The organism is Pediococcus acidilactici, assembly GCF_016127815.1.
Lineage (GTDB): Bacteria > Bacillota > Bacilli > Lactobacillales > Lactobacillaceae > Pediococcus > Pediococcus acidilactici.
The window spans coordinates 749,728-863,022 of record NZ_CP066046.1; the positions used below are offsets into that span (position 1 = coordinate 749,728).

Here is a 113,295-nt window from a genome sequence, read left to right on the forward strand (position 1 = left end):
TGGGTTGGTCCACGTTTTGCCCTTTCCTTTCAAAGCTAATTTAAAAGCTAAATCCATAAAATCTTGTTTAGTAATCAAAATCACCCCATATAAAAAGCCCCGCACTATAAAGTGTGGGGCGGATTTTTGATAGCCAAAAAGATTTCATACGAGAGTATGCCAAAAAGCATACAAAAAGAGTACGAAATTTTCGCGTTTTTTCTTCTCCCATCCAGACTATACTGTCGGTCCTAGACTTGCACTAGGTCAACCGCAAAAAAAGCGGGTCACGGACTTCAACACTGAGTTGTCACCGTCGGTCGGGAATTACACCCTGCCCCGAAGAAATCTATTCAGTTTTCGAAACAGAGTTTACTCTTTAATAAAAGTTTAGTCGAATACAACTAAACAAACTTTGTATTTTTATTTCTCCCAATGTCCAGTTTTAACCCGATGGTACACCTGAGCGCCAAAAAATACTAAATAAGATAGCCCTAAAAATATTAAAGCTCCGGTAATGATACCTGGCATTTAACTCACGCTCCCTTTGCTTGATTTTATTTTGATTGATGATATCATAATGGAAAAGGCAAGGGGTGCCTCCCTTGCCACGCCGATGGGTTTTAATGTGCGAGCTAATTACTTAATGTGATTAGCTTTTTTTATTATCTCGTAAGCTTTAGCCAGAAGCAAAATGCCCCGGCATACCACGTAGAAAGCAAGCGCCCACGCCATTAACAATCCCTTTCAAGTTATTCATATCTGACACCTCCACGCCTCTGGATTTTTTGAGGGGTGCCATATAAAAACTCAAACGGCGGCAATTTTTCGGGGGTTGCAGATCCCCTACTTAATTACGTATCCGATTATATCATTTTGTCCCGGCTGATCACATTTCCTTCCGCTTTTTAAATCTTCCTAACTTTATTAAATAAAAAAGAGCGCGAAACAAACTAACTTTTGTCTCACCCTCACTGAAATAGCTTTTTAAGATTTTTATCCAATTACTCATCATTTAGTGTGGTTAAAGCTAACTACCAAACCAATACCCATTTTGGATGACGTCCAACATTTTAGCTAGTTGAACCGTTTCGGCAATGTCGTGGACTCGTAAAATCCGGCCACCATGCAGATACATATATGCCTCAGCCACCAGCGTTACCGGGAGCCGGTCTTCTTTTGGTAACCCGAATAATTTAGCCCCAAACCCTTTTCTCGAAATGGCAATCATCATGGGCCGGTTTAGGTAATTAAACTGGTCGATATTTTTCATCATCGCGTAGTCTTGGTAGCCATCCGCTTTTTTCGCGTAACCAATCCCCTGATCTAACGCAATTCGATTAATATTAATTCCGTTTTGAACTAGCGTGGCAATATTTTCTTCAAAGAATGTCTTCATTTCTGCCGTAAGGTTATCGTAATCTTTATTACGCGCGCTGTGCATCGTTAGCAGTCCAACATTAGAATTACGCATCAGTGCCAGCTTTCGTTGGTCATCGGTAAAGGCGTTGACGTCATTAATGATATCGACATAATCGATCACCCGTTCCATTACCGCGTATTTATAAGTATCAATCGCTACCGCCACTTGACTAAAGTTCTTTTGAATTAGGTCGAGTACTTGGGTAACTCGTTTGAACTCTTCCTCCGGGGGAATTTCTACAAAGCCTGGCCGAGTAGTTTGGCCACCAACTTCGATAACGTCTACTCCAGCGTCAACCATTTCAGAGACCCGTTTTAAGATTGCGGTTTCACTTTGATACCAGCCGCCATCGTAAAAAGAATCGGGAGTAACATTTAAAATCCCATAGATTACGGGACGTTCAGTAAGGTTAAATTCAAAGCGACCAGCTTGCCACAGCACCCGGTACTTTTGATTTAGATCGTTCATTTGTTGGTCTAAACTCGGGTCATTAAAAATTTCCGTCAACTTTTCCTTAAAAAGGGCTAAGTTAACCCGTGGTAAAAGTAGGTCTACTTTCAGCCCCTCCACTGTATGAATTAAATCCATCTGGTCTAATAGTTTGGCTAACAACCTTAACTTCGCAGCGTCATCAGCAATTACCTTTAACGCTAAATAACGCTGCCGGTTAAGCAGGTCATCCCATATTTTATTTTCCAATTGACTGCTAAATTGTAAATGCTGTTCGTAGATTTCCATAACTGATTCCTTTATATAAAGTAGCTGTCCAATAAATTCTGAACCGCCTTTGTCCGATGCAATAGCGGTATTTTTTCGTCGTTAGGCAGTTCCGCTAGCGTAGCGTTTTTTCCCGGGACTTCCAATATTAAATCAAAACTTTTCCCATTGTTTCCGCGGGGCTCGGCACTAATTTGCCCAACAAATTTACCGGTTGCCTTAAGGACGTGAGGTTGGTTTACCGCCACCAAAGTAGACTGCATGGTTACTGCCCTACTTTGATTGGCAACCATCTTTAAAATTTGTTGGTTTAACGCCGAATCCGTAGTTTGGTCCATGTGTAAATCTCGCGAAGTAGTGATTCCTAAACTTTGGGGGCACGCTTCTAACATCATCCCAGTATCGTCAGCCACGATCCACTTTCCCGGAAGTTTTTGAGCAATCCAGTTGGCCTTGGTAAGCGCATTTTCGGAATAACTTATGGTACCTTCCTTAGGAAAATCAACTCGCCCTAGCAAAGACTGGTACGAAATTGCCTGCTGCCCAAACCATTCAAAAATCTGAATCAGTTCCCTAGTTTTATTTCTATTATTGGAAGCAATTATAAAGTTAGTTGGCATTGGAAACATTCGGTACCTCCAGCTCCTTGATCAAATAAAATGAACCGGTAACTACAATTGTCGTATCTGCATCAGCTAATGTTAAAGCCTGTTGCAAAGCGGTATATAGGTCACGATAACTACCCACGACTTTATTGCCTAACATGGTCTGAATCGTTGTCGGACGTAGTGCTCGGGATGGATTGTCTGGTTGAACCGCAAAAATCCGATCGGCCGCTTTAGCATACAAGTGCAACATTCCTGAGTAATCTTTGTCTTTTAAGAAGCCTAAAATAAAAAATAATTTGTGATTGGCGTTCAAATTGGACAATCCCTTAAGCAGGGCTTGAGTACCGTCCACGTTATGAGCCCCGTCTAAAATAACCAACGGATCCCGTTGCAAAACTTGAAATCTACCCGGAATCTGAATATGCTGCATCATTTCGATTAGTGGTTGCCAATCATTAATCACTTGCTGATTAAACAGCCATTCGTAAACTGTTACCACGGTCGTTAAATTATCAATTTGGTAATCGCCCAGCAATTTAAACATCGTTGCTGCAATGTTAGTGGTCTTGGCATGCAGACTAACTTTGAACCCAGTTATCGAGCGCTTTATCACTTGAATTGTTCCCGGAACTGCTTGAATTACCGAAGTGGCACGTTTTTGAACCGCCTTTTTTTCAAGGATTGTCCGCACCTGCTGCGTTTGTTTGGGAGCGATAAAGACGGTTGCATCTTTTTTGATAATTCCCGCCTTATTTTGCGCAATTTGTTCTAAGGTATCGCCTAAAATTTGTACGTGGTCGTAATCGATGTGGGTGAAAACGACCGCTGCGGGATGTTCAATAATGTTGGTTGCGTCATTTTCGCCACCGAGTCCTGCTTCGATAATTGCCCACTCCACACCATTTTCAGCAAAATATTCCAACATAATCAACGTAAACCATTCAAAGATTGAAATACTTGCCGGTGCGATAGCTGAGGGAAGTTTTTGCGTGATTTTTTCGTATAAAGCCACAAAAGCTTCTTTTTCAATCATCGAGCCGTTAATTTGAATTTGTTCGCGCTGGTCAATCATTGCCGGGCTGGAAAAATGGCCCACCCGGTAGCCCGCGTTTTCGAGACTTTTTGCAAGCATAGCGCCTGTAGAACCTTTCCCGTTGGTCCCCGCTAAGTGGATGATTCGATAATTTAAATCAGGATGTCCTAAGGCTGCGAGGACTGTTTTTAGTAATGGAATGCGATCTTGGTGGCTAACCAGCATGTTATGGTTTAATTTTCGAATTAATTCTTCGTAAGCTGTTTTAGGCATTTTGTTGTCCGACCTGCTGGAAAAAGTTAGCCCTTAAAGCTTGATCCGTTTTAAAAACCCCGGTCATTTTTGAAGTATAGGTAAACAAGTTTGATTGGTTAATACCACGCATTTCCATACATAAATGCCGTGCTGACACGGTAACTGCGACCCCTTGAGGATCTAAGATGTTAGCTAATTCAGTGCTAATTTGGGTAGTTACTTTTTCTTGCATTCCGGGCCGTTTAACAACAAAGTCAACCAACCGGGGAATTTTGCTAATCCCAATGACTTTGCCATCCTTAGGGACGTAAGCGACGTTGACGTTACCAAAAAATGGCAATAGATGGTGTTCGCATACCGAATAAAACGGAATCTTTTGGACTAAAACCATTTCAGGCTCTTCGTCTACGTGAAAGATCTTATAATCGGTAAAATCGGTCGCTTGGTGGTTTAGTCCCGCAAAAAGTTCTGCATAAGCTTTCGCTACTCTTTTAGGCGTTTCCACCAAACCTTCTCGTTGGGGGTCTTCCCCAATTCCTTCTAATAAATCACTGACTGCTTTTTCAATTTTGGGTAGGTTCAATGTTTTCACTTCCTGAATCATATATTCTGACCATATTTTTGTCCGAAGTTGCATCAAGCAAAGCTTGGATTGCTTGATGAAGTTTAGGATCGTCCTGACTGACTTCCAACATCGGAATTAAAACAAAACGCCGATTTGGAATCTCCGGATGGGGAATCGTTAATTTCGGAGAAGACACATGATCGTTATTAAAAAATAAGATGTCTAAATCAATCGTCCTCGGACCCCAGTGGATGATTCGTTTACGTTTTAAAGCTTTCTCAATCGCGTGCAAATCATCTAATAGCTCATAAGCACTCTTCGAAGTCTTAACTTGAATCGCCATGTTAAGAAAATCATCCTGTTTGACGCCACCCACCGGTTCAGTTTCATAAATATGGGAAAGTCGGCTAACCTGAGCCACCTGATTTAACTTCTCAATTGCTAATTCTAAATTCTTTTTACGATCCCCTATATTACTGCCAATGCTTAAATAAGCCGTATTAACCATTCTGTTGACCACTCACTTCTATTTCTACGTTATCAAAATGTCCGTTAATCGGGACACTGTATTTTCTAATCTTCAATCGCACGGCTTGAAGACTGGGATACTCACGTAAAATCAATTCTAATAGGTGATTAGCAACGCTTTCGATCAAGTCATAATTATGAGTTAAAACAAATTCTTCGACCGTTTTATAAACGGCCGAATAACTAACCGTTTCGGTTAAATCGTCATGTTTAACTCGTTCTTCAATTGGATAAGTTAGCTCGGCATCAATTTCGATTTTTTGCCCTAGCTTCTTTTCTTCCGGTAAAACACCGTTGTAAGTATAAAACTGCATGTTGTTAATTCTAATCTTTCCCAACGAAACTCACATCCAATCCTCGTTAATAGTTATAATAATACCATATGTGGGTTACAAACATAATCACAACCGACATTACGATGAAAAGCATGGTAATTTCATTAAAGTACCAGCTACCAAACGGTACAATATCCGTTCCAAGTAACTTGCCAAGGAACGGAATTCCAGTTAGCCACTTAACCGACTGGTCCCAAAAAGTAAAGTTTGGGTTAATTGAACTCCACGGAATCAAAGCAATAATCATGAGTACGAAAGTTAAACAGAAGATGAAAAGCACCCGTTTTTGCGCCTTGGTTAACTTTTCAGTCTCAGCAGCCTGATTCTCATCAAATCCTTGTAAAAAGCGCTTCTGATCGGCCTCGCGTTGACCATAAACCAGAGATTTAGTAGGATCCTTTTTAATCTTAGTAGCATAGCGATAAACGAACGTAATACTAATCACGTCGAATAGAACTAGCAAGAGAATCCGAGAAAATAATCCGTCTCCCATCGAGATATTAATCGTTTGGGAAGCAACTCCGGTAGCAAACGGATTAACCGTGGAAGCTAAGCATCCAATTTGCGTACCAATTAACGCAATCCCAACTGCAGTAAGGGAATCAAAGCCTACTTTCATCATTACTGGAATTAGTAAGGGATAAAACGCAATGGTTTCTTCCCCCATTCCAAAAGTTGTGCCCCCAAGGGAAAATAAGATCATTAAAATAATAATGAGTGCTTTTTCACGCCCTTGTAGCTTGTAGACGATTTGATTAATCCCCTTATCTAAGGCTTCGGTTTTATTAACAACTCCTAAAAATCCCCCAATTACCAGGATGAATAAGGAAATTGAAATGGCACCGTCCGTGTACTTGTTCCCAATCATTCCAATGATTGGGGCCATACAAATATCCCAAATGCCTTGGGGACGATATCCCGTCTGCTGGTAAGTTCCAGCAATAATCCGCCCCGCTTTGTCCATTGCGTAGTGACCGCTTGGAATGAACCACGTTAAAATACCGATCATAATGATAATAAATACTAAAACGGTATACGCGGATGGCATTTTGAACTTAAATTTTTTGTTCATAGTCATCTCATCACCTTTCATTCAAATTGCACATTGATGTACCTAAAATGATGATAAGTTTTTTTGAACAAAAAAACAATTGTTAGGATACATTTTGTAGCCTTTTAAGCGTATTAACTTTAAAGCTTAACTAAGACATCTTTAAATTGGTTTCGTAAATATTCGCCGATCCCTAGCCCATTTTCGAAAAATTTCAGCTGCGTGCCCTGGTAATTAAAGGAATATACTTTAGTACCTAGAAAATCACTTTGGGTTACGTAAATAATATCGCTGAGCTTTATTGAACAATTAAACTTACTAGTGCTGGAAATAACCAAATATCCATTATGGCATTTAAGGTTAGCATAATACATTTGACTATGGCTACCAGCGATTACTTCAAAATACGTATACATATAAATCTCCCCCTTTACCTTGGAGTTTAAAGGGGGAAATCGGTTTCATATCAAGTGCAATACTTTATTTTACCAACTGGAACGGGTTCCCTTTTACCTAATTTGTTATGAAACGCGTTTCATATATTAAAATAGACTTATCAGGATTAGGAGATGGATTACATGACCAACATTAGAGACATTGCTAAAAAATCTGGGTATTCGGCATCCACCGTTTCCCGCTTTCTCAATCAGACTAGTTACGTATCCCAATCGGCGAAGCAAGCTATCCAACAAGTCATCGACGAGCTAGATTACGTACCCAACGCGCTTGCTCGCGATTTAAGTAAGGGTAAATCTAATACGATCGGTATCGTAATCCCACAAATGCAGCACCCGTTCTTTACTGAATTAATTAACGGAATTATGGATACCGCCTTTGCTGCGGACTATCACGTTTCTGTGCTAGAATCGCGTTACGATGAGCAACTGGAAGAAAAATACTTAGAAAAATTGCATCGCAAAGCTTTTGATGCGCTCATTTTCACTTCACACAAGCTACCATTGGCACGTTTAGCTGCCTATCAAAAATACGGTCCGGTAATCTGTTGTGAAGACCCCGGGATTACGCCAATTGCAGCGGCGTATGTTTTACGAAAAAAGACTTACGTGGCTGCTTTTAATTGGATTAAAAAAAAACGGTATTCTAAGATTGCCATTACTTTAAGCCGGTCCTACCAACTTAGTGCAACTAGTAAGGTAACTTTGCAAGCCTATCGAGACGTTTTCGAAACTTTTCCAGACGACCAGTTGATTTTTGAGGGAGTTGATAGTCATCCAGTTGCTTACCAAGCTGCTTCCCGGATCGCTCAAATCCACCCAGATTTTATCTTTGGCAACATCGATGACGTGATTGCTGGAGTCTACCAGTATTACATAGATAATCAATTGGAATTACCGAAAATGATGGGCCAAGAAAATCAAATATCCGGGAAATTATTAAAAATTCCCACTATTGACCACCATCTTCGCCAATTAGGACAAGCTGCGGGACGTTTAGCAATCTCTGGGGACGTTCGTCAAATTGCCATTGAATCCGACCTAATCATTCGTTAAAACTAAATTTAAAAGTTAGGTAGCTTGTGAGCATTAACTAGAAATTGACCATTATGCTTGAATTTGGCATAATGGTCAATTTCTAGTTAAGCGGAACGAGCTGACTTTTGGCACACGTTTTGGCTCTACTAAAAGTCAACACAACAAGGTATTTTTATAAGATTCTCATCTTTTACAGTCCGACTAGCCATAAAAATACTGAACCACTACCGCAAGTAGCGATGTAATTGCAAATGCAAAGATGAGCAGGATCACAAAATTGCTTTTAAAGCCCCGTTTATTGCGTTTGTACGTCAGCAAAAAGTCAAATAATCCGATGGTAATAATTTCTAAAATAAACTGTATCCAAACTAATAATGGCGACATGGCAACTGTGTGAACTACATTAAACAGTCCCGTAAGAATAACAAATATATATAATACCCGTGAACTGTACTGCGCGATTAATGTTTGTTGAAACTGGTCAATTGTTAATCCATACGCGCAAATCATTCCGACCAAAATCCACACAATACTATGAAGAAATTCAATTGTTGACATGCAAAGTAACCCCTTTAAATTTAAGCTTACTAAAGTAGTTTAGCATAGTTGAACCTTTGAGGTTGACACTAGGGCTTAATTGTAATCATACTGAAATCTTACTTTCCTGCTATGATGAACGCTTATTTTATGATACTTTATTTAATGTTGCTTATTTTCAATTGAAAGGGATTGAATTAATTTGTTTAAAAAAAGTGTTAGTGTTGCTCTGTTTGGAGCAATTGGCGGTGCTTTGCGACTGCTATTACAGTCATTTTTCCATCACGGTGCCACTGCTTTTCCATTTGATTTAATAATCATTAACCTCCTGGGGTCTTTTCTTCTAGGTATTCTAACAGGGGGCCTATTAACTGCTTTAGAAACTTCTGATTTTATTAACGTGGGGCTTACGACGGGATTAATGGGCGGCTTTACTACCTTTTCAACATTTATTCTATCCTCAGATAAATTGCTGGTACATTTGCAATGGATTAACGGTGGTAGCTTTATGATACTTTCCCTTCTTCTGGGAGTACTTTGCGCCTATGCGGGCCAAATTGGCGGCAAACAGATTTTGCATCATTATCGAAAGGAATGGGAGTAATGAGTTTATTAATTGTGAGCCTTGGAAGTGCTCTAGGCGCCCTTTTTCGTTTTTGGGCAACCACTTTCATTAATCGGCAGGCCCTTTCTGAAAGTTTCCCTTGGTCAACATTTTTAATTAACATGCTAGCTTGTTTTTGATTGGTTATTTAACTAGTGTAGTTACCAGCCCCCTTACCCAAATTTTGCTAACTAGCGGTGTCCTTGGAGGTTTTTCAACCTTCTCGACGTTTGCAAATGAGGTAGTCACCCTATTCAAACAACCAAATACAAAAAAACTCGCGAGTTTACTAGGCGGATTACTTCTGGCAGCTCTTGGCAGCCAACTGTAATTCGTTTATTTTTTTGTGTAATCAATTAACCAAGCCAAAGCAATTGCTTTCTCACCTAAATGGGTTCCGATTACGGGACCAAAGTAAGATATATCAATTGGTAAGCTAGGATACTTTTCTTTTAGGCTCTCCCGCCATTTAATCGCGCTCTTTTCATCATTGGCATGAATGACTACGGCTCGCAGAGGATAATCTACTGATTTGTAGGCCTCCGCAAAGAGTTTTTCAACCCGTGCCATTGCCTTTTTACGCGACCGAACCTTTTCGAAAGCGACAATTTCGTGCTTGTCGTTGAAAGTTAAAATCGGCTTAATCTTTAATAAGCTTCCCACGAAAGCAGAAGCGTTAGATAGACGGCCCCCGCGGACAAGGTTTTGTAGATCATCCACAACAAAATACTCGTCAAATGTCGAACGTAAAAAGTCGAGTCGCGCAATGATGTCGTTGATATCGGCATCTTCTTTTGCCATACGCGCAGCTTCAAGCGCAAGTACTCCCATTAAGCGAATCGTTAGTTGAGAATCATAAACTACTAAGTTAACTCCGTCAATGGTCCCCTCTAGACTCTTTAAGCTCGCCACTAAACCTGAAATCGTACTAGCTAAGTGGATACTGATGATATTCTCATAACCCTGTTTAGCTAAATCTTGGTAAAGTTCAATCATTTCTCCTAGTGGAGGCTGTGATGTGCTAGGAAATGATTGCGACGTACGCAGGCGTTCGTAAAATTCTTCGGTAGTAATATCAACGCCTTCTTTATAACTTTTTCCGTCGATAATTACTGGAATTGGAACAACCGTGATATTATTTTCTTCAATTTCTTTATCCGTTAAATAACAAGTACTATCAGTAACAATAGCTGTTTTCATTAGTACACCTACTTCATTTAAAATCCATAACAATCACTATACCATAATTCTTTATTGAATGCTCCCATAACTTGACACGACAGCCCTATTTTAAAGCGTTTTTTAATACGCGATTAATTAAGATTTGAAACATGGCGGATTCCTCTTCACTCCAGTTATCAAAAAGATGCCGGTCAAACTCAGCCATTTTTTGGTTAACGTAAGTCCTTAAGGTATCGCCTTTATCGGTAATCGTAAAAGTACTTTTACGTTGGTCGATTTCATTACTTTGTTTTTGCAAAAAATTATGCTGGATAGCATGTTTTAATTGGCGACTAACGGTTGATTTATCTAAGCCGCTTAGTTCCACTAAATTTAAGGTCGTTAGTCTGGCATCGTTAACGTAATTCACCATCTTCCAATCTGCAACGGTCCCCGCCATTTCATGACAATATTTTTTTAAGTAGTTATTACGAATATGAGCAATTTGCTCTAAGGCAGTTAAACTGGCTTGCATAAATGATCCTCTCCTTCGTATTGCATTATACAACCAATTTAGTTGTATAATGCAAATAAGCAATTCTTTGCAACTAAAATCTATAAACGGTATACTTGAAATTAGTAATTAATTATTAGAAGGGACTGATTACATGGCCTTTGATGGTTTATTTACCCACGCCATGGTTAACGAGTTACGTAGTCTTGAAAGTGGCCGCGTAGCTAAAATTTACCAACCTTACCAAAGTGAATTAGTACTCACTATCCGAGCAAATCGGAAAAATGTTCCTTTACTAATTTCCTCGCACCCTAATTATGCACGTGTTCAAGTTACTAACCAAGCCCTATCCAACCCCGCTACTCCTAGCAATTTTGTAATGAGCTTACGGAAACACCTTGAGGGCGCTATTTTAAAGTCGGTTAAGCAACTGGATAATGACCGTATTATTAACTTCTATTTTTCACACCGCAACGATATTGGTGACGAAGAAGACGTAATCCTATCAGTTGAGATTATGGGTCGGCGTAGTAACGTTATTTTGTACTTAGGCAGTTCGCAAAAAGTTATCGATACGATCAAACACATTTCTGCTGATCAAAACCGATATCGGATGTTAGTTCCGGGCGCACAATACATTACCCCACCCGCTCAAGAATTATTGAACCCCTTTACTGACTCTAACCAGCAAATCTGGGACAATTTGCTTCGGGATTACCCAAATTATGAAGTTTTAGCTAAGCAAATTCAAGCCACATTTCAAGGTTTTGGTAAAGAAAATGCCCTTGAATTAGCTTATCGCTTAATTAATGGACAAACTCCCGCAACGGTTGTCCACGAGTTTTTAGATTGCTTCAATGCGAGCCCAAAAGGATTTATTTACGAGTCTCAAGCTAAAAAGTTAACCTATTCAGCAATCCAGCCTACGTTAACTGCGGATCAACCAAATTTGCAAGCCTTTAATAGCTTTTCTGAAATGCTGGATCAATATTATTTTGAGAAAGTCCAACGGGATCGGGTTCAGCAACGGGGACATCAATTAATTCGGGTAGTACGTAATGAATTAAAGAAAAATCGTAAAAAACTAAAAAAATTGCAAAATACAATGGCCCAAACCCAGTACGCTGATAGCTACCGGATTAAAGGAGAGGTATTAACTACCTATTTAAGCCAGATTAAGCGTGGGATGACCTCCGTTGAATTACCAAACTTTTATGATCAGAATCGACCAATCACAATCAAACTATCAAACCAATTATCACCGTCGCAGAACGCACAAAAGTATTTTAAAAAGTACCAAAAGGAAAAAAATGCCGTCAAGTACGTTAGCGAACAGATTGCGCAGACCGAAAGTGAAATTGCTTTTCTGGACAATATTGAAACTCAAATTGATTTGGCTAAACCAGAAGATTTGGCCGAAATTAAAATCGAGTTGGAAAATGAAGGTTACCTTCGTAAGCAAAAGAATCCTAAAAAACGTGTCAAAAACGTTATTAGTAAGCCGGAGCAGTTTATTTCTAGCGACCAAACCCCTATTTTGGTGGGAAAAAACGATGCCCAAAACGATCGTTTAACACTGAAGACCGCTAAAAAAGATTACTATTGGCTACATGCTAAGGACATTCCTGGTTCACACGTTATCATAGAAAGTAGCCAGCCGTCAGAACAAACTCTGATTGAAGCAGCTACAATTGCAGCATATTATTCAAAGGGAAAGAATTCAGCTAACGTACCTGTTGATTACGTACCAGTAAAGAATATCCGTAAACCGAATGGTGCTAAACCGGGATTTGTGATTTACGAAGGGCAACGTACTTTAAAAGTTACCCCACAGATTACGGTCGTTCAAAAATTGATGCAGAAAAAATAACTAACTAATTCAAAAAAACTGTCATACTAAGTCGGATAACGGAACACACTTAGAAGTTAAGTTCTCAGGTGTATTCATAATTGACTTTATAATGACAGTTTTTTTTATGCTCTAATCTTAAAACTATGAGTCAGCTTGTTCTAGTTTGGCACCAATTGCTAAGGAGTATGGCGCCTTTTGTGGTTGCGTTAACCCAAATTGCTTATACGGATAAACATGTTCGTAATGATACCTAGCCATCCGGACCGGGTGTTCTTCAATTTGGTACGTTCCGGTAAGCGTAATTTCAGTAATCATTCCTGCAAAATCTTGGTTAAATGCAAGGGATAAGAATGGTAAATCCTGGATCGCCACCGGTACACAACTAATCACCTTCAACGCGGAAGCTTCTTTTTTCAACATTACCGAAAAGATTCCGTCATGTTCAATTTGATTAGCTTCCTCATCAATTGCCGAGGTGTCTAACTGTTGATCCACGACTGAGTTCTCAGCAAAACTAAACAGTCTATTCTGATCCACCCCGATAATGCCAAATAGATGGGTTTGACCATTTATCTTACTAATTACCGCCATGTAATCAGCTCCGATGTTTTCTGACCGCGTTGTTCGGCTTAGAGGGATTTGCGCGATTTCAATGTTTTGTTCGGTTAACTGTGTAACAATTTGCCATTTCCCTTGAGCCAGTACTTTATCAGGCTTTTCACGTTGGATAATATTCAAACAATTTTCCACGGTTAAGGGTTCTAAATAGACTTTGTCCGCTAATTGCTGGTTAAAAGTAATTGCGTTAGGGTTATTATTAATCAAAATCACTTTGTACCCTAAAGCCTTACACCGCCGTAAGGTTTGAAAAGTGGTATATTCTGCAGCACTATTCGTTCCCACCTGGCTGTTTGCTGTGCCTAAAACTAACACCTTTTTACCGGAGATCTGCACAGCCTCGTCTTCATCTTCAAAAGTTGAATAATAGGTGTTGGTAAGGTACGGAAATTCCCCAGCGGTAGGCTCAACGCCTTTGTAGGTCGGAAATACTTTCGCCGTTTCCGTCCGAAATTTGCGTACTGCACTAGGAGTGGTGCGCCAGAGGTGGGCAATTTGTGTGTCTCCAAAGCCAAAGTATTTCGCTTCTCGCAAAGCCTCGGCATCAAAATGGTGGGCTTTTAGACGGTTTTCAACTTTAATTAAATGCCGTAATTTGTAGAAATAAAAAGCGTCAATGTGCGTCATTTCAGCAAGCTCGTCAACTGTATAACCTCGTCGTAAAGCCTCTAGTAAATAGTAAACTTCGCCCGCCCGCTCGTGGATCAAGACGTTAATCAGTTGCGCCTCGCTCAATTGGGATTCGTCCAGGGCCGCTTGTTCCGCAGCTGTCGTTGAATCTACTGAGCGAATCGCCTTTTGAAGAGCTTCTTCAGCGCTCCGTCCGAAAGACATTACTGCTCCCGTTGATTTCATTTTCGTATTTAACTCTTGATCCGCATTCTTAAAGCTAGCAAACGACCATGTCGGAAAGCGTACCGCAATGTGATCTAACGTAGGCTCAATTAATGCCAAGGCGTCGTGTTTTTGCACTCCGGTTAGCTCAATTTCGCGAAGGTTCTTTCCTAATAAGATCTCGGCCACTACTGTAGCAACGGGATAGCCAGTTGCTCGCGCTGCAAAAGCCGTAGTCCGGTCAAAGAACGGATTGATTCGTGTTACGAAGTACTTGCCGTTCGTCGGGTCAAGTGCGTATTGGACATGACAAACGCCCTTAATTTTCAAAACTTCGGTAATTTTTAATGCCGAAGCTCGCAATTCTTGAAATTCTGTATCGGTCAACGTTTGCGTTGGACTAAAGATAATCGAATCCCCCGAATGAACACCGATTGGGTTAAGGTCTTCGGCACCATTAATAAGTAGCTTCGAACCTTCTGCGTCTCTAATCACGGTCATTTCAATCTCTTTATAACCCACTACGCTCTTTTCTACGGCAACTTGGTTAGTTGTCGAGACCTTGAAGGCCGTCTCTAACACTTCTTGTAACTGGTGTTCGTTATCGCATTTAATTCGGTTTGTCTTAGTTAGGGAAGCAATCGGTTTGATTAATACCGGAAACCCTACTCGCTTAGCAAACATAACCGCGTTTTTTTCGTTTTCCACTACCGTCGTCGGAATAATTGGTTCCTTAATATGTCGCAGGACTTTATTCATCAATTCAGGATTATTGATGTTGTGGATCGTAGTGGTCGTGACGCCCATTGTCCGAATATTAAGCTCTTTTAGGATCCCAGACTCATTTAACTGCTCCGCTAACTGTAGCCCGCCAGTATTACTTACTACCGGCAAGATTACGTCGATTTCATGTTCTCGAAGAATCTGGATTAAATTGTTCACCGTTAATTCGGTGACGATAAAGTTAATTGGCACGTCTAGTTGCGGGATTACGGAGTTAGCATCGTTGGTTACGTAAAATAAATTACGTCCCTTTTGCGCAAAAATCTCAACAATTTGTGCGGCTGCTGCTTCGCTTTCCGTATCGCGACCAATTTGCGTTGGTCCGTTACCAATAATTAAAACGTTTCTTGCGTGAAATCTAGCCAACTTAACGGCCCCCTCTTGTCGTCATCATTTCCATAAATTCATCAAACATTTCGGTTGCTTCACGAGGTCCTGGTGAACTATCAGGGAAAAATTGGACGCTAAATGCGGGGAAGTCCCGGTGCCGTAAACCTTGAATTGAGTGATCAATCATATCATAATGCGTAACAATTAAATCCTTGCGGTTCACGGTTGCTGGGTCTACCGTGTATCCCTGACCATGTGAGGCGTACATTATTTCGTCGGTAATTACCGATAAAATTGGATGATTAGCGCCGTGATGCTCAGAGGTTAGTTCACTAATTTGGCAACCATTTGCAATTGCAAATGCTTCATGTCCCAACCCAATCGCAAATAAAGGAATATTATTGCGCTGTACGGTTTGAATCATTTCGATAACTTCCGCTGGTAAATCATTGGGATTCCCGGGACCCGTGGAAATAATCACACCATCCGGATCAAGACTAAAAATAGTATCGGCAGTTGCTGAATAAGTTAAAACCGTAACGTTGCAATCTCGTTGATTTAATTGCCGCAAGATACCATATTTTAGTCCTAAATCAATTACCACGACATTTTTACCATTTCCCGGATTAGGGAATGGTTTAGGGGTTGAGACTTGGTTTACCTGTTGATTAGTCAAGACAATCGCCCGGAGTTGGTCAAATGCATGTTCTAAATCTTTAACCGGATCGATAATGCTTCCCTTCATTTTACCGTTGGTGCGTAGTTTCTTAATTAATGCACGGGTATCAATTCCAGAAATTCCCGGAATGTTTTGTCGCTTTAAATATTCGTCCAGCGAAAGGCGCCGACGCCGATTAATGGAAACGTCGGCGACATCACGGACAATCACTCCTTTACAAGTTGGGTCAACAGATTCATAACTCGAGCGGTCAATACCGACCGCACCAATGGTTGGTTGAGAAAAAACAATAATTTGATTATGGTAAATTTGATTAGTAATCACCTGCTGATAGCCGGTCATTACGGTATTAAAAACAACTTCGCCAAAGGTGGTTGCTCGTGAGCCAAATGCTTTGCCTTTAAAAACAGAACCATCTTCTAAAATCAAGTAACGGTCTGCCATAATGCCACCTCCACAATTTAGTGCATCTTTAATTCGTTAATAACACTACGTCTTCATCGTCGATTTCACGAACGGAGACGTTTATTTTTTCATTCTGGGCAGTAGGAATGTTTTTCCCGACGAAATCTGCTCGAATTGGTAATTCACGGTGTCCGCGGTCAACCAAAACAGCTAAACTGATTTGCGCTGGCCGGTTAATGTCCATAATGGCATCCATTGCCGCCCGAATCGTTCTCCCAGTATACAATACGTCGTCGATCAAGATAACCTTCTTGTCTTTCAAGTCAATTTTAGATAGGTTAGCATTAGTTTTGGTAGGCCGTTTGCCTGCCCCATCGCGTTGATCGTCGCGATACTCCGCAATATCTAACTCGCCAACTGGAATATCAATATTCTCTAATTGTTTTAGGCGTTCAGCGATTCGTTTAGCAATGTACACTCCCCGAGTTTTAATGCCAATTAAAACAATATCTTCAACGCCCTTATTCCGTTCGATGATTTCATATGTAATGCGAGTCAACGCCCGTTTCATCGCCATTGCATCCATAATTTCTTTTTCCATAATGTCAGCTCCTCCGTAGTTTTAATATCAACGCCATACTTACGTTATCTAAATCTTTTTCAACCTTGTGCAAAAATTTCTTAGTCACTAATGGCTCGTAATTTTTTTAAAGTGGTCTGGAAAATAGCTGGTGGATCAGCTTCAAACACCATTTCTTCGCCAGTCCGCGGGTGTTTAAACCCTAGTAATTTAGCATGTAAAAACTGGCCGTTTCCCTTCAAGGTCTTTCGGGGACCGTATAACGGATCTCCCGCTACGGGATGACCAATGTACTTAAGGTGCACCCGAATTTGATGGGTTCGTCCGGTTTCTAGCTGGCATTCTATGAGGGTATATTCGCCAAACCGTTCTAAAACTTTAAAATGTGTGACCGCCGGGCGGCCTTCCTCGTTGATGGCCATTTTTTTGCGATCTTTTTTAGAACGACCAATTGGTGCATTAATCGTACCAGTATCTTCTTTGATATTACCATGAACGATTGCCCAATACTTACGTTGGTTAGTTTTGTCCTTTAACTGTTTGCTCAAGCTTACTAAAGCTTGGTCGTTTTTAGCAACCATAAGCAATCCGGAAGTATCCTTGTCAATTCGATGCACAATTCCAGGGCGCAACTCCCCATTAATCGTTGCCAAAGGCGTGTGGGCCAATAGTCCGTTCACCAAAGTTCCATGATCGTGCCCGGGAGCAGGATGGACAACCATACCCTGGGGCTTATTAACGACAATCACGTCGTCATCTTCATAGACAATATCTAAATCCATTTTTTCGGGCTGAACGTCAATTGCTACCGGATCTGGTAGCTTAATTATAACTTGATCGTTCGGTTTAACTTGATAACGATTGGTAGTAGGCGCGTCGTTTACCAGAATCTGCCCTTTTTTAATCAAGCTTTGTACTTGAGAACGGGTTAGATCAGCGACGTTTTCCGCAATCACCTTATCCAAACGACCCTTTGCAGATTCTTCAATCGTAAAATTAATTTCTTTCATAAAATCCCCTTATCCTTCAATTCGGTTATCTCGCATAATCGCAATCATTAAAATGAGCACTCCGATGGTTAAGCAACTATCGGCAATGTTAAAGATTGGAAAATTAAACCAATCCACTTGAAACATATCCACCACGTACTTTAACCGAATGCGGTCAATAAAATTACCCAGCGTGCCACTAATCATTAGGCTCAAGCCCCAACGATACCAAACGTGGTTATGCTGCGTAATTAATAAATAGCCCAAAACAAAGAGCGCAACGATTGTAATTAGAGTAAATAAAAGTTGGCTTCCTGCCAAAATACTCCAGGCTGCCCCGTCATTACGTAAATTAGTTAACGACAGTGCACCTGGAATCAATGGCCGTACTGCACCTAAGGGAATCGTGTGGCTAATAAAAAATTTAAATGCTTGATCAGCTATTAATAGAATTAGCCCAAAAATATAAGCAGTGTATTTCATAACTTCTAATCACTAAAATAATCCGGTGATTTCTCCTTTATCATTAACGTCAATATTTAATGCAGCCGGTTGCTTAGGTAGTCCAGGCATGGTTAATACTTTGCCAGTTAGTACAACTAAGAATCCAGCCCCTAAGCGAATGTTAATGTCATTAACGTGCATAGTGAATCCTGTCGGTGCCCCTAATTGTTTAGGGTCGTCGGTGAAGGAATATTGGGTCTTAGCCATGCAAATTGGCAATTTATCCCAACCATTTTGCTCACATTCTTTAATTTTCTTCAAAGCCGTTGCTGAATATTGAACTTCAGCGCCCCCGTACATTTTTTGCACAATCGCTTTAACTTTATCTTGAATAGGAGCTGCCACATCATACAACGGTTGCATCGTAACATCTGAATTTGTGTCGGTAGCTGTAATCACGGCCTGGGCCAACTCTTTACAGCCAGCACCGCCCTTCGCCCAAGCATCAGTAACTACTGCTTGTACGCCAGTCTGTTCTACTAATTGCTTGAGTTCGGCAATTTCTTGATCAGTGTCAGAAGTGAAATGGTTTATCGAAACCACTACTGGCACTTGGTAACGTTGCATATTTTTAATGTGTCTTTGTAAGTTTACAAAACCCTTTTCCAAGGCGACAAGGTCTTCGTTTTGTAAGTCAGCTAGCTTAGCGCCTCCGTTGTACTTCAACGCCCGTACGGTAGCCACAATGACGATCGCGTCAGGTTCTTTACCTAAAACGGGAGTCTTAATGTCCAAAAATTTTTCAGCACCCAAGTCTGCTCCAAAACCGGCTTCCGTAATTGTGTAGTCAGCGTGTTTTAGCGCCGTTTTAGTTGCTAAAACACTGTTACAGCCATGTGCAATATTAGCAAATGGACCACCATGAATTAATGCTGGAGTATGACCTAATGTTTGGACAAGGTTAGGCTTTAAAGCATCTTTTAAGAGGGCGGTAATCGCACCGCCGACCTTTAGATCACGGACAAAAATTGGTTCTCCAGCATAATTTTTAGCAATTAAAATTCGGTTAATCCGCTTTTTAAGGTCCGTCAAGCTTTCTGCCAAACACAAAATCGCCATTAATTCACTTGCGACGGTGATGTCAAAGTGATCTTCCCGCGGCACCCCACTAAAGCGACCGCCCATGCCAATCACGATGTTTCGAAGAGCCCGATCGTTAATATCTAAGCACCGCCGCCAAACAATGGTTCGCGGATCGATATTGAGTTGATTTCCCTGCTGAATATGGTTATCAATCAAGGCTGCCAATGTATTATTAGCAGCGGTCAATGCATGCATATCACCGGTAAAATGCAAGTTAATTTCATCCATTGGGACTACTTGTGAATAGCCTCCACCAGTAGCACCGCCCTTCATGCCCATTACAGGGCCTTGTGAAGGCTCTCTTAGCGCCACCATTGCAGAACCAGTCATTTCATTTAAAGCGTCGCCAAGCCCCACCGTGACCGTCGACTTACCCTCTCCAGCCGGGGTAGGATTAATTGAAGTAACTAAAATTAGTTTACCTAATTGAGCAGCTTCTTCGTCTTCAGCAAAAATATCAATCTTTGCCTTGTAACGCCCATATGGTTCGACGGTTTTTTCATTAAATCCCGCCTGCTGGGCAATTTCTTGAATGGGTAGCATTTCTGCATTTTGGGAAATCTCAATATCGTTCATAATGATCTACTCCTTTGTAAGAATTTCATAAAGGCGATTTACCGAGCGACGCCTCATCAATAGTTTATATCTTTTATGATCATATTGGAAACTTATCGAGATTTTTCCGCGAGTAACGTCTTCGATATTAGCGATGCTTAGTACGGTAAAATTGCTTTTAAACACCCGATTGATAATAACTTCCGAGCCAATTACTTCGACCCTTCGGCTTACCGTTTGAATACTAATTACCATTACAAACAGTGCAAAGAAAACTGCCGTAATCCAATTAAACGTGGTAACTTCCAGCCAAAAAATGACCCCGACGATTAAAATCAAGAATGTCCAACACCATGAAATGATGTTGTTTAAAAAATCAGGTTGATAGTAAAAACTCTCTACTTTTTTCATTAGATTCCTCCTAATTTAACGTAATCACCAACTGGCTTAGTCAAAGAGGTAACGTCGCGCTGAGGATCCGCAACTAAGTCTACTAGTAACTTCCCAATGATTGGTCCCGTGGTTAATCCAGAAGAACCTAGACCGGATGCAACCATAATTTCTGGAAATTCAGGTAAATAACCAAAAAATGGGGCGAAATCTGCTGTATATGCTCGGGTACCTACGCGAACACTTTTAACCATTGCTTGAGTAAGCCCGGGGATTACTCGTTGACCGCTTGCTAATAAGTCCTCCACAATTTGGGAGCTAACTTGTAAATCAAAACCTTGATCATTTTCGTGTGTAGCCCCAATCAGCAAGGTTCCTTGATTAGTGGGGATAAAATCTCGTTCACCTTCTGGCATTAGAACGGGTGCCTTGTCAGCCATCCGTGCGTGCTCAGGTAGCGTAACTTCAATTAACTGCCCTTTTTGTGGCCGAATCAAGGCTTCCACCCCAAGTGGTGCCAAAGTTTGTTTTAACCATGCCCCACAAGCCAAAATAACCAAATCAAAATGTTCGCCATTAACGAGCACGTGCGAACCTTCTCGTTTCAATTGGGCAACGTCATGGCGAAACTCAAATTTACCTTGATTACGCTTTTGTAAAAAATTAATGAACTGGCGCCCATCAATTCGAGCGCCGCCCTTTACGAAAAGTCCGTCATTTTTGGTTTGGATAAAATTAAATTCCTTTTGAATTGTCTGATGGTCAACAATTTCAAATTCTCCCATTTGAGGCGCTTGTTTAATCCGCGTCTGGGCTAGTTGGTACAACTCGCTTAACTTATCAGCTTGGTCTCTAGTATAAATGACGCCGCTCTGATAATAAACGTCAGCTGGCATTTCGTATTTTTGGGCGAGCTGATTTAAATATTCGGCACCTAATCGAGCCAAGTGATACCATTTTTGATTCCTTCGTTTTGATAACCAGGGAGCTATAATTCCAGCAGAAGCGGTAGTTGCCGTTCCTTTAATGCCATCAAATTGAACAATTTGGTTTTCCGGGAAACGCTCTAGCATTTCGCTAACAAACGTAGCTCCTACAATCCCGTTACCAATTACCGCAATTTTCACCAGTAAGACCTACCTTTCACGTTTACCCCAAAATTGAAAATAATCCGTTCGTAACGCTCCGTTATATAATTTGCGTTTTTTAGTGGCTGATTGCCCGTAGTATTTTTCAAAATCGAGGTCGCTAGTGATGAAATATTTACTCCAAGTGACTAGGGGCTTAGTTACTGTACCTAATTGACGATAAATTTCGCGGGCTGCTTTTTGGTCGCTTAACCGTTGACCATATGGTGGATTTCCAATCATTACCCCATTTTTTTGTTCCGTTTTAAAGTCCTTAACGGCTTGTTGTTTAAAATTAATGATTCCGGCTAATCCAGCTTCTTCAGCATTTTTATTTGCTATCTCAACCATTTTACCGTCAATATCATAACCAGTAATGTCGAGTTCGACATCGTAATCGGCTTTTTCGTCTGCTTCGGCCCGGATCCGTTCCACTATTTCCTTGTCAGCCATTTCCCAGCTTTCACAAGCAAAGCTACGGTTAAAGCCAGGGGCGATATTTTGTCCAATCAGGGCTGCTTCAATTGGGATCGTTCCTGACCCGCAAAATGGGTCTACTAGTGGTTTATCAGCGTGCCAATTAGTTAGCATTACTAATGCCGCAGCCATGGTTTCTTTAAGAGGGGCAGATCCTTTATACAAACGATACCCCCGCTTAAACAAACTATCTCCGGTAGTATCCAGCGTAATTAATACGTGATCTTTATCAATGCTGACTTCTAACCCATACTTAGCCCCGGTTTCCGGTAGTTGATTGCGCCAGTGGTATACTTCGCGGAGTTTTTCAACAATTGCCTTTTTGGTAATCGCCTGGACGTCGGGCACACTATGTAATTGGGATTTTTTAGACTTACCGTTTACTGGAAAAGCACCATTAATCGGGATTAACTCGTCCCACGGTAATGCTTTAACCTGTTCGAAAAGTTCGTCAAAAGTGACCGCTTTAAACTCTCCCACAATAATTTTGATTCGGTCAGCAGTCCGCAACCATAAATTAGTGCGAATAATGTCTTCAAAAGTTCCTTCAAACCTTACTCGCCCATTTTCTGTTTGGACATCATAACCTAAATCTTTTAATTCGTTTTTAGTCAAACTTTCTAAACCACTTGCCATGGTTGCTAATAATTTGTAATTTTTCATAATAACTTCCCTATTAGAATTGTTTATTAGTAAAATAAAAGGCTAGGATAAAAGTAAACTTTCACCCTAGCCTCCCTGAATTTGTAAACCTCTATAAGCCATGTTTTGTCCAAAATAAATTCTCAGGAAAAATTTAAATTTGGGTAATCATCTATCTGCAGATTTTAAATCTGCCCCCACATCTTAGTTCATTTCCACGATGTGAAGCTCCCCTACCATAGTTTGGGTTTCCCGCTCGAGGGGTTTACCGCGTTCCAACTTATTAATTTCTTAATAAGATCGTCTCTGTGGCACTTTTCAAAGCTACTAGAGCATGGCCGAAGCTTTAGCTCGTTGGCTTGCCGTCATCTGAAATCAGATGCCCCAGCTTATTTTTTCACCGGGCACGAACACTACAAGCATCGCAGCTTGTGCGAGCATGGACTTTCCTCAGCTAACCGATGTTAGCCGCAATTACCCGAGATTTACAAAATGATATTTAATTTAGATTCGATGCGAATCGTTGCCGTTATCTTCAAGTTGAGCACCAAATACGCGACGTTCAAGATTGGATAAACGTTTCAAGACATCCACATTAGTTGCTCCACTAACGGGTGCTGATTCTTCAACGGTTGCACCAGCGGAAACTTGCTTACCTAATTCGTCAACCTTATCTGATAACCGTTCATTTTCGTCTTTAAGCCGTTCGATTTCTTTCCCAAAGTTTTCGTAATCTTTAATTACGGAATCTAAGAAAGTATCGACATCTGCTGGGTCATAACCCCGCATCTTCGGTTTGAATTCTTTTTGCAAAATATCCTTTGGAGTAAAATTAATGTTGTCCATCGCTGCACCTCGTTGATTACTATTGATCAAATAACTGTATTCTATTGTATCAAAACTTCTTGGAAATTCAAAGAATTATTCCTGGTTTTCTGCGTATGTATTAGCTTCATCTTCTAAATCATAAAAATCGATGGTGGTAAGGTCGTACGCATTTTGGTTTTGATATCTTTGAATTGCCATTAAGTCATATTTGGTTTTTCCTTCCCGCTCACTATCATATAACAAAAGTGCTTCGTCGGTATGTTCTAACATAAAACTTTGATAATTTTTTAATTGTTGTGGATTTTTGTATGGCAAATCACTTACCTGACCGTAAAAATCTACCTTTGCTTTAAGAGCGGCCAATTGCTCTTGTTTTTCTGACTTCCATTGCTGACCAAAATCCGCGAACGGTGCCATCATTGCTGTTTGTAGCTCGGGATAGTCTTTTTTTAGTTCATTTGCTACCATCAATCCCCATTGTTCAGTTCCTAATTGCGGTCCCGCAATCACCCAAGTCGTTCCCGTTTCAATTTTTTCAATCAACCGATTTTTTAGGGCAAACTTAATCACCTTTAATTTGGGATCACTATCCGAAAAAATCCCTAATTCATAACTACGGTAACCTGTTAACCAAAGCCGACTCATTTTATCGCTCCCATTTCATACCATCTGTAAATGAAGTTTACTACATTATAGGTACGCAGAAAAACTAAATTGTTTTGTGTTTCCCCTATTTTTAAGTCTTTTGTAATCTTAAAGAGCTTATTAGCATAGTATAATAAGCTATCAGGAGGATGAGCCGTGAAATTTAACTACCCAACTGGATCAACACTTAATAACCACCCTAGTGTTGATCGTCCACAGAAACAGAGCGTGCCGATTTACGGAAAACGGGGAATGTCTTTAGAAGAAGAGCTTAACGAAAGTAATCGTTACTACTTATCTCGTGGAATTGCCGTAGTGCATAAAAAGCCAACCCCAATTCAAATTGTAAAGGTTGACTACCCTAAACGTAGTGCAGCACGAATTAAAGAAGCATATTTTAGTAAAGCTTCCACTACTGACTATAACGGCGTATACAAGGGTAAATACATTGATTTTGATGCAAAGGAAACTACGAATACGACTTCTTTTCCATTAAGTAACTTTCACGAACATCAAATTACCCATATGGAGCAATGCCAAAAAGTTGGTGGAGTTTGCTTTACCATAGTAAAATTTGTAAAATTGGATAAGATATTTTTACTACCGGCAACAGACTTATTCAAATTTTGGAAAAATATCAAAAATGGTGGTCGAAAATCGATTCCGCTTTCTGTATTTGAACAAAATGGTTATGAAATTAACTACCAGATTAACCCGTTAATTCCATATCTTGAGGCAGTAGATCAAATTATATAGTGAATCGATTTTTAAAGAGCAAGGAGATTAGATATGAATAGTAGAAATGATAATCATGAACAGCCCCTGCGGCGAACGCAACATTCGCAAATGCAACGTTCTCATACTAATAAGAGAGGTCCTTCTTCATGGGTTAAAAAGCTCTTATTAGCGGCGGTTGGCTTTTTAGTTGCGTTAATTGTTTTTGGCGGCGGTTTATTTATGTATTACGCCCAAAGCGCGCCCAAGATTACGGAAGCGCAATTATCTAGCGACAATGCCACCGTTATTTACGATAAAGACGGTAAGGTGTTAACCCGTCTAGGGTCGCAGAACCGGGAATATGTTAAAAAAGAAGAAATCCCGAAGACTTTAAAACACGCGATTGTTTCCATTGAAGACCGGCGCTTCTATAAAAATAATGGGATCGACCCCGTACGAATCGTTGGGGCCGCATTAGCCAACTTTACCGGCTCTTCCCTGGGACTACAAGGGGCTAGTACCCTTACCCAACAATTAGTAAAACTATCCGTTTTCTCAACGGATGCTTCCGACCGTACCTTAAAGGTTAAAGCTCAGGAAGCTTGGTTAGCTTTGCAAGTTGACAAAAAGTACAGCAAGGATCAAATTTTAGAATTCTACATTAACAAGGTATACATGGGAAACGGCGTATATGGCATGGAAACTGCCGCTAAATACTACTTTAGTAAATCGCTGGACAAGCTTGATTTAGCTCAGTTAGCGTTGTTGGCCGGAATGCCACAGTCTCCTACTAACTATGATCCAATTAGCAACCCTAAATATGCTAAGTCACGTCGAGATACCGTTCTAGAAGCGATGGTTAAGAATAAGGAAATCTCTCGACAACAAGCAGATCAAGCAGAAAACGAAAGTATTCAATCTGGGTTAACTGATACACACGAAACTACTTCAGAATCTACCAAGAAAAACAAGATTATTGACCCGTACGTTAAAGAAGTATTAACCGACCTTAAAGACAAGGGATTTGATACTACCAAGGGCGGTTTGAAAGTTTATACCAACATGGATTACGCTGCTCAAAAGAAATTGTATGAACTAGCAAACGATGATCAAACCGTTAACTTTAATGACGACGAAATTCAAGTCGGCGCCACCATGGTTGATAACAAAACTGGTAAAATTGTCGCAATGCTAGGTGGTCGGAAAACCGGCGACGTCACCTATGGTTTAAACCGTGCGGTACAAACTGACCGTAGTTCCGGCTCCACTGCTAAACCTTTGATGGATTACGGCCCCGCCTTTGAATACTTGAAGTGGCCAACTTATCGAAAAGTTAAGGATATTCCGTTTACTTATCCGGGAACAAACACTAAGCTTTACGATTTTGACCACCAGTTTAAGGGAACGATGACCGTTCGGGATGCGTTGATCCAATCACGGAACGTTCCGGCTATTCGCACCTTACAAGACGTGGGCATTTCTAAGGCAAGCGACTTTATGGAAGGCTTAGGAATTACCAGTAAAGATGGGTACACCCTTAGCAACGGGATCGGTTTATATATTTCTACTTTGCAAGAAGCGGCCGCATACGCAGCATTTGCAAACGGAGGAATTTACCACAAACCAACCTATATTCATAAAGTAGTTACTAATGATGGTAAGATTTACAAATACAAGTCTAAAGGTAGCCGAGCGATGTCTAAAGCAACCGCCTTCCTGATGACTTCAATTTTAAAGGGTGTTACCACAGATAGTAATGGTTCCGGACGTGCAGCTAACCTTCCAGGAATTAACATGGCAAGTAAAACTGGTACCGTAGCGTACTCTAAGAAAGCTACTGAAGCATATGACATTCCAAGTAACGCTTCTAGTGATTCCTGGATGACGGGTTATACAAAAGACTACTCACTTTCTGTTTGGACCGGATTTGATCATCCTAACTCCACCACTGGTTATTTAACCCAAGAACAAACTAACTTGGCACAGTACCTGTGGAAATACATGATTTATTACATGGCTCAGTATTCATCTAACGCGGACTGGAGTATGCCATCTTCAGTTGGTAAGAAAGGTGAAAATGAATACTATCAAATTGGGGCAGATTATGATGATACCGGTAAGAGCGATGATTATGCAAAAAATAATAAACGCTCCTACTCATCAATCTTTAGCAGTTCTTCAAGCTCCAGCAGTTCGAGCAAGTCATCTTCTTCGGATGAGGATAAAGATGACGATCACGACGAACAAAGTCAAAAAGATGACGACTCTTCAAGTTCTGAGTCATCATCTTCCAGTAGTTCAGTTAGCTCTAGCGAACCATCTAGCAGTGAAACACCAAGTTCTTCTGCTACCTCGCCTTCTACCGAGAACGCCTCGGTTAGTTCCAGTAACTAACGAACGTTAAATAATAAAAAATACCTCCTTTGTTAAGGAGGTATTTTTTTATACATTTATTTATTATCTTGGTTATCAGTAAGTTTAATTAGCGGAATATATACATTTGAGGCTTTATTTTTGGTGACCTTAGAACTATTTTCCGCTTCACCATGCGGGCGCTGCTTGAGACTATTTTCTACCTGAGCCGCCGTGGTGAGGTTTCGTTGTTGCCAATTCAATAAAATCCGATCCATATATTTCAAGTTATACGCTTGATTTAAAACCGCTTCTTTTAAAGCTAACCGGATTAATTCCGGCGAAAAGTGGTCCGTATCAACCCATTGGGCAATCGTCTCAATCTCAATCGGTGACAATGCTCGCCCAAATTCTACTTGAATCTGGTCATAAATGCTATTGGTTTTCTCTTGCGTTTGAGTTGCTACCTCTTGAGTCGCCTTTCCATCTAAGAGGGCAATTAACTTTTGGTAAAACAAACTAAAATCATAAAAATCAGTTAGCTGACCCTGTCCATCCCGTCTTTGCTTAATTTCCAACATCTTTTTGTCTTGTAAAGATTGGATGGTTGCAAATAGGGTTTGACTGTCAATGCCTAAACTCGTGGCAAGTTTATCCATCGGCGGGAACCCATTTCCCCGCGATTGTTCTTTCTTAATTTGTAAATATAGTAAAAATTCGTTGTTAGTCATCCCCAACTTTGCATAATTATCTAACAAAAAATTAGGAATGCTAGTGTTGCCGTCCTGTAATAACTTCAACAATACGTCTTGCATATTTGCTCCTTAACTTAGTACGTGGATACGTGCTTGATTTCTTGTCCAGTTTTAAAGTCAATTAGTTTAATGACTAAATGGTCCTTCTGGTTAATGTACGAAATCATCCACACCGGACGTTTTTTAACAATCCCAAATCGGCTGGACGTAATTTCTTTTAACGCAGAATCTTGCTCAACAGTTTTAATTGCGGCCTGTTCCGACACTCCTGCTGATTGAGGGTATACCGTGATTTTCTTTCCGTGATCAGCAATTACCACAAAGATGTTAGTGCCGTCTTTTTTGGCACCAGAAACTGTGTACTCGGTTTGGTTATAAACAAATCGCGTTACCCGATCAACTTTGGTCAAGTCAGTATTGTCTAGCGCAATCGTTTTTGCTACGCGGGTATCCCCCCGAATGGGTTGGTTAATCTCATTAAAAATAATCACAGCTGAACCAATAATTGTTGCAAGCACAATAAAAGTTATCAGCAAAAATGGATGTTTAAGTCTACCTTTTTTCATAATCTTCCTCAACTAACATAAACAACGGGACTACTTAAAAAAGTCAGCGACCCTTGTTTTAATCTCATCAATTTTGCCATAGTGGGCTTCTACTCCGTTAGGCAGCTGATGGATAAATTGCTTGCCGTAACGACGTTTCATAATCCGATTATCTAACATCACGACTGCTCCGGTATCATCGCTATTGCGAATTACCCGTCCTAGGCCCTGCTTGAAAGTTAACAACGCGTCTGGCAACGTAAACTGCCGGAACGGATTTCGTGCCCGCTTAGCAGCTAGTTGAACTAGCTTATCGCCTGGCGAACGAAATGGAAGCCGGGTCACAATTAGGTACTCTAAACGATCACCAGGAAAGTCAATTCCCTCCCAAAATGACGCCGCACCTAACAGGATTGCGTTATCCTCATCGTTAAACTCTCGGATAATCTTAGCACGAGAACCATGCACGCCCTGAGCCAAGATTTTACGGGAGCGCTCAGGATGTTCCTGCATCATCCTAGTATATACCTTCTCAATGGTATCTAACGAATTAAAAAGTACTAAAGTTTGCCGGTTAACGTCTTCCGTTAATTCCACGATTGCGTTGGCCAAAAAGCGCTCGTAAGCTTTCGTCGAGGTGTCCGGATCCAGCGTAAAACTAGAATCTAAAACTTCAAAGTCAAGTTGTTTTGCAAAGTTTACCCCCGTATTAAAGGAACGAATAATTGCATTTTCCTTGGTTAAGGCGTACTTGTCTAAGAAATAATCTCGATGATTACCAACAAATAGTGTACCACCGATCAACAAAATTTGAGCAAATGCTGGCACGATTTCTTTTTGGTAAAATTCTCCAGGATTAACTACTCCCCGGCCAATTCGGATACTACCAGCATCGTGGTTAGGGCCTAGCGTAATCCAGTAGTAACTTTGCGCGGAATCATTTTTCAGGTCGCGAATTGCGTCGTAAAACTTAGTTAGGTTACCTTGAAACGCCCCGATTTGTCGCCAGGCTTCGTTGGTTACCGAACCTAAGTCATGTTGTTTGAAATACCGGTCCAGCGTGTCAAATTCAATGAAGGTGTTAGCGAGTTCTTGGGTTAGCGCATTAAACTCGTTTTGATTTAGCTGTTGAATAGTAGCTTCGTCGATTGCAATTTCAGCTGGTTGATTTTCAACCAGTTCCACTTTTTGCCGTTGAACAAAATGTTCATACAAATTCCCTTGAATTTGGGAAATTAGCCGGTTGATTTTTTCTAGGCTATTAACGAACCGGCGAATATGAAAACCAGCCAACGGATGCTTCATTACCGAACGCATTAGGTTATCATGGTGGTTCATTAATAATCGGCTAACTAACCGATGTGCTTCCATCATCAATTCGTTTAAGTCTAGATATTGTTGATTTAAATTAGCTAATTCCTGTGCAAAATGCTGAGCTTCGTCAATCACTAAGTACGGCGCCCGCTCCTGCACGTTAAACTTTGCACTGTGATGCGCCAAGTAAGCATGGTTAGTAATAATGAAATCAGCAAACTTTAGCTTGGTTTTAGCGCGCCGATAAAAATCATAACTGTAAAACGGCGATTGTGCAGATAATACGGTTGCCCCCGCATGGCGAAATTGATCAATACTATTGCCAAAACCAACGTGGTAATTAATTTCATCGAAATCACCAGTCTCTGTGGTGGTTAGCCAAACTAAAATTTTCATTGCCAACAACCGGCCATCCTTACTTAGTTCCGTTGGGGTGGCAATTTTCTTGGCAAACAAATCTAAATTCAAATAATTGCTGCTACCCTTTAACACCGCAAATTGCCGGGGGTATCTCAAAAGCGGATTTAGCTGCTCCTTACCTACCTTAAGAACTTGGTTCTGTAAAACGGTAGTAGGGACGCTAATCACCACTTTACGCGCGCGTTGCCGCCCCACATAACTAAGAGGAAGCAAGTACCCTAACGTTTTTCCCATCCCCGTAGGAGCTTCAACAACGATGTTTCTTTCTTCGTTTTCTTGACTAAACTGTTGGTAAACATAGTTCATTAAGGTTGCTTGACTCTTACGCCACTTTAACGTCTTGTTGTACAATTTTATCTTGCTTCGCTTAGTCTGTGGATAAGCTTCTTTTTTTACGTTAACCTCTTCACCCGTATTTAAGGGAGCGGGTCGTTTAATTGCCAATCCGTCAACCACTAATAAGTCATCCGGTAACTTATTGGGATGCCGTTTGCTTTTTTGCAACGCCTCTTCTAAAATCGTTGCGGTTTGTAAAGGTAGCTGGTCACCTAATTTAACTAACTGCTCTAAGGTAACGATTGGCAATTCACTTAACGCAGCTTTAATTTTTAAGAATAAATGTGCGGTTGCCACGGCATCGCTATCTGCCGAGTGTGGGTCGTCGTGTTCGATGTGCAAATAATTAGTTAAATCCCGTAACCGATAACCACGGGTACGCGAAAAAAGAACCTGGCTTAACGTAACGGTATCAATCGCTTTTAAGTCTAATTCTGGGTACCCGCTACGCACCAATTCTCGATTTAAGAACGGAAAATCAAAATTGACGTTGTGCGCTACGAACACCGTGCCCGCTAATTTTTGATAGATTTTATCCGCCACATCTGCAAACTTAGGGGCCTGGCGAACTTGTTGATCCGTGATCCCCGTTAATCGTGAAATTCGCTTAGGAATCGTCATCTGCGGGTTAATTTTTGTTTGATAAGTTTCAGTAATTTGGTCGCCTTCAATAAAAGCACAGCCAATTTGAATAATTCGACTTTCTTCAACCGATCCCGTACCGGTTGTTTCTAAATCTACAACAGCATACCTTGTTTTTTTCATTACTAAATCTCCAACCTTAGTCTCTAATTACTAATTTTACCAAATGTTTACCTTCTCTACATCGAAAAATCCTCTGATTTAGAGTATCATTTACTTTAGGCCAAAAAGGAGGAGCATCGTGAAAGAGGTAATTAAAACTAGTAACGCAAAAATTATTTTAATGGGTGAACACAGTGTGGTGTATAATCAGCCCGCGATTGCCCTTCCCATCCGTAACGTAAAAACAACCGTAAAAATACAATCCATCCCTGGCGACATTCAAATACGGAGTCGCTATTTTAATGGCTTCTTAAATGATATTCATAGTAATTTGTTGGGAATCAAGCAGCTGATTAACCAAACTTTAACTACGTTAGGAAAGCCACATTATGGATTGTTATTAGATATTGACAGCCAAATTCCAGCTGAACGGGGGATGGGTTCTTCGGCTTCCACTGCCGTAGCAATTGTACGCGCCATGTACGCCTTTTTTGACCGTCCCTTAACTAAAAACAAGCTATTAAAAACGGTTAATATTTCCGAAAAAATTATCCATGGTAACCCTAGCGGCCTTGATTCGGCGACCGCCAGCGCAGACCGACCAATTTGGTTTAAACGAGATGGGACCATTAAAGCTTTGCCAATTAATTTTAACGGCTACTTAGTAATCAGTGATTCCGGAATTAAAGGAAAGACTGGCGAAGCCGTTGACATTGTTAAAAACAAGCTACGTATCGATAATGATAGTAGACTTTTGATTGAAAAATTGGGAGAATTAACTAGTCAAACTGCAACTGCCCTAAAGGATGATGATTCTTTGGCTTTAGGCGACATTATGAATAACGCGCAAGTTTGTCTCCGTCAGCTAGGAGTTAGCCATCCGGCAGTCGAAAAATTAATCCAAGCGGCTAATCAATCCGGTGCTTTAGGCAGTAAATTAACCGGTGGCGGGCTAGGCGGCTGTGTAATTTCCTTAGTCCCCGATGCCCAAGCGGCAGAAAACGTTAGCGTTCAATTACGCAAAGCTGGAGCAACTGCCACTTGGATTGAAAAATTATAGGAGTAGATTTTAGTTTTGAAGACAACCGACAAGAAGCGTGGCTTTGCCCGCGCACATACCAACATTGCGCTAATTAAGTATTGGGGAAAAGTTGATTCTGAATTAATCATCCCCGCTAATGATAGCGTATCGTTGACCTTAGACGAGTTTTATACGGATACCGTCGTTAACTTCTCTGAAGATTACAAGGTCAATGAGTTCTGGTTAAATGGCAATTTAATGCCATATAAACATATGGCTCGAATCAATCGCGTAATTGACGCCGTAAAAGAAGAGTATGGTTACCCTGGATTTGCAAAAATTCGGTCTTTTAATCATGTCCCGACTTCAGCCGGGCTCGCTTCGTCCGCTTCTGGAATGGCCGCTTTGGCTGGGGCCGCTGCGGATGCTTTAGGCGATGAACATGACCTAACTAACATTTCCCGAATTGCTCGGTTGGGCTCTGGTTCTGCTTCGCGTTCAGTCTTCGGTGGAATTGTGCATTGGCACCGTGGCAGCGATCATGAATCTTCCTTTGTCGAACAAGTGGTCAATGAAAAAGATATTGATTTAAACATGGTTACTGTCGTAGTCAATAGTCATCAAAAGAGTATTAAAAGCACTAACGGGATGCAACGAACGGTAGAAACTTCTCCCTTTTATCCCACGTGGGTATCTGAATCTAACCGCATGGTCCCCGAAATGCTTGCTGCAGTCAAGAAAAATGACTTTACCAAAATTGGGGAGCTAGCGGAGCACAGTGCAATGATGATGCACGCAACCACCCTTGCGGCCATTCCGGCATTTACCTACTTCCAGCCCGATACCTTAAAAGTCATCCGGCTCGTTACCCGGCTTCGAAAGGAACACGGCATCGAATGTTATTACACCATTGATGCGGGCCCGAATGTGAAGGTTCTATGCCAAAACAAAGACGTTTTAGCGATTCGAAACTTTTTAAAGAATTACTTTGAAGAACGCCAATTAGTCATTGCCCGTCCAGGCAGTGGAATTAAATTCTCAAAAAACTGAAAGGGATTTTTAAATTGATAACACAAAAAGCTCCGGGAAAATTATACGTTGCTGGTGAATACGCAATTGTCGAACCAGGTAACAGTGCGGTATTAGTTGCGGTGAACCAATTTATTACTGCTAGTATTGAACCTAGCGAGTTAACTTTTGGAAACATCATCTCTAAGCAATATCATGACAACGTGGTCTCCTGGCGTCGTAAAGGCGGCCAATTGGTAGTTGACAATCGTGATAATCCTTACCACTATATTCTAGCGGCAATCTCCATCACCGAAGAATTAGCGGTTTTAATGCACCGTCAACTAAGAACTTACAATCTCTACATCAATAGTGACTTGGATAGCAGCGATGGTAAAAAGTATGGTTTAGGTAGTTCAGCAGCCGTCACCGTCGCTACCATCAAGGCGTTGGCCAAATTTTACCAAATCCCCCTAACCAAAAAGTTACTTTTTAAGCTAGCTTCAATTGCCCATTTAGACGTTCAGGGAAATGGTTCGCTAGGCGACATCGCCGCAAGTGTTTATGGCGGATGGATTGCATACCGCTCCTTCAACCGCGAATGGTTAAATAGTATGCGGCGCACTAAAGATTTAGGAACGATTCTACGGACGCCTTGGCCCGAGTTAAAAATTGAATTATTAACTCCTCCCGCCGATTTAAAACTACTAATCGGTTGGACTGGCTCACCAGCTTCCACTTCGGATCTAGTTGACCAAGTTGCCACCACCAGTTACCAAGAAACCGACAGTTACCACGAGTTCTTGGCAAACAGTGCGGAATGTTTGCGCAAAATGATCGAAGGATTTAAAAACGGTGACAGCCAATTAATTAAGCAACAAATTACCGCCAACCGGCTTCTCTTACAACAATTAAGTTTATTAAGCGGCGTTTCCATTGAAACCCCTGCGCTAACTAGTTTATGCGACATTGCTGAACAATTCGGCGGAGCTGCAAAATCTTCTGGGGCTGGTGGCGGAGATTGTGGAATTGTAATCACCGAAGAAAATGATAATACTGAAAAAATTATTAACGAATGGCAAAAAGAAGATATTCAACCATTAGATTTGGATGTCCATGATATCGATGAATTGAGTTAGGAGTACTTATGAAAAATATTCAATCCCACCGTAAAGATGAACACGTCTCACTCGCTGAAAAATTTTACCAGCCCGTCGCATCTGCAGGTTTTACGGAAATTAAGTTGCGCCCCAACGCTTTACCAGAAATGGGGATTGATGACGTTAGCCTCCAAACTAAATTAGCAGGACTTCCCATAGAAGTCCCCTTCTTTATCCAAGCCATGACTGGTGGCAGCCCAACGACCGCGAAACTTAACCGTCGATTAGCTATCATTGCTCGTGAAACTGGTTTGGCAATGGCGGTGGGCTCTCAGTCAGTGGGCCTAAAGTATCCGGAATTAGCCGATACCTTCCAAGTAGTTCGAAATGAAAATCCCCACGGACTGATTTTAGCTAACTTGGGCGCGGACGCTAGCGTTGCGGCAGCCAAAAAAGCGGTCGCCATGCTTGACGCAGACGTTTTGCAATTACATATTAACGTTGCGCAAGAACTGGTTATGCCAGAAGGCGACCGCAGTTTTAACTATTTAGAACAAATTAAAGCTATTCAAGCAGCTGTGAGCGTCCCCGTAGTTATTAAAGCAGTAGGTGCGGGGATGACCCGAGCGGACGCTCTGCGACTACAATCCATCGGGGTCCGGTACATTGATGTTGGTGGTAAGGGCGGTACTAACTTCGTCCAAATCGAAAACGCGCGGCGTTCCGAAAAAGATTTCGCCTTTTTAACTGATTTGGGGCTCACCACCGTTGAATCGCTCAAAGAAGTTAGCGGATTAGGACTATCGGTTACCGCAACTGGTGGTATCCGCACCCCTGCTGACGTAATTAAAAGTATTGCGTTAGGAGCGGACAACGTGGGCGTTGCAGGCTACTTCCTTCACCAACTACTGCATCATGATGATCAAGAAATCATCGACCTAATTGAGCGTTGGAAGTACCAACTCCGCTGCCTAATGGTATTGCTCGGGGTTACTAAGTTAGCCGACTTGTCGGAGCGGCAATTACGATAAGATAAATAAAAGCTGGATGACGGTAACGAGCGTATTACGCTTCCACCGCCGATCCAGCTTTTTATTTTATTCTTACTTAACCGTAAAATTAATCCGAAGCCCCTTCGGGTAAAAGTTCTTAACCTTACCTTGAACTAGTTTTCCCGGCCCGACAATGATATCGTCAACCGCTAAAGCAACCCATCCCCTGCCCGCAGCTTCCGTAGCAATTTCTTCGCCATGCACGTACTTTTGCCATTGCTCTGGCGTGATTTCCACTACCTGTTTAATGTCGGCTTTTTGTAAGGCCATCAGCAGGCCTAAACTAGGTTCAAATCGTCTCTTTTTAAATTTCCCCAGTTCAAGTCCTGGTTTAACAATTCGTAAGCCACTCAAATCCACGGGAACGGTTTGATAATATAGCCGTTGATTGTGCACAATTAAATGATCCTTTGCAAAGGATTGGGGATTTACGAGGAACTGGTTTGCAAAATCTTGCCATAATCGTTGTTGTTCGCGGTCTAACGAATTATCACTTGCCCGACCCTTCTTTTTACGTTTGCCTTTTGGCTGAGGTGTCGCAGCTTCCGCGTGATTACTTAACTTGGCAATAAAATGGCCTTCTCCCTTAAAATGATGGGGAAACAACCGGATTGCCTTAGCTAATTCAGGATTGCCGTTGGCCCACTCAGGACGCCCTGCATCCATATTTTCCGTTCGCGCAACGGGTTCCATCTTCAAGTCTGGATAGTTTTCCAATAGCCAAGCAATGATTTGTTCATCTTCTTCAGGTGCAAACGTGCACGTCGAATAAACCAGATTACCATTCGGAGCAAGCAATTGCATGGCACTTTTCAGGATTTCACGTTGTCGCCGCGCACATTCTTCTGGGTATTCCAAAGACCAGTATTCGACCGCTTCAGGGTCTTTTCGAAACATGCCTTCTCCAGAACACGGCGCATCTACTACGATTAAGTCAAAATATCCGTTAAATTTTTTTACCAGCCGATCCGGTGACTCGTTTAAAATTACGGCATTTTGAATTCCGAAACGTTCCACGTTTTCAGCTAGGACTTTAGCCCGTCCCCGATTAATTTCATTAGTAACCAAAAGTCCTTCCTGAGCCATAAAACTAGCTAAATACGTGGTTTTACCGCCAGGGGCCGCACAAAGATCCAAAACTTTTTGGCCTGGTTGCGGGTGAGCAATTTCGCCAACCAGCATCGCACTAGGTTCTTGGCTGTAAACTAACCCGCTTTGGTGGTCAATCGTTTTACCGTTGACCTTCCCATAATATCCCCAGTCAGAATATGAAATTGGCTGGTCGATTGAATGGTCATGTAATTTTACCGTGCCCTTCAACGGATTAACTCGGAAGCCCTTTTCAACTGTCTGGTCAAAACTCGCTAAAAAAGGTTGTGCCTCTTCGCCCAGTAATTTTTGATATTTTTCTTTGAAACCATCAGGAAGTCGCATATTCCACTCTCTTCTCAATTTAATTTACTAAATAAACTCGCAATCCATTATAACTAATTTTACTAAAGTCGACCACCGGACGGTAAGAATTGGTAAGGTACCTTTCATTTTATAAGCACTTGGCTTAAAATAGGCTAATAATACTTTTAAAAAGGAGCGATCAAATGCAACAAAAATTAATCACTCTGGATTTAGACGGAACCACTTTAAATAATCATAGTCAGCTTTCACCCTTAACCATTAAAACTTTGCAAAAGGCTACCCGGGCTGGACATTTAGTTTCAATTGTCACGGGACGACCATACCGGATGGCTCGCGACATTTACGACCAGTTACAATTAACCACTCCCATGGCCAATTTTAACGGTGCCTTGACCCACATTCCTCATCAAAAATGGGATGGCGAGTATTCAATGACCATCAATAAGGCCGTAGTTTATGATTTAATGCGCCATAAGGATGATTACGGCATTAAGTTACTGGCAGTTGAAAATAAGCATTCGTTCTTTGCTGATCACGCCGCGCCGGCTACCTTCGATTTCTTCCCGCATGAGATTTCAGACGACCAAGTTTTAACCGAAGAAAGCCTGCGGGGGAACCCGACTTCCATTACCATCCTAGTTGAACCTAACAGCGCCCAGTTTGTTAAAAATCAGCTGTTATATCATTACCGCGATTATATTAACGTTGGGGTCTGGGGCGGTCCGCACAGCGTCTTAGAAATCGTCTCTAAGGGGATTCAAAAAGCTAAAGCGGTCGATTACTTAGCAAGATACTACCACATTGACCGGCAAAACATCATTGCCTTTGGTGACGAGCATAATGATGCTGAAATGCTTGACTACGTGGGTCGCGGAGTGGCGATGCGTAATGCAACCGCCCAAATCAAATCGATTGCTAACGACATTACCGAATTTGATAATGAGCATGACGGGGTTGCCAAGTACTTGTCCGAATATCTCGATCTAGCTAACTAATAAAAAAGCTTCTTCAATCAGAAACAACCATCCAGCAGGTGCCGGTCCGTTTCTTTGAAGAAGCTTTTTATTAATCAACCTATTTTTCGTCGCTCTTTAAAACTCCCGCTACTGAATAACGGTTCTTTTGCATTTCGTTCAAAACAACGTGCACGTGTTCGGCGGGTGCGCCAGTATTCTTTACTACCGCTGCGGTAACGTCCTTTACCAGCCCACGTAGTTGATCTTCACTACGTCCTTCGATTAAATCAATGTGAATTAACGGCATTTTAAATCCCTCCTTTAATAAAATTGCCACAACTATAATCTCATGAATTGCTTTAAAAAACAAAGTATTTTTAACAATTATAAAATCAATTTATCTTACATTTTGCTGGCCTGCTTTTTAGAAACAATGCCCTCATCGCTATCGGTTTCTTATGATACACTAAAGGAAATAACGAAAGAAGGTTTTGACAATTACTCAAAAATATTCAGCTTGTACAAGTTTCTTAGCGGGTAAATTGGCAACTGCCGACGGTTCAACGATGATTGCGCGTAACGAAGACGCTAAATCAGCTTGGCCAAAGCATTTTGTGGTACATCCCCACCACGTTTCCACCGCGGATGAACGCACGTTTAAATCAAACGACAATGGCTTTACTACGGAACTACCGGAAGTCCGGGGTAAATATACCGCCACTCCAGAATGGACTGCCGAATTTGGGCTCTTTGAAGAAGATGGAATCAACGAGTACGGCGTGGCGATGAGTGCTACCGAAAGTGCCTACACTAACGAACGCGTCTTAGGATTTGATCCGCTTGTCAAAGATGGGCTGGGAGAAGAAGCTATGGTAACGGTCACCCTTCCTTACGTGCACAGCGCCCGTGAAGGGGTTCAATACCTAGCTAAACTTATTGAAGAAAACGGCACTAACGAGACTAACGGAATTTTGTTTGCCGATGCGGATGAAGTTTGGTACATGGAAACCGCTGGCGGCCATCAGTGGGTTGCGCAACGTATTCCTGACGATTGCTACGCAGTAGTGGCCAACCAGTTGTCGATCCAAGAAATTGATTTTGACGACCCGGATCACTTCATGTTTAAGGCCGACATTCGTGAGTTCGTTGCCCAACACCACCTTAACCCCAACCCAGCAAGTTTCAACTTCCGTGAAATCTTCGAGGTGAACGATTTATCAGATGAGTATTACAACACCCCACGGGTTTGGGAAGGACAACGAATTTTAAATCCGGAAATTAAACAAAGTCCTACTAGCCATGACCTTCCGTTTATACGGCGGGCTAGTCGCTTAATTCAAGTTGAGGACGTCCAACAAATCTTAAGTTCTCATTATGAAGGGACCCCATATAATCCGGTCGGCACGGGTACGGAAACTGAAAAGCATCAATTCCGGCCAATTAGCCTGCCGGCAACTCAGGAATCACACATTTTACAAATTAAGCCAGACCTTCCGATTGAAATTGGTGGAATTCACTGGCTGGCCATGGGCGTAGCTGCGCAAAGCGTCTATGTCCCATTCTTTGCTGGGATGAGCAGCACTCCAGAGATGTACCACCATGGCGAAAAAATTTACTCTGCAGATTCCGCGTACTGGGTCTTCAAATTGGCAAGCGTCCTCACTGACGCGCACTACCAAGAGTTTATTAAAGCACTTAACGACACCCGAAGTAAGGTTAACGTAGCTATGAAAAACAAGCTACACGAATACGAAACGCAGGCTACCCAGATTGATCGTCAAGAATTAACGCCATTGCTTAACCAAGCTGGTACGGAGATTAGCGATATTGCGATTAAAGCTTACCAAGCGTTGACCGCAGAGTTAATTACCAAGTCAACTGACTTATCCCCGCTTTACTTCGCCCATAATCCCGAACTATAAAAAAACAGCGAAAACTAGTTTACTAGCTTTCGCTGTTTTATTTTGTCTTAAATTAGGCTTACTTCCCTTTACTTTCCGTATCGGTCTTCAAAACGGTCATGAAGGCTTCTTGTGGCACTTCAACCTTTCCGACCGATTTCATCCGCTTTTTACCCCGCTTTTGTTTCTCTAAAAGCTTAGCACGCCGGTCTGGGTCCCCAGTATGAATGCGAGCCGTAACGTCCTTACGATAAGCACGAATGTTAGTCCGGGCAATGATTTTATTTCCAATCGCTGCCTGGACCGGAATTTCAAAGTTCCGCCGGGGAATGATTTCCTTAAGGCTAGCCGTAATTTCGTTACCCCGTTGTTGAGCGAAATCTCGGTGAGCGATAAAACTTAAAGCATCAACCCGATCGCCATTGAGTAAAATGTCAATTTTAACTAGGTTGCTGACTTTATATTCGCCGAGTTCATAATCCAATGAAGCGTAACCGTGTGTACTTGACTTCAATTTATCAAAGAAGTCAAAAATAATTTCGGATAATGGTAGTTCATACTTAACGTCCACCCGATTCTCGTCAATGTAATCCATCGTATTAAAGATTCCCCGACGATACTGGGCCAATTCCATCACGGCTCCCACGTAATCGTTAGGCACCATGATATCCGCGTTAACGTACGGTTCCTTGATATTCTTGATGTTCGACGCATCCGGCATCTCCGAAGGGTTTTCAACCGAAATCTCGCTACCATCGGTTAATTCCACCCGGTAAGTAACTGACGGCGCCGTAGTAATCAAATCTAAATTAAATTCACGTTCAAGACGCTCCTGAATTACGTCCATATGCAACAATCCAAGAAAGCCGCACCGGAACCCGAAGCCTAATGCTTGAGAAGATTCTGGTTCAAATTCTAAGGCAGCATCGTTGAGCTGGAGCTTTTCTAGGGCCTCCCGCAAATCGTTATACTTAGCATTATCAGTAGGATATAGCCCCGAATAAACCATTGGATTCATTTCTCGATATCCTTCTAATGGTTTTGCAGCCGGGTTATTTAATAACGTAACTGTATCACCAACCCGAGTGTCCTTAATATCTTTGATGCTGGCGGTGATGTAACCAACGTCACCAGCCATTAAATATTCCCGTTTAAGCGGGTTTGGGGAATTAACTCCCACTTCGTTAACTTCGTAGGTTGCCCCGCTGTTCATTAACTTGATTGTGTCGCCGGGCTTAACCATCCCTTCAAACAAACGGACGCTTAATACCACCCCGCGGTAATCATCATATTTGGAATCAAAAATTAGCGCTTGAAGCGGTGCGTCCAAATCCCCATCCGGTGCCGGGACCTTTTCGACAATTTGTTCGAGTAATTCTTCAATTCCGATTCCTTGCTTAGCACTTGCCATCACTGCATCACTGGCGTCTAACCCAATTACGTTTTCAATTTCATCTTGAACTCGCTTAGGATCTGCAGCCGGCAAATCAATTTTATTAATTACCGGAACGATTTCCAAATCATCATCGATTGCTAAATAGACGTTGGCTAACGTTTGTGCTTCCACGCCCTGGGCAGCATCAACTACTAGGACCGCGCCTTCACAAGCGGCCAGACTCCGAGAAACTTCGTATGAAAAATCTACGTGTCCCGGAGTGTCAATCAAATGGAAGATGTACTTTTCGCCATCTTTAGCGGTGTAATGCAATTCTACCGCATTAAGCTTAATGGTGATCCCCCGTTCCCGCTCTAAATCCATAGTATCAAGCAGCTGATTTTGCATATCTCTTTTTGCGACCGTATCAGTTAATTCGAGAATCCGGTCCGCTAAAGTTGATTTACCGTGGTCAATATGCGCAACAATTGAGAAATTCCGGATGTGCGCTTGCCGGTCTTTTAAATCTTTATATTCGTTCATAGATAGTTTCCTTTTCATAAGTAATCACTAAGCTAAATTATAGCAGACCTCCCGCAAAAATTTAAATGCTCCGGCCAACTAATTCCCGAAGGTTTCGCATTTTCAGAAATATGCTAAAATTAAATAAGTAATTTTAAGGCAGTATGTCAATAATCTCAATGAAAGGCTTGTAGATTCAATGGCTGAAAATGAACAAAAGGTAACGCAAACACAATCAAGCAGTAAAGAAACTACTAGTAGTCCCGCTGCTTCAAGTCACGCTACCCAAAATAATAATAATAATAATAATCACAATTCTAATCAAAACCATCAATCAAGTTCGCAACCGCGTCAGTCCCAACCAAGCAGTTCGGCGCCCGCACAAAGTCACGCAAGCAGTCGACCAGCATCATCGGCGCCTTCTTCGTCTGCTAAATCGAGTTCGCGTCCCGCGGAACGTCAATCCCAAACCAACCACAACGGAAATTGGCGGTGGCAATCACACGAATACAACTTTAGCAATCAAAACCAGGCCCCCTCATCATCGACCGTAGATGACGAGTCCACGGATGAATCCAGTAAAGAATCGTCTGAAAAGTCGAAGTCTGCTAAACACTCGTCTTCTTCTAAGGCACATAAAGCTAAGAAAAGTAAAATCATTACCACGGTCGAATCGGATACTTCGCATAGCTCAGGGATTGAGTACAACGAACATCACGGGGGCCTTTGGACGGCATTAATTTTACTAATTATTATTGTAGGCGGGTACCTACTTTGGCGTAAAAAACACCCGCGGACAGCCACGGTGCCATCCGAACATCGCGGGAAACGGCGTTTCCGACCTAATTTGAATTTTTTCGTAAAACCAGTCGGTCGCCACGGTAAACGACGCCGGTAAACGAACTACAAGAGACTGGAAAAACTACAGTAATCCTTTTCAGGGATGAAAAGATTCTTAAAAAATGCTTGGTGTTTTGACTTCAATAGCGTCAAAAAAGCCTATTCTGCTTAACCCCAAAATGACCATCATGCCAAATTCAGGCATTATGGTCATTTTTTGTTACTGCTCGCAAGCTATCCGACTTTTGGCTTACTCGCCTTACTTTAGTTTAAAAATTTTGGTAAATATTTCCGGTTCCTTCTTTCAAACATTTTTGATATTATAAAAGCGTGAATAATCCTTAACGTGTTTACAGTTAATAGCGTCAATGTTTAAAGGAGGAGTTATCCATGGATTGGCAAACCTTTGTTTCGACGATGGTTGGCGGAATTGCGGGTTCTATTTTGACCCTAATTGTTGCTAAGGAACAGTTTAAAAGAGACGACCTGTTCAATAAGGAGCAACACCGTAAATCAGCGATTCAAGAATTGGAGAAATTAAACTTTGTGCTTGAGCAAATTAAATTAACTGAATTACCGTTAGCTTTAATCAAAGAGTCTAAAGATCAGGCAGTTGTAATTGCTCAGAATATAATTGATGAATACGAATTAGCACACTCAGCTTTTTTCAAAGTTCTAATTGTAATTAACGATTCTAACGTTACTACCAACGATGTAGATGAACTTTATACCGCCTCGCAACATCTACGGGAGCAAAGTCAAAAATTCAAGCACAGTTTGAGTATGTTTTCAGACGAAGATATTAGCAATCCAGAAGCCTTTTATCGTTCAAAATTGAAACTCGATAACTTTTCCCGGGAATTATCTCACGCTGTAGCGCACGTGCTTAAACACAGTTTTAAATACGAATCACACTTTGAAATCAAATAAAAAACGGGAGCCCGTAGAGTGATCTACTTGCTTCCGTTTATTTAATTTATCGTGTTCTTAAAATCTTTAATGCTAATCAAATTCGTCAACTAACTCTTCCCGAGCAAGGACGGTATCCCGAACCTCCTTTTGATTGAAGCCCGTCATTCGAAATGATAATTCGAAATCCGTAACTTTTGTACGGTACTTTTCCAGTTGCCACTGTCCGCAAGAAAAACTACCAAGTGCGTTTTGTTGGTAATCTAAATTCAAAACCACGTAGTCCCGTTTCTTTAAATCGATGGTGTGTTTGGCTTCATCAAGATCCCGTTGTTCATAATAAGAAGCGCTAAAGTTAATTCCGGATGGATTACTAAATAACATCCCTTGACCGCGTTCATCCGTTAAGGAGGCCCATTTAGTATCTAAATGATTCCCGTTTGCTTGTGGTACTACGTAATTGGTAAATAAACTATCCACGTCAGTTGTGTAAACCCCGAGTAGCCCAGCTTCCCGAGAATCGACATAGTTTTCTCGAGGCCCGCGACCAAAGTAACGAACTTGTGCTAAATCAGGATTTAATCTTAAATCCACTCCCAAACGAGGGAGCATGTCTGGGGTCATATCAAGCTTACCATCTGGGATCCCGTTTAGTTTAAATAGTATGTCTCCGGTTGCTAAAATCCGATACTCATACTGGCAATCAAAGTGCCAAGCACTATTAGTAGTCCCATGCATCGTCTTCACTCGAACTACTACCGCTTGCTCGCTAGCTTGCCAACTAAAATCACGCACTACTTCATGCTCTAAATGTAAAAATTGGCGTTGCTTCATTTCGGTTACAATCTCCATATCGTTGCTAGTCGGCGCTCGCCAGAAGGTGAACTGCGGACCCCGTTTTAGTAACTTTTGCCCATCTTTTTGATAATCAATCAGCTGACCGCGCACGGTATCCAACGTAACTGTAAAATTATTTCCACTAATCTTCAACGTGGTCGCTCCTTCACTAACTTGTAAAGTTCCTCGTGGCGACACTAAGATTCGGTTAGATTGAATTGGTAAAACAAACTGGGCGGTAGCTAATTCAAATCCCGCTGGCGCAAACGAGGCGTTCTGTCTTAGCCGGTATGAAAGATTTAGGTAATACGTTGCCCCAGGTTCCCCAGCATGCGGTAGCTCGTCCAGTAATTGAATTTCTTTAGTTTGCCGTGCGGGAATGCTTGGCAGCGAAACATGGCCGCTAGTTAGAAGTTGGTCGTCTGCCATTACTTCGTAAACCAAATCAAAAATCTGTAAATTGGTAAAATCATACCGGTTAATTAACTTTATTCGTCCTTCCTGAAGGTTAACTTTTTCGGTGGTTACCGGCTCGATTACTTTTTTATACTCGTAAAGACCGGGTGAAGGAGTGCGGTCCGGCATCAAGAGCCCGTCAATACAGAAATCTCCATTAGTGGGATCGTCCCCAAAATCGCCGCCGTAGCGATAATACTTGCGCCCATCTTCCGTATAGGATTCAATCCCGTGATCAAACCATTCCCAAATAAAACCACCTTGCAGTTTATCATGAGCATAGAATAGGTCTTGGTACTCCTTTAAATTTCCCGGTCCGTTCCCCATGGCGTGCCCATATTCGCAAAGAATGTGCGGTTTCTTGGCGTTCTTAATTACATCCTTCATGAGTAATTTTCGGGTCGGATGTTCTAACCAGGTGTACATCGTAGAATATACATCCACTACCTCAGCATCAAAATCACCTTCGTAATGGACCAACCGGGTCGGATCCATTTCTTTAGCCACTTCCGCCATTTTTCGGAAATTACAGCCAAAAGAGGACTCGTTTCCTAACGACCAAAAGATAATTGAAGGATGGTTACGGTCACGAGCAATCATCCGAATCAACCGGTTAACAAAGGCCGTCTCCCACTGGGGGTCGTCGCTAATCCAGTCATACTTTTCAGTTAATTCAAAGCCGTGGCATTCTAAGTCGGTCTCGTCAATGACGTACATTCCGTAGCGGTCGCAAAGGTCATAAAAATAGTATGCGTCGGGGTAGTGACTAGTTCGAATGGCGTTAATATTAAATTGCTTCATTAAAATAATATCTTTTTCAATCTCTGCTTCACTGACTACCCGCCCGTTACGGGGATTGTAGTCGTGCCGGTTAACCCCCTTTAGCTTAATGGCCACCCCATTGACCAAAAAGGTGTCTCCCACAACTTCAATAGACCGGAAACCGACCGTTTGAGGAATCACCTCAATCACTTGCTCTGCATGCTTAACCGTCATCAAAACGGTATACAGATGTGGCAGCTCGGCACTCCAAGGTTTAACGTGCGGAATTTGGGTTTTAAACCGGACCTGCGTACCCTGTGATTGATTGGTTGCCGTGTAAAGGACGTTTTGCTTTTCGTCCAGCAATTCCACTTGCACTGTCTGCCCAGCTTCTTTTCGTAAAGTAGCAGTAATCTGTAAATCACCATCTTGGTAATCGTGGACCAGGTCCGCAGTTACTTGTAAATCTTGAATTCCATTTTTAGGAACGCCCAAAAGTTCCACATCGCGGTAAATGCCACTTAACCACCACATGTCCTGATCTTCTAGATAAGTCCCGTCTGACCACTGGTAAACTTGTACGGTCAAATCATTGATATCGTGTAAAGACACCAGATCCGTAATATCGAACTCAGCTTCGTTGCGTGCTCCCTTACTGTAACCAACCATTTGCCCATTAACCCAAACTTTATACGCCGAGTCCACCCCACAAAATCGAAGGATGATGGTTTGATCCTTAAATTCGGCGCCCACTTCAAAAGTTCGTTTATAAATTCCAGTTGGATTTTCGGTGGGTACGTACGGTGGATCAATTGGAAAGTTATACCATAAGTCTGAATAATGCATTTTGCCATATCCTTGGCGTTGCCAATTTCCAGGGACCGTGATTTCGTCCATAGTAGTAGTGTCAAAATCACTTGCAAAGAAATTTTCTGGGCTATATTCCGGTGCGGGCAAGAACATAAACTTCCACAACCCGTTCAAATTCTTAAAGGCCTGGGTGTACCGATTTTCACCAATTAACGCCCTTTCACGAGTCGGATAACTGTTAAAATGTGCTCGCGGCGCCATTCGATTAATCCCATCTACTTGATAGTTTTCCCATTGTTTCATTTTTTAACCTTCCTTTACCTAATTAAGTCGTTGTTTGCGTTCATAACGGTACCAACAAATCCACGCAAAGCCCATGAACACGATTAAGCCGACCACGTTATAAATCAACATTCCGATTGGACTAGCGGTCCCCTTGGGCAACGTGCCGTGGATTTCCTGCATGATTAAACGAGGGTCTGGTACGGTAGACATGAAGAATACAAAGATGAAGGTCAGTAACAGAAAAATTCCTACCGTAATCCCAAACGACCGGTGCCCTAACTTAAAGCTCCGCGGCATATCATCCTTTTTCCAGCGAAGTTGAATATAGGCAATCAGCAAGAATAATACTGGCAGCAAAGACGTCGAAGCGGTCATGTTGATGAGGGTTTCTAAAAAGCTGTCCATACTTCCAATCCCTAACGCCGGTACAATCAGCAAAGTCGTTACAATAATTCCCTGAACAATTAAAGCGTTAGTGGGGTTTCCTTCTTCATTAGTTCGCACTAACCATTTCCCAAAAACACCTTCTGGAATTTCAGAAAAGAACACCTTTACCGGGGCTGCCGTCCAAAGGGCTAACGAACCTAAGCTTCCCAAGCATAAAATCACTCCCACTAATCGAACCATTACTCCTCCAGGAATGTTGAAATAGTTACCGAGAATTTTAAAAATATCAAAAATCCCATTTGAAAAATTTCCCTTCAATACTTCAGTAGGAACCACTAGACCAACTGCGACGGCCCCTAAAATATACATAATCCCTACAATCACGGTGGCACCAATCATTGTTTTAACGAAGGTCTTATTGCCACCCTTCACGTCTTTAATGTAAACTCCGATACTTTCGCCACCGCCCACGGCTTGAAGAATCCAAGCCATCGTCATGAAGAACGTCCAATTAAACTTAGGAGTAATCGATTTTAGCGTAAAATCTTGTGCCGGCGCCTTGCCAAACCCAAAAACAACGATAAAAGCTAAAATAACAAACGCGACGCCCATAAATAGCCGGGCACTTCCCGCAAAATTAGTTACCTTCGAGATCCAAGAAACTCCTTTGATACAAACCCAAGTCATAATCCAAAACAAAATTACTGAAATAATTGCAATCACCTTCGTACCATGGCTACCTTCAAAAACGTTTTTACCCACAAAAGAATACGAAGCATAAATCAAGGTATTGGGTAGCAACGAACAGAAGAAGAATAGGTTAACAAAAAAATACGACCATGCTCCCAAAAAGGCCCAGCGTTCTCCGAGAACTGAAGCTAGCCAACTGTGAATGCCAGATTCATTTTCTGCGTTGGCTGAAGCAAATTCGGCAATCATCAAAATAAACGGGAAAAAGTAAAATACCGAACCAAATATGTATCCAGGAATGGTCGCTAAACCAATTTGGATACTATTGTTGACAATGCTGGGGAAAGCAAAAACTGCTGAAAAGGTCATCAACATTAGGGCTACTGGTCCTAAACGCTCTCTTGAATTGTTCATGATTGTAAAGCCTTCTTTCATCTGGATTAAGCAATTGCTATACTTGAATTATAAAGCGCTTACATATTCATGGACATAATAATTGTTGCCCGTTTATTGTAATTTTGTTGACATTAACCAATAAGGAGTTAACCCAAATGAATAACCAATTTACAGAAGACGTCAGCATTCTTGTAGATAACGATCCCCTTAGCGCAGAATTTCACATTTACGAAGTCGGCTATGAAAAATGTCAGCCCACTAAGCCTTTTGAATACATCCCGATTGACTATTGGGTGCTTCACTACGTTATGGACGGCAAAGGTTACTTTTCAGCCGGCAATTCCGACTTACAACACCTTTCGGCTGGCGATACATTTTTGTTGCCCGCTAACTGCCCCAATATTTATTATCCTGATAAGGCCGATCCTTGGACGTATGTGTGGGTCGGAATTTCGGGCGAATTAACTGCTAAGTATTTAGCTCAAATCGGACTTAGCCGCCGGAATTTCGTAATTAACGCCTCCATTGATAAAACTAAAGAAGTGCTATTTAACCACGTTTACCAAGCGTTTAAAGACAAACAAAACTTCCAGTCGTTAAGCGCCGTTTATTCTTTATTAGATTATCTACAACAAGAAAATCACGCAAATAATCCGGTTAACCAAGGAAAACAGATTTTTGATAAAATACTACTTTACGTCGACGAAAATTTTGCTTCAGGACTCACAATCAGCCAAATTGCTGCTAATAACAACGTAGATCGTTCTTACTTATATAAGTTATTTCAGCGTTATCTCGGTAAAAAACCGAGTCAGTACGTTCACCAGTTAAAATTGCAGAAGGCCTGTTCGCTTTTACGAAAAAGTTCGTTAAATATTACTCAAATCAGCCAAGAATGTGGTTTTTCATCCTCGGCATATTTTACCAACGTCTTTGCTAAAGAAATGAATTCTACTCCCTTAAAGTATCGCAATCGGTTTATTCGTGCGCGGAATTGACTTATCACTAGCCCAACGAGTACAAATTGTTTACCCGTTATGCATTGACACCCCCGTTTAAAATGTCTTATACTAGACACTTCGAAAACGAGGAGGGAATTTTTGTGAAAATAACGGTATTTTGTGGCTCCCGACCGGGAAATCACCCCAATTTTAAAGAGGTTGCCTATAACATTGGCACTACCCTAGCTCAAAAAAACGTTGAACTAGTTTACGGAGGGTCCACTTCAGGAACCATGGGAGCAATTAGCCAGGGCGTTCTAGACCACGGTGGCAAAGTGACCGGGATTTATCCCGAAGGTCTTTTTGAAGATGAGCTACCGCGCAAAAACACCACTTCCTTTATTACCACCAAAACCATGGCAAAGCGAAAAGAGTTATTAATCAATAAGGGCGACGCCTACCTAGTTTTGCCAGGCGGTTTGGGAACTTTAGAAGAAGTTAGTCAATTGTTGTCCGATATGGCAATTGGATTGGTTCCACTTAAAAAAGTCGGTATTTTGAATATTAACGGATACTATGATCACTTAATTAGTTTACTGGATAATTTTGTTGATACCGCCTTTATGGAATCCATCTATCGAAAGCAGCTCGTCGTTACGGACGACTACCAAAAAATAGTAACTGCTATCTTAGCTACAACTGATAGCGCAGAAATTAGCGCTTAAGTAAATCCAATCCCAGATAAAAACAACCTGATTGCTAATGCCTTATCGTGCTTTAGCAACCAGGTTGTTTTATTATTAATTATAAAAATTTCCAATAGTTTTACTTAGCTACCCAACCACCATCCACGGGAATGATCACTCCTTGTAGATAGCTTGCTGCCTGACTCGCCAAGAATAGGGTCACGCTGGCGACTTCAGTGGGCTTTGCCCAACGTTTTACCGGAACTTCTTGGGCAACTGCCTTAGCAATTTCACCCCCATCCGCAAAATCCTTTGCGTTCATCGGGGTATCAATACATCCCGGAGCAATTCCGTTAACTCGAATCCCCTTAGGTGCACAATCCATTGCAAGCTGCTTTGTAAAACCAACGATGGCATGTTTTGAAGCGGTATAAGCAATTCCTCCGCCTCCCGCAACCATTCCAGCAATTGAAGCCATGTTAATAATTACTCCAGAATGCTTTATTTTAGGCAACGCGGTTTTGGTAACGTTAAACATACTGGTAACGTTATTATTGAGGATCCGCTGCCATAGGGTTAAAGTCGTGTCTTCAATTGGTAAGTAGTCGTCTAGCATCCCGGCCGTATTTAATAGAATGTCGATTCTTTCTAAAGGTTGAAGGGCTTTTGTAACCGCTAAGGGATCGGACAAGTCCACTTGCGTAAATTTAAAATGGTTGGGATATTGTTTTTGAATTTGGTCCATTTGATCGATGTTTTGATCAAATCCCCACACAAGGGCGCCTTGTTCTAAAAAGGCTTGGGCCTGTGCTAACCCAATTCCAGAATTGCTTCCGGTCACCACTACTTGGCAATCGGTAAACTCGGTGATCTGCGACATTATACTACAACCTGCCAATCATCTGCCAACACGTCACATACCGTGGGCGCAAAGCTGGAGTATCCCTCGCTAGTGGTCTTAATTAGCATATACGGGGTTACTGGAACCCCCGCAAACGTTTGGTTTTCCACCACGATTACAAACTCTTCGTCACCGTTCCATTGTTGGCGAATTGCCTTTCCGCCTTGCTTTAAAATTGGTAAGATTTTTTCAAAAGTCATTTAAATCCCTCTTTAATTTATAAATTATTCATATAAGTTAATTTTCTTGGTAATTAGGTAAATAATCACCGCGCCAATTGCCATCGATGCAATTTCCCCCAGGGCTAAAACCCAGTAAGTGGGAAAGAGCGGCAAATTCATGTATAAGTGCATTTCTAAATCCACTAAAAACATTCCGGGTAATTGGCAGAGCGTAGCGATTAAGAATTTAAGTGGTTTGGCACCGATGTTTCGTGCCGTAAAGTAGGTTAGCGTAGTTCCGATTAGCGTCCCGGCTGTACCAAAAATCATGTCCACCACTCCCAACGGACTGAAAATGTTTACAATCAACACGCCGAGGGTTACCGCAAAAATATAGCGCTTGTTAAACGCGGCTAAATGGTTAAACATTTCTGACAACCTTAACTGTACTACTCCATAGCTAATGGGAGCAAAAATTAGCGTGATTGCCACGTAAAGCGCCGCAACTACGCCAGTTGCCGCAATGTTACGGTTAATTTTACTCATCAATAAATCACTCCTAGTTTTAATTTGAGGCGGGATTTCGCGAACCGCCTGAGCTGGTAAACGTTGGTTAAATAGTTAAATTTTCAGGCCTACCTCCAGCATTTTATTAAAGTTTCTAACCAATTCGTTTAACTAGCCCTCCTCATCTTACCCGTCTATTTTAGAAAAGTCATCCTTTGTTTTAATTCATATAGTGAATTAAAAAGCCCCCTTTTATTAGGCTAAGGGCCGGATTCAGAAATTAAAGTACCTCCTCAATTTCTAAAATATGGCCAACCACCTAATTATTTAAGGGACCTTCAAAACAGCTTTATTAAACAAATTTTTCTGCCTATCAAGCTCCCCCTAACTGCCCCAATTGCTCCTTGCTATGAATTAATCCTGTAATCATTTGGTTTACTGGGGTGGCGAGTTGATGCTTTCGGCCTAGTTTGACGATGTAGCCGTTCAAAAAATCAATTTCCGTGAGGCGTTGCTTATTCAAATCTTGATGCATCGATGGATAATGTTGCCCACTAGCCTGGGGATCGAACTGTGCTTCCAGCATTTGTTTAATTATCCTTACGCTAAAGGGAATTCCCTCAGCCTGTGCTACCGCGTTAATTTCTTCTAAAATTAGATCGGTAAGTTGGGTTCCGTAATTCAATTGCCCAAATTCCGCCACGTTGCAATTTAATAAGGCGGATAAGGGATTAATCACACTGTTAAAACCAGCTTTTCGCCAAATCGATTCGTGGACATTTTTGACTAAGCTTGCTTGGAGTCCTGCTTCATTCAAAAGATTTAGCACCGTGGTTAACTTTGCTGGAGTAAAATCAGAAGAAACGGCTTGAAAATCAATGCGCCCCTCTCCCGTTGCTTTAATTTGCCCTGGTCCTAGCAGCTCGGAAGACCATAGTGTCACCCCAATTAAAATTTGGTCTGCTGAGACAAACTGTCTTAAAGTTTCTTCGTTGCCAAACCCATTTGATAAACAAAGTAAGGTGGTTGGTTCATCAATGATGGGGATGATTTTGTGCAGAAAATTCGCCATCTGCATCGCCTTGGTAAAGACGATTACCAAGTCAAATCGCCCAGTTGCTTGTTCTGGAAAAAGTGCTGGAATATGGTAGTTTCGAGTCCCTTGCTCATTTTCCACTCGCAAACCTGATTGATTAATTGTTTGAATATGTTCTTGCCATTGGTCAATTAACGTAACTTGCACACCAGCCTCGGCAAGCATCGCGCCAAAACGACACCCCATTGCGCCAGCTCCTGCAATTGCTACTTTCATAATTTTTTCACTCCTTTTTGTTCGATTCTTTGTAAAGCCTCTTTAGCCCAAGCCTTTAATAAATAAATTGCGAGTACTCCTAAACCTAACAACCCCATTGCAATAATAAAGACGATTGCAAAAGAATGCGTATACTTAAAGAAAGCGGCCGTTACGTATGGGGCAACCACCGCGCCAATTGCAAAACCAAAATAAATAAACGCATAATTTAATCCTTGGTTACGTAGCCCAAAATTAGCGCTGGTGATACTTGGAAACACAGCTAGCACACCTGCATAGCAAAAGCCGATGCCTAATGCACAAACGTAAAAAAGGCTTGTATTTCCCTTACCAAGCAGTAGTAAGGCCATAAAAAGCGCCATTAGTGCGTAAACTAGTGCTAAAGTGTGGTACTCACCCAACCAGTCGGAAACCGTTCCCCAGATTAGCCGACCGACGGAATTAGCAATGGAAACTCCACTAACTACCACCGCACCAGCAGTTAAGCCGTACGCTCCCATCCCAATTTGCGCCGACGAACTACTAATGACCATCCCAGAAAACACACCAAAGGCCATGATCCAAAACATCAGCCAAAAACGCCGGTCTTTTAGCATTCCCCGCCAGTTTTGGTCCATTTTAGAAGCCACCAGCTGTTTGCTATCCTTGGCTGGTGCACTGCGAATGAAAAATTGAACTACAAAAATCACTACTAAATAAACCATCCCTAGCCAAAACAAAGACTGACTAATATTCATCTTGGTCAAGAAGAACTGCGCTAGCGCGGTACATAAAAGGGTCCCCACGCCAACGCCAGCCAGAACGCAGCCTGAAGCTAATCCCCGTTTATCAGGAAAAAACTTAATTGCATTATTAAGGTTGCCAGTGAAGGCCAACCCGCTTCCTACTCCCGCAATTAAACCGTACGTTAATAATAGCAACGGTAATGTTTTTACAAATCCGGATAGAATGAATCCAATTGAAAATAAGGCTCCACCTAACACAATTGCTAATTTCCCATGTCCACGATCAATTAATGCCCCACCCCAGATCATGGGTAGGGGGATGATCCCCATATTTATGGAAAACGCTAATGATAAAACTGCCGGATCCCAATGATATTGCGCAATTAAAGGCGTTTTAAAAAAGCTAAAGGCGTAAACTCCGCCTAAAACAAAGTTAATTAGCACATGCGCCGTGAGCATTACCCACCGATTCAAGTTCTGTTTCATCTGCCACTCTCCTAAAGTTAAAAATTTCACAAATATAATTCAAAAACATGATAAGATTAAAAGCAAAAAGAAACAATTCTCAAAAAACTATTAGAGTAATTAACTTTTACTATCGATGGGAGGCCTCCTAATGAATTTAAGACAGTTAGAGTATTTCCTAGTTTTGAGTGAAGAACTTAATTACCACCAAGCAGCCGAACGGCTATTTATTGCGCAGCCTACCCTGAGTGTCCAAATGAGTAATTTGCAACGGGAAATTGGACAACCATTATTTTTGAAAGTTGGGCGCCACATCATGCTTACTAATGCTGGCCTGATTTTACAATCCCATGCCCGTAAGATTTTACGGCAAGTTCGTGCCACCAAACAGGCGCTTCAGCCACGTTCGGAACCTGCCTCAATTAAAATTGGCTTGTCTGGAACCCATCTTTTAACGCCACTGTTGAAGACATTTCAAAAAATTAACCCACAAACGTCATTCACGTTACGAGAAAATACCTCTGCTAGCACCTTGGAACAGCTTTTAAACGCTGAAATTAATTTTGGAATAGCTTTTTTGCCCATTCATAATCCCGCCATTAATTACCGTTACTTATTCACCGACGAAATTATTGCCGTTACCACTAAAACGGGGCCGTACCACACTCTCGAGAACATCACGCTTACGCAACTTACCAAAGTACCATTAATTGTTTTAGATCCGCAATTTGCCATTCGCCAGACCCTCGACCAACTGTTTTTAAATCAACATTTGTCGCCTCAATACCTAGTTGAAGTAACCTCTTATTCAGCCTGCATTAGCGCGCTTAGCCAATTAACCGGGATAGCACTCGTCACCCGCTCCTTTTTTGAAACACAAAAAGCCGGCCATGCCGACTTAAAAGTGATTTCAGTTAAGGAACCTGGTTTAAAACAAGCGCTTGCCTTGGTTTTTCCAGCGGACATTCCGCCTTCGCCCAAAACAACCATTCTTATGGACCAAATTCAAAAGTATTATTTAACCAAGGAACAGCCTTCTTAGTAATGCCGCCGCCGAAAAATTTGGTAACCCAAAACGGCAAAGACGATGGCATATCCCGCGGTTGCCACCCCTAATTGCAACGTCGAAAGGTGCGACATATCGTGATACACCGGGTAATTTGCGTATTGTAAGGGTAACAACATCATATTTAATGGATTCCAACGGAGCCAGTGGAGATATTGCTGTGGTAAAAATTGGATTCCAGGAGGCACAATTTGCCCCATAAAGAAAACTCCTAAACTGATTGCTAAAACAACCGCATTTTCAGTAATCGAACAAGAGATTAAGAAGAGAATGCTGACTAAGAACATGGTTACCAAAATATCAACCAGGGTCATGGTTAGCACGTTAGTTAAAAGACTTTGGTGATACAAATACGGTTTAAACAAGTCTAAGCGAAATTTTGGTAGCGCAAAATTTAAAATTAGGGTCATTATTACCGCAAAACCATGTATCGCAACGTCACAGAGCCCGACAACGGTTAATTTTGCTAAATAGACATCCTTTCGACTGGGGGTTTTTGCTAACATCGTCAATATTGTTCGTTGCTTAAACTCCGATGAAAAAAAGGTTGCCGCAACTAAAATCATTATCAAAGGGGCAATTTCATCAATTCCGAAACTCGACATTACCAGCCAGGGCGCCGAAATGGCATCATCAAAAGACATGATGAAAGGAATCATTAGTAAAACTATTAAAAACGGTGTAAGCCAAGTTATTTTTTTATGTAGCAACTTATAAGCTTCTTGATTAATAACGGTTATCAAAATTTCACCTTCCTATTTACTTCGTTGTCCCCGACTGAAAAACAGGTAACTTAGCATGGTAAAAATAACGGCATAAATTGTCGTTCCCCAAGCTAGTTGCGCAGTGGATAATTTAGTAACGCTCTTTAAAGCCGGATTCGCGACCTGACTTGCAAGTTGCAACATGTTCAAGGGGTTCCACTTAATCCACGGCCCATCAATAATTTGGGGGAGTGCCCCTGCCAAGGTTGGCCCGGTAAAAATCAATACGAAACTAAATCCCATAGCCACGATTTTACTCCGGGTTAAACAAGTCACCCCGATGGTTAAAGCGGTGATTAAAGCAACCATCCCGGAGGCTCCTAACCCCGTCAAAAGCGTGGCATTCCAAAGGGACTGGTGGTTTACCACTAAATCCCATGTCAAGGTACTAGGAGCACGGGTTGCCTGAATCACCATTGTGAATATTCCTCCTGCCAAACTTAAAATAAGCACGTAACCCAGTAGAACTAGTAATTTAGCAAGAAAAACCCCGCCACGGCTGGTGTTCTTATAAAATAACGTGTCAATGGTCTCATTTTCGTATTCCCCGCCAAAATCAGTTGCTACCAAAATACTCATCACCAGCGCAGCCCATCTACCCCAATCATAGCTCTGGGCAACTGAATCAAACGTCGTCCCTTCAAGCCAAGCCGAAACGGCCATAAGCAACCAAAGGGCTACGATGCCGCCCCAGTAGCCTCGGCGATGAATGAATTTATAGAACTCTTGTTGCAAACTGCTTCTCATTAGCGCACCTCCTGGCGACTTCTAAGCGACTTCACCACTTGCTGCTCAAAAGTTAGTTTTTCTGGAGCCACCGTTAATAAGTACTGCTCATTTTCCAACAACAGTTTTTCGGCTGCTTGAAGATCTGGAGCGTTGATCTTTAAATAATCTTTTTGTAGCTCGCTTACCACCCCGTGATTTTCTAATAATTCATAGCTAGCAAATAAATTGTCGGTTGTAATTTGGTAATAACGAGAATTCCCGCTTTGGAAATTTTTTAATGAATCGGTTAATAAAATCTTGCCTTTATTAATCAAAACCACGTTAGAAACTACCCGCTCAAGCTCACTTAAAATATGACTAGAAATCAGGAAAGCGGTCCCTTTTTGGGCCATCCGTAAAATTAGATTACGAACTAAAATGGTCGCTTCCACGTCGAGTCCGTTCATGGGCTCGTCCAAAATCACTAGATCCGGGTGATTTAATAATGCTAACGCAATCCCCAGTTTTTGCTTCATTCCTAACGAATATCCCTTTGCCCGTGCGTCAATATAAGCTTCCATTTCCAACGCACGTGCGAGGTCATCAATTTCGACCTCGCTTTGTGCGTACAAAGCCAAATTTTGCCGGCCCGTCATGTATGGGTACAACGCGGGGTGTTCAATTAGCGCCCCTACTTTAAGAAGGGCTTGATGGTGATTTGAGGTAACCGTTTGATGATTTACCAAGACCTGCCCCTTAAATTTTGTCAAGGCTAAGATGGTTTTCATGATCGTCGTTTTTCCTGCTCCATTTGGTCCAATCAAGCCGACAATTTCCCCATCGCCAACTTGAAAAGACGCCCCTTTGATAATTTGTTTTCTACCGATAAATACATCAAGCTTTTTTACCTCCAACATTAATTTTCAACCTCCGTTCAGTTATGGTGTTCTATTTATACATTACACTATAACCGATTCGACATGAAAAATGCAAGCCTTTTTCCATTAACCTCATATTTTAATTTAACCAAATAAAAACCCCGAGGCTGCATTAATGCAACCTCAAGGTCCTTTATTGATTTATTTTTTTAAATTTAAGTTGGTTGCCGATTCCCTTGTTTGTAAATCTCATTACCGTCATAGATAACCCGGTTAATTGCAAACGTGTTATCTTGGCCAAATGTAGCTTGGGTTCCTAACCAGTAGTACTCAGGTGTTAGTTGAGTAAGTCCTTTACGCAGGTTTCCAGCTTTTTTTAACAAGTCCAGCTCTGTCTTATTGATCGCCGAACGCCAATACCTCACCGCACCATCAGCAAATTCTACTCGCAGAAATAAACTCGGCAGCAATGCTACCCGAACAACTTTTGGAATATCTTGCATTTTTACCTCCCGCACTTAAGTCTTAATAAAATAGCGTTTTCATCTACAGAATAAGCTTAACATCGGCAACGATTTCCCTCAACGCAATTTGTGAGAAAAAAATATTTTTTATAAGCATGGTTAAGCATATTCTTAGCTTAACCATTAGTGAATTTGCTAAGCTTAAGGTGTTCCAAAAATAATAACCTTATGGGAGGAGATTTATTATGAAAGCATTGGATCTTACAGCATTAATCTTGGTAATTGTCGGAGGTATTAACTGGCTCTTGGTTGGACTTTTCCAATTTGACCTAGTTGCTACCTTATTCGGCGGGCAAACAGCAATTATCTCTAAAATTGTATATATTTTAGTAGGTTTAAGCGCCCTATACAGCTTAAAATTCCTCGGGATGCTTAGTCATCGTCCCGAAGACGACGCACGTTACAACAATCGTTAATTTTTTGCACTACGACTTTACGAAAGCGTGCACTAAAAGTCGGGTAGCTTATCAGTATTAACTAAAAATCGACGTGATGCCTGGATTGGGCATAATGTGATATCCCTTTGTGGCTGACAGATGAAATATCATAATTTATCTGTTAATCATGGAGGGATTTTTGAATGTCTAGATCTGAGCATCCCGCATTATAGATTTTATGTTAAACAGCGTAAACTGACTTTTAACTTTATTAAAGTTAACATCCTAAGATATTTTTTTCAGCCTCTTTTAATTATGGCGTGCTGTTTTAAGCAAATCATTATGCAAACTATCGACTCTTTGTTACCCTTAAGCTAATCTAACCGGGTAACCGTTTTAAATTTGAAGGAGGGATGATTTAATGACTAAAAGAAGTCCAAATTGGATCTTATTAATCGCCAGCATTATCGTTGTAGAATTGGTCGGAAGCCTATCGGGGATATTATCAGGTGATATTAAAGCAATTTATAACAACTTAACGTTGCCGCCCTTAGCCCCACCTGACTTTATTTTTGGCATTGTCTGGCCAATTTTATACCTAATGATTGGAATTGTCGGTTATTTAATTCTTCGTGACCGGACCAACGCACGCCAAAATAACTTGATTTTATTTGTTAGCCAATTAGTCCTAAATTTTGTTTGGAGCATCGTTTTCTTTGGTGCAAGCAACCGCTGGATCAGCTTTTTAATTATCATCGTACTCGATGCACTAGTGATTTGGTGTGTGAAAAGTTTTTGGCAAACTAGTAAATTAGCCGCTAGTCTAATGGTTCCGTACTTGATCTGGATCTTATTTGCTACCTACTTGACTTTAGGAACGGCGATTTTGAATTAAATATAAACAAAAAACGTTGAAAATAGAGCAATCCCCTATTTTCAACGTTTTTAATTGTCTTCAATTTAATTAATTCATAAATTTATCAAAGAAGCCGCCCTTGCCGTTGCCTGACGGATGTTCACCACTCGCCTTAGCAAAGAGCTTCAAAGCTTCCTTTTGGCCCGCATTCAGCTTCTTAGGCACCTTAACCTTCACGTGGACGTGTTGGTCACCGTTACCATTGCCTCGCAAACGAGGAGCTCCCTTGCCCTTCAAGCGGAAGTTAGTTCCCGTCTGCGTACCAGCTGGGATTTTTAGCTTAACCTTGCCGTGAACGGTAGGTACTTCAATTTCATCCCCCAGTGCAGCTTGTACGAAAGAAATTGACTGATCATAGTAAATTTCTGAACCTTCGCGCTCATAAATCTTACTTGGCTGTACTTGGAAAATGATGTAAAGGTCACCATAAGGTCCGCCATTATAACCAGCTTCACCTTGACCTTGAAGCCGCATTTGTTGACCATCTTCAACACCGGCTGGAACAGAAACCTTTACTTCATGTTCTTGCTTAGTGTGTCCAGTACCACCACAAGTTGGGCACTTCTCTTTAATTTCTTTACCAGTTCCGTTACATACGTCACAAACCTGTTGCCGAACCATCCGACCAAGCGGAGTGTTTTGAGTAACTTGAATGCTACCCGTTCCGTGACATTTATGACAGGTTTCTGGCGAAGTCCCTGGTTTAGCACCCGATCCGCCACAGGTCTTACATTCGGCTTCTCGTGAATACTTAATCGTCGACTTTTTACCAAAAATCGCTTCTTCAAACTTAAGCGTCATTTGGTACTGTAGGTCCTCTCCTTGTCGTGGCTGGTTAGCGGCCTGTCGTTGACCACCACCAAAGAAAGAACTGAAAATGTCGTCAAAGCCGCCGCCAAAACCACCAAAGCCGCCTTGGTCGCCGAAACCACCGCCACCAAAGCCAGCGTTGCCGTCAGCGGAACCAAATTGATCATATTGCGCACGCTTTTGCGCGTCCCCTAAGACATCGTAAGCTTCGTTAATGTCTTTAAACTTTTGTTCCGCTCCCGGCTCTTTGTTGATATCGGGATGGTATTTTTTCGACAAGCGTCGATAAGCCTTCTTGATTTCATCTTCAGATGCATCGCGACTGACTCCCAGAATGTCATAGTAATCTTTACTTCCAGCCATATTCATCCTCCATGATTTTTACCAGTTTTAACCGTTAATCACCGCAAAAGGGTCAAAGTCAACGACTTCGACCCTTCATTGCTAATCACTTATTTATTTGTTGTCTTTGTCAGGATCGACTTCTTCGAAATCCCCATTGACAGTGTTGTCGTCGTTATTACCGGTATTCTGGTCGTTACCTTGAGCACCATCAGCTTGGCCTTGTGCTTGTTGAGCTTGTTGGTAAAGCTTTACAGACAAGTCTTGGACAATCTTACTCAAATCATCCTTCTTAGCTTTCATTTCTTCTAAGTTGTTATCTTTTTGTGCTTTTTCAAGAGCTTCCTTAGCGTCTTTAGCCTTCTTGATTTCGTCTTCAGAAACCTTACCTTCAAGTTCCTTCAAAGTCTTGTCGGTTGTGAAGATCAATTGGTCAACTTCGTTACGAAGGTCAACTTCTTCCTTACGCTTGCGGTCGGCTTCTTCGTTTTCCTTAGCTTCCTTCATCATCCGTTCGATTTCTTCATCACTGAGACCCGATGAACTCTTGATGGTAATCTTTTGTTCCTTACCAGTACCCTTATCCTTAGCAGAAACGTTAACAATACCATTCTTATCAATATCGAATTTAACTTCGATTTGTGGAACTCCCCGTGGAGCAGCTGGAATGTCCGTTAGTTGGAAACGACCCAGCGTCTTATTATCCGCCGCCATTGGACGTTCACCTTGAAGTACGTGAATGTCTACAGCTGGTTGATTATCTGCTGCGGTAGAGAAGATTTGAGACTTGCTAGTTGGGATCGTAGTGTTCCGGTCGATTAACTTAGTGAACACGCCACCCATGGTTTCAATACCAAGTGAAAGTGGAGTTACGTCAAGTAAAACAACGTCTTTAACATCACCAGTTAAAACCCCACCTTGAACAGCAGCACCAAGGGCAACGGCTTCGTCAGGGTTAATGGAATGGTTAGGTTCCTTACCCGTCCAGTTCTTTACGGCTTCTTGAACAGCTGGAATCCGTGTTGAACCACCGTTTAAGATAACTTGGTCAATGTCAGAAGCTGATAGGCCAGCATCTTTAAGGGCGTTGTCAACTGGTACCTTAGTCTTAGCAACTAAGTCTGCGGTTAATTGATCAAATTGTGCCCGTGTCAAAGTCTTTTCCAAATGCAATGGACCAGCTTCGCCAGCGGAAATAAATGGTAAGCTGATTTGTGCTTCGCTAACCCCAGACAAATCTTTCTTAGCTTTTTCAGCAGCGTCCTTCAAACGTTGAAGAGCCATCTTATCTTTAGAAAGGTCAATGCCGTTTTCTTCCTTGAAGCCTTCAACTAACCAATCAATAATCTTTTGGTCAAAGTCATCCCCACCGAGGTGAGTGTCACCATTTGTTGAAAGTACTTGGAAAACACCGTCGCCGAGTTCAAGGATCGAAACATCAAAAGTACCACCACCAAGGTCGTATACCAAGATCTTTTCATCCTTGTCACTCTTATCTAAACCGTAAGCTAACGCAGAAGCAGTTGGTTCGTTGATGATTCGTTTAACTTCCAAACCAGCAATCTTACCAGCATCTTTTGTTGCTTGCCGTTGAGAGTCATCGAAGTAAGCTGGAACCGTGATAACGGCTTGATCAACTTCTTCACCAAGGTAGTCTTCCGCAAACTTCTTGATGTAGCTCAAAATCATTGCAGAAACTTCTTGTGGGGTGTATGACTTGCCGTCTACCGTTACTTTGTATCCAGCTTCCCCGATGTGACGCTTAATTGAAGAAATGGTGTTAGGGTTAGTAATTGCTTGCCGCTTTGCTACTTCACCTACTTGTGTTTCGCCATTTTTGAAAGCAACTACTGATGGAGTTGTCCGTGCCCCTTCTGGGTTAGTGATAATTTTAGGTTTGTCACCATCCATGACAGCAACTGCAGAGTTTGTAGTACCTAAGTCAATACCAATAATTTTATTACTTGCCATTGTCTAAAATCCCTCTTTCTCTATCTTTTATTGAGCAACAACAACCATCGCTGGCCGTAATACTCGATCCTTTAAAATATAACCCTTTTGAAATACCTTAACTACGGTATCCGCAGGATGGTCATCGTCTGCTGGAACGGTCTGAACCGCCTGGTGGAGGTTAGGATCAAACTTTTGACCATCTGCCTCGATTTCAGCGATATCATTTTCTTTAAGGGCTTTTAAGAGGTCCTTTTGAACCATCTCTACCCCCTTCAACAGTTGTTCTGAATGCTCAGCTTCCACTGTCAAAGCTCGTTCCAAGTTATCTAACGCAGGTAAAATTGCCTTTGCTAATTTTTGACCATCATATTTTAAAAGACTAGCTTGTTCCTTTTCGTTGCGACGGCGCATATTCACAATTTCAGCTTGCGCGCGGATATACTTGTCGGAAAGCTCATCACGTTCCGCCGTAATTTTTTCAATTTCCGCAGGATCTAAAGTAGTTTGCTTCGAATCTTTTGCGGAATCCTTTTGATTATTATTTTCGTCTTGGGACGTTGCTTTAGCTTGCTTGTCAGCGCCCTTACTTTCTTCTTCAACCTTTGCTTCGGTTGAAGCTGATTTTGCCTTTTCGTCTTCCTTTGCCAATTCAATCCTCCTAACTGTCATCAAGATGCTTATAGTATTGTAGCATTCGGTGTGATAATTGGTACCTAAACGTATTGATCAAGCCCAAGGTCTTCGAATACTGCATACTGGTTGGACCAAGAATGGCAATTAGTCCTTTACCACGGCTCCCCACATCGTAAGTTGCCGTAATTAAACTAAAATCCTTTAGCAACGCGTTACTTAACTCGTCGCCAATTTTCACATCCAAGTCACTCCGCTTATTACCTAGCAGTCCGTCAATTTGCTCATTTTCATTAAACAGCGTTAGTAACCCCCGAAGTGAATTTACATCCACATTCTTCGAAAAGTTTAAAACGTTTAATTTGCCACCCACGAAATAGCGGTCACGAGTTGAACGGGTAACGATGTCTTGGAAAACGTCCAAAACTCCTGCGTCACTCTGCAAGTATTTTTCCACTACCTGCGGAATGTCCGTCCGCAAATGGTAATATACCTGGCTCAACGTTTTGCCTACCAACCGGTCGTTCATGATGCGAACTACCCGTTCTAAGGTTTCACCATTCATCTCGTGTGGAATACTGAACTGTTGGCTAGTAACGTCGCCATTACTAGAAACTAAAATCAGCATCACCTGGTTGCCGCCTAACGGAACCATTCGGAAACCGTCTAACGTGGCTCCCTTTTGCTCCGGCTTAAGCGTTAAAGCTGTATAATGCGTTAAATTGGAAAGCATTTCTGCTGAAGTTCGAACAATGTCGTCAACCTCTTGGAAATGAGTTGCTAGTCCCCTTTGAATCTGTAGTGCTTCCGTCTGATCGACTTCTTCTGGGCGAAGCAAGTGATCAACATAATAACGATACCCCATTAGCGATGGGACCCGACCTGAAGAAGAATGGGTCTTTTCAATTAAACCCAGGTCCTCTAATTTAGCCATATCGTTGCGAATCGTGGCCGAACTAACTTTAATCGGCAGATTGTTCATCACCGTCTTGGAACCAATCGGTTTACCATTTTCCGTATATTCTTGAACAATTTCCTCTAAAATCAATAATTCACGATCAGTCAACATGAAAATCACCTCTTTTAGCACTTAGAAAGTCGGAGTGCTAAGAACAACTATTAAGATACCAGAGGTTTGTAGAAATGTCAACTTTAGTCAAGCTTGGTCAGACAACTTTAACGCTTCTTAAAAAATGCACGCGTATCTGCTTCATCCTGGTGCAATTGCGCAATTAACGCGTCCACCGAAGCAAACTTAACTTCTCCCCGTAAGCGGTGGTGCCATTTAACCCGGACCGTCTCACCATAAATTTCTTGATTGAAATCTAAAATGTTAATTTCCGTAGTTACGGGGCGACCGTCCCCAAAGACAACGTTGCGTCCTACCGAGGCCATCCCCTGGTACCATTTATCGGCAATCTTAATTTCCACAACGTAAATGCCAATCCCAGGAGTGATTTGATTAGGATTGCTAACAATGTTCGCGGTAGGAAATCCGAGGGTCCTTCCCCGCGCTTCGCCGTGGACTACTAAACCATTAGTTTCAAAGGGGTACCCTAAATATCGGTTAGCTTCGTCAATCTCCCCGTCGGCAACGGCGTTTCGAATGGCGGTCGATCCAATTTTTTGCCCTTGTGCAATGATTTTAGGTACTTTAACTACTTCAAAACGGTGTTGCGCAATTTCTGGCAACGTATCCATATTAGCCGTGGCAACTGGCCCAAAAGTATAATCAAAACCGGCCACCACCACTTCAGCATTTAATCCGACCATGTATTGGTCAACAAATTCTTGCGGGGTTAAACTACCAAATGCGGAAGTAAAGTTAACTACGTAAAGAATATCCACTCCCGCCGCTTCCATTAACTCTGCTTTCCGAGATACAGAAGTTAGGTAGCTTAACGCGCTAAACCGGTGCTGCGGCTTGGGGAAAACTACCGAAGCGTGGTGATCAAAAGTCATTGCCGCCAACGCTAAGCCCTTAGCGTTCGCAATCTCACGAGCCTTTTGAATTACGGCTTGGTGACCACGATGCATGCCATCAAAAAATCCTAAAGCAAGCACCACCTTTTCTTCGGGAATCATTTTTTTATCATACGGATGATGTATCTTAATTATTTGCATTTATCTCACCAACAACATTTTTTCTGGGCGGTATACTTGACGAGATTCGTCGTATTGGTACAGCGCCTGAATTTTACCTTTATACTTAACGGCAACAACCGGTTCGGTAAGCGCGCGCTTCAAAAAGCCCCCGTTTTGAACTAATTGCCACTCTGAATCAGTAATTTCAATTGCTTCAAACTTTGCTAAAGCATGGTCAATCGGATGTAGCACATCGCTTTCGACCCGGTCTTCGTCACGAGCCTGCTCAAGTTCTGCCAAAGTAACGCACTCTTTTAGTTCAAACCCTCCGCTACTTGTCCGAGTTAAATCGGACATTACGGCTGGCAACCCAAATTGCCGACCAAAATCGACTGCTAAGGTCCTAACGTAAGTTCCCTTACCACACTGCACCTCAAAATAAATAGTTTGTTCTCCCTTTTCCTCGTCGAACTCCGTAGGGCGAATTTGTTTAAACTGGTACACTTGGATTTTTCTTTTAGGCCGCTCCACCGTTTCTCCGGCACGAGCATACTCATATAACTTGCGCCCATTAACCTTCACAGCAGAATACATTGGTGGAATTTGAGTTAATTCCCCGGTCATTTGCTTTAAGGCTGCATCAATTTGAGCGTCCGTTAGTGGTTTACTTAAGGGTTGCCGTTCCACCACTTCTCCATCCAGATCCTCAGTGGTGGTCGCCAAGCCTAACGTAATTGATCCTTGATAAGTTTTACCAAAGCGCATTAAGTAATCTACCACTTTTGTAGCGCGGCCTACGCAAACCGGTAAAACCCCATCCACACTAGGATCTAGGGTACCGCTATGGCCGACCTTCTTGGTTCTTAAAATTCCACGCACCTTAGCAACCACGTCGTGACTAGTCATTCCGCGTTCCTTATTAATTGGAATAATTCCATCCATCAAAATAAACCTCACATTTCTCGTGCAAATTTGCTCTTCTTAAGTATTTTACAGTAGATACCGTGGAATACAAAATGTTCATCCCAATCAGTATCTCCCACTAACTTAAAAAGAGCAACCATTCGACCTGGAATGGTTCCCATAAGCTGCTTACTTGCTGGAAACGTTCCTGTCCATGATTGCTCTTTTAACTTAGTCACGATTAAGTTTATTAATCAGCTGATCAATTTTTTCACCGTACTGTACAGAATGATCTCTTTCAAAAATCAATTCTGGTGTTTTATAAATTGATAACCGACTACCTAGTTCTTTGCGGATCAACCCCGACGCCTTTTCGAGACCTTTACGGGTCTTTTCGTCGTCAGAAGCTTTATCCGATAAGATGCTGTAATAAATTTTTGCTTGTTGTAAGTCACCGGTAACGTCCACGCCCGTGATCGTAACTCCCTGCACGCGAGGGTCACGAACTCGGCGACGTAAAATGTCACTGACTTCTTTTTCAATTTCTTGTGACAAACGATCTGCACGATATTGTCGAGCCATCTTCAAATCCCCCTTACTATTCGACTGGGACTTCCTTCATCCGGTATGCTTCAATTACATCACCGACTTTAATGTCGTTGTACTTTTCGATTGTTAGACCAAGATCAAATCCGCGCTTAACTTCCTTAACATCGTCCTTGAAGCGCCGGAGACTGCCTAACTTACCATCGTAAATGACCACGCCATCCCGAATCAAGCGTACGCCGGCATCCCGGGTGATAAATCCTTCGGTTACGTATCCACCAGCAATGGTTCCAATCCGAGAAACTTTGTAAGTTTCCCGAACTTCAACTTGTCCGATTACTTCTTCTTCGTAAACTGGTTCAAGCATTCCCTTCATTGCGGATTCAACTTCTTCGATTGCCTTGTAAATAACTTGGTGTAACCGAATCTCAACGTCTTCAGAGTCAGCCATTTGCTTAGCTTGTGCCGTTGGCCGCACGTTGAATCCGATAATGATTGCGTTACTTGCGGCAGCTAAAGTGACGTCACTTTCGTTAATTGCTCCCACGGCCTTATGAATAATGTTAACCCGGACGCCTTCAACATCAATTTTTTGTAAACTATCTGCTAAGGCTTCTACCGAACCTTGAACGTCAGCTTTAATAATGATGTCAACCTTCTTCATTTCACCTTCCTTAAGTGAATCGAAGAGGTTATCTAAAGTAACGTGGTTGTTACGTTTGCGTTCTTCCATTTGAGCACGTTTTGCCCGTTCTTCACCGGCTGCCCGTGCTGATTTTTCGTCATCGAAGACTACGAAACGGTCACCAGCTTCGGGAACGTCGTTTAGTCCTGTAATTTCAACTGGGGTTGATGGAGTAGCTTCCTTAACCCGCCGACCATGTTCGTTAGTCATTGTCCGAACCCGACCAAACGTGTTTCCAATTACAACTGGATCACCCACGTGCATAGTTCCTTGTTGTACTAAAACAGTCGCAATTGAACCTTTACCAGGGTCCAATTGAGCTTCAATTACGGAACCAGCCGCATTTTGTTCAGGGTTAGCTTTTAGTTCTAAGACTTCAGCTTGTAACAAGATCATGTCGAGTAATTCGTCTAAGTTCTTACCAAACTTAGCTGAAATTTCAACAAAGATCGTGTCGCCACCCCATGATTCAGGAATCAAACCATATTCCGTGAGTTGTTCCATTACGTGGTTAGGATTTGCACCTGGCTTATCGATCTTATTAACCGCAACGATGATTGGCACTTCTGCAGCCTTAGCATGGTTAATCGCTTCGATAGTTTGTGGCATTACCCCATCATCTGCAGCGACAACTAAGATGGTGATATCAGTCACGTCAGCACCCCGCGCACGCATTTCAGTGAAGGCCGCGTGTCCTGGAGTATCTAAGAAGGTGATTAGCTTATCGTCATGCTTAAGTTGATAAGCACCGATTCCTTGAGTAATCCCACCAGCTTCGCCTTCTGTAATGTGACTATGACGAAGTTTATCTAGTAAAGTAGTTTTACCATGGTCAACGTGTCCCATGATGGTAACTACTGGCGGACGATTTTCAAGATGATCCGTGTTCTTTTGTTCATCTTCAAACATCTTGTCGATATCTGAAATATCAACTTCCACTTTTTCTTGTGCTTCGATTCCGTAATCGGCCGCTAATAGTTCAACCGTGTCATTATCAAGTGATTGATTTTGGTTAACCATTACACCCATCATGAATAACTTCTTGATGATTTCAGCTGGTTCACGGTGAATCTTTTTAGCAATTTCTGCAACGTTGATGCCTTCGCTATATTCAAGTACCTTTGGCAACGGCTTTTCTTTACGAGCCGTAACGACCTTCTTTTGGCTTTCTTTCAAACGGCCGTCGCGTTTTGCCTTACGGTTTTTCTTCTTGTTTTTACGGTTTTCTTTGTTGAAAGGACGGTTGTTGCCCCGGTTATTGTTAAACCGATTGCCGTTCTTAGAACCGTAGTTTTTGTTATTGTTTGTCCGTTCTTTGCTTGCTTCAGGTGCAGCCACTGCTTCCGCAACCACCGGCCGCTTGTTAGTTTGCGGGGTAGTGTTAGAGTGGTTTTGATTTAAACGCTTATGTTCTTGTGAACGTTCAGCATTATTTCTTACGTGCTTTTTATGAGCAGGTTGGGGCTTTTCATGAGCAATTTCACGATTTGCTTGAGCTGCCATTCGTGCTGCTTCCGCAACTGATGCCCGAATCGCCTTTTGCTTGTCTTGGCGTTCGCTTTGTTCACGCTTTGGCCGATTTTGACCGTTATTTTGGTTTCGATTACGGTTTTGGTTATGATTGCGGTTATCCCGTGTTCGGTTATTACTTTGCCGCTTTTCTTCTTTTGTATGATCTGTATTTTTGTTATCGTTAGTGTTTGATTTCAATCTTTGAATACCCTTCGCACCATTTTTATTTGGTTGGCCGCTCTTTTTCACAACGGTCTTACCAGTTTTACTAGAGCGGAACTTCGGTGTCCGCTTTTCTGCCGGTTTTTCGGAGCCAGCATTTTTCTTAAAAGCTTCCCGAAGGTGCTTTTCTGAATCGGCATCGAGTGTTGACATGTGATTCTTGATGTCAAGACCATCTGCTTGAGCCTTTTCAATAATTTCTTTACTCGAAACGTTGATTTCTTTGGCTAATTCATAAATTCTTTTTTTGCCCATCGTTTCACGCTCCTATTCATTTAATCTCTTGAGGAACCCTTCTGCGAAACCCTTATTGGTGGTTGCCACTACCGAGCGCGATTGTCCAATTGCTGCTGAAATTTCTGCTTTTGAGCCAGCAACGACTACCGGGATTTCATAAAAATGGCATTTATCAATAATTCTCTTCCTACTGGATTCTCCAATGTCTTCTGCCAAAAGTACTAGCCTGGCTTTTTTGCTTCTAATTAAATTCAAGACCAATTCTTGCCCCGTCGTCAAGTTTCCCGACCGGCGCATTAGCCCTAAATATTGTTGAACTGCGGGTTTCATTACTTATCCCCAAACAATTCTTTACGGGCCTGTTGGTGATCAACGTATGCAATTAAGTCATCATAAAATTGATCATCGATTTTAACCTGAAAAGTACGGTCAAAAATCCGCTTTTGCTTGGCCTTCTTAGCAATTTCGACGTCTAGTCCAATGTAAGCACCGCGTCCAGCAGCTTTTCCAGTTGGGTCAATGGACACTTCGTTTTCTTTGTTTTTAACCACCCGGACTAGCTCACGTTTTGGAAACATTTGGTTAGTTACAATATCTTTACGCATCGGGATCTTTCTAGTTTTCATTGAAATGTACCTCCAATGGGCTTATTCTTCGTCGCTATCGTCGTTTGATTCACTTTCCAAGACATTTTCATCAACTGTGCTTTCGTCAGCACTGCTTTCAACTTCAGTGGCAGAATCTGCTACTTCTTCGTCGTCATCTTCTTCAACAAATTCAGCAGCATCAGTTTCTGATTTAATATCAATCTTATAGTTAGTCAATTTAGCAGCTAAACGTGCATTTTGTCCCCGTTTACCAATGGCTAATGATAGTTGGTAATCAGGCACAATGACGATGCAAGAATTTTCTTCTTCTTCGTTAAATAAAACATCGATTACTTCTGCTGGGTTAAGGGCGTTGGAAATAAATTCTGCATCGTCATCTTCCCATTCAATTACGTCCATGTTTTCGCCATGTAATTCGTTAACGATGGTTTGAATCCGTTGACCGCGGGGACCTACACAGGTTCCAACCGCATCAATGTCCGGGTTATTTGACCGAACCGCTACCTTAGCGCGGTCGCCAGCTTCCCGTGCAACGGACATAATTTCAACCGTCCCGTCGTAAATTTCTGGGATTTCTTGTTCAAACAAGCGTTTCAACAATCCTTCATGACTGCGAGAAACAAAAATTTGTGGTCCACGTCCACTATACTCTACTTTAGTTACGTATACCTTAATGTGGTCGTGTGGTTCGTATTGTTCACCAGGGATTTGGTCTTGTTTAGACATTACGGCTTCTACGCCACCCAAGTCAACATATACGTACCGGTTATCCCGTCGAGCAACTTCACCAGTTACCATTTCGTCGAGGTATTGGCTGTACTTTTCGTAAATAACTTCGCGTTCTGCTTCCCGAACCCGTTGCATAATTACTTGCTTAGCGGTTTGGGCAGCAATCCGGCCAAAGTTTTTTGGCGTTACTTCAAAACGAATTTCATCATCTAGTTCGTAAGCCCGGTTAATTTGCAAAGCATCTGCTAAACTAACTTGTAATTGGTCATCTTCCACTTCTTCCACTACTTTCTTAACAGCGTAGACGTGGATATCACCCTTCCGTTCGTTGAATTCTACTTCAACATTTTGTGCTTGACCATAATTACGCTTATACGCAGAAACTAGGGCAGCTTCCAGCGCTTCAATAACTACGCTTTGCTTAATTCCCTTTTCCTTTTCTAAGTTAGCAAGAGCGGTAACCATTTCTTTACTCATTTTTAACTCTCCTCTAAATCTTGATTGCTAATCTAGCAAACGCCACTTGATTGTAAGCGACTTTCAATTCTTTATGTCTAGTTTTATCTAGGTAATCTAAAACTAATTCATCATTTTCAAAGCTCTTGAGGTATCCTTCAAACACCTTTTGCTTGTTGATTGACGCATATAATGAGATATGGATATATTCCCCTACAGCAGCTGCCAAGTCCTCCTTAGTCTTTAAAGGACGTTCTGCTCCTGGTGAAGAAACCTCCAAGAAATAAGCTTGTGGAATCGGATCGGGATCTTGCTGATCCAAGAGTTCGCTTAATTCGTCGCTGACCATGGCGCATTCTTCAATGTTAATTCCGCCAACTTTATCAATATAAAACCTGAGGAACCAACCCTGACCCTCTTTCACGAATTCAACTTCCACTAGTTGGAAATCATGACTTTCAATAACGGGTCTAGCTAATTCCGTTATTTTTTCAACAACATTGCTACTCAAATTTGAACCTCCCGATTTATATTTTGCCAATAAAAAGAGTGAGCATCGCTGCTCACTCACTTAACGAGTATCAAATTACTAACTCTAATATAGCATTGTTTTGCAAAGATTGCAAAATAATCTAGAAAAGACTCAATTGATTTTCATCAGGTAACCCTGCTAAAACATTATTTTCGGTCATAAAATCAATTAGCGTTTGAGAAACGTGGCCCCGTTTTGCAAGATCTTCCTTAGAAAGGAACGGCTTATCGGCCCGAGCAGCCACGATTTGTTTAGCAACGTTTAATCCCAGACCAGGAAGCGCGTTAAATGGGGCAATCAATGAGTCGCCATCAATTAACCACTCTTCCGCATCCGATTTTTCAAGGTCAATCATCTTAAAGTTGAAGCCTCGTTCGACCATTTCATTAGCTAATTCCAAAACAGTCAACAAATTCTTTTCTTTTGCTGAAGCTTCATTACCCTTGTCATTAATTTCTTGCATCCGGTTTTTTAAGGATTCTTTTCCCCGAGACATCGCCACGATATCAAAATCGTCGGCACGCACGGTAAAGTATGCTGCATAATAAACTAACGGATAATAAACCTTAAAGTAAGCAATCCGCAACGCCATCAAGACGTAAGCTGAAGCATGGGCCCGCGGGAACATGTACTTAATCTTCCCGCACGACTCAATGTACCAATCAGGAACGTTAGCTGCACGCATTTTTTCTTCGTAACCTTCTGGAATCCCCTTACCTTTCCGAACACTTTCCATGATCTTAAAGGACGATTGCGAATCAAGTCCATAATGAATCAAGTCCATCATGATATTATCCCGGCACCCAATAACATCTTTTAACGTAATGGTTCCCGCTTTAATTAACTCTTCCGCATTTCCTAACCACACGTCGGTTCCGTGAGAAAGTCCTGAAATCTGTAATAGTTCAGAATAAGTGGTTGGATGGGTTTCTTCTAACATCCCCCGAACAAACCTCGTACCAAATTCTGGAATTCCTAGCGTACCGGTCTTGGATTTAATCTGTTCTTCTGTAACTCCCAACACTTCGGGACCGGAGAAGATTTTCATTACTCCCGGGTCGTCAGTAGGAATGGTTTGCGGATCAATGCCAGACAAATCTTGCAATTTCCGGATCATGGTCGGATCATCATGGCCCAAAATATCCATTTTTAAAATATTATCGTGAATCGAATGGAAATCAAAATGGGTCGTTTCCCAGGCTGCAGTTTGGTCATCCGCTGGGTATTGGATCGGACTGAAATCATAGATATCCATATAATCAGGCACGATCAAAATTCCCGCTGGATGTTGTCCGGTCGTCCGTTTAACTCCGGTAGCTCCCTTGGCAAGCCGTTCAATTTCGGCACCACGCAAATGCTGGTTAGTGTCCCGTTCGTAAGCCTTCACGTAGCCATAAGCAGTCTTATCAGCGACGGTACCAATTGTTCCAGCGCGGAAAACGTTATTCTTACCGAACAAAACTTGCATATAGTTATGCGCAATTGGCTGGTAGTCTCCTGAAAAGTTTAAATCGATATCCGGAACCTTATCTCCCTTAAAGCCTAAGAAAGTTTCGAACGGAATGTCTTGACCGTCACCAATCATCAAAGTCCCGCATTCTGGACACTTCTTATCTGGTAAATCGTATCCAGAACCATATTCCCCTTTAGTATAGAAATGAGAATATTGACAGTTTGGACAGCGGTAGTGTGGCGGCAACGGATTAACTTCGGTAATTCCAGACATCGTAGCTACAAAACTAGAACCAACCGACCCCCGGGAACCTACCAAGTATCCGTCTTTGTTACTCTTGTGTACTAACCGCTGGGCAATTAAATAAATTACTGAGAAACCATTTCCGATAATACTGGTCAATTCTTTATCTAACCGCTCGCTAACTATTTCGGGCAATTCTTTACCATAAAGAGCATGAGCCTGATCCATTGCCAACTGCTTAATTCGGTCCTCAGCACCCGGCATTTTAGGCGTATATAGCTTATCCTTGACCGGACTAATGTCATCAATGCTATCCGCAATTTGATTAGGATTTTCAACCACAATTTGGTGGGCAGTTTCTTCCCCAAGAAAACGGAAGGCTTCCAGCATTTCATCCGTGGTGCGGAAGTGCACGTCAGGCAATTCGGTCCGGTTTAACGGGTTAGCTCCTCCTTGAGAATTAATCAAAATCTTCCGATAAATTGCATCTTGCGGATTAAGGTAGTGCACATCGCCAGTAGCCACTACCGGAATATCTAAATCTTTACCCAATTTAACGATATTGCCGATAATTTCTTCCAATTTGTTAGTGTCACTAACGATTTCTTGGTCAATTAACGGTTGGTAAACTGGTTTAGGCATTACTTCCAAATAATCATAAAACTTAGCCCGATCCCGTGCTTCAACGTAACCCTTTTGTGCCATCGCGGTGAAGACCTCACCACTTGAGCAAGCAGAGCCCACAATGATGCCTTCCCGTAATCGTTCTAACTCTGAACGCGGAATTCGTGGCACCCGATAGAAGTACTTAACGTTTGACAACGAAACTAATTTAAATAGATTCTTCAACCCAGCTTGCGTTTTGGCAATCAAAACTGCGTGATTCGGCCGAGCATGTTTATACGCGTCGTTTTCCGTCATGTGATCATTTAGTTGATCATGATATTCAATTCCATAACGCTCTTCAGCATCTTTTAAGAACAAATAGCAAAGGTGTCCAGTCGTTTCCGCATCGTAGATGGCCCGGTGATGATGTTCTAGAGCTACGTTAAACTTTTTAGCCAACGTATTTAACCGGTACCCTTTTAAGGTTGGGTATAGGAAACGAGCTAAGGTTAACGTATCAATAATTGGATTTTTAATCTCTTCCATCCCGTGCCGTAGATAGCCGGTATTCATAAAACCAATATCGAAGGTAACGTTGTGCCCAACAATAATCGCGTCTTCATAAAATTCCCGGAATTTGGTAAAAACTTCCTTTTCCGAAAGCGAACCCCGGACCATTTCGTTAGTAATGCTGGTTAAGTTAATGGTGGTTTCAGATAACGGAAATCCTGGATCAATGAACTCTTCGAATTCATCAATTACGTTACCATTTTCCATTTTAACCGCAGAAAGTTCGATTACCTTGTCATAAATCGCAGACAAACCAGTCGTTTCCACGTCAAAGATGACGTATTTACCGCCTTTAAGTGCGCGGTGTGCACTGTTATAAGCAATCGGTACCCCATCATCTACCAGGTTAGCTTCCACACCAAAAAGTGGTTTAACCCCGCTTTTCTTACCAGCGGCATATGCTTCAGGAAAGGCTTGTAACCCAGCATGATCGGTAACGGCAATGGCCGGATGCCCCCATTTAGCAGCCTGGCTGACAAAGTCGCTAATACTATTAGTAGCGTCCATCGTACTCATGTTAGTATGCAAATGCAATTCAACCCGTTTTTCGTCAGCAGTATCTTCGCGCTCTGCGTGACTGATTTGGGTGACATCATAAGCATTCATGGTAAGGTCCTTCATGAAGCTATCTTCTTGCACACTCCCACGCACACGTACCCAAAGTCCTTGTTTGACTGCCGCAAATAGTTGTTCATCACTTTCATTACGTGAAAACTTCTTGATGGTAATTGAAGAAGTGTAGTCAGTAACTTTAAAAATTAAAAGTTGCCGTTCTGAACGCAAAGTTTTAACTTCTACATCAAAAATATACCCCTCGATGGTTACCGAACGTTCCTCTTGGTTAATATCCCGTAACTGTGTAACCTGCTCTTGGTCACTAATCGGTTTACCAATTTGAACCTTCCCGTTGAATTGGGGAGCGGCTTTTTTCTCGGTAGCCTTCTTCTTTTCCGCTTTTTTAATTGCCTCGGTTGCTTTTTGGACAATTTCCTTATCACGTTTAATTTTTTCCTCGTGATATTGGGCTAAGCGTTGTTCGGCTCCATCATTGTCAATCGCTACCTGGATTTTAAATTGGGGAAAGCCGGCTTGCTGATATTTCTGTCCAATTGTCCGTAACGCTTCTTCGCTAAGCAAATTTTGGCTGATTTCATTATCGACCTTAACCGTTAATACTTGGTCTTGAAAATCAGGAACTGCCTTATCACATAGTACCTGTAATAACGAGGATTGAATGCCACTATGCTTAATAATCCAATCCCAGTATCCCGCTACTTGTTCTTTAGTGATTGTATTTGCCCGAGTGGTAATTTGGTAGTCTACGTTTGCAATGGGTTTGAAAGTATGTTTCAATCGCTCATCAAATTCTGCAAACTGATCATAAGGTAGAATATCGTCCCACTCAAAATTAAAAAACCAGCGTTTCGAATTTGCATGAACCGTTAAATTCTTAATTAGTCCTTCGCCAACCGCTGGCGGGGCCGACCAATCTATTTGTTTTAGCAAAATTTTAAATTGCTCATTTTCTGATAAACTCAATTTTTTGGTCCTCCTGGTACCACAATACCCAATTTCCTAAAGTGCTTATTAATTTAGGTTTTGCTTCCCTAAAAAATATCTGGGGTATGAACGATTAAAAGCTGGGTTACCCCCAGCTTTCAGTCTTCCCAATTATTACTGGGCTTGATTTAATAAAATTTCGACCGTATTCTTCAATTCAGCCAACTTAACTTCAACCGTTTCGCCAGTTTGACGCAATTTAACTTCCACAATTCCTTCACTAGCTTTTTTACCAACCGTGACACGTAAAGGAATTCCAATCAAGTCTGAATCCGCAAACTTAACTCCAGCCCGTTCTTTACGATCATCAATCAAAACGTCGTAACCTGCCGCAACTAATTCTGTATTAATTTGTTCAGCAACTTGCATTTGTTCGTCATTTTTCGCATTAACTGGAATTACGTGCACGTCAAATGGCGCAATATTCTTCGGCCAAACTAGCCCATTTTCATCAGCTAACTGTTCTGAAACTGCAGAAAGTAACCGACTAACCCCGATACCATAGCAACCCATGATAACTGGAATTGCACGTCCGTTTTGGTCAAGAACGGTTGCATCCAATGCCTTAGAATATTTGGTTCCAATCTTAAAGATGTGGCCAATTTCAATTCCCTTGGTGAACTTTAATTTGCCCTTCCCATCGGGTGCTAATTCGCCTTCTTTAACAGTTCGAATATCTGCAAACTGATCTACATCGAAATCACGACCCACGTTGACATTAGTGTAATGGTAGCCATCTTCGTTAGCGCCAACCACACTATTTACCATCTGTTCAACATACTTATCCGCAACAATTTGAATATCTTCTGGTCGTTTATCAAAAACGGGTCCTAAATTACCAAAATGTGCACCAGTTAAACGTGTAACTTCTTCTTCAGTTGCTTCCCGTAATTCATCAACATGCAGCAAGTTGGTCAGCTTAACTTCATTAAGTTGATCATTTCCACGAAGTAACGCTAAAACCGGTTGGTCGTCCGCCATCAAAACCATGGTCTTGATTAAGCGCCCATCATCTACACCGAGTTCCTTGGCAACTTCGTCAATTGAATGGGCATCCCCAGTAGCGACCTTTTCAATTTCAGCGGGATTTTCATGCATTTGTAAATCTTCGTAAACGCTGCTGGCCATTTCGAGGTTTGCAGCATAGTCACTTTCTTCTGAGTAAGCAATGGTGTCTTCTCCAATCGATGCGATTGCAGAAAATTCTTTAGAGTCATGACCACCCATTGCACCAGCATCTCCAACAATTTCGCGATATTTGAGACCACACCGGTCAAAAATATTTTGATAAGCTTTCTCGAAAGCACGGAAGCTTTCGTCGAGTGTTTCTTCATCCGCGTGGAAAGAGTATGCATCACTCATTAAAAATTCTCGTCCACGAAGTAATCCGTAACGGGGGCGGTCTTCATCCCGATACTTCATCTGAATTTGATACAAAGTTAACGGGAGTTTTTTATAAGACTTTACTTCGTCCCGGATTAACGTTGTCATAGTTTCTTCGTGAGTAGGTCCTAAAATAAAATCCCGGTCGTGACGGTTTTTAAATTTATATAATTCTTGGCCGTAAGTTTCATAACGACCTGATTTTTTCCATAACTCGGCAGGCAGCACCGCTGGGGTAAGCATTTCTACCGCGTCGATTGCGGTCATTTCTTCGCGAATGATCCGCTTGATTTTTTCCATTACCTTGTATGCCATTGGTAGGTAGGCGTACATTCCGGCCGAAATTTGGCGAATGTAACCAGCCCGAAGCATCATTTTGTGACTAAGCACTTCCGCATCATTTGGAACTTCTTTTACTGTAGGTATTAAAATCTTAGATTGTTTCATATTTTCAATTCGACTCCCTTTAAATCATTTAGAAAAAGTATCTTTGAATATCGTTCCAAGTAACTAGCAGCATTAGCAACATTAAGAAACCAAAGCCGACTAGTGTAATCATATTCTCTGTCTCCATTTTCATTGGCTTACGCCGAACCACTTCAATTAAGTTTAATAAAATCTTTCCGCCATCTAACGCTGGAATGGGCAATAAATTGACGATTCCAAGGTTTAAGGATAGGAATCCCAGAATATATAAAACTGCATTGAAGCCTTGTTGGGTGGCTTTTGACGTGGTTGCGTAGATTGCTACTGGTCCACCCAGATCATTTAAACTAAAGCCGTGCAGCATTTGTGCTAAAGCACTAAATAAAGCCTTAGTCATTTGCCAAGTCCCCGTAAAACCGTACATAATTCGAGAACCCAGATTAGTGGTCATTGATGATTGAATCCCAATCATTCCGACCTTTTTTTGACCATTATTAACCGCCTTAGGGGTAACCCGCACCGAACGAGTCTTCCCATTTTTTTGCAGCTTAAGCGTTATCGACTGTTTAGGGTGGCTTGAAACGGCTTTTGAAATTGCCGACCAATTCTGCGTCTTTTGACCATCTACAGCAACGATCCGGTCGTTATTCCTAACGCCCGCTTTTTGAGCCACTCCGTTATCAATTACCTGAACTTGATTTGAATTTGAAGGCACCGCGCCTTGCAAGATCCCCATTAACGCAAAAACCACGATGGCTAAGATGAAATTATTAAATGGCCCAGCAAAATTAGTTAGTAGTCTGCGCCAAACCGATGCTGATTGGAACTGTACGTCACGGGGAGCGATTCGTACTTCGGTTCCATCTTTTTCAACAATCGTTGCATCGTGATCGACTGCAAAACGTTTGGTCGCACCTTCATCACCGTTTTCGTAACCTTCGATGAAGAGTGCGTCTTGCAGATCAAATTTAGTAACGATTAACGGTACACCGACGGCAGAACGAAACTTCTCAGAAGTATTGATTGTAGTTACTACTCCCGCAGAATTGGTTGTTAACACTACCGGCTGTCCCGCTTTTAATTCCTCGTCTTCTTCATCCAAGCCCGCCATTCGTACGTAGCCGCCGATTGGGAGAATTCGCAGGGTAAACGTGGTTCCACGTCGTTTAAGATCAACAATCTTCGGTCCCATACCTACTGAAAATTCACGGACTAAAATGCCGGACTTTTTTGCAGCCAAAAAATGTCCGTATTCATGGACGATAACTAAAATGCAAAAAACAATCAAAAAAGTAATTACCGTAGTAATCATCAATAACTCCTAACTGGTCGTTAAAGTAACCCAAACAGATACGCCATAGGTAAAACTAATAGCAAACTATCAAAACGATCGAGGATTCCACCATGTCCCGGTAGAATCTTTCCTGAATCTTTTACGCCGTAGAACCGCTTAAGGGCAGATTCAATCAAATCCCCCATCTGTCCCGCGATTGAAAGAACAAAACTAAATAACACGGTTGCTACTACTCCATGGTTAATTGCACCTAATAATGAGAAGATAACTCCTACAATAACTGCGACAACGGTTCCTCCAATGGAGCCTTCCCAAGTCTTATTAGGACTAATTTGGGGAGCAAGTTTTCTTTTTCCTAATTTACGGCCAATTAAGTACGCGCCGCTGTCCGTGCACCAGACGGTTAATAGTAGGTACAAAATCATTCCTAGGCCAATCGTCCGCGCTTGTACGAACAAATTAAATCCTACTCCAATATAAAGCATGGTTAATGTGAGAATGCCCGCATCGTCAAAGTTAAACCGATTTTTACTAAAAACGGTCCGAATCATTAACGCAATCGCAAACACCATAAAAATCGCCGGAGTGTTAATCTGGCTGGGTAAACTATGTAGCCATGTTTTTGGTGCTACTAAAAATAAAGTACCCAAAATACTCAAAATTGCTTCTGGAGAAACTAACAAAATTTTTTTCATGATTAAAACTTCGCTCATGGCAACTCCAGCTAGTACTAGAGCAGCAATTTCAATAAATGGTCCCCCAAGCAAAATAATTGGAATAAAAATTATTAAGGCCACCACGGCCGTAATTACTCTTTGTTTCAAAACTAATTCCTCACTTTTTAATCGCACCAAAACGACGGTCGCGTTTTTGATACTCTTTAATCATTTCCATAAAGGTTTGTTCATTAAAATCTGGCCATAGCGTATCGGTAAAAACCAATTCACTGTACGCGATTTGCCATAAGAGAAAGTTTGAAATGCGTTCTTCACCACTGGTTCGAATCAACAAATCCGGATCTGCTAAATCGCCTAAAAAACTAGTTTGCAAATTCCGCGCAATTAATTGTTCATCAATGGCCTCCGGAACAATTTCTCCGTTAGCAACTTGTTGTGCAATTGAGCGGGTCATTTGGGTAAGCTCATCTCGGCTACCATAATTTAACGCAAAGTTTAAGATCATTTTAGTTCCATGTGCAGTATCGCTAATTGCCCGGTTTACTGCATCTTGGGTAGCTTGTGGTAAGCCTTCAATATTGCCAGTGACCTTCACCCGGACTCCCTGCTCGATTAATTCTGGCACAAAGGTATCAAAAAAGGTAATTGGAAGCTTCATTAAGAATGAAACTTCATCCTGCGGCCGTTTCCAATTTTCCGTTGAAAATGCGTAAAGCGTAAGCACCTTCACTCCTAGACTGCTTGCCGCTTTAGTGATTGTTTTGACTACTTCCATTCCCCTTTTATGTCCCGCAACCCGTGGCATAAAGCGCCGTTGCGCCCACCGGCCGTTTCCATCCATAATAATGGCCACGTGGTTAGGAATGTTTTCATTTAGCGTTATTTTACTTTGTTGATTTGCTTTCATTAAAAGAAGCCTCCAAGTTAATGGTTATTATTTTACCAAAAAAAGGGCATAAAATCATTTTCCCGTGAAAATAAAAGAGTTAAAACAACCCTACGGTCCAGTTTTAACTCTAAAAATCACTTCAAATTAACTTATCCTTCAAGCACTTCTTTTTCTTTATTAGCCACAATTTCTTCGACCTTTTTGATGGCTTTATCCGTAATATCTTGAGCTTGTTTTTCTAAATCGTGGAATTCATCATCGTTGTAGTCACCGTTTTTATGAGCTTTTTTCAAAGCTTCCATAGCTTCCCGACGAACGTTTCGAATTGCCACTTTACCCTTTTCACCTTCAGCTTTAACGTCCTTGGCCAACTCTTTACGAGTTTCTTCCGTAAGTTGTGGGATTACTAAGCGAATTGCGCTTCCGTCGTTAGCAGGATTGATTCCCAAGTCAGCAACTAGTAAAGCTTGTTCAATGTCGTTTAAAACACTCTTATCGTACGGAGTAATTAACAACACCCGGGGTTCTGGAATACTAATGGAAGCCATTTGGTTTAAAGGTGTTGGTGCTCCATAGTAATCTACCGTAACCCGGTCTAATAGGGACGCGTTTGCACGGCCAGCCCGAATTGAACCTAAATCACGTTCTAAAGCTTGGTGTGCTTTATGCATTTTTTCTTCAGCTGTTTTAAGTATTTCGTTATTTGCCAATTTATTCTCCCCTTACTGTTGTTCCAATATTTTCACCAGCAACTACCTTTTTAATATTTCCTGGTTGGTTTAAATTAAAGACTACCAAAGGAATGTCATTTTCCATTGATAACGAACTTGCAGTTGTATCCATTACGTGCAAGCCCTTGTCGATAATATCCATATGAGTTAGGCTTTCGAATTTAACGGCATTTGGATCCACGTTAGGGTCTGCAGAGTAAATTCCATCAACCCCGTTCTTGGCCATTAAAATAGCCTCTGCACCAATTTCAGCCGCCCGTAGTGCGGAAGTTGTATCCGTTGAGAAGTATGGACTACCAGTTCCGGCCGCAAAAATTACGATACGATTCTTTTCTAGATGACGAACTGCTTTGCGTCGAATGTATGGTTCAGCAATTTGACGCATTTCGATTGATGTTTGTACGCGAGTAGGTACTCCCAAAGATTCTAAACTATCTTGCAATGCTAGAGCGTTCATCACGGTTCCCAACATTCCAATATAATCAGCTTGGACACGTTCCATCCCTAGTTCTTCACCAGTCTCGCCACGCCACATGTTTCCACCGCCGACGACAATTGCAATTTGCACTCCTAGGTCATGTACGTCCCGAAGTTCTTCAGCCACTTTTTGGATTACAGGCGGGTTAATTCCCGTTCCCTTTTCACCAGCTAACGCTTCACCGCTTAGCTTCATGATTACTCGCTTGTATTTAACTTCAGACATTTTACGGCCTCCTATGTTTTTTACCTTCAATAAATTTTATCACAAATGTGGTTCAGGGTCATTAAGTTCCTTTATAACCGTGGTACCAAATCTTTCCATTACCCATAAAAAAAATCACGGCGCCTATCGCAACCGTGATTTTTGCAAGATAATGATTTTTATTGGCCCATTTCCTTACGAACTTCTTCAGCAAAATCAACCGTTTGCTTTTCAATTCCTTCGCCGACTTCGTAACGGATGAATGACTTAACTTTTCCACCCTTAGAAGCAACGTACTTAGCAACTGTTTGGTCAGGATCCTTAACAAATTCTTGGTCATCCAAGCTAACTTCTGCTAAGAACTTGTTCAAGCGGCCTTCCACCATTTTTTCAATGATGTTAGCTGGCTTGCCTTCGCCTTCAGCTTCTTTAGTAAGTACTTCACGTTCGTGATCAAGCACATCGCTTGGTACTTCGTCACGGTTAACGTACTTAGGATTGATAGCAGCAACGTGCATAGCAACATCCTTAGCAGTTTCTTCGTCAGCACCTTCTAATAATACAAGAGCAGCAATCTTACCACCCATGTGTAGGTAAGCACCAAAATGTTCGTTTTCACTCTTTTCAAGAGTTGCAAAACGACGAAGAGAAATCTTTTCACCAATAACTTGAGTTGCTTCGATAATGTCATCGTTCAAAGTACCCTTTGGTGATTTCAACTTAAGCGCATCTTCAACACTAGCTGGTTTTTCAAGAGCAACTTGTGATGCAATTTCCTTAACAAGGTCGATAAAGCGGTCGTTTGAAGCAACGAAGTCAGTTTCTGAGTTAACTTCAACGATTGCCGCAGTGTTATCATGCATCTCAACATCTGCAAGACCTTCGGCAGCTACACGGTCGCTCTTCTTAGCTGCTTTAGCAATTCCTTTTTCACGAAGGAAATCAACAGCCTTGTCCATGTCACCATCACTGGCTACTAAAGCTTTTTTAGCATCCATCATTCCGACACCAATTTTGTCGCGCAATTCTTTTACTTGTTTAGCTGAAATACTTGCCATTTTTATGGCCTCCTTAGCATTTAATAATTAAATCTTAATTTTATGAAACCGTAAAAAAAGGCTGTGCTAAATCTCAGGCCATAAAGGTCTTAAATCGCAACAGCCTAAGTGAGAATTATTCTTCGTTGCTTCCTTCTTCAACCGTCTTCTTCAAGTCTTCAAGGGAGTCTTTGCTTACGCCTTCAGCAACTTCTTCTTGTTGAACAGCTTCATCATCTTCACCTTGACGACCTTCAACAACAGCATCAGCCATCTTAGAAGTAATCAAACGAACGGCACGGATAGCATCATCATTTGATGGAATAATTACGTCAACTTGATCTGGATCAGTATTGGTGTCGACCATAGCTACAACCGGAATATTCAATTTTTGAGCTTCCTTGATTGCAATTTGTTCCTTGCGAGGGTCAACAACAAACAATACATCTGGAATGTGTGGCATGTCTTCGATACCACCCAAGAATTTTTCAAGCTTGTCTTTTTGCTTGTTAAGAAGTGCTACTTCTTTCTTAGGTAGACGGTCAAAAGTACCATCTTCTTCCATCTTCTTAAGATCCTTCAAACGCTTGATCCGTTTTTGGATTGTGTTCCAGTTAGTAAGGGTTCCACCTAACCAACGATGGTTAACGTAGAATTGACCAGCACGTTTTGCTTCTTCTTCGATAGCAGTTTGTGCTTGTTTCTTAGTACCAACAAAAAGAACAACCCCATCATTTGCAGCAACGTCTTTAACAAAGTTGTAAGCATTGTCAATCAACTTAACGGTCTTTTGCAAATCAATGATGTAAATACCATTCCGTTCAGTAAAAATGAATGGCTTCATCTTAGGGTTCCAGCGACGGGTTTGGTGTCCGAAATGTACACCTGCTTCAAGCAATTGTTTCATCGAAATAACAGACATGTTATTTTCCTCCTAGTTTTTTCCTCCTTGGTTATCTACGGTCGCAGGACTTCGTAAGTCAACCTCACAAAGCACGCCTTTGACTTCCAACCAAGTGTGTTTTTGGCCTCATAAGCCGAGTACAATTTTACCTTACCTTAAAACTCATTTCAAGCAGAAAAATTACTCAAACTTAACTTCATTCTTTGAAGAATTCTTTTCAATTAAGTCCCGGTTGTTGTCTAAGGCGATTTGAACCATGTTTTTAACCGCTGGGCGGGTGTAGAAGGCAGCGTGTGGCGTAATCATTACGTTACGGCGACTCATCAAATCGTTAAAGACTGGGTCATCAATTGGTTGATCACCATGATCGACATCAAAAATGCCGACTTCGTTTTCGTAAGTATCTAGCGCAGCTCCAGCAACTTTACCGCTATCTAACGCCTTTAAAAGTGCAGGTGTATCAACTAAAGTCCCCCGCGCGAAGTTTAGGATGAAAGTTCCATCTTGCATTTGACCAAAGGCCTTTTCATCCAACATGTGGTAATTATCCTTTAGTGCTGGAACGTGTAAAGTAATCACGTTAGCTTGTTGGTAAAGCTCTTCTAAAGTATCTACATACATGCCTTCCTTTTCTAATGCAGGATTACGGAAAACATCGTATGCAATTACCTTTGCGCCAAATCCTTTAAAAATGTCAATTGCAGCACGGCCAATCCGTCCGGTACCAATTACCCCAACGGTCATTTGATTAAGTTCCAAACCGATGTCTGGTTCCCAACGATAATCGCCATGAGCCATTTTGTATTCAAATTCAGGAATCTTACGGAGTAATGCTAACAGTTGGGTGACTGACAATTCAGCAATTGCTCTTGGGGAATATGCTGGTACGTTCGAAATTTTGATATCATTTTTCTTGAGTGCATCTGCGGGTACGTTATCAACTCCGACGTTACGCAGCGAGAAGGCATGAATCCCAAATTCGTGCATCTTATCAAATAAATCAGCGGTGTAAGGCTTTTGTTGGTAAGCAACTACCCCATCGTAATCCTTTGCCAAATCAATGTTACTAGAATCTAACAAATCGGGGACCGCTTTAACCTCGATATGGTTCTTCGTTACCCATTCGTCTAAATATGGTTTTTCATCGTCACGAATTCCATAAGCAATAATCTTCATTGTAATATTACCCCTTTCTTTTTTAATCAATATAAATGTACCACTAATGTGAGAAAGTAGTTACTATTACCCCATTATTTTTTAAATATTTAAGTTTCTCTTTGCGGCTTTGTTTTTTAAAAAAATATTCTGCACTCATTGCATCATGCTGGTTTTCAAAGCTTTCATAATAAAGCAGCTGAACCGGACGACGTTTAGGAACCCGGGTATATTTAGCGCCTTGACCAGAGTTATGCCGGGCAACCCGTTGTTTTAAATTAACCGTGTAGCCTGTGTACAACGTCTGATCCGCACACCAGAGCACGTAGAAGTAAAAACCGTTTTCACTTGGTGCTTCCATATAACATTTCCTTTACCGTTGGTGAATATTCAAGCCCGTCATAAGTAATGATTGGCGGTAAAATTCTAACTCCATTAGGCCTGCCATCCTTGATTGCTTCGATCAAAACCATGTTGGCTTCGTCGCCCTCATGCGAGTGAACAAATTGAATCCGTTTAGGAGCAAGTCGATTTTGGGTAAAGTCATTAATAATTTCCGGTAACCGGTCGGGACGATGCACCATGAATAGTTTTCCATTCATTTTCAACATTTTTTGACTAGTTTCCAAAATTTCATTGAGGGAAGTCGTTATTTCATGCCGGGCAATTGCCAAAAACTGGTTAGGATTTTTTTTACTATCCGGATGGTTTGGAAAATACGGCGGGTTGCAAACAATGCTATCAACGCTGTCAGTTTTAATTGTTCCTAATGAGTTTGCAAGCGGGAGGTTCAACACGCGGTAGCGTTCTTTGAGGTCGTTAAGTAAAATACTTCGCTCGGCCATCTCCGCTAAACGTGACTGAATTTCTACCATTGTCACATGCCCATTGGTTTTTTTAGATAAAAAAAGTCCTACCGCTCCGTTTCCTGCACAAAGGTCAACAATTTGTGCCTTGGAACTTTGCTTTACTTCCGCGAAATTAGCTAACAATACCGCATCTAGTGAAAATGAAAAAACGCTAGGACTTTGAATAATTTGAATATTATCGCGATAAAGCTGATCAATTCGTTCGTCAGCATTTAACTTAACTTCCATTTAAAACTCCTTTTCAATCCCATTACTTCATAATATAATCAAATTAATATCAAATTGAAAGCAAAGGTTATTCTATATGTTGTATACATTTATTAAACATCTAGTTTCGGGACTTCTAACGCTGATTAACGGGCGCCCGCAATTCCATCACAAAGATCGGTTGCCAAGCGGTTCGTACGTGTTAGTTGCACCACACCGAACGTGGCTAGACCCAGTTTTATACGCATTAGCAGCTTACCCAAAGCGTTTTTCTTTTATGGCGAAAAAGGAACTGTTTCAAAATCGGTTTTTAAAATGGTTAATCACCAAGCTCAACGCTTTTCCAGTTGATCGTCAGAATCCTGGCCCATCGGCAATCAAAGTGCCCGTCAAAATTTTAAAAAAGGGTGAACTCTCAACCATTATTTTTCCATCTGGCACGCGCCATTCCCAAGAATTAAAAAACGGTGCGTTCGTGATTGCCAAGCTAGCTAACGTTCCCATTGTTCCCGCTGTTTATCAGGGACCACTTTCGTTTAAAGCTCTATTTAGCCGGCGAAAAGTCCAAATTAATTTTGGTGAGCCAATCGTAATTGACCGAAAAACTCGGATGAACGACGAAAACTTAGCCCAATTGGAAAAAGACTTAAACGCGGCATTTGCTGCTTTAGACCGCGAATTAGATCCAACGTTCCAATATGTTGACATGGCCGAGCCTTCCCATACAAAAAAAGCGTCCAAATAACGGACGCTTTTTTATTTTTTCGATTGATTCTTCATTGCGGTCATCATTTGATGAAGCTTTTTTTGTGATGGCTTTTGCCCCATCTGAAGCATCATTGTTCTAAGCATGTCTTCGTTAATTGGCGGGTTATTCTTTAAGTAGTTTTCCATGTAACGACGTGCAAAGAAAAATCCACCGATTGCTCCAACAAGAACGGCGATAATTACAATCATAATCCAAATTCCAGTTGACATTGTCAATCCTCCTCGTGAACAGTCTGCCTTTTCATTTTACACAAAAACAAGTAAAAACAAAAGCCCCGTTTAATCGTCACGTAAGCCTTTTTTCCGTTGAACTTTCTTTACCTTTTCGGGGGTGACTTCCTTACCATCTTTATCAAAAATCTTCATCATTTCAATTTGGCTCCGAAAACTTTCTCTAAATCGTTTTAAATATTTTTGCCGCAATTCCTTACGTTCGATAGTTTCAAGCTCACTTAAGCCTTCTTCTTTTGCTTTTTTTGCTAATTCATTAATCCGTTTAATTAGCTTTTGCATTTCTTGATCTGCCATTACTATTACTCCCCTTTATTTATTTCGTTTAGTAAAATGCGAACATCTGTTTGAGAAGTTCACCTGTCTATGTTAAAATTATATCAAATATTCGTGGGGTGAAAAAATGATAAAGAATTTGAGTACTAAGCAACTTAACGTTCTTGAGTATATCTATCAAACGGTCCAAACGCAAGGTTATCCGCCTACCGTTCGAGAAATTGGTAAGGCAATTGGTTTATCTTCGACATCAACGGTACATGGGCATATCGATCGCCTACAAAAAAATGGGTACTTAGAAAAAGATCCTACTAAGCCTCGAGCATTAGAAATTACGGCTCAAGGCTTAGAAGCGCTTGGTATTCAAGAAAATGGCGAGCAAATCCCAGTTTTAGGGGTAGTTACCGCTGGGGAACCCATCCTAGCCGTTGAAGAAGCTACCGACTTTTTCCCCGTTCCACCAGAATTTAAAAATGAAAGCAGCGATCTTTTCATGTTGACCATTCGAGGGGAAAGTATGATCAATGCCGGCATTTTATCGGGCGATCAAGTCATCGTTCGAAAACAATCAACCGCCGATAATGGCGAAATCGTAATTGCGATGACTGACGAAAACGAAGCAACCTGCAAACGGTTCTTTAAAGAAACCGACCACATCCGCTTGCAACCCGAAAATGATACCATGAGCCCAATTATTTTGGACAACGTCACCATTTTGGGCAAAGTGGTGGGACTTTTTAGAAGCGATATATACTAAAATTAATAGTTATCTATTGATTTCTACGCCTATACCCGTCATACTAATGGTCAAGGCAATGAATCATTTCGGAGGACATTATGTTATATGTTTTAGTTTTAGCATCAATCGCGTTAATACTTAGTCTCTTTAAGCTACATTCTTCAATTCGTAGCCGTGAGTCCATTTTTGGAGCAATTATTCTTTTTATAATTCCCCTAGCCCTAGTCATTTTTTCGGGAAACCAGGTTATTCATGAAAAACCGTCTACAGCTGCTAGCACAGCTAGTTCACATTTGGCTGCTAAAAAAAGTAAGGAAGCCTCAATTAAAGACGACAAATTTGAAAAAATGAACAGTGATAGTCAGGCAGCGTCACAACAGGCTGCTAAAGAAAGAAACATTACTGCTAGTCTTAAGAAAAATTTGAAGTCATTAGGCGACCTCACCTTTAACGCAGATCAAAAAGTATTCGTGGTTACCCCAACTGATGCGAATAGCAAAAAAGCTTTCAGTGCTTGGGTAAAAGATCCCCGAACAATTGATAAAGATAGCTACGCAGGGCTAAAGAAACAATTTACTGGACTTTCAAAATCCTTAAAGAAGGAGTTAGGTGCTGGATATACGGTAAAACTTTTACAACCCGATAGTAACCGAGCTTTGTTAGTCGTTAAAGATGGCAAGATAGTTGAAGACGCGCTTGCATCATAAAGTAAATTTCAAACTTATTAATAAAGGAGACTTCCTGGAAATGGAAGTCTCCTTTATTATTTTCAAAAATAGCACCATCCAATTAGTAATCAAGCTCAAAATCAATCTTTGCGTTCTACGTATTGTCGTTGCTGATCTTTTTGTCCCTTTAACACAAAATGGGCAGGATCATTTTGATAGTCCGTTACAAAATCTGATGGTTGCGCCGCCATGAAACTACGATAAATTTCCTCGTATTCAGTTACGCTAACTGGCTTACGTTGCCGTAACTGCTCAGAAACGCTTGTGTCTAACATTCTCTCATAGCCTTGCACCACTTCACCAGTATAAAACTCTCCTTCTGCTCCTGAACCATAACTAAAGAGACCAATTTGATCCCCTTCACGTAATGAACGTGCCTGTAATAGCGACAATAAACTGAGGTATAACGATCCAGTATATAAATTACCAACTTCGCGATTTAACTGGCGACTGTCTTCAAAACGAGCTAATAGTCCTTCGGCAATTTGATCATCAGGTGCTTCTTCCAGCACGCTTCGAAGAGCTTTTAATCCCATTTTCGTGTACGGCAAATGGAAAATCAACGCTGCAAAGTCGTTAAGTCCTTGCCCAGTTTTGGCTGAGTACTGTTGAAAAGTACTTTGGAAGAAGTCAATAAATTCTTGGGATGAGTAGTGACCATCTACCAACGCTTCACTACGATAAAGCGGGCGCCAAAAATCCATAATGTCTTTTGTCAAATGCGCACTTTCGAGGTTAATCTTTAAGATACGCGGATTAGCACTCATAATCATGGCCACTGCTCCCCCGCCTTGGGTTGGTTCACCAGCCGTCTTAATTCCGTAACGGGCAATATCGGCACCGACGAGTAAAACCCTGCTTTGTGGATGCAGGGCAATATGTCCCATCGCCAACTGAATTCCTGCAGTAAGTCCAAAACAAGCTTGCTTAAGCTCTACCCCGCTTGCCTGTGCGTTAATCCCCAATAGCGACTGTAAGTAAACCGCCGCAGATTTCGAATTATCCACTCCCGACTCAGTTCCAAACAAAATCAAATCAATTGATTGCCGCTCTTTTTCATCGAGAATTTGCCAAGCCGCATTGGCTGCCAAGGTGACTGCATCTTGTGAATTCCGGATGACCGCTTGTTTAGACTGTCCAATGCCAATTAAATACTTATTCGGATCTTCATTGCGCGCCTTTGCCAAATCTTCCATTGGTAGATAAAGGTCGCTAGTAAAAAAACTGATCTTATCAATTCCGATATTCAAAATTAGTGCCTCCCAATTTTTACGTTGAACCAATTCAAGTAATTCTAGCAAAAGCGACGGGCTTTATCAAAAACACTTAAAAAAGCTAAAGAAAAATTAATTTTTCATCATTTTCAGATGTTCAACCATGGTCTGACCATTTATATTTCTGAACGTCCGCACTTTCCATTCCGAATTGCCATAAACGTTGATATTTCTTAATACGTGCCACGTCTACATCACTAATCATCACTTTCTTATGGTCCTATACCTCATCTAGTACTGGCAACACATTCATTCTTTACAACACCGCCCTTGTCTTTGAGATTAAGTTTTCTGGCATTCAGTCCGCCTCTATTCATATCGGCTGGTAAAGTAATTAGCCGCATGTCTAGCTTCATCCATTGCATGGTTATTTATATCAACTGGCTTACCAGTGTTTTCATCACGAACATACATCCCTAATTCCTTAATAAAGTGGTAATGACTATACAAATCACTGTTTGGTTCTACTAGACGAAACTGCTGATTAGTCATTAAATTCTGTAGTCGTTCAATCCCTACTTCAATTCCTCGTACGGAACCAACCTTTTCATTACCATTGTTATTGGCGGAACTACTCATGATGCCTAGCCTCTCAGGTTCAGCCCGCAATGTTTTAGCCGCTGGATCAATTACGATATCAGAATAATATAGTTGGTATTTCTGGTGACACCAGTTAATAAACTGGCGTAATTCTTCCGCATACGTCGACATTGCTTTAGTCTCACCGGTTTCAGTACCCGAGTGGTAATAGTTAGCTACCCGATTCAATACGAATCGTGCACCATCACCATCAACCACGCGAGTGACAATGTTGCAGCTTAGAGTGGTGGCATCATTTTGTCCTGCATCACCAGCAAAGAACATCTCAACTGGTTTGCCAACTAGTGCTTGGTTGGTCATATCCTTATCATCAAACATTGAGTAAATAACGCCTTGTGGCATTACTCGGAGCCCAAGCCAGTCGCGTTTGTAACGATATGGATTTCGTTTTAGTTGTTCTTCCATTTCCTTCAAGCGTTGTTTTGACATGACGGGGTTATCACTCATTGTCCAATGCAACCAGTGAGCGCCGTATTCTTTAAACGTTTCGATGATTGGGTCATGCGGCGCCGGCGGGTTTAAGTCGGCTAAATGATAGCGAATCTTAGCCGCTGCTGTCCGTCTAAACGATTCGTCGATAAATTCTTTGTCCAGAAGATTCATTTCTGAATAAGCCACCGAGCCAAGCGACAAGCCTCGAATTGAATTGGCACTGTTCGACTTTCCACCACCCTTGAAGTAAACCTTTTTCTTCCCGGAAGGCAAATCAATTTCTAAATGGTCACCACCGCGGTCACGTCGTAAATGTGAAACGCCATCAAAGATGTAAGCAAGGCCTTGCCCATCGCCTTCGATAAACAGTTTGTAAGCTAATTCTTGGTTATAAGCGCTCACCAGATGAGTTTCGTTAGGTGAAACCAAATAAAAAAGGGCTAAACGCGCATCATCAGCAGCTGTCTTACCAGCACGGATTGAACCCTCATTGACATCAAACAGATGATCAAATGGGGAAAAGATAAAACTAGCTTGTTTGGGTGAGTAATTAATTTCCTTGATAAACGTCTTCATTCTTTATCCTCCTCTTCTTTATTGACCAATTGTTGTGCTTGTTTAGCCATTGCTAACAAGATTGGATTATCCTCACCTTTCCCTTGCAACTCGTCTGCTTTAATCTTGGCAACATCTGCCTCAGCTTGAGCACGGCGTCCTTCATCACTGATATGCAACAAGTTAGTAATGCGGTCGAGTGAGTTCAGCATGGCGTCTGAGTTAGCCTTCTTAATGCCTTGCAAGAAAATGTCTGCCTTAGCTTCATCATAAACAAACGTTAATGAATCAACAACACTGTCCAACGACCATTCATGTTTAGCGGCCACTTCCTGCTGAATCTTAACAATTCTTGCATTTATTCCCTAACCTAGAAGCTGACGACATGATTGACTCAAGTGGCTTATTCTTTAAGTCAAAAGCAACCATATAAGCGCGATATAAAGGCAATCGCTGGCCACCAACCAACTGACAGAAGAGCTCTTGTGATGGTGTTAATTCATCATCTGCACTCTCATTTTTGTGTGCACTTTTTTCAGACAGGGGTGTCCTCTTTTTGGGACCACGTTGCCAGTTATACCGTTTCTTCCATGATTTGACTGTGTTGATAGACACATTGTACTTAGAGGCTATATCTTTATACTTCATACCCATCATATAATCCTTTTCAGCCTGTTCTTGCTTAGCCATTACATATCACCACGTCTCCTTTGAAATAACAAAAAAGAAGCAACTCATAAAGTCACTTCTCAAAAAAGTATTTTCTATTAATATTTTTTGCACCAACTAATGCTATAGTTTTTACATTTAAAATTTCTCTTGGTACTAGAAACGTTTGTTCTATTTTAGAACCATCCATCCTTGTAAAATTTAATGTAATATAAATCTGTATACTATTAATTTTTTTGTGTTCGTCACTTACTTCTGTAAAATTCAATCCATCTACATTTGAATGTAGAAAATCTAAAATTTCCACCCAACATATATTTCCCAATATAATAGTTGTATTAGGCCTTATTACTATTCCCCTTAAACCAATAACACTTTCACCAATCTCACTATTATTAAAAAATCGATCTATTTTTGGATAATCTTCATTATTATCATAGTAAAATTTTTTTCTAAACAAAATTTTTTCTTTTTTAGCTACTAATTCCACAGAATATAAATCTATAGTGTCAGGAACTTCACTTTTATTGGTAATATACAAATAAGTTACTGTTTCTTCATTAACGATAAAAACACCATCATTTTCCTTAAGATAGTTTTTATCATATCTTTTTATTTCAGAAAATTTTGCTGATGGTTTTCTAATTGCCAAATACAGAGATACTACAACTGCCCCTACTGTTCCAATTCCGCTTAGCCAGTCCGCAAAAGAATCTAAAGATTTATCAGCTGAAAACAATAATAAAATGGAACACACGATAAATGAAATTAATGTAGCCACTAAATAAACAAACCAATATTCTTTGAAATGCTTACAAGCGTTCAAAACAATGTCTTTGATGTTCATCGCTCCCCTATTAAGAGTGATTATACCAAAAATAACGGCTAGCTTTGTTATCAATTCCAATCAATCCTAATAGTTTCTCTTTCTTTTTTGTTTAATTTGTCGGTCTAGTTCACCAAATATTTTAATTTCTGTTGGATTACACCAACCATACTTAGTTTATTTCATTGTTAAAAGATACCACCAGCATTACTCTTCAAGTTTTGTAATGTATATTATATTTTTCTCGATTTGAACTTCGTACTTAAAATCTTTCTTTTTAGAATAGAAATCAAACGCTTCTTCACCCTTTTTAATAACTTCTTCAGCATCATCTTCCATATAGGCCCTAATATGATCCAAATAAAATTCTTTATCACTCGTAAAAGATGTATTGTCAGGCAAAGTTAAAGTCACTTGATAAATAACATCACTTCCTGGAAAAACACTAAATAAATCACCAACATCATTTTTATACATGACGCTAGATTCACTTTCATACATTAATTTTAATCCGGCTTTATCTATCACTGATCCAACTGCCATATATTTCAAAGAATGTGTTTTATTAAATAGAAGATCTAATAAAGTAACTGTTATATTTTCAGCAGCAAAAATAACAAATCTTGTTTCAATGGCAGTTATTGATTCGGTTCTAACACTTGACCCATGAGAAACAGATGTTTGATTTCTTAAATTTCCAATTTTATTAACTATTTTTATAAGTTCATCGGAAATATCTTCTATTGAATCTTCTTGTGAAAGCTCTGTATTAAGTGCTCCCAATGATTTTTTTATTAAATTGTTTAAAGAAATATATCCTTCGGTAATTTCTTTGCCCTTTAAAATTTTAAAAACATATTTGCATACTGATTCTATCATGCTACGAGCATAATTTATTGCCTCACCATAATCTTCATCATTGTAACTGTCATTCATCGCTTTATAACGCTCATCAACTGCAACAACTTGGTATGAAGTTATTTCAGGTCTCAATATACGATTAGGATATTTAATTATAGCCACTTTCTTTCTATACCTTTTATTGTTAGTAATATACCATGAAGCGTCCTTAAATTAAAATACCAAACGCAGATGGCAGGATTCGAACCTGCGACTTCTTGATTAACAGTCAGGTGCTCTACCAACTGAGCTACACCTACAGTTTGCCGAAGGATTGGGACAAGTGGACGAATAATTAACCTAAATCAAATTGGAGTATTGTATTAATGGTATTTCCAATCCTTCGACACTATCATTTTAACGCCGTTTTCACTCCAAAAATTCCGATGTTTTTCCGATAAAATTCCGCTCTTTTTCTGATTTTTTCAATTCGATAAGTATTCATGTAGATTCGTTCCACCGAAAATCTGGTATTCATATGAATCTGCAAAAGCGTTGTGTGCATATTTTTTATAGTCATCATATCTTGATGAGGTCATATGGAACCTTCGATAACACCAGTCATTACTGTGCTTTTCAATGATGTTATATATAATAATGTCCTTTGATTTTTCATCCAAAGCTCTGGTTTCATTAACAACTTTTTCGATAAATTCTTTTTTCTTCCGAGCTACTACTAAAGGATGGTGATTTTGGCATCCCACCTATTACAACGGCTCTGATTCCCGCTGGATTGTTGCCTGCCCGTCTACAGATGCCTGGATAATCATATTCAAAAAACTTTTTAACCTTACGTGCTGTTCCCTTACGATCTATTTGTGGTATCAAAACGTCCATCCCCCATAGTCTCCTGTGTGCTATAATTAGATTATTGGTTGGTCTCATAGCATTGGAGCTGTGGGGCTTTTTTGTTGCTAAAAGAAGAATTGGAAGAGGAATATAATCCCTCTTATTACTGAAATCAAGGCTGCCCAGCATAGTAGTATGCCGATTACAAGTTCCGTTAATCCTACTGCCAATTGAAATAGTCCTCTCATAACGCTATCCTTTCTGTTTCAGACTTGCATTCCCAAATCCAAACTAGTCTGGGGCGCTTCCCCAACGATTGTAGCCAGTACTTTATGATATTTTTCGTAAGAGTAAACTTTAATGTCGCTACTATTCATGTTAGACACAATGTAAAACGGGTTTAATAACGGCATCCCATCAACAGCCACTATCTTTTCTACAAACACACGATTATATCCATCGAAATTTTCTAAGATTAAAGTTTGCCCAATCGTTTTACTCATGAATCCTCTTCCATTCTTGCCATTTACGGTAATCCCATCGTTTAACAATCGACAGAATGTCAAATAACAACATCAGGCATATCATTAGTCCTTTTTCTGTCATTGAAACATCCTTCATAAAGATGTCTATTGTCGCGAGGATGGCGAACAAATCAGCCATCAAACTTTCTAAACCGCCATTCCATGCAACTGTCTGCAGTCGTTTATAAAACCTTTTAAAAATCTCCATCGTTCTCATCCTAACTAAGTAAAAATAGTGCCAAGGCGATCGTAATCATCACACCTGCTGGATGTGATATTAATAGTAACAGCACTCCTACCATTGCCAGTCCGATTATCAACTTATCCATGTTCTTCCTCTTGCTCCTTTTCCCGTAGAAATATAATGTCCTTTCTGACGGTCGAAATATCACAGTCTAGTTCTTCAGCAATTTCTTTTCTGGTATAATCGTCCATCAACTGTTTGACTGCCTTCCGCCGATTAACAGTTCGTTTGTTATTAGATCCCCAATTTTTCAGGTCGTTATTGCTGTTTGGAATGCCCATTCGTGCCTCGTGCATTAATTGAGTATATGTATCAACATCCCCCATATTTAGATAATAGGCTGCCTGTTCCCGCAAGCGTTGTCTCTCTTGAAATGTAGTCATTTTTCAACCTCCTAGAACGGTAAATCTTCATCGGTGATATCAATGGATTGCCCTTGCTTTCCGCTAAACGGATCATTTGGGTTCGTGTTATTCGGCGTAGTTGGCCCATTATTTTGACCAAACCCGTTGTCTTGTGGCACATAACTGCCATTGTTTTGATTGCTCTGACTTTTAGATTCCAAAAAGGAAAAGTTATCCGCGACCACTTCAGTGACATAAACACGTTGTCCTTGTTGATTTTCGTATGAACGAGTTTGGATTCGTCCATCAATGCCAACCAACGAACCTTTGTGAGTATAGTCGCAGAAAATTTCTGCCGCTTTCCGCCACATTACGCAATTGATAAAATCTGCTTCACGTTCGCCATCTTGGTTTGTGAATTGGCGATTGACTGCTAGGTTAAAGCTAGCGACCGCTACGCCATTGGTTGTGTACTTTAGTTCTGGGTCCCTTGTTAAGCGCCCGATTAATACCGCTCGGTTAATCATCAATTACAGCCTCCAACATTTCTTTTTCCCAGTCTGCGATCTCGTTGAGCACTTCTAGACGTATATCATCGCTGTCACTAAATTTCTGCTCTTTCATCAATTTCTGAAACAAAGGTTCACTCATAGCACGCAATTTACGCCCTAGTTCTAAGAGCGCCTCTTTTTGGCCATCCTGGTAGCCTGACTTGTAACCATTATTCATTTTTCCAATCCTCTGTATTAGTTTCATTTTTAATCACCGTCCTAACCTTTCATGATCTCGTCAAATGTGTATTTAGCTTCCCTCTTAGTTACAGCTTCCATACCTTCCCGTGTGACAATCAGTTGGTGCCCAAACTTGCGGATTGTGCCCGCCGGGAAACGTTCTGGATACTTATTCCAGATTGTCCGTACATAATCCTGTTGCTTGCCCCACATTAAGCTAGCTTCCTTGCTCCCGAATAAGTCGCTGTTAAATAAATCAATTTTTTTCACGTTAATAACACTCCTTTGTTTTATTTACCGTTAAATTTTTCATTGAGAATTTGACGTAATTCTTCTTTCACTGGTTCTGGAATATTAAGCTCGTCTAATTCATCTGCTGAACTAACTATTACGCTATTTTTTTCTAATAATTCGCCTGTTTTCTGCGTTACCCATTTCTCATAAGTGGTGATGATTTTTAACTTCATTTCAAAATCGTCTGTTCTTTGCAATAATTTGCTTGATAAAGCGAGTAACCCAACTAAAACATCTTCATCATCACCAATCATCAAACCTTTACCCCTTTCGGAGTTGTAACTAATTTGTGTGTAATGCGCTTCTCTCATTTTTTCTATAAATTCCATCGCTTCATCGAACGTAAAGCCCTGTTTAAGCGCCTCTTTAATAATCTTTTTGTCTTGATCATTCATTTTCACCATTTTGTGTTCTCCAATTTCCTAAATTTAAAATTCGGGCGAGTTTGTCATCAATCTTCACGCCCTTGATGTGATACTTTTTCATAAATGTTGAAATTCCAATTGTGTGTTGCTCTTGATGGTGGGTCCTGCATAACGGCATCACATACTTGCCCCGGTGGTCTATCTTGTTCCGGTTAGTTCGGCCAACCGCTGTTATGTGCGCTATATCAGCCGGATTACGACAAATGCAACACTGCCGGTGTACTAAGCCGTAGTAGCATAGCCAATAATCACCATCAATCATGTCCATGGTCCGCATTGACCATGGAATGTCCCATTTTAAGCAAAAATCAATTAGGAACTTGATAAACGAATTTGCTCGCTCCATCGAACAATCGCTTAAACTAAACCAATCTACGGCATTTTCGTAGCAGTACTGTGACTTGCAAATATGCTTAACATAATCCGGGTCGCGGTATTCCTGCCAACGGTCAATATCGCCAAACATGGCGTATATCTTTGCTCGTTGGTCACTCGAAATTTGCCGTGGATCAGTAATCCGTATTTCCATCAAGCCACCTTGGTGTTTAGCCAGGACATGTTTCTCATGGTCCGTAAGTTTAAACTGCGGCTTAAATAGCAAGCCGTCTTTGACTAGGCTTGTAAAATAACCAAACATTTTTAACATAACGTCCTCCCCACCCGATTTGCCACTCACGTTAATTTGGTTAACGGAATGTACACATTGGGTTTCGGTGGCGCGCCGGTAATTGAATTAATATTGTTTTGTTTCGTTTTGTTTTGTTTATTTAATGCTACAGGGTTGCCCACAGTATTGCCTACAGAACTGTCTACAGTACTGTCTACATAGTTGTCTACAAATAATGTAGTCAAATCTTTTAATTGGTATAAAGCGGCTTGGTTCCCTTTACGTGATTTCCACTTGATGTAGCCCTTTTGCTGTAATCCATTTCTCGCATTGTAGAATGTTGATGATTTGCTTGTATCTTTCATTCCAGCGTATTTACACAACGTTGATGAAGCCACCGTAAACGTCGTTGACCATGCTGTTTTATTGTTTATGCGCATCAATGCGTGCCATAAAGCAATTTCAGATGAATTTAACGGGTTTAGTTCGAGCTGATCATAGAATGCGTTAAGCTGTTTGATGTAATTCAAGCCATCACCTCCTAATCCAGTAGCGAGTCGATGTCTACGAACCCAATTAATTGGTTATGAGCTTTGCAATAATCACATCTACCACAGCTAAGGGGTTCCTCTTCGCCATTTAGTAGCCTAATAATGTGTGGCATATCAGCTTCTAATGCGGATAGCGGTTCGTCTAATTCCACCTGCTTAAATTCAATCCCCACTACTTCAGGCACATCTTCTTTTGAAACCCCAAAAATAAATGGTGCAAACGTCATTCCATAGTTTTGTCGGATAATCTCTTGATAAACCGCCATCTGTAAATCATAGTTATAGGCAGTTACAAATGGTTGCCATTCATGTAGATCATTGTTCCAGAACTTAGCATGTAGGTTCTTAGATGTTTTTAAATCGCAAAAGTAAGCTACGTCTGATTCATCTCCGGGGACATGTAAGCAATCAATGCGAACTTTCCAGCTCATACCAAACAATTCGCCAGTTAGGATCACTTCTTTTTTGCCTTGATAGACGCCTTTAAATAACTCCTGTTGATTAAGCGCTTTAATCATCTTGTCCGCTAAAACGTAATTGCTCTTAAGCGATCCTTTACTCTTACCCCGGCTACTAATTAATTCCTTTTGATTTTCTTCAATAAAAGAAGCGTGTGCTTCCCCTGATTCGAAATAAGTATGGAGGTAGTTACCCATTAACAAGGCCGCATTAGTTTCTTCAATCTTAGGTATTTCTCCATTAAGGTAAGCCATGGCTTCGGCTTCACATTTCTTAAACCGTTTGTACAACGAAAATGACATGTAGCTTTCAGTTGCTAAATCATAGTAATTTTCCCTGTTCAACTTCGGCAGTGGCTGTTGGTTCCTCAACGTCATTAACGGGTTCTGTTGTTTCTCCATGGTTGCTTGCATTATTTGATTCCTCCTCATTAGTTTCGATTACACCTTCGGCAGGCTTAATATCTTCCTGCTTAGCAAACTTCTTAGCCAAAGTGTCCGCTACTTCTGTTGCGTTAACTACTGGTTGCTTAGGTTTATCCTCCACCTTATTTTCATGGGGGTTCTTATCATCTTCCGTATATAAGGCTCCTAAGTCTTGTGGGAATGCTTCACGCAAAGCATTAACAATTGCGGTCTTACGAATCATTGTTGCCGGCATGCTTTTCCAAGTTGCTTGAGATTTGCTAAACTCTTCCATCGAAATCTCGATGTGGACAGGCTGGCTTCGGTCTTTGCGATATACTTCTGCCCAAGCACCGAGAATCTTATCTGCCTTTAATATGAATGCCCCGTTGGTATATTTAATATCGCCGTCCCGTTCGACAATACAACCGGCTTTCATACCGTCATAATTCTCATTAGCTTCAGCACGCTTCATAAACGCTTCTTTCGAAGTAATAATTTGAGCAGGGTTGTTACCGAATTTAACTAGGTATGCTTCATTTAGAAACGGGTTTAAGTGTTGGTACCGGCATAGCTGGATAAACATTGTTACCTCTTGATCAGTAACCGCTCCGTTACCACTGGTTAAATAACTCTTAACCATGTTTCCCGATAAATTAACGTCCTCCCCATTAACTGCATAGGTTACCGTCTTATTCATTAGTTCATTACTCATTAGTTCCTACCTCCGTATCGATTCCAAAAATGTAAGCAATTAACTGCGCCGGAATTTTGTTGTCATAAATTAAATCTTCAAACATTTCAGCCATATCGACTGAATCCATTTTTTCTAACTTGGCATAAGCTTTGTCTTGGATCTCTTCATCTGTTAATTCCCTTAACGCAATTCCGTTGTAATAATTATCAACTGTTGTGTTCTGTAACCAATTATCAAACTGCTTAGATGGAAACATTTACGGCACCTTCTTTCGGTGGTAAGATAAAAGCATAGATAATATTTATAGCTCTTGAATCTCGCATGGCCGTGCGGGATTTTTTTATTGCCTTAATTTCTTTTCGTAACATAACGATTCCCTTTCTTTTTTTCTTCGATATATTCAATATCGTCTTTTGGGTCATCCATAAAAATAACTACCCTGTCGACTACTGCGCCGATAAATATAAGTCCCAAATAAGCTAAAAAATTCATATTATTCCTCCATTAACGTCTTCTGATTTTCTTGAATCCATTTATCAACAGCTTTTTCCGAGTACCGAATTCCCTTACCATGCCCAATATGTGGCATAGTGGGATAGTAATCTCTTTTAAAAAGCTCAAAACCGACGTGTAGCTTTTTCATTACCTGTTCTTGTGTAAGTAACTGGTCAGGCTTAGTCGTTTGGCTCAGTCGTTCTTCTATTTTTGGAATGATTAATTCAACTACCCGATCAGCTACTTTTTCGTCAATTCCTTCAAACTGGATTACTGCCAATTAGATCACCTCCAATGCCTCATCTAGCGCAATTGCGAAATCATTTTCCGCCTGTCGCTCTTCAGAGAATTCTTTTCTAAATTTAATCAAGAAGCTTCGTTCCTCGTCGTTCCAATAAGTAACTGGTTTAGCTAAAATCACTTGTACCTGTTCATTAAGTAGTCTCCGTTCTTCCTCCTCTTTATTTACCCTCATAAATTGTGATAATGGATCGGAAGCATATTCGTTTTTAGCAAGCAATCGCGTGTCCAGTACATAATCAGCAACGACAAATTTAAATCTTTCATCCTTTAACAAATCAGCAATGCTAATTAATTTGTCTAGCGGTATCACGTGATTATCACCGGAGAACCAGTTCGATACGGCCTGCTTGGACACGTGTAATGCATTTGCGAATTGAGTTCGGGTTAATCTATTACGGATTAAACATTTGTCTAACTCGTCCATCACGTCCTCTATTACCAACTTGAATCACCTCCTATTTGTGTACATCGTGGGATTTTAATACACGTAATCCCACGGTATTATTAAAAGTGTAAAAAAGATTGATTAGCCAATCATAGCTGTAGGCATTGAGTTAATTTTTTGTTTCACAGCCCATGCTGGAATGACATCCTTGCATATAGCTTGAAATGTTAATTCATGGATGATTTTATTTTTGATTGCAAATAAAATATCTTGTTCATCGAGCCAGTCATTACACAATTCATAGCATTGTTGCATTCCTAGCTGACTGTGTAATTGTTTTGCTTTCGTGATCGTCATGTCTTCACCTCCTACGTTCTTTGAAAACTTGATAGCGTATAATTACCACTGAAAGGTGGTGATTATTAATGAATGAGCAATTCGAGAAAAACTTAGTTAGTGCTTATCACGAAGCACTTAAAAACAATCAGAAATCTTTTCCCGTTAAATTAGTAGTTGAAGATACTCCCTCAGAAGGAGATGTAATTTCATGGTTTGCTGCTAAAGGCATACCTATAAAAATTGATACAAGCTGGGGAAAATACGATATTACGTTATTAAACTGATCTAGTAATGTAATTCAATATTTCATGAAGTTGTTGAGGGCGAAGCGCAAATTCATCCTCAACTTTTTTAAATTCTGAAATAATTTTCACTAACTTATCTTGTGGCACATCAGGAACTTTATTTTTTTCAGAGATGTCCATTAATTTAACTAGTGCCTGTAAATCAGCTTCAATTGCATCCGGCCAACACTTGATTGTCAAAACTGGTTTCTTATTTGCAACCATATCCAACGAAATAGCGTTAATACCTTGTTCGATTTTGTGGCCATTAATTCTAACTTCGTATCCCCAAGATTCTTTAACATCGGCATTCTTTTCGGGACGAGTGATTTTTAATGAGATACCTTTGTTTTTGTCCATTTTTGTTGCCACCTCCATGATTTGATTGATTCTATGGACGTAAGTTGATGTTTAATCTAACTTCATACTTCTGTTGAAGAGTTGCTATTTGCGGTAGCAGCTCTTTAATTTCTTTCAAATCGTCAAAATACGTTTTAATTTCAATTAGTGGCTTGTTTTGTTCAGTCATGCTGTCACCCCCTTAAGTTCCTTATTTATTAACTCATCTTGTAAAAAAATATCTTCTGCAGGTTTGTTAACTTTTTCGGAAATAATAACAGCATTTTTATAACTGAGTTTAGTTTTACCATGTTCGATTTTCCAATACGCAACTTTACTTATTCCTAAAGCATTGCCCATATCGTCCATAGTTAAACCAGCTTGTTCTCGTGCTTTTTTCAAGTTATATAAAATCATTGAATCACCTCCTAAATTAACCTTACGTTAATTATAATAGTTAACCTAAAGTTAAATGTCAAGTGAAAATTCCTAATTTGTTAACTTTTGTTGTTAACTTTAGGTTAACGTATTAAAATTTAAATGAAGTGAGGTGCTTAAAATGCCATTAGGCCAACGAATTAGAGAATTGCGAAAAGAAAAAAAGATGACTCAAGAAGAGTTAGGTAGAATATTAGGCGTATCAAAGGTATCTATATCCGGTTATGAAAATGATACACGCCAACCTGATAACGAAGCTTTGGTAAAACTATCTAAGTATTTTAATGTAACAATAGACTACTTATTGGGTAGAAACAGCACCCCTAAATGGGCAAACGAAAAGGACACTACCGATTTAAAGAGATTTCTTGAAGACAACGATGGGACATTCACTTATGGAGGAGATGATTTAACCGAGGATGAGAAGCAAAAATTAAAAATTGCGATGACTCAGATTTTTTGGGATCGTCACAAACATGACTAGGTGGTTATTTTATGTCTATAGTTAAGGACTTTATACAAAATGTTCAAAAAAGATACAATACTGCCAATCCTTTTAAAATTGCCGAAATACTAAATATAGATGTACGTTATTGCTATTTAGGACGTATGCCTTTGGGTAAAACGAATTATGACGATAAGGGAACAATCATAATATTAAACGACTCTCTACGTGATTCACCGCAAAAGTACTTTACCCTGGCCCATGAGCTCGGCCACTATTTTATGCATGAAGGTCTAGCTGGTTACTACACTGGCGTTCGCTTTGGATATGATGAATTTGAAAATCAAGCTAACGAATTTGCTAGTGGTCTTTTAGCTTTATTTTATGTAGAAGAATACGATCGTTTGCCTAATACTATTCGTGAATTAGAGGCTACTTATGGGTTGCCCACTAATTAGAATTAAAAATTACAATCTTGTCCAAATACTGATGACTATAAAAGCTGAAACTTTTTGGAGGAAGTTCCATGTTACAACTTAGCATTATTTTACAGACGATTTTTGTATTAGCAATTATTGCACTAATTATCGGCTTAATTTGGCTATTTATAAATTGGAAAAAGAAGACATCACGTAAGGCGCCTACTATATTTTCAATTATTTCTGCTATCATTTTAATTATTAGCTTAGTTAGCGGAATAATAGTGTCAAATGCCATTAATGATACTTTATCGAATTTCAACAGTTCTACAAGCGCTAAATCTGCAGGCAATACTTCTGACTCATCGGGTGACAATGATACCTCATCGTCAAATGACAGTAACGTGATTACAATCGGTAGTGATGATATTAATATTAGTGATTCTAAAAAATACTCAACTACTTACTCAGATTCATCGTGGGCAGGAACCACTGTTAAAATCGATAAGGTTACAGTCTACAAAACAGATGGAGAATACTCTGATGGTAACGACGGAAAATTTAATGGTGTAGCAAAAGTACACTTTGACATCAAGGCTGGCAGAGATATTTCAATATATGCTTCGCAAGCTACACTTAACACTGACGATGGACAACAAGTTGATGCCGATGTTTTTGACAGTGATGATTTTGACGGAGACTTAAATTCAGGCGCCGACTCAAAGGGAAATGTTTACTTCTTACTTCCTAAATTAAGCTCGGTTAGTGATTTACACACGCTACGACTTAAATTTGATTCAAACTATGATACAGATGATTATGACGATGATAATTCCAGTCATACATACGATGTAACTGTTAAACTACAATAACCCACTCTGGTGACACGCAACGGTTCGATTCCGCTGGTGGGCATAAAAAATTTGGCTACACACGAAAGGAGATCTTTTATGCAAGTTATTTCCTTACCAAGTAGAATAACACCTTGGCTTGGATGCCTATCTCAGGTCCAAAAATTATTCAATACTGTTGATGAAACGGATTTAAAAGTTGTCATAGATTTTTCTGAACTAACTTGGATAAATGCAGAGTTATGTCCTTTTTTGGGAAATAATATACGTTCCTTACAGAAAAAAACTTTACAGTGCTTTTCCGGAATCAGAGAGGCAACGTTGAACAAATTTTGAATCAAAATAATTTTAATAATTCTTTATTACGAGGCAATCACCATACTGAAGATAAATTCGACACAAGTATTCCATTTATTGAGCTACAAGCTGATTCAATTGAGAATATCAATTTTTACATAGAAAATGAATTATTTAGAAAAATTGATTCTGAGTTTAATCTTTCAAATGATATCCGTCAACAAATCTCGGATGCTATCTTTGAAGTTGCAGATAATACCAAAACTCATTCACAGAGTGATCAATTAATCATGTGTGGACAATTTTATCCAAAAAAGGGGCGACTATCTTTTACAATTTGTGATGACGGGATTGGTATACCGGAAAATGTAAATAATATTGAACAAATCTATTCCAATACCGAAAACAGAGTAGACTCTCGCCTAATAAATTGGGCAATGAAATTGGGAAATTCCACAAAAATTAGTAATATTCCAAGAGGGCTTGGATTAGCTGGTATAATGGATTCAATGAAAAGACTAGGTGAGCTTACTATCATTTCTAATAATGGATTTTGGAAGCTCACCAGTTCAAATAGCATTTTACTAAAAAGTATGGAATACGAGTTTCAAGGCACCCTCATAAAACTAGATTTTTTGTTGAAATCAGATGCTGAAACCATGATCATCACACCGAATATAGATAGTTTCAATTTTTGACTATATTACTTATAAAGGAGAATTATAATATGATCTTGAATATTCATGACTATATTGATTCATCACTAGCCGTCAGTGCCGATCAAGGACAAAAAGTTTTTGAAAAAATAACTGATACCATTAAAAAAGATGAAAAAATAATTATTAAATTTTCAGAACTAAGGATTATAACAACAGCTTTTTTAAATACAGCAATCGGTCAATTATATAACGTTGGTAGTGTTTCTACACTCAACAATTATATTCACATTGATGGAAGTACCCTCTCTCCTTCTCAGCGTGAGAAAGTTAGATTAGTGATGCAAAACGCTAAACAACAACTTACATCTGAAGAAGCTAATGCGGAGATGAACAGAGATGACTAAAAAAGTAAATCCTGAGGTTATTAAATATTGGAATAACGAAAATATTTTAGTAGATACTAATATTTGGCTCTACATTTATGGACCAGAATATGTGGACGCACCAAAAAAATATAGTAATACCTTTTTTAACATGTTAGAAAACGGAGCAAATTTTTATTTGAATTTTTCCATAATTTCAGAATTTATCAATAGGAGTACTCGTCTTTCCTATGCTGCGTATCTAAAGTCAGAAGGACACCTTCGCGAGGAATTTGATTACAAAAGAAACTATCGCCCAACACAGCATTTTAAGGAACACTATGACCAGGCTATTTCGGATATTCAAGAGATTTTAAAAATAGCTACCGTTGTTCAAACTAGTAAAGAGTCCATTGAAAATTCAGTTAACCATCTATCTATGCTAGATTTCAACGATGACATTATTATCAAAGATAGTCTGATTAATAATCTTAACATTTTTACCGCAGATAGAGACTACCTTTCATATCCAGATGAAAATTTAAAAATATACTGTATCTAGTATTTCCCTTCCCACTCTGGTGATTCAATACGGTTCAACTCCGTATGTGGGAATTTAATCAAATTTAAATGGAGGTTTAGCATGAAAAAAGATTATGATTTTAGCAAATGGGATTGGATGGACGATAACGATTTTATGACATATAACGATTTAATTTTAAGATTAAGAAAAGATTTAAATGATCCTGAATTTTTCGCCTACGATTTGTTTGTGCCTCATGACGAAGAAGAGTATCAAGAAGTATTAGAAAGTACGCGCGAAATGATGGAAATTATCCGTAAGAGAAAAGACAAAACAATGACCCTAAAAAAACTTGTCGAAATGGAAAAAAGAACAATGAACCGTGATTAATGCCTAGAGGCTTATTTTTTTGAAGTCTAAACGAACATACGTTTGTATTTTCGCTTAAAAAGTACACAAATTGGAGGAATCTTTATAATGCCAAAATGGGAACCGCTGAAGAAATACCCTAATATTTACCGTTATAAAAACAAAAATGACAAGAAATATAAATATGGAGTGCGACGTACTTACCAATTACCTGGACAAAAACGGTCTGAGTTCACAAAAAGCGGTCTGCATTCCATTTCTGATGCTAAAGCAGTGTTAGACAAATTCAATGCTGATTTATATGCTGATAAAGTAAAACCTAAGGACAAGTCTAGTATGACGCTTGTGGAGTGCTATGAAGAGATGAAAAAACTCAAGCTTAATTCTGGTAAATGGCGCAAAACAACTGCTCACATGTCTGATAAGTACGTTAAAAATTTTGTGAAGAAAGACTTCGCAAACACTAAAATAAGCAAAATAAGTCGAGAAGAATATCAAGATTATATTAATAGCTTGGCCAAACGCGGGTTCTCAAAAGCATATATTGAGGATATTAATGGAATGTTTCAGACAATTTTAAATTATGCTGAATACAACGACTACATTGTTAAAAATAAAATTCAGCGAATTGACATACCCCATGCTAAACAAGCAAAAAGCATGACTATCGAAAAGGAAGATTATGAAAAGTGGTTTAAGCCTGCCAAGGAAATTCTTAACCCCTATTACTATTCTGTTATTCGCCTATTAACTTTAGGCGAACGGCGTGGCGAATTATTAGGTCTTAGATACGAGTCCTTTGAAAAGATAACAAGCCCTGACAATACCAAGCGCTATAAAGTCACCTTTGATCGCGCACGTAATCCCGTTGTTAAGGATGGTGCAAGTCTGAAAACGACCTCTTCGTACCGTTATATTATTGCTAACGAAGATATGAACGATGATATTGAAACAGTATTAAGGTTATCCAAAAAAATCCGGCTTCGCCGCGGTAAAACGATCAAGCCGGATGATTATGTAGTAGTTTCGATAAGAACTGGCCTGCCAATGACGCCAGTATACGTTAACAGACTATTTTTGGACGTTTCTAAAAAATGTAACATAAAAATTCATCCTCATAAGCTACGCCACTATTTTGCTACAGTAGCTTTACAGTCCAATATTAACAATATATCAGTAATGAAATGGCTGGGACATGCTAAGCCTGATATGACTAATCAATATTTTAGAGCCAATGAAAGCTCTATTTTATCAGTATCAGACAAAATATCTGGGAAATTTTAAAATCCCACACCAAATCCCACATCAATTCCCATTTATACTTAATAATATGGAATCTTTTTTAAAAAAATACGAGACAATTCCCGGTGTTATAGGGATTTCATCTCGTATTTTTTTGTATGATTTGTGCTTATACTAAATGCACACCTTTATCCACGTAAATCACGTCACCCGTTACTCCGGTTGCCAGGTCACTTACTAAGAAGGCCGCAACGTTTCCCACTTCATCAGTAGTAACGTTTTCACCATCCACCGTCCGGCTTTGAGATTCTTTTAGCAGATCCCGGTGTTTCTTAATTCCCGTAACTGCTAAGGTTTTAATTGCTCCAGCAGAAATTGCGTTAACCCGAATGTGTTGTTCACCAAGGTCGCTTGCTAAATAACGTACACTAGATTCTAACGCTGCTTTTGCAATTCCCATCATGTTGTAATTAGGGATTGCCCGGGTAGAGCCAAAGTATGTTAGCGTTACAATGCTTCCCGAGTTCTTCATAATTTTTGCGCCGTAGCGAGATACCGCGATCAATGAGTAGGCACTCACGTCCTGTGCTAAATTGTAGCCGTCCTTTTTGGTATTAATTACGCCGCCTTCTAAGGTTTCCTTGTCGGCAAAGGCAATCGCGTGAATAATCCCGTCGACTTCGCCATATTCCGCCTTGATTTTATCAAAAGCAGCTGCAATATTTTCATCTTCGGCCACGTCACATTCCACTAAGGGAACGTCAGGAGCTACAAATTTGCCTAAGCTCTTTTTAATTCGATCGTTTTGATAAGTCAAAATGACCCGGCCGCCTTGGTTAATGATCGCTTGGGTACATCCCCAAGCGATACTATTTTTATTGGCCACGCCCATTACAATAATTGTTTTTCCACTAAGTATTCCTTCCAAATCGGTAACCCCTTTTCTAAAATTTACTAAACCGTTCGTGGCGCTGTTCAACAAGTTCGTCAGCCGAAAATTGTCGTAAACTTTCCACTTCGGAAACTAACATATTTTTTAAAACTTTCGTGCTTTCTTGGTCGACAACTTCCGGAATGATTTTATCAATGATTCCTTCGGTCAGCAGAATCTCTGGTGTTAGCTTTAATTCTTCCGCCGCGTCCGCCACTCGTTTAGCATCTTTCCAAACGATTGAGGCGTAGCCTTCTGGCGATAGCACCGAATAGATGCTGTTTTCAAACATCCAGACCCGGTCCGCAGTTGCCAAGGCTAATGCGCCACCACTGCCACCTTCACCAACAATTACGCTGATGTATGGTACCCGCAGCTCCATACCCACCATTAAGCATTGGGCAATTGCCGATCCCTGGCCGTGATATTCAGCATCCATTCCTGGGTAAGCACCCGGCGTGTTAACAAAGGTAATTACTGGGCGTTTAAATTTTTCAGCCTGCTTCATTAAACGAATTGCCTTACGATAGCCCTCCGGTTCAACCGTCCCGAAATGGCGTTCAATATTTTCGGCGGTATTTTTTCCCTTTTGGGTTCCGATGACGGTCACTGGTAAACCGTTTAGACGGGCAATTCCACCAATGATTGCCGGATCATCGCTTAATTGCCGATCACCATGAAATTCAGTAAAGTCGGTAAAAATATTATTAATCAAATCTTCGGTGGCAACCTTTTCTTTTGCCCGAGCTGCCATAACCGTTTCATATGCTGTTTTTGTCATTTTCATCCCTACTTATTCATTCCGCATGGAGGCTTAACAAGTTATTTAAGTAGCTTTTTAAGTCCTTGCGTTCGACAATTGCATCCAAAAATCCATTTTTAAGTAACGTTTCTGCCTTTTGAAAATCCTTAGGCGGTTTTTGGTTAATGGTTTGTTCAATTACCCGCCGGCCCGCAAAACCAATTAAGGTTTTCGGTTCCGCCAAAATAATGTCAGCTTGCATTGCGTAACTGGCAGTCACCCCGCCGGTAGTTGGATCCGTCAAAACCGCGACGTATAACAAGCCTTCCGCGCTATGCCGAGCCACTTCGTCAGACACCTTCGCCATTTGCATAAGGGAATGGATTCCGTCTTGCATTCGCGCTCCGCCAGAAGCCGTAAAGATGATTACGGGTAACCGTTCTTGAGTGGCTTTTTGGAAAAGATGAGCAATTTTTTGTCCGGTAACCTGGCCTAAACTTCCCATGATAAACCGGGAGTCCATCACCGCAATGGCTACCGCAAAATTACCAATTTTGCCCTTTCCAGTTAGGACACTCTCGTTGACTCGAGTCTGCTTAATCCCATTTGCTAACTTCTGGCGATACTTTGGGTCAGCGTTCTGAGGGTCGGTAGTAAGGGCTTTATCCCACTCTTCAAACTCGTCACAGACCATCTTGATTCGTTTGCGCGCACCAATTCGCATTCCGTACCCACACTTGGGACAAACTTCTAAGCTACCCGCGTGACGATAGTAATACTTCTCATGACACTCGGGGCATTCACGCCACAAGCCTTCTGGAATTTTCTTCAGGCGTTTAACAATTTCTTCTTGGGTTGGCAAGGAAAACTTACTTTTCATTATTCAACCACTCTTTCAAAAAGTTATTTTCAATATATTTAGTTGAAAATTGTGCCTTTTCAAACCCTTTATCAACTAACAACGCTTCTAAGAACGTCTTGTTACATTTAACCCCAGCAATTTCAAATTCCTTTAGAACCCGCCGCATTTTAATAATTGCTTCTTGACGAGTCGGCATCTTCACAATCATTTTAGCGATCATCGAGTCGTAGAACGGTGGAATTAAACTTCCTTGGGTAATTCCCGAGTCAATTCGCACTCCCATGGTCCCCACCGGTAAAAAGAGATGATCAATCTTACCAGCTGATGGCATAAAGTTGTTACTAGGGTCCTCAGCATTAATCCGACATTCAATTGCGTGACCTAAAATGTTTACGTCAAGTTGACTAAAACTCAATTTTTGGCCTTCCGCAATCTTAATTTGTTCCTTAATTAATTCAATTCCAGTAACTTCTTCGGTAACGGTATGCTCCACTTGTAGGCGGGTGTTCATTTCCATGAAGTAAAAATGGTGATCTTGATCCATAAGGAATTCGATGGTGCCGGTGTTATAGTACTTAATTGCCTTAGCCGCCCGAACCACGATTTCACCTAAAGTTTCCCGTTCCGTGTGAGAGATTACTGCACAAGGCGTTTCTTCAATCACCTTTTGATTGGTCCGCTGAAGTGAACAATCTCGCTCCGGTAAGAAAACGTAGTGTCCATACTGGTCGGCAATCACTTGCATTTCAATATGCTTGGCGTTTTCAATAATTTTTTCTAGGTATAAATCCGCGTTACCAAAAGAAGTTTGTGCTTCACGTTGCGCCGCTTGGTAAGCTTTTTTTAGTTCGTCTGGTGAATTAATTCGCCGGATTCCCTTTCCGCCACCACCGTCGGCCGCCTTTAGCATTACGGGATAACCGATCTGCTCCGCAACCACCATGGCGTTTTCTAAATCCCGCACCATCCCGTTACTACCTGGAATAACCGGTACGTTCGCACTAATCATGGTTTCACGGGCTCGCGATTTATTACCCATCAACTCGATTGTCTGGTAACTTGGTCCGATAAATTTTAAATTGCTTTCTTCACACAACCGCGCAAATTCAGCATTTTCTGATAAAAAGCCATAGCCCGGATGAATTGCGTCACAGCCGGTTAAAATGGCTGCGTTAACAATATTAAAAGTATTTAGGTACGATTCCGCTGGTTGGGGACCGCCAATACAGACTGCTTCATCCGCGAGGCGTACAAAGAGACTATTTTCATCTGCGGTAGAATAGACTGCCACTGCCTGAATATCTAGCTCGTGTAACGAACGAATAATCTGTACCGCAATTTCACCCCGGTTGGCTACTAAAACTTTTTGAAACATCAATACTCTCCTCTTTCTAGCCCACGATGAAAGTTAAATCAGCTTCACAAACCACTTCGTGTCGCTCATTTTCAATCACCCCGTGGCCCGTCCCAATTTGACGCTTCAGTTTGGTTAATTCCACGGTTAGGGTTAACTCGTTTCCAGGAACCACCCGCTGGTTAAAGATTGCCGCCTTAATCCCGCCAAAAAAGGCGTTTTTGCCAGCAAATTCGGGTGCTGATAGTAGTGCACAGGCCCCCGTTTGCGCAAGTGCCTCAATTAATAATGGTTCCGGCATAAATAGTTCGCTTTGATGGCCAAAAAACCATTCGTTGATGGTAACTTGCTTTTGGGCAACCGCCTTTTTGCCATCTTCTAAATTAATCAACTGGTCAATTAATTGAAATGGTGGCCGTTGGGGAATGATGTCTTGTACATTTACCATTTCCACGTCCCCCTATTTTTCGCGAATCCGAGCGATTGGCTGGTCATATTCCACCATCGAACCATTATCAACCAGGATTTCGACAACTTCGCCTTCAGTTGGTGAATGAACTTCGTTAAACATCTTCATTGCTTCAATCAAGGCCACGGTGTCACCTTTTTTAACCGTACTACCTTCTTGAATATACGGATCTTCACCTTCTGCCGGAGCAAAATAAACCACTCCCACAAACGGTGCCTTAATTTCAGCTAACGGTTCGCTTTCAGGCACGGAAGGAGCCGCTTCCGCTACCGGTAGATTATTTTGCATTACGGGTTGGCTCGCTACTGCTTCTTTTTTAACCTTTAAATTAAAGTCGCCGTCGTGCATTTCAAATGACGTAAACGACGATTGATCCAATTTAGTTAATAATTTATCTAAATCAATCTCTTCCATTTTCTCACCTCTTAAATGCTAATACCGCATTATGACCGCCAAAACCAAAGGAATTACTAATTGCTGCATGAACCTTTGTTCGCCGGCTGGCTTCCGTTACCAACGGAATGTTGACTTCCGGATCCTTAACTTGAAGCCCGACGTTTACTGGCATCACGTCATTTTGTAATGCCGCAATGGTTGCTACGGCTTCAATGGCACCTGCCGCCCCTAATAAATGTCCGGTCATCGACTTAGTACTACTTACTTGGTAATGATTGTTGTCAGCAAAAACCTTCGCAATTGCTTTAGATTCCGCACTATCATTAGCGTGGGTACTGGTCCCGTGGGCGTTAATGTAATCCACGTCCGCAGGAGTTAAACCTCCTTCTTGTAAGGCCATTTCCATCGCCCGGATAGCTCCGCGACCGTCAGGATCTGGCTGGGTCATGTGGAAAGCGTCACTAGTCATTCCGTAGCCGACAATTTCTGCTAAAATTTTTGCACCACGGGCCTTCGCGTGTTCGTACTCTTCTAAAACTAAGGTAGCGGCTCCTTCACCCATGACAAAGCCATTTCTTTCCTTATCAAACGGAATCGAAGCGCGCAAACGATCCGTCGCGGTTGATAACGCTGTTAAAGCCGCAAAACCGGCAATTCCGATTTCATTAATTGATGATTCGGCACCACCAGTAATCATCACGTCCGCATACCCATTTTTAATATGGTGGAACGCATTACCAATGGCATTATTAGCGCTAGCACAAGCCGTAACGATTGCTTGACTAGTATTTTTGGCATTAAAGTACATCGAAATATTACCCGCCGCC

The 113,295-nt window shown here is 41.0% G+C and carries 128 protein-coding genes, 1 tRNA gene, 1 other RNA gene, 1 pseudogene and 1 riboswitch (2 of these 132 cut by a window edge); of the genes and pseudogenes, 31 read left to right on the plus strand and 100 right to left on the minus strand.

What is annotated here, in order from left to right; all coding sequences use genetic code 11:
• The 9 genes and pseudogenes from ribD to I6H64_RS03700 form a co-directional block, all read right to left on the minus strand.
• A protein-coding gene (ribD, locus tag I6H64_RS03660; RefSeq protein ID WP_008840940.1) for a bifunctional diaminohydroxyphosphoribosylaminopyrimidine deaminase/5-amino-6-(5-phosphoribosylamino)uracil reductase RibD crosses the window boundary here: on the minus strand, positions 1-105 show its beginning. 969 nt of this gene lie to the left of the window's left edge; 105 of the gene's 1,074 nt are visible here — the first part of the coding sequence; its start codon is at positions 103-105; its stop codon lies off the left edge, out of view.
• 90 nt (positions 106-195) lie between these two features.
• Positions 196-330, minus strand: a riboswitch (FMN riboswitch).
• Positions 331-1,009: 679 nt separating this feature from the next.
• Positions 1,010-2,140: a dihydropteroate synthase gene (gene folP, locus I6H64_RS03665; RefSeq protein WP_008840939.1), complete on the minus strand. Its 1,131-nt coding sequence runs from the start codon at positions 2,138-2,140 to the stop codon at positions 1,010-1,012.
• 11 nt (positions 2,141-2,151) lie between these two features.
• Positions 2,152-2,748: a non-canonical purine NTP pyrophosphatase gene (locus I6H64_RS03670; protein ID WP_008840938.1), complete on the minus strand. Its 597-nt coding sequence runs from the start codon at positions 2,746-2,748 to the stop codon at positions 2,152-2,154.
• Positions 2,729-4,033 carry a bifunctional folylpolyglutamate synthase/dihydrofolate synthase gene (locus I6H64_RS03675; protein ID WP_008840937.1) on the minus strand — a complete coding sequence of 435 codons (1,305 nt, stop codon included), beginning with the start codon at positions 4,031-4,033 and terminating at the stop codon, positions 2,729-2,731. The genes I6H64_RS03670 and I6H64_RS03675 overlap by 20 nt, the downstream gene beginning before the upstream one ends.
• On the minus strand, positions 4,026-4,619 hold the full coding sequence (gene folE / locus I6H64_RS03680; protein ID WP_005916940.1) for a GTP cyclohydrolase I FolE: 594 nt from the start codon (positions 4,617-4,619) through the stop codon (positions 4,026-4,028). Before folE ends, I6H64_RS03675 begins: the two co-directional genes overlap by 8 nt.
• Entirely contained in the window at positions 4,579-5,088 is a 510-nt protein-coding gene (gene folK, locus I6H64_RS03685) for a 2-amino-4-hydroxy-6-hydroxymethyldihydropteridine diphosphokinase (RefSeq protein WP_008840936.1), read from the minus strand. Before folK ends, folE begins: the two co-directional genes overlap by 41 nt.
• Positions 5,081-5,422 carry a dihydroneopterin aldolase gene (folB, locus tag I6H64_RS03690; RefSeq protein ID WP_004165109.1) on the minus strand — a complete coding sequence of 114 codons (342 nt, stop codon included), beginning with the start codon at positions 5,420-5,422 and terminating at the stop codon, positions 5,081-5,083. Before folB ends, folK begins: the two co-directional genes overlap by 8 nt.
• A gap of 67 nt (positions 5,423-5,489) precedes the next feature.
• Positions 5,490-6,515: pseudogene (locus tag I6H64_RS03695) on the minus strand (YfcC family protein); the annotation flags it as partial.
• A 119-nt stretch (positions 6,516-6,634) separates the two neighbouring features.
• Entirely contained in the window at positions 6,635-6,910 is a 276-nt protein-coding gene (locus I6H64_RS03700; protein ID WP_005916908.1) for a hypothetical protein, read from the minus strand.
• A 162-nt stretch (positions 6,911-7,072) separates the two neighbouring features.
• Between I6H64_RS03700 and I6H64_RS03705 the strand changes: the two genes are divergently transcribed.
• Complete coding sequence (locus I6H64_RS03705; RefSeq protein WP_036685043.1) at positions 7,073-8,005, plus strand: LacI family DNA-binding transcriptional regulator; 933 nt, start codon at positions 7,073-7,075, stop codon at positions 8,003-8,005.
• Between the two features lie 183 nt (positions 8,006-8,188).
• Here I6H64_RS03705 and I6H64_RS03710 read toward each other — a convergent pair whose 3' ends face one another.
• Positions 8,189-8,545, minus strand: a complete 357-nt coding sequence (locus I6H64_RS03710) for a DUF1516 family protein (RefSeq protein ID WP_005916901.1) — start codon at positions 8,543-8,545, stop codon at positions 8,189-8,191.
• A gap of 181 nt (positions 8,546-8,726) precedes the next feature.
• On the opposite strand from I6H64_RS03710, the gene I6H64_RS03715 reads away from it, so the two are divergent.
• Both I6H64_RS03715 and I6H64_RS10100 read left to right on the plus strand, forming a co-directional pair.
• A complete protein-coding gene (locus I6H64_RS03715) occupies positions 8,727-9,128 on the plus strand; it encodes a fluoride efflux transporter FluC (RefSeq protein WP_005916898.1) in 402 nt (133 codons plus the stop codon).
• Positions 9,129-9,312: 184 nt separating this feature from the next.
• A complete protein-coding gene (locus I6H64_RS10100) occupies positions 9,313-9,459 on the plus strand; it encodes a FluC/FEX family fluoride channel (protein ID WP_232623522.1) in 147 nt (48 codons plus the stop codon).
• A 5-nt stretch (positions 9,460-9,464) separates the two neighbouring features.
• On the opposite strand, the gene I6H64_RS03725 is transcribed toward I6H64_RS10100, so the two are convergent.
• Positions 9,465-10,328, minus strand: a complete 864-nt coding sequence (locus I6H64_RS03725) for a DegV family protein (RefSeq protein ID WP_004165850.1) — start codon at positions 10,326-10,328, stop codon at positions 9,465-9,467.
• An 85-nt stretch (positions 10,329-10,413) separates the two neighbouring features.
• A complete protein-coding gene (locus tag I6H64_RS03730; protein WP_005916889.1) occupies positions 10,414-10,824 on the minus strand; it encodes a MarR family winged helix-turn-helix transcriptional regulator in 411 nt (136 codons plus the stop codon).
• Positions 10,825-10,957: 133 nt separating this feature from the next.
• Between I6H64_RS03730 and I6H64_RS03735 the strand changes: the two genes are divergently transcribed.
• Entirely contained in the window at positions 10,958-12,673 is a 1,716-nt protein-coding gene (locus I6H64_RS03735) for an Rqc2 family fibronectin-binding protein (RefSeq protein ID WP_008840929.1), read from the plus strand.
• A 123-nt stretch (positions 12,674-12,796) separates the two neighbouring features.
• Here the strand turns inward: I6H64_RS03735 and I6H64_RS03740 are convergent, their stop codons facing one another.
• The 12 genes from I6H64_RS03740 to I6H64_RS03795 all read right to left on the minus strand — a co-directional run bounded on the left by I6H64_RS03740 (position 12,797) and on the right by I6H64_RS03795 (position 24,124).
• Positions 12,797-15,256, minus strand: a complete 2,460-nt coding sequence (locus tag I6H64_RS03740) for an ATP-binding protein (RefSeq protein WP_008840928.1) — start codon at positions 15,254-15,256, stop codon at positions 12,797-12,799.
• Between the two features lies 1 nt (position 15,257).
• A complete protein-coding gene (locus tag I6H64_RS03745) occupies positions 15,258-16,343 on the minus strand; it encodes a carbamoyl phosphate synthase small subunit (protein WP_002831632.1) in 1,086 nt (361 codons plus the stop codon).
• Positions 16,344-16,371: 28 nt separating this feature from the next.
• Positions 16,372-16,905: a bifunctional pyr operon transcriptional regulator/uracil phosphoribosyltransferase PyrR gene (pyrR, locus tag I6H64_RS03750; protein WP_002831630.1), complete on the minus strand. Its 534-nt coding sequence runs from the start codon at positions 16,903-16,905 to the stop codon at positions 16,372-16,374.
• 80 nt (positions 16,906-16,985) lie between these two features.
• Complete coding sequence (locus tag I6H64_RS03755) at positions 16,986-17,894, minus strand: RluA family pseudouridine synthase (RefSeq protein WP_056984990.1); 909 nt, start codon at positions 17,892-17,894, stop codon at positions 16,986-16,988.
• Positions 17,895-17,903: 9 nt separating this feature from the next.
• The gene (gene lspA / locus I6H64_RS03760) at positions 17,904-18,356 is read right to left on the minus strand and encodes a signal peptidase II (protein WP_002831627.1); all 453 of its coding nucleotides are present in this window, start codon (positions 18,354-18,356) and stop codon (positions 17,904-17,906) included.
• A 12-nt stretch (positions 18,357-18,368) separates the two neighbouring features.
• Positions 18,369-20,036, minus strand: coding sequence for a formate--tetrahydrofolate ligase (locus I6H64_RS03765; protein ID WP_008840925.1), 1,668 nt, complete (start codon positions 20,034-20,036; stop codon positions 18,369-18,371).
• Positions 20,037-20,042: 6 nt separating this feature from the next.
• A complete protein-coding gene (locus I6H64_RS03770) occupies positions 20,043-20,426 on the minus strand; it encodes an EbsA family protein (protein ID WP_008840924.1) in 384 nt (127 codons plus the stop codon).
• Entirely contained in the window at positions 20,426-21,532 is a 1,107-nt protein-coding gene (locus I6H64_RS03775) for an NAD(P)/FAD-dependent oxidoreductase (protein ID WP_008840923.1), read from the minus strand. Before I6H64_RS03775 ends, I6H64_RS03770 begins: the two co-directional genes overlap by 1 nt.
• A gap of 9 nt (positions 21,533-21,541) precedes the next feature.
• Positions 21,542-22,672, minus strand: a complete 1,131-nt coding sequence (locus I6H64_RS03780; protein ID WP_008840922.1) for a THUMP domain-containing class I SAM-dependent RNA methyltransferase — start codon at positions 22,670-22,672, stop codon at positions 21,542-21,544.
• Positions 22,673-22,761: 89 nt separating this feature from the next.
• Positions 22,762-23,137: RNase P RNA component class B (rnpB, locus tag I6H64_RS03785), an RNA gene on the minus strand.
• An 18-nt stretch (positions 23,138-23,155) separates the two neighbouring features.
• Entirely contained in the window at positions 23,156-23,497 is a 342-nt protein-coding gene (gene gpsB, locus I6H64_RS03790) for a cell division regulator GpsB (protein ID WP_002831618.1), read from the minus strand.
• 75 nt (positions 23,498-23,572) lie between these two features.
• Positions 23,573-24,124: an SLOG family protein gene (locus I6H64_RS03795; protein WP_008840921.1), complete on the minus strand. Its 552-nt coding sequence runs from the start codon at positions 24,122-24,124 to the stop codon at positions 23,573-23,575.
• Positions 24,125-24,280: 156 nt separating this feature from the next.
• Here I6H64_RS03795 and recU point away from each other — a divergent pair, with 156 nt between their 5' ends.
• Both recU and I6H64_RS03805 read left to right on the plus strand, forming a co-directional pair.
• Positions 24,281-24,880 (plus strand): Holliday junction resolvase RecU, encoded by a 600-nt coding sequence (gene recU / locus I6H64_RS03800; protein ID WP_004165139.1) that lies wholly within the window; start codon positions 24,281-24,283, stop codon positions 24,878-24,880.
• A 33-nt stretch (positions 24,881-24,913) separates the two neighbouring features.
• Positions 24,914-27,235, plus strand: coding sequence for a PBP1A family penicillin-binding protein (locus I6H64_RS03805; RefSeq protein ID WP_056984993.1), 2,322 nt, complete (start codon positions 24,914-24,916; stop codon positions 27,233-27,235).
• A gap of 56 nt (positions 27,236-27,291) precedes the next feature.
• Here I6H64_RS03805 and I6H64_RS03810 read toward each other — a convergent pair whose 3' ends face one another.
• From I6H64_RS03810 to I6H64_RS03820, 3 genes are read right to left on the minus strand one after another with little or no spacing between them, the layout of a single operon-like run.
• Positions 27,292-28,008 carry a DnaD domain-containing protein gene (locus tag I6H64_RS03810; protein WP_005916850.1) on the minus strand — a complete coding sequence of 239 codons (717 nt, stop codon included), beginning with the start codon at positions 28,006-28,008 and terminating at the stop codon, positions 27,292-27,294.
• A gap of 14 nt (positions 28,009-28,022) precedes the next feature.
• Positions 28,023-28,514 carry a cell wall elongation regulator TseB-like domain-containing protein gene (locus I6H64_RS03815; RefSeq protein ID WP_002831604.1) on the minus strand — a complete coding sequence of 164 codons (492 nt, stop codon included), beginning with the start codon at positions 28,512-28,514 and terminating at the stop codon, positions 28,023-28,025.
• Positions 28,515-28,544: 30 nt separating this feature from the next.
• The gene (locus I6H64_RS03820) at positions 28,545-31,328 is read right to left on the minus strand and encodes a helicase C-terminal domain-containing protein (RefSeq protein ID WP_008840917.1); all 2,784 of its coding nucleotides are present in this window, start codon (positions 31,326-31,328) and stop codon (positions 28,545-28,547) included.
• A 118-nt stretch (positions 31,329-31,446) separates the two neighbouring features.
• Between I6H64_RS03820 and mvk the strand changes: the two genes are divergently transcribed.
• From mvk to fni, 4 genes are read left to right on the plus strand one after another with little or no spacing between them, the layout of a single operon-like run.
• Positions 31,447-32,367 carry a mevalonate kinase gene (gene mvk, locus I6H64_RS03825; protein WP_008840916.1) on the plus strand — a complete coding sequence of 307 codons (921 nt, stop codon included), beginning with the start codon at positions 31,447-31,449 and terminating at the stop codon, positions 32,365-32,367.
• A gap of 15 nt (positions 32,368-32,382) precedes the next feature.
• Entirely contained in the window at positions 32,383-33,378 is a 996-nt protein-coding gene (gene mvaD / locus I6H64_RS03830) for a diphosphomevalonate decarboxylase (RefSeq protein WP_008840915.1), read from the plus strand.
• Between the two features lie 14 nt (positions 33,379-33,392).
• Entirely contained in the window at positions 33,393-34,475 is a 1,083-nt protein-coding gene (locus I6H64_RS03835) for a phosphomevalonate kinase (RefSeq protein ID WP_002831596.1), read from the plus strand.
• Positions 34,476-34,483: 8 nt separating this feature from the next.
• Entirely contained in the window at positions 34,484-35,467 is a 984-nt protein-coding gene (fni, locus tag I6H64_RS03840) for a type 2 isopentenyl-diphosphate Delta-isomerase (RefSeq protein ID WP_008840914.1), read from the plus strand.
• A gap of 72 nt (positions 35,468-35,539) precedes the next feature.
• Here fni and I6H64_RS03845 read toward each other — a convergent pair whose 3' ends face one another.
• A complete protein-coding gene (locus I6H64_RS03845; protein WP_008840913.1) occupies positions 35,540-36,922 on the minus strand; it encodes an RsmB/NOP family class I SAM-dependent RNA methyltransferase in 1,383 nt (460 codons plus the stop codon).
• A gap of 164 nt (positions 36,923-37,086) precedes the next feature.
• Here I6H64_RS03845 and I6H64_RS03850 point away from each other — a divergent pair, with 164 nt between their 5' ends.
• Positions 37,087-37,899 carry a Cof-type HAD-IIB family hydrolase gene (locus I6H64_RS03850; protein WP_004165154.1) on the plus strand — a complete coding sequence of 271 codons (813 nt, stop codon included), beginning with the start codon at positions 37,087-37,089 and terminating at the stop codon, positions 37,897-37,899.
• A gap of 79 nt (positions 37,900-37,978) precedes the next feature.
• Here I6H64_RS03850 and I6H64_RS03855 read toward each other — a convergent pair whose 3' ends face one another.
• On the minus strand, positions 37,979-38,167 hold the full coding sequence (locus I6H64_RS03855; protein ID WP_002831590.1) for a 2-hydroxymuconate tautomerase: 189 nt from the start codon (positions 38,165-38,167) through the stop codon (positions 37,979-37,981).
• Positions 38,168-38,351: 184 nt separating this feature from the next.
• Between I6H64_RS03855 and I6H64_RS03860 the strand changes: the two genes are divergently transcribed.
• On the plus strand, positions 38,352-39,782 hold the full coding sequence (locus tag I6H64_RS03860; RefSeq protein WP_008840909.1) for a C69 family dipeptidase: 1,431 nt from the start codon (positions 38,352-38,354) through the stop codon (positions 39,780-39,782).
• Positions 39,783-39,840: 58 nt separating this feature from the next.
• Here I6H64_RS03860 and lepA read toward each other — a convergent pair whose 3' ends face one another.
• On the minus strand, positions 39,841-41,679 hold the full coding sequence (gene lepA, locus I6H64_RS03865) for a translation elongation factor 4 (protein WP_002831587.1): 1,839 nt from the start codon (positions 41,677-41,679) through the stop codon (positions 39,841-39,843).
• A 178-nt stretch (positions 41,680-41,857) separates the two neighbouring features.
• On the opposite strand from lepA, the gene I6H64_RS03870 reads away from it, so the two are divergent.
• Positions 41,858-42,556: a hypothetical protein gene (locus I6H64_RS03870; protein ID WP_008840906.1), complete on the plus strand. Its 699-nt coding sequence runs from the start codon at positions 41,858-41,860 to the stop codon at positions 42,554-42,556.
• Positions 42,557-42,888: 332 nt separating this feature from the next.
• Positions 42,889-43,428 carry a hypothetical protein gene (locus tag I6H64_RS03875; protein WP_008840905.1) on the plus strand — a complete coding sequence of 180 codons (540 nt, stop codon included), beginning with the start codon at positions 42,889-42,891 and terminating at the stop codon, positions 43,426-43,428.
• A gap of 72 nt (positions 43,429-43,500) precedes the next feature.
• Here I6H64_RS03875 and ebgA read toward each other — a convergent pair whose 3' ends face one another.
• Both ebgA and I6H64_RS03885 read right to left on the minus strand, forming a co-directional pair.
• Positions 43,501-46,575 (minus strand): beta-galactosidase subunit alpha, encoded by a 3,075-nt coding sequence (gene ebgA / locus I6H64_RS03880; protein ID WP_008840904.1) that lies wholly within the window; start codon positions 46,573-46,575, stop codon positions 43,501-43,503.
• 18 nt (positions 46,576-46,593) lie between these two features.
• On the minus strand, positions 46,594-48,069 hold the full coding sequence (locus I6H64_RS03885) for an amino acid permease (RefSeq protein WP_008840903.1): 1,476 nt from the start codon (positions 48,067-48,069) through the stop codon (positions 46,594-46,596).
• A gap of 116 nt (positions 48,070-48,185) precedes the next feature.
• Between I6H64_RS03885 and I6H64_RS03890 the strand changes: the two genes are divergently transcribed.
• Together I6H64_RS03890 and I6H64_RS03895 are read left to right on the plus strand one after the other, a co-directional pair.
• On the plus strand, positions 48,186-49,028 hold the full coding sequence (locus I6H64_RS03890) for an AraC family transcriptional regulator (RefSeq protein ID WP_036685039.1): 843 nt from the start codon (positions 48,186-48,188) through the stop codon (positions 49,026-49,028).
• Between the two features lie 104 nt (positions 49,029-49,132).
• Positions 49,133-49,696, plus strand: coding sequence for an LOG family protein (locus I6H64_RS03895; RefSeq protein WP_008840901.1), 564 nt, complete (start codon positions 49,133-49,135; stop codon positions 49,694-49,696).
• A 100-nt stretch (positions 49,697-49,796) separates the two neighbouring features.
• On the opposite strand, the gene I6H64_RS03900 is transcribed toward I6H64_RS03895, so the two are convergent.
• From I6H64_RS03900 to I6H64_RS03920, 5 genes are all read right to left on the minus strand, one after another.
• Positions 49,797-50,537: a 3-oxoacyl-ACP reductase gene (locus tag I6H64_RS03900; protein WP_008840900.1), complete on the minus strand. Its 741-nt coding sequence runs from the start codon at positions 50,535-50,537 to the stop codon at positions 49,797-49,799.
• Positions 50,537-50,758 (minus strand): DUF2829 domain-containing protein, encoded by a 222-nt coding sequence (locus tag I6H64_RS03905; RefSeq protein ID WP_008840899.1) that lies wholly within the window; start codon positions 50,756-50,758, stop codon positions 50,537-50,539. The genes I6H64_RS03900 and I6H64_RS03905 overlap by 1 nt, the downstream gene beginning before the upstream one ends.
• A gap of 24 nt (positions 50,759-50,782) precedes the next feature.
• Positions 50,783-51,265 (minus strand): QueT transporter family protein, encoded by a 483-nt coding sequence (locus tag I6H64_RS03910; protein ID WP_002831576.1) that lies wholly within the window; start codon positions 51,263-51,265, stop codon positions 50,783-50,785.
• Positions 51,266-51,599: 334 nt separating this feature from the next.
• The gene (locus I6H64_RS03915) at positions 51,600-52,538 is read right to left on the minus strand and encodes a ketopantoate reductase family protein (RefSeq protein WP_008840898.1); all 939 of its coding nucleotides are present in this window, start codon (positions 52,536-52,538) and stop codon (positions 51,600-51,602) included.
• Complete coding sequence (locus I6H64_RS03920) at positions 52,535-53,749, minus strand: L-lactate MFS transporter (RefSeq protein WP_036685037.1); 1,215 nt, start codon at positions 53,747-53,749, stop codon at positions 52,535-52,537. Before I6H64_RS03920 ends, I6H64_RS03915 begins: the two co-directional genes overlap by 4 nt.
• Positions 53,750-53,879: 130 nt before the next feature.
• Between I6H64_RS03920 and I6H64_RS03925 the strand changes: the two genes are divergently transcribed.
• Entirely contained in the window at positions 53,880-54,770 is an 891-nt protein-coding gene (locus I6H64_RS03925; protein WP_008840896.1) for a LysR family transcriptional regulator, read from the plus strand.
• On the opposite strand, the gene I6H64_RS03930 is transcribed toward I6H64_RS03925, so the two are convergent.
• The 4 genes from I6H64_RS03930 to I6H64_RS03945 all read right to left on the minus strand — a co-directional run bounded on the left by I6H64_RS03930 (position 54,767) and on the right by I6H64_RS03945 (position 57,647).
• On the minus strand, positions 54,767-55,537 hold the full coding sequence (locus I6H64_RS03930) for an ABC transporter permease (RefSeq protein ID WP_036685033.1): 771 nt from the start codon (positions 55,535-55,537) through the stop codon (positions 54,767-54,769). The genes I6H64_RS03925 and I6H64_RS03930 overlap by 4 nt on opposite strands.
• A gap of 12 nt (positions 55,538-55,549) precedes the next feature.
• Positions 55,550-56,305 carry an ABC transporter permease gene (locus I6H64_RS03935; protein WP_008840894.1) on the minus strand — a complete coding sequence of 252 codons (756 nt, stop codon included), beginning with the start codon at positions 56,303-56,305 and terminating at the stop codon, positions 55,550-55,552.
• Positions 56,305-57,183 (minus strand): ABC transporter ATP-binding protein, encoded by an 879-nt coding sequence (locus I6H64_RS03940; protein WP_008840893.1) that lies wholly within the window; start codon positions 57,181-57,183, stop codon positions 56,305-56,307. Before I6H64_RS03940 ends, I6H64_RS03935 begins: the two co-directional genes overlap by 1 nt.
• Positions 57,184-57,359: 176 nt before the next feature.
• Complete coding sequence (locus tag I6H64_RS03945; RefSeq protein ID WP_002831566.1) at positions 57,360-57,647, minus strand: hypothetical protein; 288 nt, start codon at positions 57,645-57,647, stop codon at positions 57,360-57,362.
• Positions 57,648-57,853: 206 nt separating this feature from the next.
• Here I6H64_RS03945 and I6H64_RS03950 point away from each other — a divergent pair, with 206 nt between their 5' ends.
• Both I6H64_RS03950 and I6H64_RS03955 read left to right on the plus strand, forming a co-directional pair.
• Complete coding sequence (locus tag I6H64_RS03950) at positions 57,854-58,084, plus strand: DUF378 domain-containing protein (RefSeq protein WP_002831565.1); 231 nt, start codon at positions 57,854-57,856, stop codon at positions 58,082-58,084.
• A gap of 382 nt (positions 58,085-58,466) precedes the next feature.
• A complete protein-coding gene (locus tag I6H64_RS03955) occupies positions 58,467-58,940 on the plus strand; it encodes a TspO/MBR family protein (RefSeq protein WP_008840891.1) in 474 nt (157 codons plus the stop codon).
• Positions 58,941-59,009: 69 nt separating this feature from the next.
• Here the strand turns inward: I6H64_RS03955 and dnaJ are convergent, their stop codons facing one another.
• The 24 genes from dnaJ to I6H64_RS04075 all read right to left on the minus strand — a co-directional run bounded on the left by dnaJ (position 59,010) and on the right by I6H64_RS04075 (position 85,918).
• Positions 59,010-60,134 (minus strand): molecular chaperone DnaJ, encoded by a 1,125-nt coding sequence (dnaJ, locus tag I6H64_RS03960; protein WP_002831562.1) that lies wholly within the window; start codon positions 60,132-60,134, stop codon positions 59,010-59,012.
• Between the two features lie 93 nt (positions 60,135-60,227).
• Complete coding sequence (dnaK, locus tag I6H64_RS03965; RefSeq protein ID WP_005916782.1) at positions 60,228-62,084, minus strand: molecular chaperone DnaK; 1,857 nt, start codon at positions 62,082-62,084, stop codon at positions 60,228-60,230.
• Positions 62,085-62,111: 27 nt separating this feature from the next.
• Complete coding sequence (grpE, locus tag I6H64_RS03970) at positions 62,112-62,735, minus strand: nucleotide exchange factor GrpE (protein ID WP_008840888.1); 624 nt, start codon at positions 62,733-62,735, stop codon at positions 62,112-62,114.
• Complete coding sequence (gene hrcA / locus I6H64_RS03975) at positions 62,725-63,765, minus strand: heat-inducible transcriptional repressor HrcA (RefSeq protein WP_024862376.1); 1,041 nt, start codon at positions 63,763-63,765, stop codon at positions 62,725-62,727. Before hrcA ends, grpE begins: the two co-directional genes overlap by 11 nt.
• A 107-nt stretch (positions 63,766-63,872) precedes the next feature.
• Positions 63,873-64,820 (minus strand): riboflavin biosynthesis protein RibF, encoded by a 948-nt coding sequence (gene ribF, locus I6H64_RS03980; RefSeq protein WP_005916774.1) that lies wholly within the window; start codon positions 64,818-64,820, stop codon positions 63,873-63,875.
• A complete protein-coding gene (truB, locus tag I6H64_RS03985) occupies positions 64,821-65,723 on the minus strand; it encodes a tRNA pseudouridine(55) synthase TruB (RefSeq protein WP_024862378.1) in 903 nt (300 codons plus the stop codon).
• Between the two features lie 192 nt (positions 65,724-65,915).
• Positions 65,916-66,266: a 30S ribosome-binding factor RbfA gene (gene rbfA / locus I6H64_RS03990; protein WP_002831556.1), complete on the minus strand. Its 351-nt coding sequence runs from the start codon at positions 66,264-66,266 to the stop codon at positions 65,916-65,918.
• A gap of 16 nt (positions 66,267-66,282) precedes the next feature.
• The gene (infB, locus tag I6H64_RS03995; RefSeq protein ID WP_008840885.1) at positions 66,283-68,904 is read right to left on the minus strand and encodes a translation initiation factor IF-2; all 2,622 of its coding nucleotides are present in this window, start codon (positions 68,902-68,904) and stop codon (positions 66,283-66,285) included.
• Between the two features lie 12 nt (positions 68,905-68,916).
• Positions 68,917-69,216, minus strand: a complete 300-nt coding sequence (locus I6H64_RS04000; protein ID WP_002831553.1) for a L7Ae/L30e/S12e/Gadd45 family ribosomal protein — start codon at positions 69,214-69,216, stop codon at positions 68,917-68,919.
• Positions 69,216-69,512, minus strand: coding sequence for an RNase P modulator RnpM (rnpM, locus tag I6H64_RS04005; RefSeq protein WP_002831551.1), 297 nt, complete (start codon positions 69,510-69,512; stop codon positions 69,216-69,218). The genes I6H64_RS04000 and rnpM overlap by 1 nt, the downstream gene beginning before the upstream one ends.
• Positions 69,513-69,533: 21 nt before the next feature.
• Positions 69,534-70,700 (minus strand): transcription termination factor NusA, encoded by a 1,167-nt coding sequence (gene nusA / locus I6H64_RS04010; RefSeq protein WP_005916766.1) that lies wholly within the window; start codon positions 70,698-70,700, stop codon positions 69,534-69,536.
• 13 nt (positions 70,701-70,713) lie between these two features.
• Entirely contained in the window at positions 70,714-71,190 is a 477-nt protein-coding gene (gene rimP / locus I6H64_RS04015; protein WP_002831548.1) for a ribosome maturation factor RimP, read from the minus strand.
• A 121-nt stretch (positions 71,191-71,311) separates the two neighbouring features.
• Positions 71,312-75,622, minus strand: a complete 4,311-nt coding sequence (locus tag I6H64_RS04020) for a PolC-type DNA polymerase III (protein WP_008840882.1) — start codon at positions 75,620-75,622, stop codon at positions 71,312-71,314.
• A 135-nt stretch (positions 75,623-75,757) separates the two neighbouring features.
• Positions 75,758-77,473 (minus strand): proline--tRNA ligase, encoded by a 1,716-nt coding sequence (locus I6H64_RS04025; RefSeq protein WP_008840881.1) that lies wholly within the window; start codon positions 77,471-77,473, stop codon positions 75,758-75,760.
• 28 nt (positions 77,474-77,501) lie between these two features.
• Positions 77,502-78,764, minus strand: a complete 1,263-nt coding sequence (gene rseP / locus I6H64_RS04030) for an RIP metalloprotease RseP (RefSeq protein ID WP_005916758.1) — start codon at positions 78,762-78,764, stop codon at positions 77,502-77,504.
• A 20-nt stretch (positions 78,765-78,784) separates the two neighbouring features.
• On the minus strand, positions 78,785-79,570 hold the full coding sequence (locus I6H64_RS04035) for a phosphatidate cytidylyltransferase (protein WP_002831543.1): 786 nt from the start codon (positions 79,568-79,570) through the stop codon (positions 78,785-78,787).
• 10 nt (positions 79,571-79,580) lie between these two features.
• A complete protein-coding gene (locus tag I6H64_RS04040; protein WP_002831542.1) occupies positions 79,581-80,330 on the minus strand; it encodes an isoprenyl transferase in 750 nt (249 codons plus the stop codon).
• A 131-nt stretch (positions 80,331-80,461) separates the two neighbouring features.
• Positions 80,462-81,022, minus strand: coding sequence for a ribosome recycling factor (frr, locus tag I6H64_RS04045; RefSeq protein ID WP_002831540.1), 561 nt, complete (start codon positions 81,020-81,022; stop codon positions 80,462-80,464).
• Between the two features lies 1 nt (position 81,023).
• Entirely contained in the window at positions 81,024-81,746 is a 723-nt protein-coding gene (gene pyrH / locus I6H64_RS04050) for a UMP kinase (protein WP_002831538.1), read from the minus strand.
• Between the two features lie 158 nt (positions 81,747-81,904).
• Positions 81,905-82,783 (minus strand): translation elongation factor Ts, encoded by an 879-nt coding sequence (gene tsf, locus I6H64_RS04055; RefSeq protein ID WP_002831536.1) that lies wholly within the window; start codon positions 82,781-82,783, stop codon positions 81,905-81,907.
• A gap of 115 nt (positions 82,784-82,898) precedes the next feature.
• Positions 82,899-83,684, minus strand: a complete 786-nt coding sequence (gene rpsB / locus I6H64_RS04060) for a 30S ribosomal protein S2 (protein WP_002831534.1) — start codon at positions 83,682-83,684, stop codon at positions 82,899-82,901.
• Between the two features lie 162 nt (positions 83,685-83,846).
• On the minus strand, positions 83,847-84,842 hold the full coding sequence (locus I6H64_RS04065; RefSeq protein WP_005916747.1) for a D-2-hydroxyacid dehydrogenase: 996 nt from the start codon (positions 84,840-84,842) through the stop codon (positions 83,847-83,849).
• 43 nt (positions 84,843-84,885) lie between these two features.
• On the minus strand, positions 84,886-85,182 hold the full coding sequence (locus tag I6H64_RS04070) for a GIY-YIG nuclease family protein (protein ID WP_002831531.1): 297 nt from the start codon (positions 85,180-85,182) through the stop codon (positions 84,886-84,888).
• Positions 85,166-85,918 (minus strand): tRNA1(Val) (adenine(37)-N6)-methyltransferase, encoded by a 753-nt coding sequence (locus tag I6H64_RS04075; RefSeq protein ID WP_008840879.1) that lies wholly within the window; start codon positions 85,916-85,918, stop codon positions 85,166-85,168. The genes I6H64_RS04070 and I6H64_RS04075 overlap by 17 nt, the downstream gene beginning before the upstream one ends.
• 76 nt (positions 85,919-85,994) lie before the next feature.
• Between I6H64_RS04075 and I6H64_RS04080 the strand changes: the two genes are divergently transcribed.
• Positions 85,995-86,642, plus strand: coding sequence for a lysophospholipid acyltransferase family protein (locus tag I6H64_RS04080; RefSeq protein ID WP_002831527.1), 648 nt, complete (start codon positions 85,995-85,997; stop codon positions 86,640-86,642).
• Between the two features lie 11 nt (positions 86,643-86,653).
• Here I6H64_RS04080 and I6H64_RS04085 read toward each other — a convergent pair whose 3' ends face one another.
• Both I6H64_RS04085 and I6H64_RS04090 read right to left on the minus strand, forming a co-directional pair.
• Positions 86,654-86,875, minus strand: a complete 222-nt coding sequence (locus I6H64_RS04085; protein ID WP_002831526.1) for a YneF family protein — start codon at positions 86,873-86,875, stop codon at positions 86,654-86,656.
• A gap of 69 nt (positions 86,876-86,944) precedes the next feature.
• Positions 86,945-87,193: a DUF896 domain-containing protein gene (locus I6H64_RS04090; RefSeq protein ID WP_008840877.1), complete on the minus strand. Its 249-nt coding sequence runs from the start codon at positions 87,191-87,193 to the stop codon at positions 86,945-86,947.
• Between the two features lie 106 nt (positions 87,194-87,299).
• Between I6H64_RS04090 and lexA the strand changes: the two genes are divergently transcribed.
• Together lexA and I6H64_RS04100 are read left to right on the plus strand one after the other, a co-directional pair.
• Positions 87,300-87,929: a transcriptional repressor LexA gene (lexA, locus tag I6H64_RS04095; protein WP_002831524.1), complete on the plus strand. Its 630-nt coding sequence runs from the start codon at positions 87,300-87,302 to the stop codon at positions 87,927-87,929.
• Between the two features lie 80 nt (positions 87,930-88,009).
• On the plus strand, positions 88,010-88,618 hold the full coding sequence (locus I6H64_RS04100) for a hypothetical protein (protein ID WP_008840876.1): 609 nt from the start codon (positions 88,010-88,012) through the stop codon (positions 88,616-88,618).
• A gap of 101 nt (positions 88,619-88,719) precedes the next feature.
• Here I6H64_RS04100 and I6H64_RS04105 read toward each other — a convergent pair whose 3' ends face one another.
• The 23 genes from I6H64_RS04105 to I6H64_RS04210 all read right to left on the minus strand — a co-directional run bounded on the left by I6H64_RS04105 (position 88,720) and on the right by I6H64_RS04210 (position 101,504).
• Complete coding sequence (locus I6H64_RS04105; protein WP_036685030.1) at positions 88,720-89,889, minus strand: hydroxymethylglutaryl-CoA synthase; 1,170 nt, start codon at positions 89,887-89,889, stop codon at positions 88,720-88,722.
• Between the two features lie 333 nt (positions 89,890-90,222).
• Complete coding sequence (locus I6H64_RS04110; protein WP_008840874.1) at positions 90,223-91,521, minus strand: PBSX family phage terminase large subunit; 1,299 nt, start codon at positions 91,519-91,521, stop codon at positions 90,223-90,225.
• Positions 91,518-91,829: a hypothetical protein gene (locus tag I6H64_RS10105; protein ID WP_008840873.1), complete on the minus strand. Its 312-nt coding sequence runs from the start codon at positions 91,827-91,829 to the stop codon at positions 91,518-91,520. The genes I6H64_RS04110 and I6H64_RS10105 overlap by 4 nt, the downstream gene beginning before the upstream one ends.
• A gap of 13 nt (positions 91,830-91,842) precedes the next feature.
• Positions 91,843-92,190 carry a helix-turn-helix domain-containing protein gene (locus I6H64_RS10110; RefSeq protein ID WP_052017554.1) on the minus strand — a complete coding sequence of 116 codons (348 nt, stop codon included), beginning with the start codon at positions 92,188-92,190 and terminating at the stop codon, positions 91,843-91,845.
• A 52-nt stretch (positions 92,191-92,242) separates the two neighbouring features.
• Positions 92,243-93,016: a DUF805 domain-containing protein gene (locus I6H64_RS04120; RefSeq protein ID WP_144235475.1), complete on the minus strand. Its 774-nt coding sequence runs from the start codon at positions 93,014-93,016 to the stop codon at positions 92,243-92,245.
• A 186-nt stretch (positions 93,017-93,202) separates the two neighbouring features.
• Complete coding sequence (locus I6H64_RS04125) at positions 93,203-93,988, minus strand: abortive infection family protein (RefSeq protein ID WP_232623516.1); 786 nt, start codon at positions 93,986-93,988, stop codon at positions 93,203-93,205.
• 94 nt (positions 93,989-94,082) lie between these two features.
• Positions 94,083-94,155: transfer RNA gene (locus tag I6H64_RS04130), tRNA-Asn, on the minus strand.
• Positions 94,156-94,950: 795 nt separating this feature from the next.
• Complete coding sequence (locus I6H64_RS04135) at positions 94,951-95,187, minus strand: hypothetical protein (protein WP_008840869.1); 237 nt, start codon at positions 95,185-95,187, stop codon at positions 94,951-94,953.
• Positions 95,180-95,416: a hypothetical protein gene (locus tag I6H64_RS04140; protein WP_036685021.1), complete on the minus strand. Its 237-nt coding sequence runs from the start codon at positions 95,414-95,416 to the stop codon at positions 95,180-95,182. Before I6H64_RS04140 ends, I6H64_RS04135 begins: the two co-directional genes overlap by 8 nt.
• 113 nt (positions 95,417-95,529) lie before the next feature.
• The gene (locus I6H64_RS04145; RefSeq protein ID WP_036685019.1) at positions 95,530-95,835 is read right to left on the minus strand and encodes a helix-turn-helix domain-containing protein; all 306 of its coding nucleotides are present in this window, start codon (positions 95,833-95,835) and stop codon (positions 95,530-95,532) included.
• Positions 95,836-95,846: 11 nt separating this feature from the next.
• Positions 95,847-96,323, minus strand: a complete 477-nt coding sequence (gene ssb, locus I6H64_RS04150) for a single-stranded DNA-binding protein (protein ID WP_008840867.1) — start codon at positions 96,321-96,323, stop codon at positions 95,847-95,849.
• Complete coding sequence (locus I6H64_RS04155; RefSeq protein ID WP_008840866.1) at positions 96,316-96,525, minus strand: hypothetical protein; 210 nt, start codon at positions 96,523-96,525, stop codon at positions 96,316-96,318. The genes ssb and I6H64_RS04155 overlap by 8 nt, the downstream gene beginning before the upstream one ends.
• Positions 96,526-96,566: 41 nt before the next feature.
• The gene (locus I6H64_RS04160) at positions 96,567-96,740 is read right to left on the minus strand and encodes a helix-turn-helix domain-containing protein (protein WP_219938577.1); all 174 of its coding nucleotides are present in this window, start codon (positions 96,738-96,740) and stop codon (positions 96,567-96,569) included.
• 77 nt (positions 96,741-96,817) lie between these two features.
• Entirely contained in the window at positions 96,818-97,225 is a 408-nt protein-coding gene (locus I6H64_RS04165; protein WP_036685016.1) for a hypothetical protein, read from the minus strand.
• Positions 97,209-97,892, minus strand: coding sequence for a putative HNHc nuclease (locus I6H64_RS04170; protein ID WP_008840863.1), 684 nt, complete (start codon positions 97,890-97,892; stop codon positions 97,209-97,211). Before I6H64_RS04170 ends, I6H64_RS04165 begins: the two co-directional genes overlap by 17 nt.
• 26 nt (positions 97,893-97,918) lie before the next feature.
• The gene (locus I6H64_RS04175; protein ID WP_008840862.1) at positions 97,919-98,383 is read right to left on the minus strand and encodes a hypothetical protein; all 465 of its coding nucleotides are present in this window, start codon (positions 98,381-98,383) and stop codon (positions 97,919-97,921) included.
• 11 nt (positions 98,384-98,394) lie between these two features.
• Positions 98,395-99,276 (minus strand): PD-(D/E)XK nuclease-like domain-containing protein, encoded by an 882-nt coding sequence (locus I6H64_RS04180; RefSeq protein ID WP_052017552.1) that lies wholly within the window; start codon positions 99,274-99,276, stop codon positions 98,395-98,397.
• On the minus strand, positions 99,185-99,982 hold the full coding sequence (bet, locus tag I6H64_RS04185; protein ID WP_008840860.1) for a phage recombination protein Bet: 798 nt from the start codon (positions 99,980-99,982) through the stop codon (positions 99,185-99,187). The genes I6H64_RS04180 and bet overlap by 92 nt, the downstream gene beginning before the upstream one ends.
• On the minus strand, positions 99,975-100,220 hold the full coding sequence (locus I6H64_RS04190) for a hypothetical protein (protein ID WP_008840859.1): 246 nt from the start codon (positions 100,218-100,220) through the stop codon (positions 99,975-99,977). Before I6H64_RS04190 ends, bet begins: the two co-directional genes overlap by 8 nt.
• 92 nt (positions 100,221-100,312) lie before the next feature.
• Positions 100,313-100,456, minus strand: a complete 144-nt coding sequence (locus tag I6H64_RS04195) for a hypothetical protein (protein ID WP_158002712.1) — start codon at positions 100,454-100,456, stop codon at positions 100,313-100,315.
• A gap of 1 nt (position 100,457) precedes the next feature.
• Positions 100,458-100,739: a hypothetical protein gene (locus tag I6H64_RS04200; protein ID WP_008840858.1), complete on the minus strand. Its 282-nt coding sequence runs from the start codon at positions 100,737-100,739 to the stop codon at positions 100,458-100,460.
• The gene (locus I6H64_RS04205) at positions 100,740-101,204 is read right to left on the minus strand and encodes a helix-turn-helix domain-containing protein (protein WP_232623517.1); all 465 of its coding nucleotides are present in this window, start codon (positions 101,202-101,204) and stop codon (positions 100,740-100,742) included. It abuts the gene before it with no gap.
• An 84-nt stretch (positions 101,205-101,288) separates the two neighbouring features.
• A complete protein-coding gene (locus I6H64_RS04210) occupies positions 101,289-101,504 on the minus strand; it encodes a hypothetical protein (protein ID WP_036685013.1) in 216 nt (71 codons plus the stop codon).
• 68 nt (positions 101,505-101,572) lie between these two features.
• On the opposite strand from I6H64_RS04210, the gene I6H64_RS04215 reads away from it, so the two are divergent.
• Entirely contained in the window at positions 101,573-101,770 is a 198-nt protein-coding gene (locus I6H64_RS04215; protein WP_036685010.1) for a hypothetical protein, read from the plus strand.
• Here the strand turns inward: I6H64_RS04215 and I6H64_RS04220 are convergent.
• Genes I6H64_RS04220 through I6H64_RS04230 form a run of 3 tightly spaced genes read right to left on the minus strand, consistent with a single transcriptional unit; the run spans position 101,762 to position 102,526 of the window.
• Positions 101,762-102,130 (minus strand): hypothetical protein, encoded by a 369-nt coding sequence (locus tag I6H64_RS04220; protein ID WP_036685008.1) that lies wholly within the window; start codon positions 102,128-102,130, stop codon positions 101,762-101,764. The two genes, I6H64_RS04215 and I6H64_RS04220, sit on opposite strands and share 9 nt — an antisense overlap.
• A gap of 31 nt (positions 102,131-102,161) precedes the next feature.
• Entirely contained in the window at positions 102,162-102,299 is a 138-nt protein-coding gene (locus I6H64_RS04225) for a hypothetical protein (protein WP_008840855.1), read from the minus strand.
• Positions 102,296-102,526 carry a helix-turn-helix transcriptional regulator gene (locus tag I6H64_RS04230; RefSeq protein WP_008840854.1) on the minus strand — a complete coding sequence of 77 codons (231 nt, stop codon included), beginning with the start codon at positions 102,524-102,526 and terminating at the stop codon, positions 102,296-102,298. Before I6H64_RS04230 ends, I6H64_RS04225 begins: the two co-directional genes overlap by 4 nt.
• A 142-nt stretch (positions 102,527-102,668) precedes the next feature.
• On the opposite strand from I6H64_RS04230, the gene I6H64_RS04235 reads away from it, so the two are divergent.
• The 8 genes from I6H64_RS04235 (at position 102,669) to I6H64_RS04270 (ending at position 107,756) form a co-directional block, all read left to right on the plus strand.
• Positions 102,669-103,031, plus strand: a complete 363-nt coding sequence (locus I6H64_RS04235; protein ID WP_008840853.1) for a helix-turn-helix domain-containing protein — start codon at positions 102,669-102,671, stop codon at positions 103,029-103,031.
• A gap of 11 nt (positions 103,032-103,042) precedes the next feature.
• The gene (locus I6H64_RS04240; RefSeq protein WP_036685006.1) at positions 103,043-103,450 is read left to right on the plus strand and encodes an ImmA/IrrE family metallo-endopeptidase; all 408 of its coding nucleotides are present in this window, start codon (positions 103,043-103,045) and stop codon (positions 103,448-103,450) included.
• Between the two features lie 68 nt (positions 103,451-103,518).
• The gene (locus I6H64_RS04245) at positions 103,519-104,283 is read left to right on the plus strand and encodes a DUF4352 domain-containing protein (RefSeq protein ID WP_008840851.1); all 765 of its coding nucleotides are present in this window, start codon (positions 103,519-103,521) and stop codon (positions 104,281-104,283) included.
• A gap of 311 nt (positions 104,284-104,594) precedes the next feature.
• Positions 104,595-105,257 carry an ATP-binding protein gene (locus tag I6H64_RS04250; protein WP_056984994.1) on the plus strand — a complete coding sequence of 221 codons (663 nt, stop codon included), beginning with the start codon at positions 104,595-104,597 and terminating at the stop codon, positions 105,255-105,257.
• 29 nt (positions 105,258-105,286) lie between these two features.
• Positions 105,287-105,622 carry an STAS-like domain-containing protein gene (locus I6H64_RS04255; RefSeq protein WP_008842112.1) on the plus strand — a complete coding sequence of 112 codons (336 nt, stop codon included), beginning with the start codon at positions 105,287-105,289 and terminating at the stop codon, positions 105,620-105,622.
• A complete protein-coding gene (locus tag I6H64_RS04260; RefSeq protein ID WP_008842113.1) occupies positions 105,615-106,142 on the plus strand; it encodes a PIN domain-containing protein in 528 nt (175 codons plus the stop codon). The genes I6H64_RS04255 and I6H64_RS04260 overlap by 8 nt, the downstream gene beginning before the upstream one ends.
• An 81-nt stretch (positions 106,143-106,223) precedes the next feature.
• Positions 106,224-106,493 carry a hypothetical protein gene (locus I6H64_RS04265; RefSeq protein WP_008842114.1) on the plus strand — a complete coding sequence of 90 codons (270 nt, stop codon included), beginning with the start codon at positions 106,224-106,226 and terminating at the stop codon, positions 106,491-106,493.
• A gap of 87 nt (positions 106,494-106,580) precedes the next feature.
• Complete coding sequence (locus I6H64_RS04270; RefSeq protein ID WP_008842115.1) at positions 106,581-107,756, plus strand: tyrosine-type recombinase/integrase; 1,176 nt, start codon at positions 106,581-106,583, stop codon at positions 107,754-107,756.
• Positions 107,757-107,883: 127 nt separating this feature from the next.
• Here the strand turns inward: I6H64_RS04270 and fabI are convergent, their stop codons facing one another.
• The 7 genes in view from fabI to fabF are tightly spaced (at most 16 nt apart) and all read right to left on the minus strand, a layout consistent with a single transcriptional unit that may run on beyond the window.
• Positions 107,884-108,642: an enoyl-ACP reductase FabI gene (fabI, locus tag I6H64_RS04275; RefSeq protein ID WP_008842116.1), complete on the minus strand. Its 759-nt coding sequence runs from the start codon at positions 108,640-108,642 to the stop codon at positions 107,884-107,886.
• Positions 108,643-108,658: 16 nt separating this feature from the next.
• Positions 108,659-109,426, minus strand: coding sequence for a carboxyltransferase subunit alpha (accA, locus tag I6H64_RS04280; protein ID WP_002831518.1), 768 nt, complete (start codon positions 109,424-109,426; stop codon positions 108,659-108,661).
• Positions 109,427-109,442: 16 nt separating this feature from the next.
• Positions 109,443-110,267, minus strand: coding sequence for an acetyl-CoA carboxylase carboxyltransferase subunit beta (locus I6H64_RS04285; RefSeq protein ID WP_008842117.1), 825 nt, complete (start codon positions 110,265-110,267; stop codon positions 109,443-109,445).
• Positions 110,257-111,624, minus strand: a complete 1,368-nt coding sequence (gene accC / locus I6H64_RS04290) for an acetyl-CoA carboxylase biotin carboxylase subunit (RefSeq protein WP_008842118.1) — start codon at positions 111,622-111,624, stop codon at positions 110,257-110,259. Before accC ends, I6H64_RS04285 begins: the two co-directional genes overlap by 11 nt.
• A 16-nt stretch (positions 111,625-111,640) precedes the next feature.
• Positions 111,641-112,051 carry a 3-hydroxyacyl-ACP dehydratase FabZ family protein gene (locus I6H64_RS04295; RefSeq protein WP_036685722.1) on the minus strand — a complete coding sequence of 137 codons (411 nt, stop codon included), beginning with the start codon at positions 112,049-112,051 and terminating at the stop codon, positions 111,641-111,643.
• Between the two features lie 12 nt (positions 112,052-112,063).
• Positions 112,064-112,486, minus strand: coding sequence for an acetyl-CoA carboxylase biotin carboxyl carrier protein (locus I6H64_RS04300; protein WP_008842120.1), 423 nt, complete (start codon positions 112,484-112,486; stop codon positions 112,064-112,066).
• A gap of 4 nt (positions 112,487-112,490) precedes the next feature.
• Positions 112,491-113,295, minus strand: partial view of a beta-ketoacyl-ACP synthase II gene (gene fabF, locus I6H64_RS04305; protein WP_036685725.1) — the 3' portion only. It continues 422 nt past the right edge of the window; 805 of the gene's 1,227 nt are visible here — the last part of the coding sequence; the start codon falls outside the window, past its right edge — the gene reads right to left on this strand; the stop codon is at positions 112,491-112,493.

Excerpts from the sequence above, each read along its gene's own strand:
- I6H64_RS04100 (WP_008840876.1), top strand. The coding sequence starts at position 88,010 with ATGTTATATGTTTTAGTTTTAGCATCAATCGCGTTAATACTTAGTCTC.
- I6H64_RS03755 (WP_056984990.1), bottom strand. The coding sequence starts at position 17,894 with ATGAAAGAAATTAATTTTACGATTGAAGAATCTGCAAAGGGTCGTTTG.
- I6H64_RS04110 (WP_008840874.1), bottom strand. The coding sequence starts at position 91,521 with ATGAAGACGTTTATCAAGGAAATTAATTACTCACCCAAACAAGCTAGT.
- I6H64_RS04070 (WP_002831531.1), bottom strand. The coding sequence starts at position 85,182 with ATGGAAGCACCAAGTGAAAACGGTTTTTACTTCTACGTGCTCTGGTGT.
- lepA (WP_002831587.1), bottom strand. The coding sequence starts at position 41,679 with ATGAACGAATATAAAGATTTAAAAGACCGGCAAGCGCACATCCGGAAT.
- I6H64_RS10110 (WP_052017554.1), bottom strand. The coding sequence starts at position 92,190 with ATGGCTAAGCAAGAACAGGCTGAAAAGGATTATATGATGGGTATGAAG.
- I6H64_RS03870 (WP_008840906.1), top strand. The coding sequence starts at position 41,858 with ATGGCTGAAAATGAACAAAAGGTAACGCAAACACAATCAAGCAGTAAA.
- I6H64_RS03955 (WP_008840891.1), top strand. The coding sequence starts at position 58,467 with ATGACTAAAAGAAGTCCAAATTGGATCTTATTAATCGCCAGCATTATC.
- I6H64_RS04215 (WP_036685010.1), top strand. The coding sequence starts at position 101,573 with ATGAATGAGCAATTCGAGAAAAACTTAGTTAGTGCTTATCACGAAGCA.
- I6H64_RS04145 (WP_036685019.1), bottom strand. The coding sequence starts at position 95,835 with ATGACTACATTTCAAGAGAGACAACGCTTGCGGGAACAGGCAGCCTAT.
- I6H64_RS04170 (WP_008840863.1), bottom strand. The coding sequence starts at position 97,892 with ATGTTAAAAATGTTTGGTTATTTTACAAGCCTAGTCAAAGACGGCTTG.
- I6H64_RS04265 (WP_008842114.1), top strand. The coding sequence starts at position 106,224 with ATGAAAAAAGATTATGATTTTAGCAAATGGGATTGGATGGACGATAAC.
- folK (WP_008840936.1), bottom strand. The coding sequence starts at position 5,088 with ATGGTTAATACGGCTTATTTAAGCATTGGCAGTAATATAGGGGATCGT.
- I6H64_RS04270 (WP_008842115.1), top strand. The coding sequence starts at position 106,581 with ATGCCAAAATGGGAACCGCTGAAGAAATACCCTAATATTTACCGTTAT.
- ssb (WP_008840867.1), bottom strand. The coding sequence starts at position 96,323 with ATGATTAACCGAGCGGTATTAATCGGGCGCTTAACAAGGGACCCAGAA.
- I6H64_RS03910 (WP_002831576.1), bottom strand. The coding sequence starts at position 51,265 with ATGAGTAAAATTAACCGTAACATTGCGGCAACTGGCGTAGTTGCGGCG.
- I6H64_RS04080 (WP_002831527.1), top strand. The coding sequence starts at position 85,995 with ATGTTGTATACATTTATTAAACATCTAGTTTCGGGACTTCTAACGCTG.
- I6H64_RS04135 (WP_008840869.1), bottom strand. The coding sequence starts at position 95,187 with ATGAGTAAAACGATTGGGCAAACTTTAATCTTAGAAAATTTCGATGGA.
- I6H64_RS04210 (WP_036685013.1), bottom strand. The coding sequence starts at position 101,504 with ATGACGATCACGAAAGCAAAACAATTACACAGTCAGCTAGGAATGCAA.
- I6H64_RS04190 (WP_008840859.1), bottom strand. The coding sequence starts at position 100,220 with ATGTTTCCATCTAAGCAGTTTGATAATTGGTTACAGAACACAACAGTT.
- I6H64_RS03735 (WP_008840929.1), top strand. The coding sequence starts at position 10,958 with ATGGCCTTTGATGGTTTATTTACCCACGCCATGGTTAACGAGTTACGT.
- accA (WP_002831518.1), bottom strand. The coding sequence starts at position 109,426 with ATGACAAAAACAGCATATGAAACGGTTATGGCAGCTCGGGCAAAAGAA.
- grpE (WP_008840888.1), bottom strand. The coding sequence starts at position 62,735 with ATGACAGTTAGGAGGATTGAATTGGCAAAGGAAGACGAAAAGGCAAAA.
- folE (WP_005916940.1), bottom strand. The coding sequence starts at position 4,619 with ATGATTCAGGAAGTGAAAACATTGAACCTACCCAAAATTGAAAAAGCA.
- dnaJ (WP_002831562.1), bottom strand. The coding sequence starts at position 60,134 with ATGGCTGGAAGTAAAGATTACTATGACATTCTGGGAGTCAGTCGCGAT.
- I6H64_RS04090 (WP_008840877.1), bottom strand. The coding sequence starts at position 87,193 with ATGGCAGATCAAGAAATGCAAAAGCTAATTAAACGGATTAATGAATTA.
- pyrR (WP_002831630.1), bottom strand. The coding sequence starts at position 16,905 with ATGGAAAAAGAAATTATGGATGCAATGGCGATGAAACGGGCGTTGACT.
- I6H64_RS04140 (WP_036685021.1), bottom strand. The coding sequence starts at position 95,416 with ATGGAGATTTTTAAAAGGTTTTATAAACGACTGCAGACAGTTGCATGG.
- folP (WP_008840939.1), bottom strand. The coding sequence starts at position 2,140 with ATGGAAATCTACGAACAGCATTTACAATTTAGCAGTCAATTGGAAAAT.
- truB (WP_024862378.1), bottom strand. The coding sequence starts at position 65,723 with ATGGATGGAATTATTCCAATTAATAAGGAACGCGGAATGACTAGTCAC.
- nusA (WP_005916766.1), bottom strand. The coding sequence starts at position 70,700 with ATGAGTAAAGAAATGGTTACCGCTCTTGCTAACTTAGAAAAGGAAAAG.
- I6H64_RS03890 (WP_036685039.1), top strand. The coding sequence starts at position 48,186 with ATGAATAACCAATTTACAGAAGACGTCAGCATTCTTGTAGATAACGAT.
- I6H64_RS04195 (WP_158002712.1), bottom strand. The coding sequence starts at position 100,456 with ATGAATTTTTTAGCTTATTTGGGACTTATATTTATCGGCGCAGTAGTC.
- infB (WP_008840885.1), bottom strand. The coding sequence starts at position 68,904 with ATGGGCAAAAAAAGAATTTATGAATTAGCCAAAGAAATCAACGTTTCG.
- I6H64_RS03935 (WP_008840894.1), bottom strand. The coding sequence starts at position 56,305 with ATGAGAAGCAGTTTGCAACAAGAGTTCTATAAATTCATTCATCGCCGA.
- hrcA (WP_024862376.1), bottom strand. The coding sequence starts at position 63,765 with ATGTTGACTGATCGTGAATTATTGATTTTAGAGGAAATTGTTCAAGAA.
- I6H64_RS04040 (WP_002831542.1), bottom strand. The coding sequence starts at position 80,330 with ATGAAAGCAAATCAACAAAGTAAAATAACGCTAAATGAAAACATTCCT.
- I6H64_RS03730 (WP_005916889.1), bottom strand. The coding sequence starts at position 10,824 with ATGCAAGCCAGTTTAACTGCCTTAGAGCAAATTGCTCATATTCGTAAT.
- I6H64_RS03915 (WP_008840898.1), bottom strand. The coding sequence starts at position 52,538 with ATGAAAGTAGCAATTGCAGGAGCTGGCGCAATGGGGTGTCGTTTTGGC.
- I6H64_RS03855 (WP_002831590.1), bottom strand. The coding sequence starts at position 38,167 with ATGCCGTTAATTCACATTGATTTAATCGAAGGACGTAGTGAAGATCAA.
- I6H64_RS03875 (WP_008840905.1), top strand. The coding sequence starts at position 42,889 with ATGGATTGGCAAACCTTTGTTTCGACGATGGTTGGCGGAATTGCGGGT.
- lexA (WP_002831524.1), top strand. The coding sequence starts at position 87,300 with ATGATAAAGAATTTGAGTACTAAGCAACTTAACGTTCTTGAGTATATC.
- I6H64_RS03765 (WP_008840925.1), bottom strand. The coding sequence starts at position 20,036 with ATGAACGATATTGAGATTTCCCAAAATGCAGAAATGCTACCCATTCAA.
- I6H64_RS03820 (WP_008840917.1), bottom strand. The coding sequence starts at position 31,328 with ATGAAAAAAACAAGGTATGCTGTTGTAGATTTAGAAACAACCGGTACG.
- ebgA (WP_008840904.1), bottom strand. The coding sequence starts at position 46,575 with ATGAAACAATGGGAAAACTATCAAGTAGATGGGATTAATCGAATGGCG.
- I6H64_RS04220 (WP_036685008.1), bottom strand. The coding sequence starts at position 102,130 with ATGGACAAAAACAAAGGTATCTCATTAAAAATCACTCGTCCCGAAAAG.
- I6H64_RS04245 (WP_008840851.1), top strand. The coding sequence starts at position 103,519 with ATGTTACAACTTAGCATTATTTTACAGACGATTTTTGTATTAGCAATT.
- I6H64_RS03925 (WP_008840896.1), top strand. The coding sequence starts at position 53,880 with ATGAATTTAAGACAGTTAGAGTATTTCCTAGTTTTGAGTGAAGAACTT.
- pyrH (WP_002831538.1), bottom strand. The coding sequence starts at position 81,746 with ATGTCTGAAGTTAAATACAAGCGAGTAATCATGAAGCTAAGCGGTGAA.
- tsf (WP_002831536.1), bottom strand. The coding sequence starts at position 82,783 with ATGGCAAGTATTTCAGCTAAACAAGTAAAAGAATTGCGCGACAAAATT.
- I6H64_RS03945 (WP_002831566.1), bottom strand. The coding sequence starts at position 57,647 with ATGCAAGATATTCCAAAAGTTGTTCGGGTAGCATTGCTGCCGAGTTTA.
- I6H64_RS03780 (WP_008840922.1), bottom strand. The coding sequence starts at position 22,672 with ATGAAAAATTACAAATTATTAGCAACCATGGCAAGTGGTTTAGAAAGT.
- I6H64_RS04025 (WP_008840881.1), bottom strand. The coding sequence starts at position 77,473 with ATGAAACAATCTAAGATTTTAATACCTACAGTAAAAGAAGTTCCAAAT.
- I6H64_RS04230 (WP_008840854.1), bottom strand. The coding sequence starts at position 102,526 with ATGATTTTATATAACTTGAAAAAAGCACGAGAACAAGCTGGTTTAACT.
- I6H64_RS04160 (WP_219938577.1), bottom strand. The coding sequence starts at position 96,740 with ATGTGGGGCAAGCAACAGGATTATGTACGGACAATCTGGAATAAGTAT.
- I6H64_RS03745 (WP_002831632.1), bottom strand. The coding sequence starts at position 16,343 with ATGGCAGACCGTTACTTGATTTTAGAAGATGGTTCTGTTTTTAAAGGC.
- I6H64_RS03815 (WP_002831604.1), bottom strand. The coding sequence starts at position 28,514 with ATGAAAAAAGGTAGACTTAAACATCCATTTTTGCTGATAACTTTTATT.
- I6H64_RS04085 (WP_002831526.1), bottom strand. The coding sequence starts at position 86,875 with ATGTCAACTGGAATTTGGATTATGATTGTAATTATCGCCGTTCTTGTT.
- I6H64_RS04235 (WP_008840853.1), top strand. The coding sequence starts at position 102,669 with ATGCCATTAGGCCAACGAATTAGAGAATTGCGAAAAGAAAAAAAGATG.
- I6H64_RS03710 (WP_005916901.1), bottom strand. The coding sequence starts at position 8,545 with ATGTCAACAATTGAATTTCTTCATAGTATTGTGTGGATTTTGGTCGGA.
- I6H64_RS04075 (WP_008840879.1), bottom strand. The coding sequence starts at position 85,918 with ATGGAAGTTAAGTTAAATGCTGACGAACGAATTGATCAGCTTTATCGC.
- gpsB (WP_002831618.1), bottom strand. The coding sequence starts at position 23,497 with ATGGACAACATTAATTTTACTCCAAAGGATATTTTGCAAAAAGAATTC.
- I6H64_RS04120 (WP_144235475.1), bottom strand. The coding sequence starts at position 93,016 with ATGAACATCAAAGACATTGTTTTGAACGCTTGTAAGCATTTCAAAGAA.
- I6H64_RS03770 (WP_008840924.1), bottom strand. The coding sequence starts at position 20,426 with ATGAAAAAAGTAGAGAGTTTTTACTATCAACCTGATTTTTTAAACAAC.
- I6H64_RS03920 (WP_036685037.1), bottom strand. The coding sequence starts at position 53,749 with ATGAAACAGAACTTGAATCGGTGGGTAATGCTCACGGCGCATGTGCTA.
- I6H64_RS04255 (WP_008842112.1), top strand. The coding sequence starts at position 105,287 with ATGATCTTGAATATTCATGACTATATTGATTCATCACTAGCCGTCAGT.
- I6H64_RS04260 (WP_008842113.1), top strand. The coding sequence starts at position 105,615 with ATGACTAAAAAAGTAAATCCTGAGGTTATTAAATATTGGAATAACGAA.
- dnaK (WP_005916782.1), bottom strand. The coding sequence starts at position 62,084 with ATGGCAAGTAATAAAATTATTGGTATTGACTTAGGTACTACAAACTCT.
- I6H64_RS03845 (WP_008840913.1), bottom strand. The coding sequence starts at position 36,922 with ATGCGACTTCCTGATGGTTTCAAAGAAAAATATCAAAAATTACTGGGC.
- I6H64_RS03885 (WP_008840903.1), bottom strand. The coding sequence starts at position 48,069 with ATGAAAGAAGGCTTTACAATCATGAACAATTCAAGAGAGCGTTTAGGA.
- bet (WP_008840860.1), bottom strand. The coding sequence starts at position 99,982 with ATGAGTAATGAACTAATGAATAAGACGGTAACCTATGCAGTTAATGGG.
- I6H64_RS03850 (WP_004165154.1), top strand. The coding sequence starts at position 37,087 with ATGCAACAAAAATTAATCACTCTGGATTTAGACGGAACCACTTTAAAT.
- I6H64_RS04155 (WP_008840866.1), bottom strand. The coding sequence starts at position 96,525 with ATGAATAATGGTTACAAGTCAGGCTACCAGGATGGCCAAAAAGAGGCG.
- I6H64_RS03810 (WP_005916850.1), bottom strand. The coding sequence starts at position 28,008 with ATGCAAGACGTATTGTTGAAGTTATTACAGGACGGCAACACTAGCATT.
- ribF (WP_005916774.1), bottom strand. The coding sequence starts at position 64,820 with ATGCAAATAATTAAGATACATCATCCGTATGATAAAAAAATGATTCCC.
- fni (WP_008840914.1), top strand. The coding sequence starts at position 34,484 with ATGAAAAATATTCAATCCCACCGTAAAGATGAACACGTCTCACTCGCT.
- I6H64_RS03950 (WP_002831565.1), top strand. The coding sequence starts at position 57,854 with ATGAAAGCATTGGATCTTACAGCATTAATCTTGGTAATTGTCGGAGGT.
- I6H64_RS04300 (WP_008842120.1), bottom strand. The coding sequence starts at position 112,486 with ATGGAAGAGATTGATTTAGATAAATTATTAACTAAATTGGATCAATCG.
- I6H64_RS04000 (WP_002831553.1), bottom strand. The coding sequence starts at position 69,216 with ATGAAACCCGCAGTTCAACAATATTTAGGGCTAATGCGCCGGTCGGGA.
- folB (WP_004165109.1), bottom strand. The coding sequence starts at position 5,422 with ATGCAGTTTTATACTTACAACGGTGTTTTACCGGAAGAAAAGAAGCTA.
- I6H64_RS03675 (WP_008840937.1), bottom strand. The coding sequence starts at position 4,033 with ATGCCTAAAACAGCTTACGAAGAATTAATTCGAAAATTAAACCATAAC.
- accC (WP_008842118.1), bottom strand. The coding sequence starts at position 111,624 with ATGTTTCAAAAAGTTTTAGTAGCCAACCGGGGTGAAATTGCGGTACAG.
- I6H64_RS03940 (WP_008840893.1), bottom strand. The coding sequence starts at position 57,183 with ATGTTGGAGGTAAAAAAGCTTGATGTATTTATCGGTAGAAAACAAATT.
- rnpM (WP_002831551.1), bottom strand. The coding sequence starts at position 69,512 with ATGAAAACTAGAAAGATCCCGATGCGTAAAGATATTGTAACTAACCAA.
- I6H64_RS03795 (WP_008840921.1), bottom strand. The coding sequence starts at position 24,124 with ATGAGTCGGCTTTGGTTAACAGGTTACCGTAGTTATGAATTAGGGATT.
- I6H64_RS04165 (WP_036685016.1), bottom strand. The coding sequence starts at position 97,225 with ATGGTGAAAATGAATGATCAAGACAAAAAGATTATTAAAGAGGCGCTT.
- I6H64_RS03670 (WP_008840938.1), bottom strand. The coding sequence starts at position 2,748 with ATGTTTCCAATGCCAACTAACTTTATAATTGCTTCCAATAATAGAAAT.
- lspA (WP_002831627.1), bottom strand. The coding sequence starts at position 18,356 with ATGAAATACACTGCTTATATTTTTGGGCTAATTCTATTAATAGCTGAT.
- I6H64_RS03705 (WP_036685043.1), top strand. The coding sequence starts at position 7,073 with ATGACCAACATTAGAGACATTGCTAAAAAATCTGGGTATTCGGCATCC.
- I6H64_RS03805 (WP_056984993.1), top strand. The coding sequence starts at position 24,914 with ATGAATAGTAGAAATGATAATCATGAACAGCCCCTGCGGCGAACGCAA.
- rbfA (WP_002831556.1), bottom strand. The coding sequence starts at position 66,266 with ATGGCTCGACAATATCGTGCAGATCGTTTGTCACAAGAAATTGAAAAA.
- I6H64_RS04065 (WP_005916747.1), bottom strand. The coding sequence starts at position 84,842 with ATGAAGATTATTGCTTATGGAATTCGTGACGATGAAAAACCATATTTA.
- I6H64_RS04225 (WP_008840855.1), bottom strand. The coding sequence starts at position 102,299 with ATGACTGAACAAAACAAGCCACTAATTGAAATTAAAACGTATTTTGAC.
- I6H64_RS03725 (WP_004165850.1), bottom strand. The coding sequence starts at position 10,328 with ATGAAAACAGCTATTGTTACTGATAGTACTTGTTATTTAACGGATAAA.
- rpsB (WP_002831534.1), bottom strand. The coding sequence starts at position 83,684 with ATGTCTGTTATTTCGATGAAACAATTGCTTGAAGCAGGTGTACATTTC.
- I6H64_RS04240 (WP_036685006.1), top strand. The coding sequence starts at position 103,043 with ATGTCTATAGTTAAGGACTTTATACAAAATGTTCAAAAAAGATACAAT.
- I6H64_RS04180 (WP_052017552.1), bottom strand. The coding sequence starts at position 99,276 with ATGCAAGCAACCATGGAGAAACAACAGAACCCGTTAATGACGTTGAGG.
- I6H64_RS03700 (WP_005916908.1), bottom strand. The coding sequence starts at position 6,910 with ATGTATACGTATTTTGAAGTAATCGCTGGTAGCCATAGTCAAATGTAT.
- I6H64_RS03905 (WP_008840899.1), bottom strand. The coding sequence starts at position 50,758 with ATGACTTTTGAAAAAATCTTACCAATTTTAAAGCAAGGCGGAAAGGCA.
- I6H64_RS04285 (WP_008842117.1), bottom strand. The coding sequence starts at position 110,267 with ATGAAAAGTAAGTTTTCCTTGCCAACCCAAGAAGAAATTGTTAAACGC.
- rseP (WP_005916758.1), bottom strand. The coding sequence starts at position 78,764 with ATGATTACTACGGTAATTACTTTTTTGATTGTTTTTTGCATTTTAGTT.
- I6H64_RS04295 (WP_036685722.1), bottom strand. The coding sequence starts at position 112,051 with ATGGTAAATGTACAAGACATCATTCCCCAACGGCCACCATTTCAATTA.
- I6H64_RS03900 (WP_008840900.1), bottom strand. The coding sequence starts at position 50,537 with ATGTCGCAGATCACCGAGTTTACCGATTGCCAAGTAGTGGTGACCGGA.